Genomic DNA, 115343 nt, shown 5'->3' with positions numbered 1-115343 from the left:
GTCGGGGCGGCCGGGCATGCCGCGGGTGCGGAACTCCGCCAGCGGGATGACCACCAGGTCGAGGTGGGCCGAGCGGAAGCCGTTCAGTTCGGTGAGGGGTGAAGCGGTGTCGTCCCCGACGACGACATGCAGGTCGTGGTCGGAGTGGACGGTCGGCATGCCCTCGTGGACCTGGGAACCGCTGAGGACGAGGCCCACGACTCCGGGATCCTCGGCCGCCCGTGCGGTGAAGGCCGCCAGTGTGTCGCTCACGGTGCGGACGCTACTGCGCCCGCACCGCCCGCCGGAATCGAATTTCCCGCCTACGCCTGCGGATTGAGCCCGTCCGACAGCCCCTGGTACGCCGGCTTCGCCCCGTAGCTCTCGTTGTACGGCAGGGCCGCGCCGTAGCCGTTGAACGTGCCCGGCACCCAGGAGTACTTGTCGGTGAGGCCCCAGACCGTGACGCCCGCGCAGCGCGGTACGCCCAGGCAGTTCTCCGTGGCCGTCTTGTAGTCGGTGGACTGCTGGGCCAGCTCGGCCGAGGACGCCGGCAGCGGGATGCGGACGTCGAGTTCGGTGATCGACACCTCCAGACCGAGGTCGGAGAAGCGCTTCAGGTTCGCCTTCATCGAGGACGGCAGCTGGCCGACGACGAAGTGGGCCTGGAAGCCGATGCCGTGCAACGGCACGCCCTGGGCGAGGAGTTGCCGCGCCAGGTTGTAGAGGCCGTCGCTCTTCGCGTTGTCCGCCTCGATGTTGTAGTCGTTGATGTACAGCTTGGCGTTCGGGTCGGCGGCGTGGGCCCAGCGCAGCGCGTTGGCGATGTAGCCGCTGCCCAGCTTGCTCTGCCAGAGCGAGTTACGCAGCGAACCGTCCTCGTTGAACGCCTCGTTGACGACGTCCCAGGCGTAGATCTTGCCCCGGTAGCGGCCGAGCGTGGTGTCGATGTGCTTCTTGAGGATCGTGTTGAGCTCGGACGCCGAGAAGTTGCCGTTCGCCAGCCAGGACGGATTCTGGTTGTGCCAGACCAGGGTGTGGCCCCGTACGCCCTGGTTGTTGGCGGCGGCGTGGTTGACCAGCCGGTCGGCGGCGGCCCAGTTGTAGCTGTTGCGGCTGGGCTCCAGCGCGTCCCACTTCATGGCGTTCTCCGCCGTCACCGAGTTGAACTCCCGGTTCAGGACGGTGGTGTAGGCCGGCTCGGTGCGCAGCGGCCCGTCGGCGACCGCCGCGCCGATCCGCGCGCCGCGCGCGTCGGCGTAGCCGCGCAGCGTGGTGGCGGCGGAGGCGTCGGGAGTGAGCTGCGGGAGCGCGACCGAGGCCAGCAGGGCCCCCGCGGCGGCGAGTGTGAGGGGGCGAAGGGAGCGGCGCCTGTCAGGGGTGTGTGGCATGGCTCCTCCAGTGGGGGTGGGGGTGCGACACCCCCCAGTCGCCGCGGCCGGCCGTAAGGTTGCCGTGCATCGGCGACGGGGGAGGGCGCATGACACACGAGGCGGCACGGCGCGAGGACGAGCCCGGCGACGGCACGCCCTCGGCCGCCGGCGACGACGGCTTACCCGACACCAGCGGCGACACCCGCAGCGGCACCCGTCGCGGCACCCGCCCCCTGTGGCGGCAGCGGGACTTCGGGATCTTCTGGACCGCGCAGACCCTCTCCGTCCTCGGCGACTCCTTCGCCCTGATCGCCCTGCCGCTGCTGGTCCTGGAGGCCACCGGTTCGGTCGCGCGGATGGGGCTGCTGACCGCCGTGGGCGGGGCTGCGTCGGTCCTCGCTGCCGTGTTCGCCGGGGCGGTGGTGGACCGGGTGGACCGGCGCCGGCTGCTCATCACCTGCGACCTCGTGCGCATGGGGCTGTACGGGGTGATCCCGCTGGTGTGGCTGTTCGGCCCGCAGGTCTGGCTGCTGTACGTGGTGCTGCCGCTGTGCGAGGCCGTCGGCATGCTGTTCGCGGTCGGCTACGTCACCGTCGTACGCGGCCTGGTCGGCACCGGGCAACTCACCGAGGCCAACGGCCGGTTGAACGCCACGGCCGCGGGCGCGGGGGTGCTGGGGCCGCTGTGCGCCGGGCTGGTCGCCGCCTGGTCCGGCCCGGCCGCCGCGGTCGGTGTGAACGCGGCCAGCTTCGGGGTGTCGGCGACCCTCCTGTTCTTCGTACGGTTCCGCAGGCGCGCCCCGGACGACCGGCCGGGCCAGCGCACCGGACTGTGGCAGGACCTGCGCACCGGCGTCGCCTTCCTCTACGGCCACCCCGTGCTGCGCTCGCTCACCGTCCTGCTGTTCGTCTTCAGCTTCCTCACCCTCGGGATCCACGACTTGGTCATCTACCACCTCAAGCACGACCTCGGCCATGACGACGGCACGGTCGGCACCGTGATGGCCGCCGGTGCGCTCGGTACCATCGCCGGCGCCCTGCTCGTGGCGCGGATCCGCCGCCGCTTCGGTTTCGGGCTGACGTGGACCGGCTCGGTCGCGGGCTGCGGGCTCGCCTTCGCCGGTCTCGGCTGGGCCCGTGACGTGCCTGTGGTCGCGGCCCTGTGCGCCGCCTTCCTGGGGTGCGCCGCCATGGGAGCCACCTGCTCGATGTCGCTCCGCCAGGAGGTGACCCCGGAACACCTCCTGGGCCGGGTCACCTCCGCGTTCTGGACCCTGCACTACGCGGCGGCACCGATCGGCGCCGCCGTGCTGACCTGGGCCGCGGAGGAACAGGGCACGGCGCCGGTCGCCCTGGCCGCCGGAGCGATCTGCGTCCTGCTCGCCGCGTGTGCCCTGTTCACCCCGGTCCGAGGGTCCGGCCGGACCGTCAGCCGTTGACCCCGCTGTAGTGCCGCAGACTCCACCGCCACAGCAGCCGCGCCCCCAGATACGCCAGCAGCCCGAGCAGTGGTGAGGCCGCCGCCAGCCAGTACGGCACACCGGTCGTATGTCCGTGCCCGGTCAGCACCGCCGCCGGGAAGAAGGCGACGAACGCGAGCGGGAGGCCGTAGGTCAGGAAGCCGCCCACCGCCCTGGGCAGGACGTTCAGCGGGTAGCTGCCGAACGTGCCGAGGAGTTCCTCCAGCCAGCGGCCCCAGTAGTCCGCCGCCGGGAAACGCAGCGCCGCACTGGCGACGACCGTGAACAGGGCCGCCTCCAGCAGCATGCCGCCCAGCACGGCCGCGATCAGATAGCCGATCCGGCCCGCCGTCCAGTCCAGGTCGCTGCGGGACAGGGCGCCCACCATCAGGCCCGCCGCGACGGTCAGGTCCCCGATGGCGTTGGTGGGGAAGTAGGCCAGCTGGATCTGCCGGTGCACCGGCATGGGACGCATCAGATAGATGTCGACGCGGCCCTCCTGGATCTGCCGGCCGGCGAAGTGCACCCGCCCCAGGAGCAGTACGAACAGACCGTGCGCCAGCATGCGCGTCGCCGGGATCAGCAGCACGTCCGAGCTGTCCCAGCCGCCCATCCCAGCGAACCGGGTCAGCAGCACCGTGGCGAACACGATCACAGACACCTGCCAGATCGCCCCGATCGCGATCATCAGCAGGAACTCGGTGCGGTACTCCATCTGCGCGCGGAAGTTGAGCGCCGTCACACGCCACATGATCCGCAGAGCCTTCAACGACATCTCAGCCTCCCTGCGAGATCACGCGCCGGGCGGCCCGCCGCCACAGCAGCCGGGTGAACAACGCCAGCGCCACCACCCAGGCGGCCTGGACGCAGAGCTGGAAGGCCGCGTCGGACAGGGGGATCCGTCCCACGTACAGCGACAGCGGCACGCTCAGCGTGGCCTGGAAGGGCAGGAAGGCGCTCATCGTCACGAACCAGTCCGGGAAGAACCACAGCGGCGCGTACACCCCGGACAGCAGGTTCTGCGCGAACAGCAGGATGAGCATCGCCGCGTTGTTGCGGATCGTCCAGAAGCACAACTGGTCGAGCGTGAGCATCACGTAGTACAGGACCCACTGGCCCAGCAGCATGCTGACCACGAACACCGCGGCCACCGCCGCCGAGCGGGGCGGCTCGACGAGCCCGGTGGCCAGGCAGACCACATAGCCGGTCAGCGCCCACGCGAGCCCGTACAACTGCTCGCCGGCGGCCCGCAGGGCGTAGTAGCGCTGCGGCGGCAGCGGGCGCAGATACCAGTAGACGATGGTGCCGAAGTGCATGTGCTGGAGGACCGTGTCCCGGCCCGTGTACTGGTCCAGCTCCCGCAGCCGGGACGCCAGTACGGCCAGCACGGCGTAGGTGACAGCCTGGTCGCGGCTCAGGCCGGCGGTCGTGCCGGAGTGCGCGTACAGGCCGCGCCACAGCGACCAGACCAGCACCACCTGCACGGCCAGCCGCAGCGCGACGGCCGTCATCCGGGGCGGGGCGTTCAGCTCGCCGAGCGGGGTGACGCGGGCGGCGCGCCAGGCGTGCAGCACGGCCATGTCAGACCTCCCCGGCATGCGCGTACGCGGCCCGCATCACGTCCTCCAGGTCCGCCTCGTCCAGGGCGATGTCGGTCACCTCGTACCGCTCGATCACCGCCTTGAGCGCCTGGTGGACGGTGGGCGCGCCGGGTCCGTCGGGGCCGAAGACGACCTGTGCGCCGCTGTGCCGCAGGAGCGCGGTGCCGGGCGGCGGCACGACCTCGGCACGCGGGTCGGCGAGGGTGGCCCGCACCTGCCAGGTGGAGCCGAACTTCCTGCGGATCTCGTCGAGGCCGCCGTCCAGCATCAGCCGGCCGTGGTTGACCAGCACCACCCGCTCGGCGAGCCGCCCGACCTCCGTCATGTCGTGCGTGGTCAGCAGGACCGTACGGCCGCGCTGCTCCACCTGGTGGCGCAGGAACTCCCGCACCTGCTCCTTGACCACCACGTCCATGCCGATGGTCGGCTCGTCGAGGAAGACCACCGGCGGATCGTGCAGCAGGGCGGCGGCCAGGTCGCTGCGCACCCGCTGGCCGAGGGAGAGATGGCGGACCCGGGTGTCCCAGAAGGACGACAGGTCCAGGATCTCGTCGAACTCCTTCAGCCGGGCGGCGTGCTCGGCCTTCGGCACCTCGTAGATGTCCCGCAGGATCGCGAACGACTCGCGCACCGGAAGGTCCCACCACAGCTGCGTGCGCTGCCCGAACATCGCGCCGACGTTGCGGGCGTTGCGCTCTCGCTCCCGGTACGGCACGACGCCCGCGACCCGGGCCTCGCCCGAGGTGGGCGTGAGGATGCCGGTCAGCATCTTGATGGTGGTGGACTTGCCGGCGCCGTTCGGGCCGAGCAGGGCGAGGAGTTCGCCCGCGGGCACGTCGAAGGTGATGTCGGAGACGGCGTGCCTGGCCACCCGCTCGGGGTTGACCAGGGATCGGACCGCGCCCGTGAACCCGGGGCGGCGGACGGTGGTGTGGAAGGTACGGGACAGCCCGCGGACCTCGATGGCGACATTCAACCGACCCACCCACTTCCTAGGTCGTGTCCGCAAAGTGGCGGCGTCGTTGGTTGGTTCGTGGTGCGTCGTCATGAGCTGACTGATGAGTCGTGGGCGGTGATCGAGCCGTTGCTGGCTCCTCCGCGGATGGGGCGTCCGGTGCGGGATCGTCGGCAGGTGGTCAACGGCATCCTGTGGAAGCTGTCCACGGGGGCGGCCTGGCGGGACCTGCCTGAGCGTTACGGCCCGTGGAAGACGGTCTACGAACGTTTCCGCCGCTGGTCGGCAGACGGCACCTGGGACCGGCTGCTGGCCCAGGTCCAGCAGCACTGCGATGCCGTGGGCGCCGTGGACTGGACTGTCGTCTGCGTCGACTCCACGACTGTGCGGGCTCACCAGCATGCGGCCGGGGCCCGAAAAGGGGGCTCTGGCCGGGCGAGGCGATCGGCCGGTCCCGTGGCGGGCTGACTACGAAGATCCACCTGGCCTGTGATGGGCAGGGCCGGCCGCTCGCCTTTACCCTGACCGCTGGGAACGTCAACGACTGCACCCAGTTCGAGCAGGTCATGGCCCGCATCAGCGTCAGCCGACGCGGGCCCGGCCGGCCCAGAACGCGGCCCGATCGGGTCGTCGCGGACAAGGGCTACTCGTCCACGAAGATCCGCTCCTACCTGCGTCGGCGGGGCATCAGAGCCGCGATCCCAGAGCGGATCGACCAGATCAACGGCCGCATCCGCCGAGGCGAAAGCCTCTGCCGACTCGACCGGACCACCTACCGGCGCCGCAACCTCGTCGAGCGCTGCTTCAACAAGCTCAAGCACAACAAGGCCCTGGCCACTCGCTACGACAAACGCGCCCGCCACTACCAAGCCATGGTCACCCTCGCCTGCCTACGCCTCTGGCTCCCCTGACTTTGCGGACACGACCTAGCGGTGAACACAGCGGCGGCCGGTCGGCTCTAGGGCCGACCGGCCGCGGATGACATCCCCGACACTGTCGGAATGTCGATCAATCGGTCAATCGATTAATCGGTGGTCGAGAACACGAACGAGAATTCCACCGGCTCCGCCTTCAGGAAGTACTGCGGCAGCGGACCCGGGCCGCACGACTGCGAGCCGATGCCGTGCTGCCCGTGGTCGAGGTTGACCCACACCGTGTCGCCGGCCGTCAGGTCGGTGCGGTGCCGGGCCGCCTCCAGCTGCTCGGTCGTCCAGCGCCGCGCGGTGAACCAGAACTCCGGGTCGCCCTCGATCCGCAGTCCGCCCAGCTCCACCCAGCGGACATCGGCACGGGCACCGTTCTCCTGCGGACGGACGTACGGCGTCTGCAGCCCGTCCACCGTCGACTGCCAGCGGCCCACCATCGACGCCGTCCGGGTGTCCGGGTACGCCTCGCCCGGACCGCCGCCGAACCACTCCACGCGGTCGGCCCGATCCAGTCCGAAGCGGACACCGAGCCGGGGCAGCGGCACCGTCCAGTCGCCCGTGGGGGTCACGGACACGGTCAGGCGCAGCCGCTCGCCGTCGGACGTCCAGCGGTACACCGTGTCCAGGCCGACCTCGCGGGCCGCCGGTGCCACCCGGGTGCGGACGGTCAGCGCGTCGTCGCCGGCCTCGACCGAGACCAGGCGGTGCCGCATGCGGTGCAGGCCGAGCGTGCGCCACAGCATCCCGTAGCGGGTGTCGGTCTGCCATTCCGCGCCGTCGTCGTTGTCGGTCGGCGCCCGCCACACGTCCAGCTTCGGTGCCGCGCCGACCGTGACCCCGCCGATCGAGCGCAGGGCGCCGGTGCGGGGGTCGAACTCGGCGGGGCCGAGGGTGATCCGGTCCGTGTCGGCCACGGGCCGGTCGCTCGCCGGGAAGGACGGCAGCGGCCGTGCCCCCACGGCGAACTGGCCCCAGGCCACGACATGGTCCTTCGGACCCCAGACCGTGTCCTCGGCGAGCAGCGCCCGCACCGTCCACTGGCGTTCGCCGCCCCGGCCGTCCGCGGGCGGCTCCGGCAGCTTCACCTCGGCCGACTCGCCCGGCGCGAGCACCGGCACCGCGAGCGGGCCCGACTCGACGGTCTCGCCGTCCACCTGGCAGGACCACTCGAAGGCCAGCTCGGACAGGTCGGCGAAGTCCTGCTGGTTGGTGATCCGCACGGTGCCGTCGGTGCCGTCGCCCTCGATGCGGACCGGCTCGATGACCTTCTTGTACTCGATCAGGCCCGGCGACGGCGTCCGGTCCGGGAAGACCAGCCCGTCGCAGACGAAGTTGCCGTCGTGCAGCTCCTCGCCGAAGTCACCGCCGTAGGCGTAACCCAGCTCGGCGTGCTTCACGCCGTGGTCGATCCACTCCCAGATGAACCCGCCCTGGAGCCGCTCGTGCTTCTCGAACAGCTCCTGGTAGTCGGCGAGCCCGCCCGGGCCGTTGCCCATCGCGTGCCCGTACTCGCACTGGATGAAGGGGAGTTCGCGGCGCTTGCCGGTACCGCCGTCGAGCCGCCGCCCGATCGTGTCGACCTCGTCGTGGAAGGCGTACATCCGCGAGTACACGTCCGTGTCGCGGCAGTTCCAGTCGCCCTCGTAGTGCACGAGGCGCTCGGGGTCGCGGTCGTGGATCCACTCGGCCATCGCGGTGAGCCCGCGGCCGGTGCCGGCCTCGTTGCCCAGCGACCAGAACACCACCGACGGGTGGTTCTTGTCCCGCTCGACCATCCGCTCCGCGCGGTCCAGCAGGGCCGGGGTCCAGCGGTCGTCGTCGACCGGGTTGTCCCGCCAGTCCTGCTCGGTGAAGCCGTGGGTCTCCAGGTCGCACTCGTCGATGACCCACAGACCGTACTCGTCGCACAGGTCCAGGAAGGCCGGGTGCGGCGGGTAGTGCGAGGTGCGCACGGCGTTGAGGTTGTGCCGCTTCATCAGCAGCACGTCCTCACGCATGGTCTCCAGGTCGAGGGCACGGCCCCTCTCCGGGTGCCACTCGTGCCGGTTGACGCCCTTGAAGAGGACGGCCCTGCCGTTGACCTTGATGAGCCCGTCCTCGAGGGCGACGGTCCGGAAACCGATCCGCAGCGGCACCCGCTCGCCCTCGGTGGCCAGCACCCCGTCGTACAGCTTCGGCGTCTCGGCGGTCCACGGCTCGACCGCGACCGTCACCGGCTCACCCGTCGCGACATCGATGTCCAGCCCGGGGACGGTCACCCGTCCCTCGACGTCGGAGTCGACGCGCAGGGTGCCCTCGCCGGTGGTGTGGTCGTACGACGCGTGCACGAAGAAGTCGCCCACGCTGCCCGCCGGGCGGTGCAGCAGCGTCACGTCACGGAAGATGCCCGGCAGCCACCACTGGTCCTGGTCCTCCAGGTACGAGCCCGCCGACCACTGGTGCACCCGCACCGCCAGGACGTTGCCGCCCGGCTTCAGCAGATGCCCCACCGCGAACTCGTGCGCCAGCCGGGAGCCCTTGAACTCGCCGAGCTCCGTGCCGTTCAGCCAGAGACGGGCGCAGGACTCGACGCCGTCGAACCGCAGCACCGCCCCGCCGTCCGACGGCCAGTCGGACGGCAGGTCGAAGACGCGCAGATGGTCACCGGTCGGATTCTCGGTCGGGACGTGCGGCGGGTCCACCGGGAAGGGATAGAGGTGGTTGGTGTAGATCGGGGACCCGAACGCCCCGTCGCCCTGGAGGACCCAGTGCCCGGGGACCGTGACCTCGGCCCAGTCCCGGGCGTCGTAGCCCTCCTCGGCGAACGAGTCGTCCTCGGCGTCGACGGTGGCCGACAGCCGGAAGCGCCAGCTGCCGTTCAGCGACAGGGAAGCGGCGTCCGAGGCCGCGTACCAGGCACGGGCCGGAAGGGCCCCGCTGCCCGGGGAGACGTCCTCGACGTAGTCGACGGTGGTGCGGAAAGACATCGGTCTCCTAGCTCAGCCCTTGATGCCGGTCTGGGCGATCCCCTGCACCAGCCAGCGCTGGAGGAAGAGGAAGACGAACACCAGGGGCAGGATGGAAATGGCCGTGGCCATGAAGATCAGGTGGAAGACGACGGTCTGGTTGGTCATGTAGCTGGAGAGTGCGACCTGGACGGTCCACGAACTCGGGTCCTGGCCGATGACCAGCGGCCACAGGAACGCGTTCCAGCCGTTGATGAAGGTGATGGTCGCCATCGCCGCGAAGAAGTTCAGCGAGTTGGGTACGACGACACGCCAGTACGCACCCCAGTAGCCCAGTCCGTCCATGCGCGCCGCCTCCTCCAGCTCCTTGGGGAATCCCAGGAAGTACTGCCGGAAGAGGAAGCAGGTGAAACCACTGAACAGGCCCGGAATGATGAGGCCTCGGTAGGTGTCCACCCAGCCGAGCGAGGAGACCAGCACGAAGCTCGGTACGAAGGTGACCGCGGTCGGAACCATCAGGGTGCCGAGAACGGCGTAGAACACCTTGTTGGCGTGCTTGTACGGGATGCGGGCCAGACCGTATCCCGCGAGGGAGCACACCAGCAGGACGCCGACGGTGTGCAGGGTGGCCACGACCGCCGAGTTCCACAGGGACTGGGCGAAGGGGACCGTCTCGTCGGTGAAGAGTTCGCTGAGATTGCCCCACTGGATGTCCGTGGGGAAGATCTTCCAGTTCTCTCCGGTGATCTCGGCGTCGGTGGAGAGGGCGTTGCGGACGAGGATGTAGAACGGGACCAGGAAGAGGAGAGCGGCGATGCCCGTGGCGATGTAGAGCCCGGTGGAGCTCATCACGCCGCCACTGCGCCTGACCCGGCTCGGTGCGTCCGGCGTCGGCGCGGATTTCCGCACCTTGGGCATGGTGGTGGTCACTTGGACTCGTCACCCCTTCCAAAGCCCATGATCTTGCCCTGGAGCAGAGTCACGGCACAGATCAGCACGGTCAGGATGAGCGCGCCCGCGCTGCCGGCGCCGTAGTCCTGGCTCTCGCCCAGGGCTTTGTAGTACAGCTCGACGAGGGGCGGTCGGCCCCAGGTGGTCTTCGACAGCAGGTTGAAGAACTCGTCGAAGGCCTGGTAAGCGGCGATGAGCAGCAGCAGGATCACCGCCGTGGACGTCGCGCGCAGTTGGGGCAGGGTGATGTACCGGAAAGTCTGCCAGCCCGGCTTGGCCCCGTCGATGGCTGCGGCCTCGTACAGCTCGTCCGGGATGTTCTGCAGCGCCGCGATGAACAGGATCATGTAGAAGCCGGACTGCAGCCACAGCCGGGCGGTCACGATGACCAGCCAGTACCAGGGCGGGTTGGGGTCGATCAGCCAGGCGATGTTGTCGATGCCGAACCAGCCGAGGACCGTGTTCATCAGGCCGAAGCGGACGCCGCTGAAGATGGACATCTTCCAGATCAGCGAAGCGGCGACATAGCTGACCGCGGTCGGCAGGAAGAAGACCGACCGGAAGAAGGCCCGCATGAAGCGCATCCGGTTCACCAGCAGGGCGAGCCCCAGCGAGAGCGCCCAGGTGGTGGGCACGATGAACGCGGCGAAGGCGGTGAAGGTGCCGAGCGAGCCGACGAAGTCGTCGTTCGTCAGCATGTACACGTAGTTGTCGAAGCCGACGAACTTGTCGGGCGTGACGGTGAAGCGGGCCTCGAAGAAGCTGAGCCACAGGCTCCAGAGGATCGGCGTGTAGACGAAGATCGCCAGACCGATCAGGAACGGCCCGGTGAAAAGCCAGAAGTTGACGGTGGGGCTGCCCCGCAGACCCCGCCGCGGCTTGGCCGAAGAGGCCTTCGCCGAGGCAGGGCTCGCGAGGTCGAGCTTGGTGGTCGTCGACATGTCGTGGTCCGTCCCGCGGCCTATCCGAACAGCTTCTTGAGCTCGCGGTTGACGGCCGCGTCGCACTTGTCGAGGGCGGCCTCCGGGTCCATGTTCTTGCGGACGCTGTTGGCGAAGACGTCCTCGAAGGCGGTGCGCATGGCCTGGGTCCAGCCGATGTTGTCGAAGTGCCCGAACTCGTTGAAGAGCCGCACACCCTCGGCGGCGTTGCCCGACTTGAGCTTGTCGGCCGTCTTGGCGAGCGAGGCGCGCGGCGGGATGTGGAAGCCGTAGGAGGTGGCCCAGTCCTCCTGGTAGTCCTTCTTGTCGATCCACAGCCACTTGACGTATTCCTTGGCCGCGTCGACGTTCTTGCCCTTGGCGTTGACGAACATCGACCAGCCGCCGTTGTAGACCGACGGCTTGCCGGAGTCCGTGACCTTCGGGAAGGGGAAGACACCCCAGTCGTCGCCGAGCGCGTCCTGGATCGCCGGCATCGCCCACATACCGCAGAACTGGATGGCGCAGAGGCCCTGGTTGAACGAAGAGGGGTCCCAGGACTCGGTCGGGGCGCCCAGGAGCAGATCGCCGCTGGTGAACAGCTTGCGCATCTTCTTCAGGCCCTCGACGACGCCGTCCGTGTGATACGCGATCTCGTTCTTCTCGGTGAGGTGCTGGGCGCCGGCCGACCAGATCAACGTGTCGTTGACGCTGTGCAGGTCGTTGCCCATGTACAGGCCCTTGACCTTGCCGGTGGTGAGCTTGGCGGCGGCCTCCATCAGCTCGTCGAGCGTGGTCGGTACCTCGACCTTGGCCTTCTCCAGCATCGACTTGCGGTAGAAGAAGAACTGCGGGTCGTCGATCATCCGGACGCCGTATATCTTCCCGTCGACCGTGTGCGACTTGATGTCGGCCGGGTTGAAGTCGTCCTTGACCGGATCGATGATGTCGGTCAGGTCCGCCACCTGGCCGCTCTTGACCATCTGGATCTGCGGGTGGAACTCGAAGAGGTCGGGCGCGTTCTTGGTGAGCAGGGCCGAGAAGAGCTTGCTCTCGAAGTCGGAGCTGGTGATCCACTGCGTGGTCACGTTGGCGTCCTTGTACGCCTTCGCGTACCGCTTGATGGCCTGCTCGGTGCCCGCCTCACCGTACGCGTGGAACATCTGCACCAGGTTGGTGCCCGACCCGGACCCACCGCCCCGCCCCGTGTTGCTGCCGCACGCGGCGAGTCCGCCCGCGGCGGCCAGGCCCATCGCGGCCCGCAGTACGTTGCGGCGGTCCCAGTTCATGTTGCTCGATGCCGACATGCTGACGTCCTTGTCTCGAGTGCGGCTGCGGCTCTTCGGCTCACTGCCTGATGGCTCACGGGCCCGGGGGCTCGCGCCAGATGGCTCAAAGAGAGGTGCGGTGCGGGACGCTAGAGCTTCGACTAAGGCTTCGGCAAGGGGTTGGACGAAGTCTGTGCGAAGCGTTGTGTCCGGTTCGCGATTTCGAACAAGCGGGTGTGGCGGAGGAGTTGCTTCCGCCGCTACGAGGGTGGTGCGGCCGCGGTACGGCTCCTCACGGGGGCGGCGCGTTTGCCGTTCTTCTGCCCGACGGCCTGGAGCGCGCCCTCCAGCGCGAACGTCGCCGCGCCCAGGCACACCGGGTCGGTGGGGATCGGGGAGAGGACGATCTCGGTGGCGGCCAGCGGCCGCGGCAGCGCGTGCCGGGTCACGGCCTCGCGCACCTCGTGCAGCAGCGGTTCGCCCAGGGTGCGGGCGACCCAGCTGCTCAGCACGACGATCTCGGGGTTGAACAGGTTCACCAGGTCCGCGACACCGGCGCCCAGATAGCGGGCGGTCTCGTGCACGGCCCGGCGTGCCACCGGGTCGTCCGTCGCGATGCCGCGGGCCAGCGCGTCGATGGTCGCCGTCTGGTCGTCCGCGTGCAGCAGCGCGCTGTCGGGGCCGATCTCCCGCAGGTTCAGCATGATCCCGCGCGCGCCGACGTACGTCTCCACACAGCCGTGATTGCCGCAGCGGCACAGCCGCCCGTCCAGCACCATCGTGGTGTGGCCCCACTCGCCGGCGCTGTTGCTCACGCCGCGATGCAGCCCGCCGCCGAGGACGAGCCCGGCGCCCACCCCGGTCCCGAGGTTGACCACCACGGCGGTCCCGGCCCCGCGCGCGGCCCCGAACCACAGCTCGGCGACCGCGCTGGCGCGCAGCGGGTTGTCCAGGTAGAGCGGGTAGGCGATGTGCTCGGTGAGCAGGTCCAGCAGCGGTACGTCGTGCCAGTCCCAGTTGGGCGCGTACTCCGCGATGCCGGTGGCACGGTCCACCTGCCCCGGCACGCTCACCCCGACCCCGAGCACCCGGGCGCCCTCGATTCCGGCCTGGGTGACGACCGAGCCGACGGCGGTGGCCACATGGCCGACCACCTGCTCGGGCAGGCTCTCACTCGCGCGGACGTCCTCCTCGGCGCGGGCCAGCACGTTCAGCCCCAGGTCGAACAGCTCGACATGGACGTAGGTCTCGGCGATGTCGACGCCGATCAGCGCGCCCCCTGAGGCGTTGACCGCCACCAGGCCCCGGGGCCGGCCGCCGGCCGAGTCCTCGAAGCCGACCTCCGTGATCATGCGGAGGTCGAGCAGCTCGCCCACGAGCGTGGCCACCGTGGCGAGGCTGAGGCCGGTCGCGGCCGCCAGCTCCTGCCGGGAGGTCGGTGACTCCGCGATGATCTGGCGCAGCACCTCGTAGCGGTTCGCGGTGCGGATGTCGCGTGATGTGCGCTTCACCGGGGTGCCCCATTCCTTCCCAGACCGGCCCTGGCCGGGGTCGTCGTCGGCACCGGCGCGGCGCAAGGCTATGGGCTGGCGGGACTTTCGACAAGGGGTTTGGAAAGGGGCTTTATAAAGTGCGCTCCTGGTGGGACCGGCAAAGACCGGCCGTGGCTCGTTCATGATGCCTCAGCGCGCGGGCGAGGCGCGCCGAGGGGGGGGCGTGTCAGGAGGCGGTGTGTCAGAAGGCGGCGTGTCAGAAGGCGGGCGGCCTACGCCGTCGCCAGCACCTCCCGCACGAAGGCGTTGGCGAACTTCCCCTCCGGGTCCAGCTCCCGCGTCAGCGCGCGGAAGTCGTCCAGCCGCGGATACAGCCCGCCCAGGACGGACCCGGGCACGGTGAACACCTTGCCCCAGTGCGGCCGCGCCCCGAAGGGCTCCAGCGCCTCTTCGACCCGCCGCACCACCGGCAGCACCGCCCGCGCGTCCTCGACCCAGGTGAAGTGCGCCGCTACGGTGTCCCGGCCGTGGGACGGGCTCAGCCACTGGTCGTCACCGGCGACCGTGCGGACCTCGCAGGTCTGCAGCACCGGGGCGATCGTCTCCCGGATCGCGTCGAGCGCGCGCAGCATCTCCACGGCGTGCCCGCGCGGCAGCATATACTCCGACTGCAACTCAGCCCCGCTGCTCGGGACGAACTCCGCCCGGAAGTGCGGCAGTCGCTCGTGCCAGGGCCCCGGTACACCGAACTGCTCGGTGCAGTTGACCGCGGGCATGCCCGGCACCGGGTGCATCTTCTCGGTGGCGGGAGGCGCCCAGGGGAAGGCCGGCAGGGCCTGGTCGGTGCGCCGCTTCAGCCACACCTGCCTAAAGCCCGGCGCCCGCCAGTCGGTGAACAGGCTGACGCTGTACCCCGTCGCCATCACCGTCTCGAACGTCCCCGAGTCCAGTCCCTCCAGGGGCAGTTCGGTGAACACATGCTGCTCGACCTCGAAGGCCGGCTCCAGATCGAGGGTGAGCGCGGTGACGACACCGAGCGCGCCGAGCGAGGTCACGGCCCCGCCGAACCGCTCCTCGTCGCGTCCTGTCGTCACCGTCGAGCCGTCCGCCGTGACCAGTTCCACCTCGCGTACGACCGTCGAGAGCGGGCCGTTGAGGACGCCCGAGCCATGGGTGCCGGTCGCGACCGATCCGGCCACCGAGATGTGCGGCAGGGACGCCATGTTGTGCAGCGCCAGCCCCTGCCCGTGCAGCCGGCGGGCCAGCTCCGCGTACCGCACACCGCCGCCGACGCGGACGGTACGGGCCACCGTGTCGACGTCCACCTCGGGCGGCAGGTCGGCCAGCGACAGCAGGACACCCTCGGGGCCCGGCTCGGCGATGCCGTTGAACGAGTGCCCGCTGCCCAGCACCCGCACCCGGTCGCTCCCCGCGACCAGCCCGCGCAGCGCGGTGAGCGAGCCCGGCCGGTGCAGCTCCTTGGCCGCGTAGGTGATGTTGCCCGCCCAGTTGGTCACGGTCCCGTTCATCCACGTCGTCCTTCCCCGAGGCAGTGGGGACCGGCATGCCCCCGCCGGAACCTACCTCGGCACGGTGTCCATTGCTCCGGCCGCCCGGCCCGGCCTACCGTGGGGATGTCGTAGAGAGCGTTTTCTACCGCATCGGTTCCGCCGTTGCGCCGTCGCCCCGGAAGGTCACCTCCTTGAGCCAGCGCCCCCAGGCACTGTTCGCCATGGCCGCCGAGAACGTGCCGCTGGTCTTCCTGCCCGAGGTGCTGGCGCGGCTGCGGGAGTCCGTGGACATCGACCCCGACCTCGTGGCGCGGGACTTCACCGACCCGCGGGTGCGCGACGTGCTGGCCCGGACCGAGATCCTGGTCACCGGCTGGGGCTGTCCCCGGATCGACGAGACGGTCCTCGACGCGGCTCCCCGGCTGCGCGCCGTACTGCACTCGGCCGGCTCGGTGAAGTCCTTCGCCACCCCCGGGATCTGGCAGCGGGGCATCGCCGTCTCCTCGGCCGCCGTCGCCAACGCGCTGCCGGTCGCCGAGTACACCCTCGCCATGATCCTGCTCGCCGGGAAGGACGTCCTCGCCGCACGCGACCGGATGCGCACGTCCCGCACCTCCTCCGGCTGGGGCATCGTCCCCGGCATCGGCAACCACGGCCGCCGCGTCGGCGTCATCGGTGCCTCCCGCATCGGCCGCCGCGTCCTCGAACTGCTCCGCCCCTTCGATCTGCGGCCCGCCCTCACCGACCCGTACGTCGACGAGGCGGCGGCCGCCGCGCTGGGCGTCCCCCTGCTGCCGCTGGACGACCTGCTGCGCACCTCCGACATCGTCACCGTCCACGCCCCCGAGACCCCCGAGACCCACCACCTGATCGGCCGCCGCGAGCTGGCCCTGATGCCCGACGGGGCGGTCCTCGTCAACACCGCGCGCGGCGCACTGGTCGACCACGACGCCCTGGTGGCGGAACTGCGCGCCGAGCGCCTCACCGCCATCCTCGACGTCACCGACCCCGAGCCCCTCCCCACCGACTCCCCCCTCTACGACCTCCCCGGCGCCTTCATCACCCCCCACCTCGCGGGCTCCCAGGGCAACGAGCTGGCCCGCCTCGGCCTGACGATCACGGAGGAGACGGAACGGCTGGTGGCAGGAGGGAAGCCGGCCTACGGGGTCGATCTGGCGGCGCTGGAGCGGGAGGCGTGAGGGGCGCCTTCGTGGGCGGCCGGTCCGGACATTGAGTGACATAGGGGATACTTCGCCTGAATCGGATCGGCTGACGAGGCTCGGCCGCCGTGTGCACCGCCGGGTGGGGTAGTGCCCCCGCTCCGAGGGGACCCGGTACCGCTCGCGCGCAGCCATGGGCATACCGTGAGGAGTCGTACGTCCGAGCCGGGAGGAGACACGGGATGAGCAGCGGCAGCCGTACCGCGCTGGTCGAGGATCTGATGGAGCGATTCCCGCATGTCCCGCGGGAGGCCGTCTTCAAGGAGGACCTGCTTCGGGGCGGAGTGGCTTTCGACCCGTCCGCGCTCAGTGACAACGAGGGTGGCGAGGTCAAGCCGAAGTCGTACTTCATCTTCTCGTTCGACCACGGCACCCTGCCCGAGCTGGGCGAGGCCGCGCTGCGCCGGCCGCCCGAGGAGATCATCCTCACCGGCGGCCCGTACGACCTGCGGCGGACCGTCGTCTCGGTCCGGGTGAACCCCGCCTCGCCCTACCGCGTCGCCGCGAACGAGGACGGCGTGCTCGGCCTCTACCTCGACGGCAAGCGGATCTCCGACGTCGGCGTGCCGCCGATGCCCGAGTACTACCGCCACACCCTCGCCAACGGGAAGTCGGTCATGGAGGTGGCCCCGACCATCCAGTGGGGCTACCTGATCTACCTGACCGCCTTCCGTGTCTGCCAGTACTTCGGCGCCAAGGAGGAGTGCCAGTACTGCGACATCAACCACAACTGGCGCCAGCACAAGGCGGCGGGCCGCCCCTACACGGGTGTGAAGGACGTCGACGAAGTCCTCGAGGCGCTCGAGATCATCGACAAGTACGACACCGCGAAGGTGTCCACCGCCTACACGCTCACCGGCGGCGCGATCACGACGAAGGTCCAGGGCCTGGACGAGGCGGACTTCTACGGGCGGTACGCCAAGGCCATCGAGGAGTACTTCCCGGGCCGCTGGATCGGCAAGGTCGTCGCCCAGGCGCTGCCCAAGGACGACGTCCAGCGCTTCAAGGACTACGGGGTGCAGATCTACCACCCCAACTACGAGGTGTGGGACGAGTACCTCTTCAAGATGTACTGCCCGGGCAAGGAGCGCTACGTCGGCCGCGACGAGTGGCACAAGCGCATCCTCGACTCGGCGGACATCTTCGGCGCGCGCAACGTCATCCCCAACTTCGTCGCGGGCGTGGAGATGGCCGAGCCCTTCGGGTTCAAGACCGTCGACGAGGCCATCGACTCCACCACCGAGGGCCTGCGCTTCTTCATGTCGCACGGCATCACGCCCCGCTTCACCACCTGGTGCCCCGAGCCCACGACCCCGCTCGGCAAGGCCAACCCGCAGGGCGCGCCCCTGGAGTACCACATCCGTCTGCTCCAGGCGTACCGCCAGACCATTGAGGACTTCGGTCTCTCCTCGCCCCCCGGCTACGGTCCCCCCGGCGCCGGCAACGCGGTCTTCTCGGTCAGCTCCTTCATGGACAGCCTGCCCGCGGACGAGCCGGTGGAGATCTGACGCCGGACTCCGCTCCCACTGCGCCTCGATGGCGATCCGAAGTGATTCGGGTCGCCATCGAGACGTTTCGGCGTCCCGTGCGTATCTACTTCCGGAGTCGGCTGCGTCAGGATTTGAAAACGCGGCTTGTCAGTTGTGTCGAGAACGTGAAAAACTCCTCCCCTGCCGCGAGGTTCCCCCCAACTCCTTTGCCAACATGGTGAGTTGACCTCGCTTGTGGATGCAGGAGACTCATGCCCGACCTGCCGACCCCTCAGGACGCCTCCGAGGCCGCGCTGTTCTCCGAGTGCTGGGACGCGGTCCTCGCCTACGCCGACCTGTGCACGTCCGGATCCACGGCCGCCGCACAGCTGGGCCGCGAGGCGTTCGCACACGGCATCCGTGAGGCACGCGCCGCCGATGCCGGACCGGCCCGCACCTCCGGCCGCCGCCCCGTCCGGCTGCCCCGCATACCCCTGCTGCTGACCGCCGTACGCACCACGGCCGCGGACTGGGAGGACGCGGGACAGGGCCACAAACTCGACCCCGACCTGCGGCTCTGGCTCAACTCGGACAAGGCTGCCCGCTACACCGGACCGCCGCTGCAGCGCCCGCTCGCCCTGCGCGGACTGCGCGACCTCCAGCAGGCGGACGCCGAACTGCTGTGGCTGGCCGAGGTGGAGGCGCTGCCGCTGTCCCTGGTCGCCCGTCGCCTGGGCCTCGACCCGGCCACCGCCGACGACGAACTCCAGCAGGTGCGGACCCTGTTCCGGGACCGCTGCCACCGCAACCACCTCGACACACCGATGGACGCCCGGTGCCGCAGCTACGCCCGGCTGCTGGACGCCGTCACCCGGGCCCCCGCGGCCGACGCCCCGGGCGACCTCTCCCGGCACCTCGCCACCTGCGTGCAGTGCGCCGAGGCCGCCGCCTGTCTGCGCCTGCACGGCGGAGGACTGCCCGGGGCGCTGGCCGGCGGGGTGATCGGCTGGGGCGGGCTCGCCTATCTGGAGCGCCGCCGCCGCGCCGCCGAGGTGCGGCTCGGCGCCGGCCGTCCCGGCCGGGCGGAACTGCCGCCCGGGGAATCGGAGGAGGGCGCGCAGAAGGCGCGCGTCGCCCGCAACGGCCTCCTCGTCGCCGCCGTCCTGGTCTCCGTCCTGGCCCTCGGCGTCTCGATGATGCCCTTCGGCGGAGGCGACGACGACCTCGGGGCACGCGGCGACATCGGCCGTCAGCCGGTGGCCGACCCCGACCTGTCCGTGCCGTCGGTTCCCTCCCTGCCGCCCGCGACCTCGAAGCCGGCCGGCAAGGCCACCGAGAACACGGGGAAGTCGCAGAAGCCCGGCAAGCCGGAGAGCGGCGACAGCCGGACCGAACCGCAGGGCACCTCCTCGCCCACCGAACGCCCGGAAGAGCGCGAGAGCGAGGACCCCACCTGCCGGGTCGAGTACGACCTGGTCAACCAGTGGCCCGACGGCTTCCAGGCCACCGTCACCGTCACCACCAACGAGCCCCTCGACTCCTGGCGCGTCTCCTGGTCCTTCCGGGACGGCCAGCAGGTCGGCCAGATGTGGGACGCCTCCGTCTCCCAGGACGGCTCCCGCGTCACCGCCACCGCCGCCGACTACAACAAGTCGGTCCGGGCGGGCGACGACCTGGCCTTCGGCTTCCTCGCCTCCTGGCGCGGCAAGAACTCCCCGCCGTACGACTTCGAGCTCAATGGCGAGGACTGCGCGAAAACCGGTTGACGCGACTCCGCCGTGACGGGATACCGTGACGGCGGTTCCACGAGAGGCCGAACAGGGCCGACAGAGCAGACGAGAACCGAAGAGTTCGAGGACGAGGAGGTGTTGACCGATGGCTGTCACTGCGACGAGCGCTGCCCGCATCCAGTTCATCAAGTCCACCTCCATGGCCACCGGCTGATCCGACCGACCGTCGGGCCGGGGGCCGACCTTGGAAAGGGTCACCCTTGACCTCCAGCTCCGCTTCCTCCGTTTCCTCCGCGCTCGCTCCCTACGGCTGGGACGACGCATGGGCGGCCGAGTTCGCCCCCTACGACACCGAAGGCCTGCTGCCCGGACGCGTGATCCGGGTCGACCGAGGCCAGTGCGATGTCGTCACCGCCGACGGCATCCTGCGGGCCGACACCGCGTTCGTCACGCCGCACGACCCGCTGCGGGTCGTGTGCACCGGCGACTGGGTCGCCGTCGAACCGGGCGGGAACCCGCGCTACGTCCGCGCGTATCTGCCGCGCCGCACCGCGTTCGTCCGCTCCACCTCCTCCAAGCGGTCCGAGGGGCAGATCCTCGCGGCCAACGTCGACCACGCCATCGTCGCCGTGTCCCTCGCGGTCGAGCTCGACCTGGGCCGGGTCGAACGCTTCCTCGCGCTCGCCTGGGAGTCCGGGGCGCAGCCCGTCGTCGTCCTCTCCAAGGCCGACCTCGTGCCGGACGCCGTCACCCTCTCCCATCTCGTGCAGGACGTGGAGACCAGCGCGCCCGGCGTGCCGGTGGTGCCCGTCAGCTCGGTCGACGGAGACGGGCTCGACGTCCTCGCGGCGATCGTCGCCGGTGGTACGTCCGTGCTGCTCGGGCAGTCCGGCGCGGGCAAGTCGACCCTCGCCAACGCGCTGCTCGGCGAGGACGTCATGACCGTCCAGGCCACCCGGGACGTCGACGGCAAGGGCCGGCACACCACGACCACCCGCAACCTGCTCGCCCTGCCCGGCGGCGGGGTCCTCATCGACACCCCCGGGCTGCGGGGCGTCGGACTCTGGGACGCCGAGACCGGCGTCGGGCAGGTGTTCTCCGAGATCGAGGAACTGGCCGAGCGGTGCCGCTTCCACGACTGCGCCCACGAGGCCGAGCCGGGCTGCGCGGTGCTGGCCGCCATCGAGACCGGTGAGCTGCCGGAGCGGCGGCTCGACAGCTACCGCAAGCTCCTGCGGGAGAACCAGCGCATCGTCGCCAAGACCGACGCCCGGCTCCGGGCCGAGATCCGCAAGGACTGGAAGCGGAAGGGGGCGATCGGACGGGCCGCGATGGAGGCCAAGCGCGGAGCGCACTGGCGCTCGTGAGTTCTACTCCCTCCGGTGCCGCGTCCCCTGGGTGAGTTCCAGAGCCAGGGCCACCCGGTCGGCCGCCGTGAGGCCTGCGTCGTGCGCCATGACGTAGGCCTCGTCGCCGAGTTCCTCCCGGACGCGCAGCTCCGTGGACAGGTGCGCGGTGTGGAACGGCAGCAGGCCGGTCAGGTCCACCCCCATGTCCCGGCGCAGCCCTTCGGCGGCACCGAGCAGCGTGGCCGCCGGGCCGGGCCGGGCGACGGCGGCCGTCGCCCACGCCAGGCTCTCCACTCCCCACAACGGGCCCCAGTTGTCGCCGACCGCCCGCTGCCTGGCCAGGGCGTCCCGCAGCCGGGGCAGCGCCCGGGCCGGATCGCCGTACCGCAGCTCGGTGACCCCCGCGCACCAGGTCGCCCAGCTCCCGGCCCATTCGGCGCCGGACGCCTCGGCCTCGGCGACATACACCGAGCGGGTGGCCAGAGCGGTGTCGCGGGGGCCCAGGAAGGCGGCGGCCATGGCCCACATCATGGTGGCCATGTGCGCGTCCCCCGGCAGTCCCGCGGCCCGGAACGCCTCACGGGCCCGGGCGAGCCGGTCGACCGCCGCGCTGTCGCCGTCGACGAGCAGCGCGTGGGCGCCCTCGACGAACCGGACCGCGGGGTGGGCCTCCGGGGTGGCCCCGGCCGGCCGGCACGCGTCCAGGAAGGCCCGGACGGAGGACCGGTCGCCCTGGCAGAGGGCGATCCACACCGTCATCGCCCGGGCGGCGATGTCCTGCTCCGGGCGGAGGGCGGCGTCCGGGCGGGCCAGCAGCCGCTCCAGCCAGTGCCGGCCCTCCCCGAGGGTGCTGCTGAAGAACCAGCACCGGGTGCGGCCCAGGTCGACCGCGATGTCCAGGCCCGTGCCGGTCAGGTCCGGGGCGGTCGCGCACAGGTCGAGCGCCGAGCGGATGTTGGGCAGGTCGAGACGGAGCCGGGTGAGCCAGTCCACCTCCCGCGGCCCGCACCACCCGGCGGCGGCCCGGGCGGCCAGCTCCCGGTAGTGGCGTACGTGGCGCAGCCGGACCGCCGGCACCTCACCGCGTTCGTCGAGCCGGTCCCGGCCGTACTGGCGGATCGTCTCCAGCAGCCGGTATCTGACCCGCGGCCCGGCATGACCGGCGTACACGATCGACTTGTCGACCAGCGCCGCCAGCAGATCCCGGATGTCCCCCGGGGCGAGTGCCCCGCCGCTGCCGACCGCCTCGGCGGCGTCGAGGTCGAAGCCGCCGGTGAAGACGGAGAGCCGGCTCCACAGCAGCCGCTCGGCCTCGGTGCACAGCTCGTGGCTCCAGTCGATGACCTGGCGCAGGGTGCGCCGCCGGTGGTCCGGGCCGCCGCCCCGGGGCGCGGCCAGCAGCCGGAAGCGGTCCTCGAGCCGGTCCAGGATCTCCCCGGCGGCCAGGGTGTTCAGTCGTACGGCGGCCAGCTCGACGGCGAGCGGGATGCCGTCCAGACGGTGGCACAGCTCGGCCACGTCGGCGCGGTTCGCCTCGGTGACGCGGAAGCCGGGCGCCGAGGCCGCGGCCCGGTCGGCGAGCAGCCGCAGCGCCTCGCAGCCGGTGTCGTCGGCCCGCTCGGGCAGGGCGAGGCCGGGGACCACGACGACGTGCTCTCCCGGGACCGTCAGCCGCTCCCGGCTGGTGGCCAGCACGGTCAGCTGCGGCGCCCACCGCAGCAGCCGCAGCACCAGGGCGGCGACCGGCTCCACGAGGTGCTCGCAGTTGTCCAGGACCAACAGCAGCCGCCGGTCGCGCAGATGCTCGGTCACCGCGTCGGCCACGGGCCGGCTGGAGTGGTTGCGCAGACCGAGCGACTCCGCCACCGCCCGGTCCAGCAGGCCCGGATCGGTCAGCGCCGCCAGGTCCGCGAGCCACACTCCGTCCGGGAAGGCGTCGGCCGACCGGGTCGCGGCGCGCAGCGCCAGCCGGGTCTTGCCGACACCCCCGACACCGGTCAGGGTCACCATCCGGGTCCGCGTCAACAGCTCGGCGACATGGTCGAGTTCCCTCACGCGGCCGACGAACGACGTGGTCTCGGCGGGCAGCCGGCCCGCGGTCCGCTCCCGGCCGGTGAAGGCCGCCGGAGCGTCGTCACCGGCCAGCACCCGGCGGTGCGCGTCACGCAGCCCGGCCCCGGGATCGACGCCCAGTTCCCGCGCGAGCGTGGCCGCCGCCTCCCGGTAGCAGTCGAGGGCCTCGCCCTGCCGTCCGCTGCGGTGGAGGGCCAGCATCCGCTGCTCGTGAAAGCGTTCACGCAGGGGGTGGGCGCCGGTGAGGGCGCGCAGTTCGGACAGCACCCGTGCGTGCCGCCCCAGCGCCAGATCGGCGTCGATCCGCAGTTCCAGGGCGTCGAGCAGCGCCTCGCCCAGGGCCGGCAGCACCTCCCGCAGCGACTCGGCCGGCAGATCGGGCAGCGGGTCGCCCCGCCAGAGCCGGACGGCCTCGTGCAGGGGCCCGGCCGCCTCGGCCGGCCGCCCCGCCTCCAGTGCCGTACGGCCACGCCGGACCAGCGCCGTGAAGCGGTGCAGGTCGACGTCCTGCGGGGTGACGTCGAGCAGATAGCCCGACGGGCGGGTCAGGAGCAGGTCGCGGCCGAGGGCGCGGCGCAGCCGCAGTACGTAGTTCTGCAACGCGTTGGGGACGCGGGCGGGCTGGCGATCGCCCCACACCCGGCGGGCGAGGCACTCCACGGGCACGGTCCGCCCGGCGTCGACCAGCAGCGCGGCCAGCAGGGCCCGCAGCCGCGCCGCACCGAGCGGCACGGGCACACCGTCCCGCCGAATCTCCAGCGGCCCCAGCACCATGAACTCGTAGCGCGCACCCATCGCGTTCATGATGCTACACAGGGTGACTTTCGCGGGGCCGGGTCGGTGAGAGCCGGGCGTGACCGGGCCGAGAGCGGACCGGGGGACGGTGGACGAGTCGATGAGAACCGACAGTCCGACGATCCGAGAGGAGAACCCCGTGTACGACGATCCGTTCGACCTCGACACGCGGCAGACCGGGGCGGGGGAGGGGGAGGCTGTCGCGCTGACGAGCGGCGGCACCCTGAACCCGTGGTCGGGAGCCGTTGGGCTGACCACCAGCGGCACCATCCACCCGTGGTCCGGTGCCGTCGGGCAGCGGACCAGCCACACCATGCACCCGTGGTCCGGCGCCGCCCGGCACGACACGCCGCCGTCCCCGACGCCGTGACCCGGAACGGCCCTTCGGAACCGGGTCGGACGCGGATGCCGTCCGACCCGGTCTTCGTCCCTCTCGGTACGGCCCTGCTGCGCGCCCCGCTGCTCCCCGTCGACACGCTGCGGACGCCGGGCACACCGGATCCGTCCGACGCGACGGACGAGGCCAAGGCGCTGCGCGCCGCCGTCACGGAACTGACCGACGATCCGCTGCTGTACGAGGCCCTGGCCCTGTCCAGCCCGTCCCTCGGGCGGCGGCTGGAGTCCCTGCGGGCGGGCGGCGACGTGTCCCTGTCCGCGCTGCGCCGCACCTGGCGGGCGGTGCTGCGCTACCGCGCGCGGATGGCCGGCCGGCCCACCCCGTTCGGGCTGCTGGCGGGCGTCGCACCGGCCCGGTTCGGCGAGAGCGCCCGGGTACGGCTCGGGGCGGCGCACGGCAAGTCGGCCCGCCCCGACGCCGAGTGGCTGGACTGTCTGACGCGGCGCTGGGAGCGCGACCCGGCGATCCTGGCCGGACTGCGCCTGTCGGCCAACGGTCTGTGCGTGCGGCGCGGCGACCGTCTGGTACTGCCGTACGCGCCTGCCGCGCCGGAGGCCGGGCCCGGGCCCGCGGAGGCGGCGGAGCCGCGTGAGGTGTCGGTGCGCCGGACGGAGGCCGTGGCGGCGGCCTGCGCGTACGCCCGCCGGCCGGTGACCCATGCCGCTCTCACCGAACATCTCCGTGCTCGGCTGCCCGCAGCACCCACCGGTGCGATCGAGAAGCTGGTCACGGAACTCGTCACTCTCGGCTTCCTGTTGACGGACCTGTCGCCGCCGCCCGGAGCGCTGGATCCGCTGGCGCAGGTGACCGACCGCCTGGCGCATGTTCCGGCCGCGACGGGCGAGGCACGGCGGCTCACGGGGGTGGCCGCCGCACTCGCCGACTATGCCGAACGCCGGCCCGGCGAGGGCCTGCTCGCGCTGCGCGCGGCCGAGGACCGCATGGACGCCCTGGCCCAGCGCCCGTACCGCCTCGCCGTGGACACCGCGCTCGACGCGGACATCACCCTTCCGGACGCGGTCGCCGAGGAGGCACAGCGCGCGGCGGACCTGCTCTGGCGCCTCGGCCCGCCCGTCACCGAAACGACGCGTCCGCTCGCCTCCTACCATCGCGACTTCCTCGAACGGTACGGCCTCGCACGGGCGGTACCCGTGGCCGAACTCCTCGATCCGGTCGCCGGACTCGGACCTCCGCTGCCCGCCGCGACGACCCGCGCGGGAGCCCGGGACGATGCCCTGACGGCCCTGGCCCAGGAGGCCACCGCGTCCGGGGCGCGCGAGATCGTCCTCACCGACCGGGACCTGGACGCCCTCGGCGACGACTCCGGTGTCCCTCCGCCCTCGACCGAGCTGGTCTTCCAGCTCCTGGCATCATCCGAACAGGCGCTCACCGCCGGGCGGTTCACCCTTGTCGTGTCCCCCCAGCTCACCGGCAGCTGGCCCGCCGGCTCCCTCGCGGCACGCTTCGCCCATCTGCTGCCCGAGACGGGCCGGCAGCTCGCCGAGACGGCGCCCGTGGCGCTCGCCGGTACCGCGTCACCGAACGCCCCCGTCCTCCCGGTCCAGTTGGTCTTCCGCCCGGCCCTGTCCCGGGCCGGCAACGTCGTCCGTACGCCCCGCTGGGTCGAACACACCGTGGCGCCCGGCACGTTCGGAGAGGGAACGGACCCGGGGCACCTCGCACTCGACGACCTGGCGGTGGTCGGCGCACTGGACCGATTGCGGCTGGTGTCGCTCCGGCACGACGGGCGGGAGGTCGCCGCGGGCACCTTCCACATGCTCGACACCAGGCTGCTGGCGCCCGCGCACGTACGTCTGCTGCATCTGCTCAGCGTCGACCACGTCCGGCCGTTGCTCGGCTGGGACTGGGGGACGGCGCGGGACTGGCCCTGGCTGCCCGCCGTACGGCACGGCCGGACCGTGCTGTGCCGGTCCCGGCGGCTGGTCCGGGACCCCGACGTCCTCGACCACCGCACCGGGTTCGCCGCCTGGTCGCAGGCGCTCGGGGAGTGGCGGCGCCGGCTGCGGGTGCCCGAGGTGGTCGAGGCCGGCAGCGGTGACCGTCTGCTGCCCCTGAACCTGTCCCGCCCGGCGGACGCCCGGCTGCTGCGCGAGGAACTGCGGCGCGACCCCGGCACCCCGCTGCACGAGCGGCCCGACCTGACCGGGGACGGCACGGGCTGGCTCACCGGACCGCACGGCACGCACACCGCCGAGATCTCCGTACCGTTGCTGCGCCGCAGCCCCTCCGCCCCGGCCGCCCCCGCTGCCACCCGGCGTCCGCTCGTCCGCCACGGCGACGACCCCGCGGTCGGCCTGCCGGGAGGCTCCTGGCTGTACGCCAAGCTGTACTGCCCCGGCCCGCTCCAGGACGCGGTGCTCGCCCGCCATCTGCCGGAGCTGCTGGACGCCCTGCCGCCCGGGGCGGACCGCTGGTTCTTCGTCCGGTACGCCGACCCGGACCCCCATCTGAGGCTGCGTCTGCACGGTGATCCCCGGACGCTGTACGGGGAGGTGCTCCCCGCGCTCCACGACCTGGCGGCGGATCTGCGGCGGCAGCGGCTCGTCGGCCGGCTGGTCCTGGACACCTACGACCCCGAGACGGAGCGCTACGGAGGCACGGCCCGGACCATGGAGGCGGCGGAACGGGTGTTCCACGCCGACAGCGCGGCGGCCCTGGCACAGCTCCGGCTGCTCGACCACGCCCGGCCACCGGCCGCTCCCCTGTCCCTCACGGCGGCTGGGCGGGCCCAGCTCGCCTGGCACCTCGTCCCGGGCACCCCGGCCGAACGCGCCCGGCGCCTGCTCGCGATCGCGCCCCGCGACGAACACCACCGCTCCTTCCGCGACCACCGTGCCGAGGCGCTGCGGCTCGTCGACCCGTTCGGCGACTTCGCGGCCCTGCGCGAGCAGGCCTGGGCGGCGCCGCTGCTGGCCGCCTGGCAGACCCGGGCGGCCGCCGCCGACAGCCTGCGCCGGTGCCTGGCCGAGATGCCTGCCGACGCCGACGCGGAACCCGACACCGACGCGGTCCTGGCCTCCTTGCTCCACATGCACCACAACCGGCTGACCGCCGACCCCACGCCCCGGTCCGAGGGCCGGGTGGCCGCCGTCGCCCGCGGTGCCGTGGAGGCCCACCTCGCCCGCCGCGAGGCGCGGGCCGCTCCCTGAGGCGGCGGCCCGGTACCCGAAGCGCCATGTCCGATTTCCGCCAGCGGCAGGCCGGGCGACGGCGGAGACTGGACGGGTGAGAGACCAGCTGACCGACGAAGACACCAGGTACGAGGCCGTACGCAGCCGCGACGCCCGCTTCGACGGCGTGTTCTTCTTCGCCGTCGCGACGACCGGCATCTACTGCCGGCCGAGCTGCCCCGCGGTCACCCCGAAGCGGACCAACGTACGGTTCTTCGCCACGGCCGCCGCCGCGCAGGGCTCGGGCTTCCGCGCCTGCCGGCGCTGCCGCCCGGACGCCGTGCCCGGCTCCGCCGAGTGGAACGTCCGCGCGGACGTCGTCGGCCGGGCCATGCGGCTGATCACCGACGGCGTGGTCGACCGGGAGGGCGTCGCCGGACTCGCCACCCGGCTCGGCTACAGCGCACGGCAGGTGCAGCGGCAGCTCACCGCCGAACTCGGCGCCGGGCCGGTCGCCCTCGCCCGCGCCCAGCGGGCCCACACCGCGCGCGTGCTGCTCCAGACCACCGGGCTGCCGGTCACCGAGATCGGCTTCGCGTCGGGTTTCGCCAGCGTCAGGCAGTTCAACGACACCATCCGGGCCGTCTACGCCTCGACACCGAGCGAGCTGCGCGCCGCCGCCGTCCCGAAGGGCGACCGGAACCGCCGCAGGGCCACCCCGAGCGCCGGCATCCCGCTACGGCTCGCCCACCGCGGCCCCTACCAGGCGAGACCCGTCTTCGACCTGCTGGAACGCGAGGCCGTGCCCGGCGTCGAGGAGGTGAGCGGCCCGCCCGGCACCCGCGTCTACCGGCGCACCCTGCGCCTGCCCTACGGCACCGGCATCGTCGCCGTCGACGAGCGCCCCGGCACCGCCCGCACCGGGCTCGGCGCCCACCCCGGCGGCTGGCTCGACGCCCGGCTGCACCTCACCGACCCCCGCGACCTGACCACCGCCGTACAGCGGCTGCGGCGGCTGTTCGACCTCGACGCCGATCCCTACGCCGTCGACGAGCGCCTCGCCGCCGACCCGCGGCTCGCGCCCCTGGTCGCCGCCCGGCCCGGACTGCGCTCGCCGGGCACCGCCGACCCGGAGGAACTCGCGGTGCGCGCGCTGACCGGCCGGACGGAGGCGCAGCGGCTCGTAGGGCGGTACGGCAAGGCGCTCGACGCCCCCTGCGGCAGCCTCACCCATCTCTTCCCCGAGCCGGCCGTCCTCGCCGCGGCCGAGCCCGGCGGCACCCTCGGCGCCCTCACCACCGCCCTCGCCGACCACGCCGTACGCCTCGACCCGGGCGCCGACCGCGACGAAGCGCAGGACGCCCTGCGTGCCGTGCCCGGCCTGGACGCCCGTACCATCGCCGAGATCCGCACCCGCGCCCTCGGTGACCCGGACGTGGCCCCGCCCGGCCTCGACGTCCCCGACAGCTGGCGACCCTGGCGCTCGTACGCCTTGAACCACCTGCGCGCAGCAGGGGAGTGGGAGTTGTGATGACGACGACGTACTGGACGACCGCGGACGGCCCCCTCGGGCCGCTGCTGCTCACCGCCGCCCCGACCGGCGAGCTGACCTCGCTGTCCGTGCCCGGGCAGAAGGGCGGACGCGTGGTGCTGGATGGCTGGCGGCAGGACCCGGGCCCCTTCCGGGAGGCCGAGGAACAGCTCGCGGCCTACTTCGCCGGGGACCTGAAGGAGTTCCGGCTGCCGTGGCGCACCGAGGGCACGGCCTTCCGGGAGAAGGTCTGGGCCGCGCTGGACGACATCCCCTACGGCTCGACCGCGACCTACGGCGAGATCGCCGCGCGGATCGGAGCGCCCAGGGCGGCCGTACGGGCCGTCGGCGGGGCGATCGCCGCCAATCCGCTGCTGGTGGTCCGGCCCTGCCACCGGGTGATCGGCGCCGACGGCGCACTGACCGGGTACGCGGGCGGCCTGGACCGCAAGGTACGGCTGCTCACGCACGAGGGTGTGCTCTAGCCCGCCTCGGCGTGGCGGTGTCAGCCCCAGAGGACCGCGCCGAGCCAGGCCGCCGCGATGAGCTGGCAGGTGAACAGCTCCGTCAGGATGCTGGAGCCGCCCGAGCGCATCACCTGACGCACGGCGGCGACCGCGTCGCCGTGGCGGCCCAGGCGGCGGCGTTCGTAGAGATAGATACCGGCCAGATATCCGGGGATCGCGCCGAGTACGGGGAGCAGGACGAAGCCGAGGGTGGATCCGGCTCCGGCCCAGGCCAGCATGCGGCGGTTGGCGCCGCTCGCCCGGAGCTGCCGGGGCGGCAGGGCCCAGCGCACGCCCTGGGACACGAACATCAAGGCCGTGGCACCCACCAGGGTCCACCACGCGACGGGCTGGGGATCCTTCAGCGCCCACCACATGACCGCGGCCCACACCAGCAACGACCCGGGCACCGCGGGCAGCAGCACTCCGCACAGACCGAGCAGGATGACCAGCCCGACCAGCAGGAGGTCCCACACTCCCATCTGACCAGCGTGCCGGAATCCGTGAGAAGGCGCAGGTCAGGAGCGTGGCCGAGGTCAGGACCCGCAGGTCAGCCGCCCGGGGCCGCCGTCCGCCCTTATCGCATGGCCGTTCTAGAGGTCACTCGAGCCGTCGTTTCCCGGTGCCGGGACGGGCCGGTTTTTCCGGAAGCCCCGTTTTCATCCCGGCCGTGCGGTGGACAATCAGGGGCATGAGCCAGCAGGGGGGAAGGCCCACCGGTCAGGACGACGACTGGTGGAGGCAGTTGTACGACGACTCCACCGACGACACGGGCCCCACACCCGCCCCGGATTCCCTCGACGACCGCTTCGCCTCGGCGGCGGGGGCGGTAGGGAGCCCGGCGGACGAACGCCCCGCCTCCGATCCGGTGGTCCCGGCGCCCCGGGCAGCCGCCGACGAGCCCCGCGCCCCCTGGGAACCACCGACGTCCCGGCCCCCACGCCCGTCGACCTTCCCGACCGCCACGAAGCCGCCGGGCGGCACAGGGCAGACACCGGATCGGCCCCCGCCCCCATCACCCCCGCCCCCTCCACCCCTGCCCACCACCCCACCCTCCTGGCCCAGCCCGGAATTCCGCCCGGCCGAGCCGACCTTCCCCGCTGCCGAGCCCGGTGGGGTCGGGTCTCCGGGGGCTGGCTCCGGTGGGGCCGGGGCTCCGGGTAGCGGCTCTGGTGGGACCTCGACTCCGGTGGCCGAGTCCGGCCGCACCGGGGCCCCCGCCACCGGGCCCGGCAGGGCCGGTTTCCCGGCCACCGAGCCCGACGGGACAGCCTTCCCCGCCCCCGTCGACCCACCGCCGGCGCCACCCCGCTCCGCCGAAGGTCCGCCGGTGCCACCCAGCCCGGCCGATGCACCGCCCGCGCCTTCCCGCTCCGCCGAAGGTCCGCCGGCGCCTCCCCGCCCGGCCGATGCACCGTCCGCCCCACCCCGCCCCGCCGAACGTCCGCCGCTGCCACCCAGCCCGGCCGATGCCCCGTCCGCGCCACCCCGCCCCGCCGACCCGGCGTTCGCACCGCCTCTCCCGGTCACCCCACCACCCCCGCCGCAGACCCTCTCCGACCAGCCCGCCCCCCGGATCGAGCGCCCCGAGCCCTCCCCCCTGCCCCTCGGGTACGTCGGGTCCCGGCCGCCCACCTACGACGCCGAGCCCATCGCGCTACCGGCGGCCGACCCCGATGATCTCGACGACCTGGTCGCGGACACCGTGCTCGACGGGGCCCGGTACGGGGCGTGTACGTTGCGGGCCGTGTCCGTGCGGGGGGACTCCGCGCGGTACCGGGGGGAGCCGCGGCGTGACTCGCTGCTGACCGCGCGCTTCGGCACGGGCGAGCACGCGCTGCTGCTGGTGGCGATGGCGACCGGGGCCCGTGCCACGCAGGGCGCGCACCGGGCCGCCGCCGAGGCCTGTCACTGGATCGGGCGGGCCGTCGGGCGCAGTCATGCCCGGCTCGTGGCGGACATAAGGGACGGTCGCCGGGGCGACCTCAAGTCCGGGCTGCACCGTCTCACCGACCGCAGTCTCGGCAAGCTCCGCGCCAGCGCCGCCGAACAGGGCGTCGACCCGCAGGAGTACGCGGCCGGCCTGCGCTGTCTGCTGCTGTCGGCCGACCCGGAGTGCCGTACGCGCGTCTTCTTCGGCGTAGGACCCGGCGGGCTGTTCCGGCTGCGGGACGGCGAGTGGCAGGACATCGAACCGCAGGTCGCCGAGATCAAGGGCGAGCCCGTGATGGGATTCGGGTCGCCGCCCTCCGAGACGCCCGAGGGCGACCGGTTCACCATGGACCTGGGCATCCCGACCCCGCCCAGCCCCTACGAACCGGCCCCGGAACCACCCCGCGAACCCTTCCGCTTCCGTACCTCCGTCGCCCGCCCGGGTGACACGCTCCTGCTGTGCAGCGGCGGCCTCGCCGACCCGCTGCGCGGCGAACCCGAGCTGGGCGACTACCTCGCCGAGCGGTGGTCCCGCCCCGACCCGCCCGGCCTCGCCGCGTTCCTCGCGGACTCCCAGGTGCGGGTCAAGGGCTACGCGGACGACCGTACGGCCGCCGCCGTGTGGGAGGCGTGAGCGCGCACCCTGTGACTTGATGGAACCCGGAGGGATCCCTGGAGACCGAAGGGGCACACGAGAGCCATGGCCAAACAGAACGTCGCGGAACAGTTCGTCGACATCCTGACGCGCGCCGGAGTCAAACGCCTCTACGGAGTCGTCGGCGACAGCCTGAACCCGGTCGTCGACGCCGTCCGGCGCAACTCCGCCATCGACTGGATCCACGTCCGGCACGAGGAGACCGCCGCCTTCGCCGCCGGCGCCGAGGCCCAGATCACCGGCACTCTCGCCGCCTGCGCCGGCTCCTGCGGCCCGGGCAACCTCCACCTCATCAACGGCCTGTACGACGCCCACCGCTCCATGGCGCCCGTCCTCGCCCTCGCCTCCCAGATCCCCTCCAGCGAGATCGGCCTCAACTTCTTCCAGGAGACCCACCCCGACCGGCTGTTCGCCGAGTGCAGCCACTACAGCGAGCTGATCTCCAGCCCGAAGCAGATGCCCCGGCTGCTCCAGACCGCCATCCAGAACGCCGTCGGCCGCAGCGGCGTCAGCGTGGTCTCCCTTCCCGGCGACATCGCCGACGAGCCCGCCCCGGACAAGCCCGCCGAGACCGCCCTCGTCACCTCCCGGCCCACGGTCCGCCCGGGAGACGAGGAACTCGACCGGCTGGTGAAGATGATCGACGAGGCCGGCAAGGTCACCCTCTTCTGCGGAGCCGGCACCGCGGGCGCGCACGCCGAGGTCATGGAGTTCGCCGGGAAGATCAAGTCCCCGGTGGGGCACGCCCTGCGCGGCAAGGAATGGATCCAGTACGACAACCCCTACGACGTCGGCATGAGCGGGCTCCTCGGCTACGGCGCCGCCTACGAGGCCACCCACGAGTGCGACCTGCTGATCCTGCTCGGCACCGACTTCCCCTACAACGCCTTCCTCCCCGACGACGTGAAGATCGCCCAGGTCGACGTACGCCCCGAACACCTCGGCCGCCGCTCGAAACTGGACCTCGCGGTGTGGGGCGACGTACGGGAGACACTGCGCTGTCTGATCCCCAGGGTGAAGGAGAAGAACAACCGCCGCTTCCTCGACCGGATGCTGAAGAAGCACGCGGACGCGCTGGAGGGGGTGGTCAAGGCGTACACCCGCAAGGTCGAGAAGCACACACCGATCCACCCCGAGTACGTCGCGTCCGTCCTCGACGAAGTCGCCTCCGACGACGCCGTGTTCACCGTCGACACCGGCATGTGCAACGTCTGGGCCGCCCGCTACATCTCACCCAACGGCCGCCGCCGCGTCATCGGGTCCTTCTCCCACGGCTCCATGGCCAACGCCCTGCCCATGGCGATCGGCGCGCAGTTCACCGACCGCAAGCGGCAGGTCGTGTCCATGTCCGGCGACGGCGGCTTCTCCATGCTGATGGGCGACTTCCTGACGCTCGTGCAGTACGACCTCCCGGTCAAGGTCGTCCTCTTCAACAACTCCTCCCTCGGCATGGTCGAGTTGGAGATGCTGGTCGCCGGCCTGCCGTCCTACGGCACCGCCAACAAGAACCCCGACTTCGCCGCCGTCGCCCGGGCCTGCGGCGCGTACGGCGTCCGGGTCGAGAAGCCCAAGGAACTCGCCGGCGCCCTCAAGCACGCCTTCAAGCACAAGGGCCCGGCGCTCGTCGACGTCGTCACCGACCCCAACGCGCTGTCCATCCCGCCCAAGATCAAGGCCGAGATGGTGACCGGCTTCGCCCTGTCCGCCTCCAAGATGGTGCTGGACGGCGGGGTCGGCCGGATGCTCCAGATGGCCCGCTCCAACCTGCGCAACGTGCCCCGGCCCTGAGGGCGGTCAGCTGTAGGGCCCCCACCGGCGGGCCGTCGTGTCGTACATGTACCGGGGCAGGCCCTTGATGCCGCTGGTGCGGAACGGGCGTCCGGCGTCGTCGATGCGGACCGTGCCCGCGCGGCCCTGGGAGGACCAGTCCAGCTCCAGGTACCAGCGGCAGTCGCACGTCACGGTCCGGGCGGTGACCAGCAGCACCTCGGGGTCCGTGGCCGAGACGCGGTACGGCATGCGCACCGCCGGGATCGGCACGCCGGTGTCGTTCCCGGCGACCGCGCGGGCGATGGGCCGGTCCTTGTCCAGGTTCACGTCGAAGGAGCGCGGGGTGACCGCGCCCCCGCAGCCCTGGTCCATGGCGTAGGCGTTGCCCGGGGCGGGTGCCGTTCGCCCCACCACGCGCACACGCAGCGCGTTCAGCACGACCGCCGTGTCGGTCCGCCCCTGCACCGACAACTCCACGATCGTCTCGCCGCCGTGCACCGCGCCCTGTGTCGCCGCCCAGGTCCCGGCGTCCTGCGGGGCCGGGGGCGGGGGCACCTGCTGGGGCGGTTTGGCGATGACGTAGTCGTGGCCGCAGCCCAGATTCCAGGCCTGGGAGTCGGCGGACCAGGTGAGCGGCACGGCGGAGTTCTTCCCGCTGGGCGGTGCCGGGGTGGTGGTACGGGCGGAGGGGGCGGGGGAGGGCTCCTTCTTGCTCTTCGGGGTGGCGGAAGGCCGCTTGGTGGTGGGGGAGTCGCTCGGAGTGGGCGAGGTGCCGCTGCGGTCCGGTGCCTTGGCTTCCGTCGTGCCGGACGTGGCGGGTCCGGCCGTACGGGCACCGTCGGCGGCGGGGCGCCGTCCGTCCGGCAGCGCGGACAGACTGCCGAGCGTCGCGAGCAGCGCGCAGGCGGCGGCCAGCCCGACCGCGACGCGCCTGTGGCGGTACCAGGGGCGGCGGGGGAGCGGGTCCGGGTCCGGGGCCGGATCTGGAGCCGGGGCGCCCGCTTCCTCCTCGGCAGGGGCCGCCTCCTCCACCGCAGTCGCCGTACGAGGCCGCTTGCGTGCCGCCACCGCCAGGAGCCAGCGGCGGTGGAGTTCCAGGCGTTCCTCGGCCGTCGCCCCGCAGAGCGCCGCGAAACGCTCCACGGGGGCGAAGTCGAGGGGGACCGCATCGCCCGCGCAATAGCGGTGCAGGGTCGAGGTGTTCATGGCCAGACGGCGGGCCAGCGAACCGTAACTGCGGTCCGTGCGCTCCTTCAGCGCTCTCAGCAGCGCCGCGAACTCCCCGACGTCGTCCAGGTCTTCCTGTGCCGACACGTTTCCCCGCCCCCGTAAGGTCCGACCCGGCCCGGGACGGCATCCCAGGCGTCCCTGTACCTGCACGTCAGACGGGCTGGGATGGTTCCACCCCGGCCGATCGGCCGCGGGCTGTTGCGCCCGCCGGCTGTGACCGCTGATGCTCTTGGTGCCGCACCGACCAGGCCCGGGCCGACCAGCCGGCCTCGCCGCGGCATCCATGTCCACGCACTCATCCTCGGGGGAACACCCATGTCCATGCGCATCCGAACGAGCGCTCTCACCGCACTCACCGTCGCCGCCCTCGCGGCGGGCACGGTCGCCACGGCACCGGCCGCCGGCGCCGCGCCGAAGGCCGCCGCGCCCAAGTTCCTCTCGGCGTCGGAGCTGCCGCCGCACCCGACGTCGTCCTGGACCGCCGGGCCGGTCACCGAAGGGTTCCCGGAGGGACTCGGCTTCTGCGTGAGCACGGAGGGCGTGCCCTCCTACGACTACCGGCACCGGGAGTTCCGGACCGACCTGGACACCGGCGCCGTGCAGTTGACCGTCGTGACCAGCACAGCCGCCCTGGCCAAGGCCCTGGCGAAGCACTACGACGACCTGATCCGCACCTGCGCCGACCGCATCGAGGAGGCCGACCCGGACGTCCAGGCCGAGGGCCGGGACTACGGCTCGCTGCCGGTCGAGGAGGGCGCCCGCGTCCGCGGACTGCACACCGAGACCTCCTGGGGGGCCTCGGACATCGCACTGCTGTCCGTCGGACAGGACGGCCGGACCGTCACCGTCGTGCAGTGGGGTCAGATGGGCGACTTCGGCGACGCCCCCGTGGCCGCCTTCAAGAAGACGACGACCACCGCCGTCAAGAAGCTGTACTGACCGGGCGACCACCGGAGAAGACAGGGCCGTCCTCCCGCCACGGGGGTGGGGAGGACGGCCCTGTTCCGGTCAGAGGCCCGGGAGGGACCGTCGTACTTCGGCCAACTTCACCGGACCGCCGCGCGCGGGGGCCGGCTGCCCCACTCCTTCGTCGCGTACGCACGGATCGGCAGCCGGCCCTCGGTACTTCGGCCGATCTCCTGCGGTCACGATCCGCACGAGGACCCGTACCGGCTACCCTCTTGTCCCCCTCCCCGTCACCGCCGTACCGCTCAGCGGCCCGCAGCCCCGCCCACAGGTCCCGTCCGATTGGCCGAACACCCGGTCGTTGACGACTCGACATGACTGCCGCGTGTCCGATCGGGCATGGATCCCCGTGAACGTGTTCGAGGCAGGAGGGGAACCGACATCGGCGCGCGGGCGGGGGTCATGGAGAGGCAGGCACGAGGAGGCGGTCCCATAACGATCGGGGCCTTCTCGGCGAAGACGGCGGACGACAAGACCGACGACGACACGGAGCGGATGCCCGTGCCTCAACTGAGGCGCAGACTCGGGCGGGCGGACCTGCGGGCCGTGCCGGAAGCCCGCAGGGCCCTGCGGGACATGCTCGGGCAATGGGGGAGGACCGGGCGATCGGACGTGGCGGAACTGCTCACCAGCGAACTCGTCACCAACGCGATCGTCCACACCGATCACGACGCGCTCCTGACGGCCACGGTCGGACCGCGTGGACTGCGGGTGGAGGTACGGGACTTCGTGGCCCGCAGACCCCGGCTGCGCGTACCGATCGCCGACGACGGTACGAACGGCAGGGGCCTGTTCCTCGTCCAGTCCCTCGCCGACGCCTGGGGCGTCAGGCCGCACGGAGTGGGCAAGGCCGTCTGGTTCGAGCTGGAGGCCGAGGCGGCGTGAACGGGAAGCGTGAACGGGAAGCGTGAACGGGAAGCGTGAACGGGAAGGGGGCGCGGCCCGCAGGCCACGCCCCCTTCCCGGCCCTGTTCGGTCCCCCTAGCCGAACTGCTGCTCCAGGTCCTTGAGCTTGCGCTCCAGGGAGTCCAGACGCGGCAGCGCCATGGTGTCGTCCTCGGCGGTGAGGTCGACGGTCACGGGGTCAGCTCCTTTGCGAGCGGGCTGCAGGGAGGGACGCGAGCGGACGGGCAGCGGCTCCGGCGCGGATATGGCAGGCTCCGCGGAGACCTGCGAGGAGCCGCGCTCCACCTGCACCTCCAGCTGCCGTCCGCCGCCGCGGCCGAAGTGCCCGCGGTGACCGCGGCTGATCGCCTTCAACTGGGCCCGCTCCACGCGCTGCTGGTCGCGGCGCCGCTGCCGCGCCTCGTCCTTCTTGCGCTTGTCGTCGCGCACTTCGTCGACCGCCTCGTCGAGGCTGCGCACACCCTCCAGGAGCATCAGCGACCAGGCGCTGTACGTCTCGCGGGGGGCCCGCAGCCAGCGCACGATACGGATCTGCGGCAGCGGGCGCGGCACCAGGCCCTGCTCCCGCAGGGCCGCGCGACGGGTCTGCTTCAGCGCGCGGTCGAAGAGCACCGCCGCCGACAGGGACATGCCCGCGAAGAAGTGGGGCGCCCCCGCGTGGCCGATGCCCCTGGGCGCGTGCACCCAGTTGAACCAGGCCGCGGCGAAGGCGAACGTCCAGACGAGTATCCGGGAGCCGAGGGCCGCGTCACCGTGGCTGGCCTCGCGCACCGCGAGCACGGAGCAGAACATCGCGGCGCCGTCCAGGCCGAACGGGACCAGGTACTGCCAGCCGCCGGAGAGGCCCAGGTTCTGCTCGCCGAAGCCGACCAGGCCGTGGAAGGAGAGTGCGGCGGCTACGGCCGCGCAGCAGAAGAGGAGGACGTAGGAGACGGTGCCGTAAAGGGCCTCCTTGCGTCTGCGGCGTTCTTCACTGCGCTCCCAGGAATCGTCCGCGCTCGTGTCCTTGACCGAGGAGCGCTTGCCGCGCGCGAGAACCGCTATCGCCGCCAGCATGCCCAGGAGAAGCACGGCGCCCGGAAGCAGCCAGTTCAGCGATATGTCGGTCAGTTTCATCTGGGTGGTCCCTTGCATTGGGATAGGGCGTAACGCCCGCCATAGTGGCCCAATCCCAACAGCCCTCAGGGGGTTTCGGGGCAAGAGGCCGCCAAGGAAGTGCAAGGGAATGTTCAGGGCGGCGTTCTGCTCGAACTGCCGCGTGAGGGGCGGGAGTTGAGTTCGAACAAGACTACCCGTACGGGTGGTTCCGCGGAAACTTCCTTGAGTTTCCGAGTGTGCCTCAACTGGCTGTGGCCAAGAGCTTGGTGACCCGGTCGGCGTCGCAGGTGCGCGGGCAGGTGGCGCAGGTGTCCTGCGGGCGCAGCGTGTAGAACATGCAGCAGCTCGCGCGGTCCCGGGTGCGCAGCGGCTCGCCGCCGGGGCCGGTCAGCTCCCGGAACGCCGCCGTGCCCACGTACGGCTTCGTCGCGCCCGGCAGGAGCAGCTCCAGCTCGCGCATCGCGCGCCGTTCCTCGATCTCGCCGAACAGCTGCGCGATGTACCAGAGTCCCTCGACGATCTCGTCGGTCGCCATGCCCCACAGGGCCCGGCCGCGACGCCGCATCCGCGGTCCGAAACCGGTCAGGACCGGCTCCAGGTGCTCGGCGACCGCCGACCGCACCTCGGCCCGCAGCGCCTCCTCGTCCGGGACGACCCGGGCGCCGGGCAGCGTGGCGGCCTCGTCGCCGGGCAGGCACGCGAAGCCGGCCGGGCGGACGGCCATCCGGCCGATGGGGTGGCCCTCGGCGGTGCGGTCGTACGAGACGTGGGTCACGGGGTAGCGCGGTACGCGGCGGTGCAGGAACCAGGGGACGGTGATCAGCAGGCAGGCGGGCCAGGCGTAGCGGTGCAGGCCGAAGCTGGCGACGACATCGGGGCGGGCCTCCTGGCCGTAGTCCCGGCGGACCTGGTCCTCGTCCCAGGACAGGAACGCGTCGAGGGCGGGGCCGGCGGCGGCGAGGTCGGTGGCCGCGGCCCAGGCGCCGCCGTACGGGGTTTCGTCCTCGGGGGTGAGTTCGGTGACGGCGAGCCCGGGGAGGACCTCGGCCAAGCGGGCGTATGCGCCGGAGACGGCCGAACGGGGCTCGGGCATGGGATCACCGATCTACTCAGAGGTAAGCCTAACCTAACTCAAGATCGCTGGGATTTGAACTGGCGCTCGGGGCGCTTATGGTGCTTGACGGACGAGTAACAACCCGCCGTAATGACCCCAAGTACCGATACGTCCGGAGGAGGACCCTTGAAGCAGGGGGAGCCCTGGTCGGCTGTGCAGGCCGGGCAGGCCCGTGTGCCGCGGCAGGCCGGGGCGGCTGGGGCAGCGGCTGCGGCCGACGGGGCTGGGGCCGATGGGGCTGGGGCCGATGGGGCGGTGCGTGGTGAGCACACGCACGGTGAGCCGGCCCTTCCGCGGCCCAGGCCTGTCATCCAGCGGTCCTCCGTGCGCGGGCAGATCGTGGACGCGCTGCGGGCCGCGCTGGTGGCGGGGGATCTGCGGCCCGGTGAGGTGTACTCGGCGCCGGTGCTGGGCGAGCGGTTCGGGGTGTCGGCGACGCCGGTGCGCGAGGCGATGCAGCAGCTGGCGATCGAGGGTGCCGTCGAGGTCGTGCCGAACCGTGGGTTCCGGGTGGTCGAGCGGGGAGCGCGGGAGCTGGCGGAACTGGCCGAGGTCCGGTCGCTGATCGAGGTGCCGGTGATGCTGCGGCTGGCCCGTGCCGTTCCCGCCGAGCGGTGGGCCGAACTGCGGCCTCTCGCCGAGGCGACGGTCCGCGCGGCGTCCTCCGGCTGCCGCGCGACCTACGCGGAGTCCGACCGGGTGTTCCACCGTGCGGTGCTGTCCCTCTCGGGGAACGGGCAGTTGGTCCAGATCGCCGAGGATCTGCACCGGCGGGCGCAGTGGCCGCTGGTGGGCGGCGGGCCGGGTGGCCGGGGGCGGGCCGAGCTGGTGGCGGACGCGCATGAGCACACCGCGTTGCTGGACGCGTTGATCGCCGGGGACTTGGATGTCGTGCGGGTCCTGGTGGGGGAGCACTTCACGGGCGCGGGCTGAGGGGGCGGGCGTCTCGCGCCCATCGCCGGGGGTGGGTCGGGGCCGCGCCGGGGGTGTCCGTCCTCGGAACGGCGCGATGGGGTCGGGGACCAATTGACTGTTCGTTGACGCGCCAACCGCTGCGGGCGGACACCCCCCGACACGTCCCCTTCCGTGATCCGGCGAGTGCGGGCGCGTCGCGGCTTCCGCCAACCGCCCCGGCAGGGGGTCTCGTCCCTCCGCCCAGCCCGGCGGCTTCGCCCCCCGGCCCGGCCGTTTCAGCCGTCCCCCCTCAGTAACGGGGGCCGCACCCGCCCAAGCTGCCGCAGGCCACCGCTGCGGGCATGCGTGCCGCTAGGGGCGGCACGGGTGGGCGCAGCGGCACCCCGTTTCGCCGGGTTGCGGACCGACCCGGCCTCAGCCTCGACGCCGGGTACCCCGGGACGCGTTCAAGCGGTCGCCGCCGGCGGCAACGGGGCCAACTGGCGGGACAGCCAGGTCGGTACGCCTCCGAGCAGGCGGAACAAGCGCCGGGCCTCCTCGCGTAGTCGGGACGCCTCCGGCTCCGTCTCCGTGTCGGCCAGGGACACCAGCGCGGGGGCCGTGCCGACGAGATAGCCCAGCTCCTCCCGGATCCGCAGTGACTCCGAGAAACCGTGCCGCGCCTCCGCCAACTCCCCGTCCCGCAGGGCGAGCCCGGCCAGATGGCGCCAGGTGAAGGACAGCAGCAGCGGATTCTCATGCGCCGTAGCCCCCGCGTGCGCCCGGCGGTACGCCGCCCGCGCCGCCTGCGGGGCACTCGTCAGGTTCTCCGCCAGCAGACCGCGACGGAAGTCCAGCAGGGCCCGCTGCGAAGCCCCCGGAGGGATCAGCGCGGCGGCCCGCCCCAGCGCGGCCCGCGCCTCGTCGGCCCGGTCCCGCACCGCGAGCAGCGTCGAGGCGTAGGCCAAGTAACCGCGTTCACAAGCGGCCGCGCCCCGCTCGTCGTCGCTGTGGGCCAGCGCCTCGGCCGTGCGCAGCGCGTCCTCGGCCTCCTCCCAGCCCCGCTCGGTGTACAGACACCGTTCCACCAGCAACGAAGCGCGTTGGAGCGCCGCCGCGGGTGTGTCCGGCAGCAGCAGGGCGGCCGCGTCGGCCCAGCACCCGCGTGAGCGCAGCCGCCATACCGCGGTCTGGAGGGGATCGTCACCAGGGGTCGTTCCGTTACCAGACATGGCGGTATGCGCCACGTTGCCCTCCCCGAGCACGCCATCGAGCTGTTGAGTGGTGGCGGCATCTCAGCACGAATCGCGGGGCCGGGCCAAGAGGGTGGGTGAAGGATTTCACAAAGTCGTGGGGCTCCGGGCGCCCCGTGTTCGGGACGGGACACCCCGTGTCTCAGCTCATGCGCAGGGCAAGGAAGAAATCCAGCTTGTCCTCGAGCCTCGACAGATCACGGCCCGTCAACTGCTCGATCCGTCCGACGCGGTAGCGCAGCGTGTTGACGTGGAGGTGGAGACGGCCGGCGCAGCGGGTCCAGGAGCCGTCGCAGTCGAGGAACGCCTCCAGGGTGGGGATCAGCTCCGCCCGGTGCCGGCGGTCGTAGTCGCGGAGGGGGTCCAGGAGGCGGGCCGTGAAGGCGCGGCGGACATCGTCCGGGACGAAGGGGAGCAGCAGGACGTGCGAGGCCAGTTCCTGGTGGCCCGCCGCGCAGACCCGGCCCGGGCGGGCCGCGGCCACCCGGCGGGCGTGGCGGGCCTCCTCCAGGGCGCCCCGCAGACCCTCCGCCGAGTGCACGGCCGCGCTGACGCCGAGGGTGAGGTGCCCGTCGCCGTCGAGACCCGCGGTGAGGGGGTCGCGTACGGATTCCAGGAGCGCGTCGGCGAGGACGCCGGTCTCGGAGCCGTCGTGCTCCGTCGAGACGGCGGGCAGGGGGACCAGGGCGATGGCCTCCTCGCCGGTGTGGGCCACGGCGATGCGGTCCGAGTGCTCCGGGCCCGCGGAGAGCGGGTCGACGAGGATCTCCTCCAGCAGGGCCTGGGCCACCGGGCCGCCCTCGATGCCGTCCCCGTCCCAGTCGACGCGGGCCACGACCACCTGCCAGTGCGGCGCCGCCCCGAGGCCGGGCAGCAGCACCGGCGCGGCCACGCGCAGACGGGCGGCGATCTCGCCGGGGGCCGCGCCCGTCTGGACCAGTTCCAGCACCTCCTGGGCGAGGCGGCGGCGGACCGTGCGGGCGGCGTCGCGGCGGTCCCGCTCGACCGCGATCAGCTGGGTGACGCCGTGCAGCAGGTCCAGGCGCTCCTCGGCCCAGTCCCCGGCGTCCGCCTCGACGGCCAGCAGCCAGTCGGAGAGCAGGGTCTCGCGGACGTCCCGGGTGTCGCGGGCGCTCTGCGGGGAGCGGCCCGTCGAGCGGATCGGGAACAGGGAGTAGGTGGTGCCGCCCAGGAGGACGCGGTGCGGTGCGCGGCGGCCCGTGCGGGTGGCGGTGAGGTGTTCCGCCACCAGGCGTCCGCAGGTCTCGGCGGGCAGGGCGGCGGGGCCCGCGGCCTTCGAGCCCGCGATCAGCCGGCCGGTGGGGGCGAGGACCCAGGCGCGCAGGTCCAGGTCCGAGCCGAGCAGGTCCAGGACGACGTCCGGGCCGCCGCCCGCCGGGCCCGAGGTCATCATCCGGCGGTGGCGGTCGACGACCGCCGCGAGGTCTCCGGCGCGCTCGCCTGAGACCTGCCGTACGACGTGTTCGGTGATCGTCGCGAACGCCACCGACTCGTGCACCGCGAAGAGGGGGAGCCGGTGCCGGGCGCAGGCCGTGACCAGGTCGGCCGGGACGTCTCCGAGCTCGGCCTCGCCCGCGGCGAGGGCCGTCACACCCTGCTGCACCAGGATCCGGACGAACGGCTCCGAGTCCTCGGCGTCATGGCGCCAGGCCAGGCCCGTGAGCACCAGTTCGCCGCCCGAGAGGTAGCGGCTGGGGTCGCGGAGGTCGGTGGTCATCACGCCGCGCACCGTGCGGTCCAGCTCTTCCTCGCCGCCGAGCAGCTTGAGGCCCAGCGCGTCGGTGTCCAGCAGTGCGCGCAGCCGCATTCTCGTCGCCGCCGTTCTTTGTCTCGAAATCAGTGGTGGATCTTGGGGGAGTGTTGAGGGAACGCCTGTTCGGTGGCCTGGTGGGCGATACCCAACGGCCTCGAACCGCGTTCCGGCTGTGTCCCAGGTCACGCGGCTGTGTCGCGCGTTTCCACAGGAGAACGAGGAGGTTTCTGATGGCCTCCGTTCATACGAATCTACAAGATGCCCGTCCTGGCCAGCCAACTCCTTCATGGTTTCCGTGACTGACCCCGTCGGAGTACCGCGCTGTGTACTGAGGCCACTACGCGTTAACAGCACATGAACGAGCCGGGACCGCCGCACACGGATTGGCTCAATCTGAACGCCCCACGAGAAGACGGAGAAGAGAGCCGGTCATGGACTTCCTTCGCCCCGCCAGCTGGGAGGAGGCGCTCGCCGCGAAAGCCGAGCACCCCACCGCTGTGCCGATTGCGGGTGGCACCGACGTGATGGTCGAGATCAACTTCGACCACCGCCGGCCCGAGTACCTCATGGACCTGAACCGCGTCGGCGACCTCTCCGAGTGGGAGGTCGGCGAGGGGAGCGTACGGCTGGGCGCCTCCGTGCCGTACACGCGGATCATGGAGAACCTGCGCGCCGAACTGCCGGGCCTCGCCCTCGCCTCGCACACCGTCGCCTCCCCGCAGATCCGCAACCGCGGCGGCGTCGGCGGCAACCTCGGCACCGCCTCCCCGGCCGGCGACGCCCACCCCGCCCTGCTCGCCGCGGGCGCCGAGGTGGAGGTCGAGTCGGTGCGCGGGGCGCGCCGGATCCCGATCGACGAGTTCTACAAGGGCGTGAAGCGCAACGCGCTGGCGGCCGATGAACTGATCCGGGCCGTGCATGTGAAGAAGGCCGACGGGCCGCAGCAGTTCTCCAAGGTGGGGACCAGGAACGCGATGGTCATCGCCGTGTGCGCGTTCGGGCTGGCGCTGCATCCCGAGACGCGGACCGTGCGGACGGGCATCGGCTCGGCCGCCCCTACACCCATTCGGGCCAAGGCCGCCGAGGAGTTTCTGAACGCCGCTCTGGAGGAGGGCGGCTTCTGGGACAGCGGGAAGATCGTCACCCCGTCGGTCGCCAAGCAGTTCGCGGACCTGTGCTCCGCCGCCTGCAACCCGATCGACGACGTGCGGGGCACCGCGAGCTACCGCCGCCACGCCGTCGGCGTCATGGCCCGCCGCACCCTGACCTGGACCTGGGAGTCCTACCGCGGCGCCCGCCGCCTTACGGAGGGAGCCGCGTAATGCGCGTCAACTTCACGGTCAACGGCCGTCCGCAGGAAGCCGACGACGTCTGGGAGGGCGAGTCCCTGCTCTACGTGCTGCGGGAGCGCATGGGCCTTCCCGGGTCCAAGAACGCCTGCGAACAGGGCGAGTGCGGCTCCTGCACGGTCCGGCTCGACGGGGTGCCGGTGTGCTCGTGCCTGGTGGCCGCCGGGCAGGCGGAGGGCCGCGAGGTCGTCACCGTCGAGGGGCTCGCCGACTTCGCGAAGCAGCGGGCGGAGAGCGGCTGCGCGACGGGGGCCTGCGGTACGTCGTTGCAGGACGCCCAGGGGTGGCAGGCCAAGGGCGCCGACTCGCAAACCGGCGAGGGCACCGAACTCTCCCCGATCCAGCAGGCGTTCATCGACGCCGGCGCCGTCCAGTGCGGCTTCTGCACACCCGGACTGCTGGTCGCCGCCGACGAGATGCTGGAGCGCAACCCCAACCCGTCCGACGCGGACATCCGCGAGGCGCTGTCGGGCAACCTGTGCCGCTGCACCGGCTACGAGAAGATCATGGACGCGGTCCGCCTGGCGGCCGCCCGGCAGGGAGAGGCGGTCTGAGCATGCCCACCAACGGCGCACCCACGAAGATCACCCAGGGCTCCCGGACCAAGGGCGGCATCGGCGAGTCCACGCTCCGCCCGGACGGCACCCTCAAGGTCACCGGCGAGTTCGCGTACTCGTCCGACATGTGGCACGAGGACATGCTGTGGGGGCAGATCCTGCGGTCGACCGTCGCGCACGCCGAGATCGTGTCCATCGACACGAGCGAGGCACTGGCCCTGCCGGGCGTCTACGCCGTGCTCACGTACGACGACCTGCCCACCGACGTGAAGAACTACGGGCTGGAGATCCAGGACACCCCGGTCCTCGCCCACGGCAAGGTCCGCCACCACGGAGAGCCGGTCGCGATCGTCGCCGCCGACCATCCGGAGACGGCCCGCCGCGCTGCCGCGAAGATCAAGGTCGACTACCGCGAACTGCCCGTCATCACCGACGAGGCGTCCGCGACCGCGCCGGACGCGATCCTCGTCCACGAGGGCCGCGACGACCACCACGCCGGGCACGTCCCGCACCCGAACATCGTCCACCGCCAGCCGATCATCCGCGGTGACGTCGAGGCCGCTCGGCGGCGGGCCGATGTCATCGTCGAGGGCGAGTACACCTTCGGCATGCAGGACCAGGCCTTCCTCGGCCCCGAGTCCGGCCTCGCCGTCCCCGAGGAGGACGGCGGCGTCCACCTCTACATCGCCACCCAGTGGCTGCACAGCGATCTGCGCCAGATCGCGCCCGTGCTCGGACTGCCCGAGGACAAGGTGCGCATGACGCTGTCCGGCGTCGGCGGCGCGTTCGGCGGCCGCGAGGACCTGTCGATGCAGATCCACGCCTGCCTGCTGGCACTGCGCACGGGCAAGCCCGTCAAGATCGTCTACAACCGGTTCGAGTCCTTCTTCGGGCACGTCCACCGCCACCCGGCGAAGCTGTACTACGAGCACGGGGCCACGCGCGACGGCAAGCTCACCCACATGAAGTGCCGGATCGTCCTGGACGGCGGCGCCTACGCCTCCGCCTCCCCGGCCGTCGTCGGCAACGCCTCCTCGCTGTCCGTCGGCCCGTATGTGATCGAGGACGTGGACATCGAGGCCATCGCCCTCTACAGCAACAACCCGCCCTGCGGCGCCATGCGCGGCTTCGGCGCGGTCCAGGCGTGCTTCGCCTACGAGGCGCAGATGGACAAGGTGGCGCGGAAGCTCGGCATGGACCCGGTGGAGTTCCGGCAGCTCAACGCCATGGAGCAGGGCACGCTCCTGCCGACCGGACAGCCCGTCGACTCCCCGGCCCCGGTCGCCGAACTCCTGCGCCGCGTCAAGGCGATGCCGATGCCGCCGGAGCGCCAGTGGGAGTCCAGCGAGGGCGCCGACGTACGGCAGCTGCCGGGCGGTCTGTCCAACACCACGCACGGCGAAGGCGTCGTACGCGGGGTCGGCTACGCGGTCGGCATCAAGAACGTCGGTTTCTCCGAGGGGTTCGACGACTACTCGACCGCGAAGGTGCGGATGGAGGTCGTGGGCGGAGAGCCCGTGGTCACCGTGCACACGGCCATGGCCGAGGTCGGGCAGGGCGGTGTCACCGTCCACGCGCAGATCGCCCGGACCGAGCTGGGCGTCACCCAGGTGACCATCAACCCGGCCGACACCCAGGTGGGCAGCGCCGGTTCGACCTCCGCCTCCCGGCAGACGTACGTCACCGGCGGCGCCGTGAAGAACGCCTGCGAGATCGTCCGCGAGAAGGTCCTGGAGATCGGGCGCCGCAAGTTCGGGTCGTATCACCCGGCCTGGGCCACCGCCGAGCTGCTGCTGGAGGGCGGCAAGGTCGTCACCGACGGCGGCGAGGTCCTCTCCGGCCTGGCCGACGTCCTGGAGGGCGAGACCGTCGAGGTCGAGGAGGAGTGGCGGCACCGGCCGACCGAGGCCTTCGACCTGCGCACCGGGCAGGGCAACGGGCATGTGCAGTACTCCTTCGCCGCGCACCGCGCCGTCGTCGAGGTCGACACCGAACTCGGGCTGGTGAAGGTCATCGAGCTGGGCTGCGCCCAGGACGTCGGCAAGGCGCTCAACCCGCTGTCCGTGCTCGGGCAGATCCAGGGCGGCACGACACAGGGCCTCGGCGTGGCCGTCATGGAGGAGATCGTCGTCGACCCGAAGACGGCGAAGGTGCGGAACCCCTCCTTCACCGACTATCTGATCCCGACCATCCTCGACACGCCGACCATCCCGGTCGACGTCCTCGAACTCGCCGACGAGCACGCCCCGTACGGGCTGCGCGGCATCGGCGAAGCACCCACCCTGTCGTCGACGCCGGCGGTCCTCGCGGCCATCCGGAACGCGACCGGGCTCGAGCTGAACCGGACTCCGGTACGGCCCGAGCACCTCACGGGTACGTCACTCTCCGAGGCCTGAGCAGGAGAGTCCCGTCCGGGGGGCCGCGTCCCCGTGTGTCCCCCGGACCCCTTTCGTTCGTCTCGGGCCGTCCCCCGGGTCGTGCATCCCAACCCCCTATGAAACTTGGGAGTAGGCCCACATGACCCAGTCACTTGAGCCGAGGACCACAGCCGAGGACGCGGGCGAAGGCACCCGCGTCCCGGCCGGACGGTCCTGGCTCGACCGGTACTTCCACATATCCCACAGAGGATCGACGCTCGCGCGAGAGGTGCGCGGCGGTGTCACGACCTTCATGGCGATGGCGTACATCCTCCTGCTCAACCCCCTGATCCTGTCCGGGAAGGACGCGGCGGGGGACACCCTCGCGCAGAAGGGCCTCATCACCGCGACCGCGTTCGCGGCGGCCCTCACCACGCTGCTGATGGGGTTCATCGGCAAGGTGCCGCTCGCCCTCGCCGCGGGTCTGTCCGTCTCCGGAGTCCTCGCCTCCCAGGTCGCGCCCGAGATGACCTGGCCGCAGGCGATGGGCATGTGCGTGATGTACGGCGTGATCATCATGCTGCTGGTCGTCACCGGCCTGCGCGAGATGATCATGAACGCGATCCCGCTCGCGCTCAAGCACGGCATCACCATGGGCATCGGCCTGTTCATCGCCCTCATCGGCTTCTACAAGTCCGGCTTCGTGCACCAGGGGAAGGCCACTCCCGTCACGCTCGGCCCGGCGGGCGAACTGGCCGGCTGGCCGGTCCTGCTCTTCGCCGGCACCCTGCTGCTGATCTTCATGCTCCAGGCCCGGAACATCCCGGGCGCCATCCTCATCGGCATCGTCGCCGGCACGATCGTGGCCGCGATCCTGAACGCGGCCGGTGTCATCGACCCCAGGCAGTGGGCGGCCGGGGCGCCCGAACTGCACGGCAGCGCGGTGTCCATGCCCGACTTCTCGCTCTTCGGGGACGTGGAGTTCGGCGGCTGGGGCGAGGTCGGCGCGATGACCGTCGGCATGATCGTCTTCACGCTGGTGCTGGCCGGGTTCTTCGACGCGATGGCGACCATCATCGGCGTCGGCACCGAGGCCAAGCTCGCCGACGACAAGGGCCGGATGCCGGGCCTGTCCAAGGCGCTGTTCATCGACGGGGCCGGCGGCGCGATCGGAGGCGTGTCCGGCGGCTCGGGTCAGACGGTGTTCATCGAGTCCGCGACGGGTGTCGGGGAGGGCGCCCGCACGGGCCTCGCCTCGGTCGTCACCGGCGCGTTCTTCGCGGCCTGTCTGTTCTTCACGCCGCTCACGGCGATCGTGCCGCAGGAGGTCGCGTCTGCCGCCCTCGTCGTCATCGGCGCGATGATGCTGATGAACGCCCGGCACGTGGACTGGGGCGACCGGGCCACCGCCATCCCGGTGTTCCTGACGGTCGTCCTGATGCCGTTCACGTACACCATCACCACCGGTGTCGCCGCGGGTGTCATCTCCTACGTCGCCATCAAGACCGCCCAGGGCAAGGTGCGCGAGATCGGCGCCTTCATGTGGATCCTGACGGCGGTGTTCCTCGTGTACTTCGCCCTCAACCCGATCGAGAGCTGGCTGGGCGTCCACTGACGCCCGGCGTATCGACCTCGCAGTCCTAAGGAGACCGAGACAGATGCTGGACATCGCCGAGGAACTGAACCGGTGGGTCGAGCAGGGCCGTGACTTCGCCGTCGCCACCGTGGTGGCCGTCGGCGGCAGCGCGCCCCGCCAGCCGGGCGCCGCGCTCGCGGTGGACGCCGAGGGCACGGCGATCGGCTCGGTCTCCGGAGGCTGTGTGGAGGGCGCGGTCTACGAACTGTGCGGGCAGGCGCTGCGGGACGGCGAGACCGTCCTGGAGCGCTTCGGCTACAGCGACGACGACGCCTTCGCCGTAGGCCTGACCTGCGGCGGCGTCATCGACATCCTGGTCACCCCGGTCCGGTCCGCCGAACCGGTCCGGCCGGTGGTGGCGTCCGCGCTCACCGCCGCCGCCTCCGGTCAGGCGGCGGCGCTGGCCCGGATCGTGTCGGGCCCGCCCGAACTGACGGGCCGCGCCCTGCTGGTCCGCCCCGACGGGTCCTACGACGGCGGCCTCGGCGGCCATCCCGAACTGGACCGCACCATCGCCGCCGAGGCGGGCGCCTTCCTGGACGCCGGCCGCACCGGCACCCTGGAGATCGGGGAGCAGGGCTCCCGCTGCGGAGCGCCCCTCACGGTCCTGGTCGAGTCCTCGGTCCCGCCGCCCCGCATGATCGTCTTCGGCGCGATCGACTTCGCGTCGGCGCTGGTCCGCATGGGCAAGTTCCTCGGCTACCACGTCACGGTGTGCGACGCACGGCCCGTCTTCGCGACCCGGACGCGCTTCCCGGAGGCCGACGAGATCGTGGTCGACTGGCCCCACCGCTACCTGGAGGACACGGACGTCGACGCCCGCACGGTCCTGTGCGTCCTGACCCACGACGCCAAGTTCGACGTGCCCCTGCTGCGACTGGCGCTGCGCCTGCCGGTGGCCTACGTCGGCGCCATGGGCTCCCGGCGCACCCACTTGGACCGCAACGCCCGACTGCGCGAAGTCGGCGTCACCGACTTGGAGTTGAGCCGCCTGCACTCCCCGATCGGCCTGGACCTCGGGGCCCGTACGCCTGAGGAGACGGCCCTGTCGATCGCCTCGGAGATCGTCGCCGGCCGACGCGGAGGCAGCGGGGTCTCACTGACCGGGGCCCACACACCGATCCACCACGAGCCGCGGCCGGAGGCGATGGGGCGGATCGGGTCGGTGGCCTGAGGACGAAAGTTCCGTACCGAAGCGCTCCCGGGGCCCGTCAGGCCTGTCTCAGCAGGCGGTTCAGGGCGCGGCCGAACACATGCCGTGCCGAGCGCGCGACCAGGTCGTCGAAAGGCGAGGGGAGGAGCCGGATCCGGATCTCCTCCCGCCACAGCACGCGGGTGCGGCCGCCGGGCCCCGGCCGGACCTCCAACTCCGCCCAGCCCAGCACCACCCGGCCCCGCTTCTCCAGTCGGCACCTCCCCGGGGCCCCGTCCTCCGGCGGCTCCCACACCGTGACCTCCATCGGGTCGTCGAAGGACAGCGGTCCGACGCCCGTGCGGGCCAGGACGACGGTGCCGACGCGGGTCGGGCCGGCCGGGACCGGCCCGACCCGCGTCAAAGGCACGCCCTCACCGTGCCGCTGCCACTGCGTGATCCGCCGCCACGCCTCGTCGAGGGGGAGCGGGACCGTCCGTTCGAGCAGGATGTTCGCCACGTTCCGATCGTAGGGAACCCATGCTGCCCAGCGGCCCGGTCGGGGACGGCTCACCCACTCGGCCCAGAGCCGTCCGGGGGTTTGTGGCCTAGCGGTACACCTTCCCGGGCTCCGCCTTGCCCGGTGCCAGCAGTTGAGGCACCGTCACGAACACGTACCCGCGTTCCTTGAGCGCGTCGATGATGCCCGGGACGGCCGGCACGGTGCCGTCGTAGATGTCGTGCAGCAGGATGATGCCGTCCCGGGAGGCCTGGGCGAGGACGCGACGGGTGATCAGGTCCGAGTCGGTCGTCTTGTAGTCCTTGGCCGTCACGCTCCACAGCACCTCGGCGAGGCCCAGTTCGCGGCAGATCTCGTGCACGGTGTCGTCGGTGCGGCCCTGGGGCGGGCGTATCAGGGTCGGGCGCCGGCCGGTGAGGCGTTCTATCTCCTGGTTGGGGCGTTCCAGCTCCTCGCGTATCTCCTCGGGTCTCAGCCGGGTCAGGATCTTGTGCTCCCAGGTGTGGCTGGCCACCTCATGGCCCTCGTCGGCCATCCGCCGCACCAGCTCCGGGTACTTCTCGATGTGCCGTTTCCCCAGGAGGAAGAAGGTCGCCGGGACCTGTCTCTCCTTCAGGATGTCCAGCAGGCGTGCGGAGTGCTCGCTCGGCCCCGCGTCGAAGGTGAGCGCGATGCACTTCGCCTCACGGCAGTCGACGGTGCCGTAGCGGGCCGCCTGGACGTCCGTCGCCGCCTGGGCGCGGACGGCGCTGGGGGCCGTGGTGTCGGGTCCGGCGCAACCGCCGAGGGCCAGTGTCAGGGCGGCTGTCGCCGCGAGCGTTCCGGCCGTTCGGAACGCGATCCCCGTTTTCTTCATCTTCTTGGTCAGAGAAGGCATGTCGGGACTATACATAGCGTGTATACGCGCAATGTATAGTCCCTGTGGCGTTTGAGACGGCCCTACCGCGGCACTCGCCAGCACCGAAGGCGGGCGATCGTCACAGGGAGGACCGCCGCATGACCTCGTACGCCGTCGTGATCCCGACCGTCGTCCGGGACACCCTCGCCGACTGCCTCGCGGCGCTCGCCGCCGCGACCGGACCGCGCCCCGGCGAGATCGTGCTCGTCGACGACCGGTCCGACCCGGGCCCCGGGGAGTTGGAGCATCCGTTGAGCGTTCTCGGCGATCTGCGGGAGCGCACCACCGTGCTGGGCGGCGGCGGTCGTGGGCCCGCCGCCGCCCGCAACACCGGGCTGCGCGCCGTGACGGCGCCGTGGACCGTGTTCCTGGACGACGACGTCCAGGTCGGGCCCCACTGGTGCCATCAACTGGCCGAGGACCTCGCCGAGGCGTCGCCCGACACCGCGGGCGTCCAGGGCGTCATCGCCGTCCCGCTGCCCGGCGAACGCCGCCCCACCGACTGGGAACGCGGCACCGCGGGAGACGCCCGCGCCCACTGGATCACCTCGGACATGGCCTACCGCACGGAGGCACTCAAACAGGTCGGCGGCTTCGACGAACGCTTCGAGCGGGCCTTCCGCGAGGACGCCGACCTCGCGCTGCGCGTGCTCGACTCGGGCTGGCGCATCCGGCAGGGCCGCCGCACCACACGGCACCCCGTGCACCCCGCCTCCCGCTGGGAGTCGGTGCGCCGGCAGCGCGGCAACGCCGACGACGCCCTCATGCGGCATCTGCACGGGCCCGACTGGTGGGACAAGGCGGTCGCGCCGCGCGGCCGGATCCGCACCCACGCGGCGATCACGACCGCGGGTGTCGCCGCCTGCGCCCTCGCCGCCGCCGGGCACGGACGGGCCGCGACGGCCTGCGCGCTCGGCTGGGCGGCCGGCACCGCGGAGTTGGCCCGGGGCCGTATCGCGCGTGGCCCGCGCACCCGCCACGAGGTGACGACCATGGTGGCGACCAGTGTGCTCATCCCGCCGGCCGCGACCTGGCACCGGCTGACCGGCGCCTGGCGCCACCGCCACGCCCCCGCCTGGCAGGACGAGGTGAGCTCATGAGGCGTCCGGTGAAGGCCGTGCTGTTCGACCGCGACGGCACCCTCGTCGACGACGTATCCGACACCGCCGAACCCGGCCGCATGCGTCCCGTCGAAGGCGCCCGCGAGGCGCTCGCCCTGCTGCGCGGGCGCGGCATCCGCACCGGCGTCGTCACGCACCAGCCCGGCGTCGCGCGCGGGCTGCTCACCGACGCCGACGTGCGCCGCGTCGATCAGCGCGTCGACGAACTCCTCGGCCCCTTCGACGTGTTCGCCGTCTGCCCGCACGGACCCGACGACGGCTGCCACTGCCGCATGCCCCGGCCCGGGATGGTGCTGTGGGCGGCCGGGCGGATCTGCGCCCGGCCCGCCGACCTCGTCGTCATCGGCGACACCGGGGCCGGCGCCGAGGCCGCGCACCGGGCGGGCTGCCACGGCATCCTCGTCCCGACCGGGCGGACCCGCCCCGAGGAGACCGCGCGCGCCGACCATGTCGCCCCGGACCTGCTGACCGCGGTCCGCGCGCTCCTGGACGGACCGCCCCAGGGCCGCGTCCTCGCCGACGAACGCCCCATCCAGGAGGCCTTCACGACCGACCCCGGATAGGGGCGTCCCCGTAGTCCCGGCGTAGTCCCGGCAGGGGCGGACGCCAGTCCGGGCAGGGGCGGACGCTCAGGTCCCGCACCACCGGCACATCAGCCGGAACGCCGCGTACAGCGTCAGCGGGCATATCGCGGCGAACGCCCAGATCACCCCGGGCGCGGAGGTGGCGATCCCGGCCACCAGCAGGCCCACCGTCACCGCGCACAGGACCACCACGGTCCAGACGCGGGGGCGGTACCCGGCCAGGCGGGCCAGGATTCGGGCGGGGTCGGGGCGACGGCGCACCCGCAGGGTGCGCAGCCGGCGGTCCAGGCGGCGGTCGCGGCGCAGGGCGCGTTCCATCTCGTCGAGGATGCGCTGCTCGTGATCGGGAAGTCGGCCGATGGACACGCTTTCTCCTTCCGGTCGGCCGGACCGTCTCTCCTCCCGGGGGGACGTGCGGCGGGGGAAGCGGGGGACATACGGGGAAATACAGCGGGAACGTAGATGCGGATGCCCCGTGGGGTCAGGGAGCTAACCGGCGACCGGCCGTGCCAGTGCCTCGACGAGCCGGTCCGCGCTGTCCGGCACGGTGCCCTCGCGGAAACCGTCGCGGATCTGCCGCGCGGTCACCCGGCCGCCGGTCAGGCACCAGTCCCACCAGCGGTCCAACTGCCGCGCGTCCAGCCGCTCGGCGGCCACCAGCGCGGGCCAGCCGCAGGCACGGGCCTGCGCGGTCAGCTTGGAGCCGCCCGCGACCGGATCGACGGCCAGCACCGGCGTGCCGACCCGCAGCGCGATCACCAGCCCGTGCAGCCGGTCGGTGACGACGAGGTCCATCCGGGCCAGCACGGACTGGAGCTGCGCCGGCGTCGCACTCAGATGCCAGTCGTGCGTGTCGAGCCGCGTCTCCAGTTCCAGCCTGCCGCAGTCCTTGCCGGTCAGCCACCGCGTCACCTCCTCGGCCACCTGCCCGTGCCGCCGCAGCCGCCCGTACTCGTGCTGCCCGTGCGCGAGGATCACCCCGACGACGGGCCGGGCGGGCACGTCCGGGGCGCGGGCCGCCAGATCCTCCACCGGCTCACGGTCGGGCGCGTCCCGCGGCAGCACCCGGTGGAAGCCGGTCACGGCCGTGCTGCCGGGGTCGATCACCGAGGTGCCCACGGCGATCCGCACACAGTGCGCGAACCGCCGGTGCAGCTCCTCGACCTGCGGCCCGTGCAAGGGGCCGCACACGAACACCAGGTGGGTGTAGTCCTCGGGCCACAGCCGCTCCAGATGCAGGGCCTCCGGACGGAAACCCGGGCTCCAGGCGACGTCGTAGGGGATGCCCGTCCCCCGCAGCACGTCCTCGACCCGGCGCAGGGCCAGGACGTCCCCGGCGGTCGCCTCCCGGTCCCGGAAGCTGAACCACCCCGTCAGCAGGACTCTGCGCGGTCGCTCGCCGTTTTGTGTGTGCACATGCCCTGAGTGCCCCTCTCACCGGGAACACAATCAGGGCATTACACGCATAAGGCCTGCCGTCACTGGGCGTAGAAGAGGGGGCGTACCTCCGTCAACGGTTCGGTCGCGGTTCGTAGGAGAGCTGCTTGACACGGCGCAGGGTCAGTGCGGTCTCGACGGACTGGACGCCTTCGAGGGCCCCGATCTTCTCGCTCAGGTACGTGTACAGGTCACCGGCGTCGCGGTGCAGGGTCGCGGCGAGGATGTTGGCCTGGCCCGTGACGGCCGCGGCGAAGGGGACCTGGGGGTGCTCGGCGAGGACGCGGCCGACGGAGGCCAGGGACGCCGGGGCCACGGTGAGCCACAGCATGGCCTCCACCTCGTGGCCGAGGAGTTCGGCGTCGTGCTGGACGTCGAAGTAGAGCACGCCCGTGGACCGCAGCCGCTCCAGCCGCCGCTTGACCATGGACTCCGACTGGCCGGTGGCCGCCTGGAGTTCGGTGAGCGTGGCCCGTCCGTCGTGCCGCAGGACATCGAGGAGCGCCTCGTCGTCCGCGTCCAGGCCGACCGGGCCCGCGGTCGCCGTGACGGGCGGCGGGCGCAGCGCGGCCTCCTCCTCGGGGGAGAGGGCGTCGGCCTTGTTGAGCCAGCCGAGCGCGCCGCCGTAGAAGGGGTGCAGGACGCAGTGGGCGCTGACCGATGTGACCCGCGGGGTGCGCTGGAGCCGGTCGAAGAGGAGCTCGTCGCGGGCCTCCCGGCTGCGCGGCTTCATCGTGCACATCACCTCCGTGCCGCCGGAGTTCAGGCTGACGTAGGAGGTGTCGGGGCGGCGGGCGAGCGCGCCCGCGAGCTGCTCGGCCACGTCCGGGGTGCAGCGCAGCCGGACGATCCAGCTGCTGCGGCCGAGGCGGTGCTCGTCGGTCACGCCGAGCACCTTCAGCCGTGCGCGGGTGCGCAGCCCCCGGTAGCGCCGGGCGACGGTCTGGTCCGAGACGCCGAGCACCTGGGCGATCCGGCTGAACGGCGCCCGCCCGTCGAGCTGGAGCGCCTGCAGCAGCTTCAGGTCCAGCGGATCGAGGGCGGTGCCGGGTTCCATCGGGGTCTCCTGCCGGGGCGTGCGCGCGTACGGACTGCTGCAAGGAGACCACGGAGGGGACACCCAGCGCGCGAACCGGCCTTAGCCTGGACACATGGCCCGTACGGCCGAGGAAACGGCCGAGGAAATCACCGAGGGAACGGCCGAGGGAACAGCCCTCTCGCTCACGGTCCGGCCGTCGGCGGCCGTGCTCGGGCCGCTGATCGGTGCGCTGGGGTATGCCGAGGGGCGGTTCGCGCACGCCGCCGAGCTGGCCCTGCCGACGGGCGGGGCGCAGCTTCTCGTGAACCTCGACGGGGACGTCTTCTCCTCCTCGCCGCCGGCGGGTGCGGCCCGGCGTACCCGGGGCGCGGCCGTGCAGGGGCCGTACACGGAGCCGGCCCTGATCGACCCGGCGCAGCAGCGCGCCGTCGTGTGGGTGGCGTTCCGTCCGGCGGGGGCGTATCCCTTCCTCACCGCCCCGGTCTCCGCGGTCCGCGACGAGCTGGTCGGACTCGACGAGCTGTGGGGCACGGACGGCGCGGTGCTGCGCGAGCGGATGCTTCAGGCCATGGCCGCCGGTGGGCCGGAGGCCGGGCTGCGGGAGCTGGAGTCGGCCCTGCTGGAGCGGGCGACACGCCCGCTGGAGCCCGACCCGGCGGTCCGTCTCGCCGCCGGGCTGCTCGATCGCGGCACCCCCGTGGGCGAGGTCGCCGACCGGCTCGGCTGGACCTCCCGGCGGCTGGCCCGCAGATGTGCCGAACAGCTGGGGCTCCCGCCCAAGCGGTATGCGCGGGTACGGCGCTTCCAGCGGCTGCTGCGGCGCGTGAACTCCGGGGCGGGGGAGCCGGACTGGGCGGCCCTCGCCGCGGACTGCGGCTACCACGACCAGGCGCATCTGATCCATGAGTTCCGCGCGCTCGCGGGGATCACCCCGACCGCGTACGCACCGCGCTCGCCGCTGGAACGCAACCACGTTCCGCTCGGCGGATGACGACCCCGCCCGGACGGCCCTTTTCTACAATCCACGGCCCACGGGACCCGCGATCGTGAAGGCATGACGAACACACCCGGCACCTCACCCGAAACCCCGCCCGACGCCCCCGCCGTCACCCGGCTCTACGCCCGGCTCGTGGTCTCCGACGGCCCCCGGGCGATCGACTTCTACCGGACCGCGCTCGGCGCCGAGGAACTCGAGCGCTACACCGACCCCGAGGGCGGGGTCGTGCACGCCATGCTGCGTCTCGGCGACGCGGTGATCGCGGTCAAGGACGCCGACGACGGCGACCCGGGCCCGGACTCCCTCGGCGGCTCCCCGGTGATCATGGCGCTCGACGTGTCCGACGCCGACGCCGTCGCCGAGGCCATGCTGCGGGGCGGTGCGACGGTGGTGTATCCCGTCGCCGACCAGCACTACGGGCAGCGCGGCGGCCGTCTCGCCGACCCGTTCGGCCACCTCTGGATGATCTCCCAGCCGATCGAGGAGCTGACGCCGGAGGAGATCCAGGCGCGGACGACCGACCTGTTCACCTGACGGCCCTCAGTGGGCCTGCCCGACCGGTTCCTCCACCGTCTCGTTCGAGGTCGGCCGCCCGCCCGGGTGCCGCACGGCGAACAGGTACCCGATGCCCAGGGCGATGGCCATGCCGTAGAACACCCACTGGTTGGCCTCGGCGAAGTCCATGCGGATGGCGCCCATCGCGTCCCGGGTCGCCTCGGCGGCGGGCCCCGTCCCGGTGGGCGGCTGGGAGTCGCCGCTGCCCGTGATCGACTCGGTGATGTCACGGGCCACGGTGTTCGCGTCGTCCGTGGACATGCCCCGGGACTGCAGGGTCTGCACCACCTTGTCGGTCGTCACGTGCGTCAGGATCGTGCCGTAGATGGCCAGTCCCACGCTCGCCGCGTAGTTGCGCACCGTCTGGGTGATGCCGGTGACCTCGCCGTACGAGGCGCCGATGGACCGGTTGACGGCGTCCGTGGAGGCCGGCGCGAGGATGAAGCCGATACCGGCCCCGGCGAGGGCCGCGTACGGCCACTGGTCGTGCATGGACAGGTCGGTGAGCTTGTTCGCCCACAGGGCGAAACCGACACAGCCCACCACCGTGCCCAGCTTCAGCGCCGGGCGCGCGCCCCGCTTGTCGAGGATCCGGCCGCCCCACTGCGAGGCGATCGCGAAGCCGATGAAGAAGTACAGCAGGAACAGGGCCGCCTGGTTCGGCGAGGCGCTCAAGGACACCTGGGCGTACACCGAGGTGAAGAAGAACAGCGGGACGAAGGCGAGCATCGAGAAGAACAGCACCGCCGCGTCCACGGCGAACGCCTTGTCCTTGAAGACCCGCAGGTCGATCAGCGGATGCTCCACGTCGCGCTCGAAGCGGACGAAGCCGTAGAGCACCGCGAGTCCGCCCGCGATGCAGAGCCAGGTCGCCCAGGAGTCCCAGCCCCAGGACCAGGCCTGCTGGAAGCCCAGGACGCTCAGTCCCATGCCGACCGCGATCAGGGCGGCCCCACGGACGTCCAGGGTGCCGGACCGCCGCCGGTCGGCGATGTGCGCCAGCGCGGTGAGGACCAGCGCCACGATCGCCACGGGCACGTTGACCCAGAAGACGGCGCGCCAGGTCCAGTTGGTGAGCCAGCCGCCCAGCAGCGGGCCGAGCGCGGTCAGCGCGCCGGAGACACCGAAGAACAGGGCGAGGGCGCGACCGCGTCTCTCGACCGGGAACACCGCCACCACCACGGCCAGAGCAGCCGGGAAGAGCAGTGCCGCCCCGAACCCCTGGGTGGCGCGGAACACGATCATCCAGGTCTGCGCCGCGCTGCCCTCGGGGACACAGCCGCACAGCACCGACGACACGACGAACACCACCGTGCCGATCACGACGATCCGGCGTGGCCCGTAGAGGTCCGCGAGACGCCCGCCGAGGGCGAAGAACGCCGCCAGGGCCAGCAGATAGGCGTTCACCACCCACTGCATGCCGGAGGACGACAGGTTCAGCTCGCGGACGATGTCCGGAGCCGCGATCGACACGATGGTCTGATCGATGAAGGTCATGGCGACGGCGAACATCATCGCCGCCAGCGCCACAGACTGCTGCTGCGGCGCCGATCGAGTGGGGGGCGAGGCCTCGCCGCGCCCCGGGCGCGTGCTGCTCACGCGACCAGTCTGCGCCCGGCCGTGTCATGTCGCATCACAAGGCCACTGAGGCCCCGCGCGCCACTCCCTTACCCCCAAACGCGCTCCGCGGCAACCCCTGGGCGGTGTGAGGACGACCTCCTCGGCCATGTGACCACGGTCCGCCACAGTTGCCGCGTCGAAGGTGCAGGATGCGGGCACCAAGGAGGACAGGCAGCAGAACGACGAGAGAGGCAGACGATGGCCCCAGCGGAACCGGAACCCCAGCGGATCGGCGTACCCGCCGAGTCCACTGCGGGCGAGACCAGGGTGGCGGCGACGCCGGCCACCGTGGGGAGACTTGTCGCGCTCGGATACGACGTGGTGGTCGAACCGGGAGCGGGAGCCTCGTCCCGCTTCTTCGACACGGCCTACGAGGAGGCGGGAGCCACCCTCGGGGACCCGTGGGCGGCTGAGATCGTGCTGAAGGTCAACGGGCCCTCGAGCGAGGAGATCGGACGCCTGCGCGACGGGGCGACCCTGATCGCGCTCGTCAGCCCCGCCCTCAACCCCGAGTTGGTCGAGGAGCTGGCGCGGCGGCCGATCACGGTGCTCGCCATGGACGCCGTGCCGCGCATCTCGCGCGCCCAGTCCCTGGACGTGCTCAGCTCGATGGCGAACATCGCCGGATACCGGGCCGTGGTCGAGGCCGCGCACGCCTTCGGACGGTTCTTCACCGGCCAGGTGACCGCCGCGGGCAAGGTGCCGCCCGCCAAGGTGCTGGTGGCCGGTGCCGGTGTGGCCGGACTCGCGGCCGTCGGCGCGGCCCGCAGCCTCGGCGCCGTGGTCCGCGCCACCGACCCGCGGCCCGAAGTCGCCGAGCAGGTCCGCTCGTTGGGCGGCGAGTTCCTGACGGTCAGCGCCGAGCAGGAGGTGAGCACCGACGGCTACGCCAAGGCCACCTCCGACGACTACAACCAGCTCGCCGCGCGGTTGTACGCCGAGCAGGCCGCCGACGTCGACATCATCATCACCACCGCACTCATCCCGGGCCGCCCGGCACCCCGGCTCGTCACCGCCGAGGACGTCGCGCGCATGAAGCCCGGCAGCGTCATCGTCGACATGGCCGCGTCCCAGGGCGGCAACGTCGAGGGCACGGTCGCCGGGAAGGCCGTCGTCACCGACAACGACGTGACGATCATCGGCTACACCGACCTGCCCGGCAGGCTCCCCGCCCAGGCCTCGCAGCTCTACGGCACCAACATCGTCAACCTGATGAAGCTGCTCACGCCCGGCAAGGACGGCCGGCTCGTCCTCGACTTCGACGATGTGGTGCAGCGGTCGATCACCGTGGTCCGCGAGGGCGAGAAGACCTGGCCCCCGCCCCCGGTCCAGGTGTCCGCCGCGCCCGCCCCGGCCGAGGCCCCGGAACCCGTGGCGGTGCCCTCGGAGACCCCGGCGAAGCCCGCCCGTCCGGCGTGGGCGCCGTACGCCCTCGTCGGTGCCGGAGCGCTCGCCCTCTTCCTGGTGACGGCCTTCTCGCCGAGTGAACTCATCGGCCACTTCACGGTGTTCGTCCTGGCGATCGTCATCGGTTTCTACGTCATCGGACATGTGCACCACGCGCTGCACACCCCGCTGATGTCGGTCACCAACGCCATCTCCGGGATCGTGGTGGTCGGCGCGCTGCTGCAGATCGGGCAGGGGCACACGGCCGTCACCGTGCTGTCGTTCGCCGCGATCCTGCTGGCGAGCATCAACATCTTCGGCGGATTCGCCGTCACCCGCCGCATGCTCGGCATGTTCTCGAAGGGCTGATCACGGATGACCACAGTCACGGCCGCAGAGGCCGCCTACGTCGTCGCCGCGCTGCTGTTCATCCTCAGCCTGGCCGGCCTCTCGCAGCACCGGACCTCCCGCTCGGGAGTCGTCTGGGGCATCGCGGGCATGGTCATCGCCCTGGCCGCCACCGTCGGCCTCGCCTCCCGGAGCATCACCGCCACCGGTCTCGTGCTGATCGCCGTCGCCACGGCCGTCGGCGCGGGCATCGGACTGTGGCGGGCCCGGGTCGTGGAGATGACGGGCATGCCGGAGCTGATCGCCATCATGCACAGCCTGGTCGGCCTCGCCGCCACGTTCGTCGGCTGGAACGGCTACCTCGACGTCGATCCCGGGCTCAGCGGTTCGCTGCTGGGCATCCATCACGCCGAGGTGTTCATCGGGGTGTTCATCGGCGCCGTCACCTTCACGGGCTCGGTCGTCGCCTATCTGAAGCTGTCCGCGCGGATCAAGTCCAGCCCGCTGACGCTGCCCGGCAAGCACATCCTCAACGTGGGTGCCCTTCTCGCCTTCGTCGCGCTCACCGTCGCGTTCGTGGCCCGGCCGAACATCGGCCTGCTCATCGCCGTCACCGTGGTCGCGCTCGCCCTGGGCGCGCACCTGGTCGCCTCCATCGGCGGCGGTGACATGCCGGTGGTGGTCTCCATGCTGAACAGCTACTCCGGCTGGGCGGCGGCGGCCTCGGGCTTCCTGCTCGCCAACAACCTGCTGATCGTCACCGGCGCGCTGGTCGGCTCCTCCGGTGCCTATCTGTCGTACATCATGTGCAAGGCGATGAACCGCTCCTTCATCTCGGTGATCGCGGGCGGCTTCGGCACCCCGGCGGCCGCCGCCGAGGAGGGCGAGCAGGGCGAGCACCGGGAGATCAACGCCGAGGAGACCGCGGAACTCCTGCGCGACGCCTCCTCGGTGATCATCACCCCGGGTTACGGCATGGCGGTCGCCCAGGCCCAGTACCCGGTCGCCGAGCTGGCGCGCAAGCTGCGCGAGCGGGGCGTCGAGGTGCGCTTCGGCATCCACCCCGTCGCCGGGCGGCTGCCCGGGCACATGAACGTGCTGCTCGCCGAGGCGAACGTGCCCTACGACGTCGTCCTCGAAATGGACGAGATCAACGACGACTTCGCCGCCACCTCGGTCGTCCTGGTCATCGGCGCCAACGACACCGTCAACCCGGCCGCCACCGACAACCCCTCCAGCCCCATCGCCGGCATGCCGGTGCTGCACGTCTGGGAGGCGGCCAACGTGGTCGTCTTCAAGCGGTCGATGGCCGCCGGTTACGCCGGTGTGCAGAACCCGCTGTTCTTCCGGGAGAACACCCAGATGCTCTTCGGCGACGCCAAGCAGCGGGTGGAGGACATCCTGCGCGGACTGGACGCCCTCGACGCGCCGGTCCCGGAGATGGCCGGCACATCGCGCTGAGCCGTGCTCCGTCGCCGGGGACACCGTCGCCGCCGAGGGCGGGGCCGGTGTCCCCGACGCGTGTCCTGACGGGTGTTCGGCTCTACGCCGGTACGGCCCTGTCCTCGGGCCCGGCCGCGAGGCCCCTCGCCGCGTCGTGGAGCAGCCGGGCGTGCAGTTCGAACATCGCCACCAGGTCCACGGTGTCGCCGTGGATCTCCCGGTGCACGAAGAGACCGTCGGCACCGGCGACGGCGTAGGTGGTGAGGGTGCGCACGGCTTCCTCGTCCAGGTCCGGATAGAGGGTCGTGACCGTCTCGGCGACGCGTCGGGCGGCGGTCTCGCGGACCTGGAGGAAGACGGTGCGGCCATGGGGTTCGACGGGGCGTCGTTCCAGGGCGAGCATCAGTCCGAGGCGCAGGAAGTCGGGCGCTTCGATCAGGGACCTGGCGATGTTCGCCGCCATGACCGTCACCCGCTCCAGGGGGGTGCCGCTCTCCTCGCCGGGCAGTTCGACGGCCCGCAGCCAGGTCTCGAAGCTGCCCTCGATGACGGCGGCGATGAGGTCGTCCTTGTCCTTGAAATGCCAGTAGATGGAGCTGGCGGGCAGTCCGCACTTGGCGCTGACGGCGGCGATGGAGGTGCCCTCGTAGCCCCGCTCCCCGGCGATCTCCACCGCCGCGTCGAGGATCCGCTGACGCGACTCCACCCCGTTGGCACGCTTCCTGCGCGCCGTCTGCGGCCTGGTCATGTGCCTGCCTCTCCCGCTCGCGCGGGGCCTCCGAGATCCTCGAAGGCCCCCTTTCACAGCTCCACTCTAAAGACGTTCACCTTCTTCAGGAGGTGCCGGTGCGGCGCTTCACCAGCCACCACGCGCCGCCGCCGACGACGAGCAGGGCCCCGAGCACACCGCCCGCGACCAGGCCCGGCGACGAACCGTCGTCCTCGGCCGCGGTGGTGTCGCCGGCGGGGGAGACCTCGGAGGGAGCCGGAGCCGAGGCCTCGGGAGAGGCGGGGCCGGGGCTGTCGCTGGGGTCGGTGGGCTTCGCCCCCGGCGCGGCGGCCTTCAGCTTCAGAACGGGCGCGGGCTGGGCCGGTTCCGTGTCGCCCTCGGGCAGTTCGATCCAGCGGGAGACCTCGCCGTCGCTGTAGGTCTCGACGGTCTTGAAGGCCAGTTCCGCGGCGTCGGGGAGCCGCCGTACCTTGATCTTGTGCTCGGCGTCCACGCCCGTGTCGAGGGCCGGGCCGCCGAGGGTGTATCCGTCGGCGCCGGGCTTCAGCTTCCAGCCCTCGGGCGCCTCGGCGAGTGTCACGTCGGTGGGTGTGATGCCCTCGGGCAGGACGACCCGGAGCCGGGTGAAGCCCGCCGCGTCGGACTCCGCCTCGGAGACGAACGTCAGGGTGACGTTCTCGGCCAGGGCCTGCGGCTTGTCGGCCTCGACCTCGGCGTGGGCCGAGGCCGTTCCGGCCGCGGTGAGGGCGAGGGTGACGACGGCCGCGCCGACGACGGCGACGCGCCGTACGGCACAGGCGTAGTGGTACGTGGACATGCGGGAACTCCTTGCTGGTGCGGCCGGGCACGGCGAAGCCGCGGCCCGGATGAGGGGACGACCGGGACGTGAGCACGTCCCGGCGGACCCCTGCGCACCAGCGCGTGGTCCAGCGTTCGTGTCCGTGGGGCGGACGGCGGGTCGAAGCGGCCGAGCAGCGGCACGACGGGCGGCGCGCCACCGGCATCGCCGCCGGGCAGCAGGGCCCGTCGTACGAGGGCCACGACGGCGGCGGCGACGCGCCGCACGGTGCGGGCGGCGGCGAACGCGGCCGTCAGCGCCGCGTCGGCCCGGTGCAGCAGCCAGCCCGCCACCAGCGCGGCGACGGCATGGGCGGCCGTCATACCGGCCGATACCTGGTGCCAGACGTGCCCGTCGCCCCCGCCCGTCCCGTGATGCCCGGCATGACCCGCCGCCAGGGTCAGTCCGGCGTGCAAGGCCCCCTGCGCTCCCAGGGTGGCCGCGAACACGGTCGGCAGGGAGAGGCGACGGCGTGCGACGGGCCGGACGGCCGCGAACTGCGCCAGCCCGAACCCGGCGACGAGCCACCAGGGCACCGCACCCCCGACGACAGTGTGATGCCCGAGCGCCGCGAGCACGCTGCCGACGAGGGCGAACATGCCCGCCCGCACGCTCGCACCGACGTTCACCCCGTCGTATACGTCGGGTACGGAAGGGCTGTTCAGACGGGTGACCGGTGGTCAGTGCTCCCTGATGAACTGAAGGGGCCGGCCCGACACCGTTCGGTGTCGGGCCGGCCCTCTTCGTGCTGCCGGTCCGGTCAGTCCGTGCCGGACTCCATCGCCGCGCGGTCCAGCCACGCGTCCTCCTCGGAGACCTCGCCGCGGGAGGCGATGGCCTCGGCGCCGCCCTCGGGCAGCTCCGGCATGGTGCCGATGAGGCCCGTCGCGGCCGCCTGCGAGGCGCCGATGGTGGGGCTGCCGGTGCCGATCAGGCCGATGCCGGCGTACTGCTCCAGCTTGGCGCGCGAGTCGGCGATGTCGAGGTTGCGCATGGTGAGCTGGCCGATCCGGTCCACCGGGCCGAACGCCGAGTCCTCGGTGCGCTCCATGGACAGCTTGTCCGGGTGGTAGCTGAACGCCGGGCCGGTCGTGTCGAGGATCGAGTAGTCCTCACCGCGCCGCAGCCGCAGCGTCACCTCGCCGGTGACGGCCGCGCCCACCCAGCGCTGCAGCGACTCGCGGATCATCAGTGCCTGCGGGTCCAGCCAGCGGCCCTCGTACATCAGCCGGCCGAGCCGCCGCCCCTCGGCGTGGTACTGGGCGAGGGTGTCCTCGTTGTGGATGGCGTTGACCAGCCGCTCGTAGGCCGTGTACAGCAGGGCCATGCCGGGCGCCTCGTAGATGCCGCGGCTCTTGGCCTCGATGATGCGGTTCTCGATCTGGTCCGACATGCCCAGGCCGTGCCGGCCGCCGATGGCGTTGGCCTCCATGACCAGGTCGACGGGGGAGGCGAACTCCTTGCCGTTGATCGTCACGGGGCGGCCCTCGGCGAAGCCGATCGTCACGTCCTCGGCGGCGATCTCGACCTCGGGGTCCCAGAACCGCACGCCCATGATGGGCTCGACGGTCTCGACGCCGGTGTCCAGGTGCTCCAGGGTCTTGGCCTCGTGGGTGGCGCCCCAGATGTTGGCGTCGGTGGAGTACGCCTTCTCCGTCGAGTCCCGGTAGGGCAGCCCGTGGGCGAGCAGCCACTCGGACATCTCCTTGCGGCCGCCGAGCTCGGTGACGAACGCCGCGTCCAGCCAGGGCTTGTAGATCCTGAGGTGCGGGTTGGCGAGCAGCCCGTAGCGGTAGAACCGCTCGATGTCGTTGCCCTTGAAGGTCGAGCCGTCGCCCCAGATCTGGACGTCGTCCTCGAGCATCGCCCGGACCAGGAGCGTGCCCGTGACGGCACGGCCCAGGGGCGTGGTGTTGAAGTACGCCCGCCCGCCCGAGCGGATGTGGAACGCGCCGCAGGTCAGCGCGGCCAGGCCCTCCTCGACCAGCGCCGCACGGCAGTCGACCAGGCGCGCGATCTCGGCACCGTAGGTCTTGGCACGGCCGGGCACCGACGCGATGTCGGGCTCGTCGTACTGGCCGATGTCGGCCGTGTAGGTGCACGGGACGGCACCCTTGTCGCGCATCCACGCGACCGCGACGGACGTGTCGAGACCGCCCGAGAAGGCGATGCCGACGCGCTCGCCGGCGGGCAGGGAGGTGAGGACCTTGGACATAGGAAGAGTATGTATCATCACGCATAATCATGCAAGTAGCGTGTAAGGATTCCGACCGGGGGGTCCGGGGCACGCCCGGGTCCGGCCGGAAAACAGCTCGTGATCAGCTCAGCGGGTGTCCTGCTCGGAGCCCCCGAGCGCCCCGAGGATCCGCTCGGCGGCCAGCGTCGGCGTCAGCTCGCCGTCCCTGACCCGCTGCTCTAGCGCCGGCGCCAGCGCCCGCACCGCCGGGTCGGCCTTCAGACGGCCGAGGAGTTCGTCGCGGACCATGGTCCAGGTCCAGTCGACCTGCTGGTCGCGGCGCTTGGCGGCGAGGCGGCCGGTGGAATCCAGCAGGGTGCGGTGCTGTTCGAGGCGTTCCCACACGGTGTCCAGACCGGCCGACTCGCGGGCGCTGCAGCTGAGCACGGGCGGGGTCCAGGCCGCGTCCTTGCCGTGCATCAGGCGCAGCGCGCCCGCCAGCTCACGCGCGGCGGCGCGGGCGTCGCGCTCGTGCGGGCCATCCGCCTTGTTGACGGCGATCACGTCGGCCAGCTCCAGGACGCCCTTCTTGATGCCCTGGAGCTGATCGCCGGTGCGGGCGAGGGTGAGGAGCAGGAAGGAGTCGACCATGTTCGCGACCGCGGTCTCGGACTGGCCGACGCCGACCGTCTCCACCAGGATCACGTCGTAGCCCGCCGCCTCCATCACCACGATCGACTCACGGGTCGCCTTGGCCACTCCGCCCAGCGTGCCCGCCGTGGGGGAGGGGCGCACGAACGCCGCCGGATCCACCGCCAGGCGCTCCATCCGGGTCTTGTCGCCGAGGATCGAGCCGCCGGTGCGGCTGGAGGACGGGTCGACGGCGAGGACGGCCACCCGGTACCCGAGCGAGGTCAGCAACGTGCCGAACGCGTCGATGAACGTCGACTTGCCCACGCCCGGCACTCCGCTGACACCGATCCGCCGGGCCCGCCCGCTGTGCGGCAGCAGCTCCGTCAGCAACTCCTGGGCCAGCGCCCGGTGCTGGGGCCGGGTCGACTCGACGAGGGTGATGGCGCGGGCGACGATCGCCCGCTTCCCGTCGAGTACGCCCTTCACATAGGCGTCGACATCGATCACAGGTCGTGCCCGAGGGTCGTCGCCAGCCCCTTCACCAGGTCGTACGCGGCGTCCGGGATCACCGTCCCCGGCGGGAAGACGGCCGCCGCGCCCATCTCCAGCAGCGTGGGCACGTCCTGCGGCGGGATCACCCCGCCGACCACGATCATGATGTCCTCGCGCCCCTCCTCGGCGAGCTGCTCGCGCAGCGCCGGTACGAGGGTGAGGTGACCGGCCGCCAGCGACGAGACCCCGACGATGTGCACATCGGCCTCGACGGCCTGCCGGGCCACCTCGGCGGGGGTCTGGAACAGCGGGCCGACATCCACGTCGAAGCCCAGGTCGGCGAAGGCCGTGGCGATCACCTTCTGGCCGCGGTCGTGGCCGTCCTGGCCCATCTTGGCGACCAGTATGCGCGGGCGGCGGCCCTCGGCCTCCTCGAAGTCGGACACGAGGGTGCGGGTGCGGTCCACGGACGGCGACTCCCCGGCTTCGTTGCGGTACACGCCGGTGATGGTACGGATCTGGCTCGCGTGCCGCCCGTACACCTTCTCCAGGGCGTCGGAGATCTCCCCGACGGTGGCCTTGGCGCGGGCCGCGTTCACCGCGAGCTCCAGCAGATTGCCCTCGCCCCCGGCGGCCCGGGTCAGCGCGTCCAGCGCGTCCCGGCAGGCGCTCTCGTCCCGCTCCTCGCGCAGCCGCCGCAGCTTCTCGACCTGCTGGGCCCGCACCGAGGTGTTGTCGACCTTGAGCACCTCGATCTGCTCGTCGCTGTCGACCCGGTACTTGTTGACGCCGATGACCGGCTGGCGACCGGAGTCGATCCGGGCCTGGGTGCGGGCCGCGGCCTCCTCGATGCGCAGCTTGGGGATGCCCGCGTCGATGGCCTGGGCCATGCCGCCCGCGGCCTCCACCTCCTGGATGTGCTGCCAGGCGCGCCGCGCGAGGTCGTACGTCAGCTTCTCCACGTACGCGCTGCCGCCCCACGGGTCGATCACGCGGGTCGTGCCGGACTCCTGCTGGAGCAGCAGCTGCGTGTTGCGGGCGATGCGCGCCGAGAAGTCGGTGGGCAGCGCGAGGGCCTCGTCGAGGGCGTTGGTGTGCAGCGACTGCGTGTGCCCCTGGGTGGCCGCCATGGCCTCGACACAGGTGCGCGTCACGTTGTTGAACACGTCCTGCGCGGTCAGCGACCAGCCCGAGGTCTGCGAATGGGTGCGCAGGGAGAGGGACTTGGCGTTCTGCGGGTCGAACTGCTTCACCAGCTTCGCCCACAGCAGGCGCGCCGCCCGCAGCTTGGCGACCTCCATGAAGAAGTTCATGCCGATCGCCCAGAAGAACGACAGCCGGGGCGCGAACGCGTCCACGTCCAGGCCGGCTTCACGGCCCGCCCGGATGTACTCCACGCCGTCCGCGAGCGTGTACGCCAGCTCCAGATCGGCCGTCGCACCGGCCTCCTGGATGTGGTAGCCGGAGATGGAGATGGAGTTGTAGCGCGGCATCCGCTGCGAGGTGTACGCGAAGATGTCGGAGATGATCCGCATCGACGGCGACGGCGGATAGATGTAGGTGTTGCGGACCATGAACTCCTTGAGGATGTCGTTCTGGATGGTCCCGGCCAGCTTCTCGGGCGGTACGCCCTGTTCCTCCGCCGCCACGATGTACAGCGCGAGCACCGGCAGCACGGCGCCGTTCATCGTCATCGACACGGTCATCTTGTCCAGCGGGATGCCGTCGAACAACTGCCGCATGTCGTAGATCGAGTCGATCGCCACACCCGCCATGCCGACGTCGCCGGTCACCCGCGGGTGGTCGCTGTCGTAACCCCGGTGCGTGGGCAGGTCGAAGGCGATCGACAGGCCCTTCTGCCCGGCCGCGAGGTTGCGCCGGTAGAAGGCGTTCGACTCCTGGGCCGTGGAGAAACCGGCGTACTGACGGATCGTCCAGGGCTGGTTGACGTACATCGTCGGGTAGGGGCCGCGCAGATACGGCGCCTGGCCCGGGCGCGTGTCCAGGAAGTCCAGGCCCTCCAGGTCACGGCCGGTGTACAGCGGCTTGACCGCGATGCCCTCCGGGGTCTCCCAGAGCAGGTCGTCACCGCCGGACGCGTTCTTGACCGCCGTACGCCACTCGTCGGGCCCGCCGTCGGCGGCCGGGGAGCCCAGCTCGATCCCGGAGAAGTCGGGGATTCCCATCAGGACACTCCCATGCGGTCGAGGGTGGCGGACAGCACGGCGACGGCGTCACAGCCCGCGAAGACGTAACTGTCGACACCGGGGTGGTTCCCCGGCCGCCCGGCGAGGAACACCTGCGCGGCACCGGCGGCCCTGAGCTGCCCGGCCACCGTCTCGGCCTGCTCCTCGTACAGGGCGTCACTGGAGCACAGCACGGCCTCGCTCGCGCCGCTCTCCTCGAAGGTGCCCTCCGTGACGGGCTCGATGCCGCCCGCCTGGAAGAGGTTCGAGGCGAAGGTCAGACGTGCGGTGTGGGCCGCGGCCGGGCCGAGCGCGGCCAGGAAGATCCGGGGCCGGGAGCCGGTCGCCGCGAGGTGGGCGTCGGAGCGGGCGCGCAGCGCCTCGTAGGCCTCGTCGCGGCGCACCCTCGGCAGCCCGCCGGAGCGCGGCTCGGGAGCCGGCGCGCGCACGACCGGCTTCTCGGCGAGGTGGGGGAACTCGCTGACGCCGGTGATGGGTTCGCGCCGCTTGGCGAGCTTCCCGCTGCGGGCCGCCCAGGTGTCGGCGAGGTCCCGGCCGAGGTCGCCTGAGCGCAGGGCGGCCGCCTGGCCGCCGAGTCGTTCGATCCGCCGGAAGAACTCCCAGCCCGCGTGGGCGAGTTCGTCGGTGAGCCGCTCCACGTACCAGGAGCCGCCCGCCGGGTCGATCACCCGGGACAGGTGCGACTCCTCGATGAGGATCGTGGAGGTGTTGCGGGCGATACGGCGGGCGAACGCGTCCGGCAGGCCGAGCGCGTGGTCGAAGGGCAGCACGGTGACCGAGTCGGCCCCGCCCGCGCCCGCGGCCAGCGTCGCGATGGTCGTGCGCAGCATGTTCACCCACGGGTCGCGGCGCGTCATCATCACCGGTGAGGTCACGACGTGCTGGAGCTGCGCCCCCGCGCGCGGGGCCCCGCAGGCCTCGGCGACCCTCGCCCAGAGCCGGCGCGCGGCCCGCAGCTTGGCGATCGTCAGGAACTGGTCGGCGGTCGCCGCGTATCGGAACTCGAGCTGCGCGCAGGCCTGTTCGACGCTCAGCCCGGCCTCGGTCAGCTCCCGCAGATACGCCACCGCCGTGGCCAGCGAGCAGCCCAGCTCCTGGGCGGCCGAACCGCCGGCCTCGTGGTACGGCAGCGCGTCCACGGTCAGCGCCCGCAGCCCCGGGTACTCCTCGGCGCACCGCCGCGCGAGATCCGCCACCGGCGCGATGTCGTAGCCCTGTCCGGTACGGGCCTCGTGGCCGAGCGGGTCCGCGCCCAGGTTGCCGCGCGCCACGTCCCGGGCGACGCCCCGCTCCTCATGCAGCCGCAGCAGCTCCCGTGCGGCCGGCTCGGTCTCGTGTCCCGCGTCGAGGACGACGGGGGCCAGGTCGAGATAGACGCCGTCGAGGACCGTGCCGAGGTCGGGCACCGGGATGCCGCCTTCGCCCACGGACAGCCAGAGAGAGGTGACCCCGTTCTCCAGGTCCGCGAGCACCGTGGCGCCGTCGGCCACCGTGTGCCGCTGCCGTACGTCCCAGCCGCCGACCGTGTTCCCCTCGGCGCGGCCGCCTCGCACAAAGGGCGCGAACCCGGGGAAACCGGGCTCAGGGGCGTCGTCGCGCGCGGTGTAGAGGGGCCGGGTGCGCAACCCGTCCTCCAGGGCGGTGGACAGGGCTTCCTCGGCCTCGGCTCCCTCGACGTCCTTGCCCGACTTTCGCAGCACACCCGCCACAAGGCGCTGCCACTGCTCATGGGGCACATCAGGGAACTCGCCGGCCAGCTCAAGCCCGTCGTCAGGCAGGACCGTCATGCTCGGATGTTAGGGCACGTTAACGAAAGAGCAGGAGTGGGCGCGGCTGTGACCTTGCCCTCCCCCTGACTGTGGCCTCGGTCTCCATGATCCGCGCGGCGTTCAGGCAGGGGTGGTGATCTCGTCCCCGGACGCTCGCAGCGCCTGGTACACGGACCACACCACGGCGACCAGCGGTACGGCCACCACGGCACCGATCACCCCCGCCGCGACCGCTCCGCCGACGACCGCCAGGGCCACCACCACGGGGTGCAGCCGGACGGCCCAGCTCATCACGATGGGGTGCAGGAGATGGCCCTCGATCTGTCCGATGATCACGATCAGGGCCACCACCACCAGGGCGATGAGCGGGCCCTTCGACGCCAGCGCGACGACGGCCGCGACGGCCAGGGCGATCGGCGAGCCGATCAGCGGGATGAAGGCGGCCACGAACTCCAGCAGCGCCAGCGGCATGGCGAGCGGCACCCCGAGAGCGAACAGGGCGATGCCCACGAGGACAGCGTTGGTCGCCGCCACCAGCAGGATGCCGTGCGTATAGCCGGTGAAGGTCCGCCAGGCGGCCCCGCCCGCGACCATGACCCGCTCCCGCGCCCCCTCGGGGAGCTGGTCGCACATCCACCGCCACTGCCGCTCGCCGGAGTGCGTGAAGAAGACCGCGCAGAACAGGGCCAGCGCCAGCACGGTCAGCACCTCAAGCAGCCGGCTCGCGCCGCTGAGTGCCGTACTGATGAGAGTGGAGCGATGGCTCGACAGCAGCTTGCCGATCCTGGACTGGAGATCGGCGAAGGCGTCCGCGGGCAGTCGGAACGGCGGCTCCTCCAGCTGACGCTCGATCCGGTCGATCCCCGCCACGAACTCCCGCTCCAGTCCGCTGCGCTGGTCCGCCACGGTCTCACCGACCAGGGTCAGCGCCCCGAGCACCAGCACGATGCCGCCGACGATCGCGACGGCCACCGCGAGCGGCCTGGGCATCAACCGGGCCAGCAGACCGGCCGCGGGACGGAGCACGGCGGCGATGACCAGACCGAGGAAGACGGCGACGGCGATCCGATGAAACTGCCCCAGCACGGAGAAGGCGAAGCGGACGACGATCCCGACGGCGATGATCCGCCACGCATACGCCCCCGCGACCCGCAGCCACCCCGGCACACGCGGCTCCCCACCCCCCGGACGTCCGAGCGGCGAGGCGGGCGGTTCGACAGACGCGGCCATCTCATGCCCCTACCACCCACCGCCCGCCGAACCGCGGAACCGGCCCTGAATTCGCCCGAAGGCCGGTATCGGTCGGAGGCCGGGCGGCAGCCGAACCCGTCGCCCTATCGTCAGCCGTTCGTCGCCGCTGTCACCGTCGCCGGATCCACGCCGGTCAGTTCGACGATGCGGTGCGGTGCCACTCCGGCGGTGAGCGCGCGGGCGATCAGGCCGTCGCGGCCGCCCGCGCAGTCGCGGAAGGCGAGGAGTTCCTCCTCCACCCGGGCGAGTGACCGGGGTGCGTTCAGATGGCGGACCCGGCTCAGTTCCTCCTCGCCCAGCGGGACGGGCAGCCGTTCCGCTGCCTCGGGGATGGCCGCCGTCTCCTCCGGCGGCAGCAGGCGCAGCTGCGGGGAGGCCGGCGTGCTGCCCTGCGCGTCCAGCCACGCGCGTACCGCGGGGGTCTCCATGCACGCGAGATCGCCGACGGCGGCGGGCGCCACACCGAGCGGCGCCGACGGGTCGTCAAGCAGGAACAGGTAGGCGTCGTCGGTCATCCTCGGCTCCTTCTCGACGGGGGCTGATCGATTCCCTTTACCCTGCCGCGCCCGGATTACCGCCGGGTCCGGGACTTACGGCCATCGCGGACAGAAGCTGTCCGCAACCCCCGCTACCGTGCCCTCATGGCGAACACCCAGCGGAGCGTCCTCGGTACCCGTGCCCTCAACCGCGCCACCCTCGACCGGCAACTGCTGCTGCGCCCCGCCCGGATGTCCGCCCTCGCGGCCGTCGAGCATCTGGTCGGTCTCCAGGCGCAGAACGTCAAGCCCCCGTACTACGCGCTCGCCGCCCGCCTGGACGGTTTCGACCCCGAGGCGCTGTCGGCGCCGATGGCCGGCCGCGAGGTCGTCCGTATCGTCACGATGCGCTCCACCATCCACACCCACACCGCGGCCGACTGCCTCACCCTGAGGCCGCTGGTGCAGCCCGCCCGGGACCGGGAGCTGGTCCAGTTCCGCAAGGGGCTCGCCGGTGTCGACCTGGACCGGCTCGCGGCTCTCGCCCGGGACCTCGTCGAGGCCGAGCCCCGCACGATGAAGCAGTTGCGCGAGGCCCTGCTCCAGGAGTGGCCCGACGCCGACCCGCAGGCCCTCGCGGTCGCCGCCCGGTGCCGACTGCCGCTGGTGCAGGTGACCCCCCGCGGGCTGTGGGGCCGTAGCGGGCAGGTCAGCCTCACCACCGCCGAGCACTGGCTCGGCCGCCCGTCGGAACCCGCCCCCGCTCCCGACGCGGTCGTCCTGCGCTACCTCGCCGCCTTCGGCCCGGCCTCGGTGAAGGACATGCAGACCTGGGCCGGACTGACCCGCCTGCGGGACGCCTTCGAACGGCTCCGGCCGCGACTCGTCACCTTCCAGGACGAGGGCGGCGTCGAGCTGTTCGACCTCCCGGACGCCCCCCGCCCCGACCCGGACACCCCGGCCCCGCCGCGCTTCCTGCCCGAGTTCGACAACCTGCTGCTCTCCCACGCCGACCGCACCCGCGTCGTCCCGCCGGAGCACCGGGGCCGCTCCTGGCAGGGCAACATCGCCTACTCCACGCTCCTCGTCGACGGCTTCCTCGCCGGCCTGTGGCGACTTGAGGACGACGCCCTCGTGATCGAGCCCTTCGACCGGCTCACCAGCACCAGGCGGGAGGAGGTCACCGCCGAGGGCGAGCGGATGCTGCGCGTGATGCACCCGGGGACGTCGTACGACATCTGCTTCGGCACCGTACGGAAGTAGCGCGCATGGAGAGGGGCGTTGCGGGCCGCTCGTGGAGGCCCGCAACGCCCCTGGTCTTTCACCTGAGGGGTACTCAGGAGCTATTTCTGGTTACGAGTTGACCTGCGTCGTGACCAGGTTGGAGAAGGTGGTCAGCCGGGTGTACACACCCGGGTAACCGGCCTGGGCGCAGCCCTCGCCCCAGGAAGTGATGCCTGCCAGGACGCCCCCGATGAGCAGGGGACCGCCGCTGTCGCCCTGGCAGGTGTCCACGCCGCCGGAGGTGTATCCGGCGCACACCATGTCGCTCTGCACGAAGTCGGAGCCGTAGGAGCTGCCGCAACTGGAGTCGGACACGGTCGGAACCGTCGCGGTGCGCAGCTGGTTGGAGGAGCTGCCGCCCGCGGACGTGGTGCCCCAGCCGAGGATGCGCGCGGTGGCGCCGGCCGCGTACACCGAGGTCTGGGACGACGTGACGTACTTCGCCGTCGTGTACGGCATCGACGTCGACAGCGTCAGCACGGCCACGTCGTCGCCGTTGGTGGCGTCGGTGTAGCTCGGGTGGATCCATATCTTGCTGACTCTGCTGACGGTGCCGTTGGTGCCGTTGAGGTAGGTGCGGCCACCGACCACCCGCACGCTGCTGGTGGTCTCACCGACCATGCAGTGCGCGGCGGTGACGACCTTGGTGGGCGAGACCAGCGTGCCGCCGCAGAACTGGTTCTGCGAGGCGTCCGTGATCTGCATGACGAACGGGTACGCGGTGGTCGTGGTCGTGCTGCCGCCGACGATCGGCTGGGGAGCGGCGACGGCGGAGGGAGCGGTGAGCAGCGCGGTCGCGGCGGCGGCAGCGGTCGCCGCGGCGACGGCGGCGGCCTTCTTGGCACGGTTGAACCCGAACATGGGTCTCCTTGGGGGAGTTGCCGGTGGGGGGTCGCGCGGGTGGTGGTGAAGCACGGGGACCCTGACGCCGTTGTTCGGATCTCCGTGTGCCCGGCGAGCGGCACGCCCCCAAGCTAGAGCCCGGCACAGGGGGCTCCCAATGAGGGAACCCCCTAAGGGAGTTGGGCAGGGAAAACCCTCGGTCGCGCCCCGTGAACCCAGGTGGGGGTCAGGTCGTGCGACGGCCGGCGGCGAGACGGACGATGTCCACCCGCGAACGGATCCCCAGCTTCCGGTAGACCCGGGTCAGCGTCGCCTCGACGGTCTTGACACTGATGAACAGACGGGCCGCGATCTCCCGGTTGGTCGCCCCCTCCATCACCAGCGAGGCGACCTGACGCTCCATCGAGGCCAGGCCCTCCAGCGCGTCCAGCGCGACGGGCGGCGCCACCGAGGCAGGCTCCACCGCCGTCGAACCGCCCGCGGCGGCCGCGTCGACCTGCCGCAGCCAGGGCAGCGCCCGGCAGCGCCGGAACAGCCGGGCCGCCTCGTCGTACGACGCGGGCCCCGGCAGGGGAGTGTTCCCGGTGCGGGGCAGGGCGGCGGCCTGGGCACGCAGCCGGGCCAGCGCGAAGGCGGCCCGCGCCTCCTCCAGCCCGTAGCCCAGCCTGCCGAGCCGGTCCCGCACCGACGCCAACCGCACGAGGGCGGCCTCGTGTTCGCCGCGTGCCGCCCGCACCAGTGCCTCGGCCCGGTCCAGCACGGCCAGCACGCTCTCCCGGCCCAGCCGCAGCGCGTGCGCCCGGGTCGTGTCGATGACGTCCTGGGCCTCGCCCGGTTCGCCGATACGGACCAGCGCCTCGGCGAGGTCGCCGTGCCAGCGGCCGCGCGCCGGGTCGTTGATGCCGAGGCCCAGCTCCAGCTCCCGCACCCGGCGCAGCGAACGCACCGCGGCCGCCGGGTCCCCGGCCACCAACTGGGCGTAACCCAGGGCCGCCAGAGCCCGGGACAGATACATCTGGTCGCCGTCGACCTCCGCGTGGTCGGCCGCCTCACGCGCGAGCGCCAGCGCCCGCTCCACATCCCCGGCGGAGGCCTCCGCGAGGGAGGCGAGCATCGCCGAGGCGCCCTCGCCGATCCCGGCGTCACGGGCCAGCCGCAGGCTCTCCCGGGCCAGGTCGAGCGCCCGGCCGCAGTGCCCGGTGCGCAGTTCCGTGTCGGCGAGGAAGCGCAGGAAGTGCACCTCGCTCTCGACCATGCCGCGCCGCCGCACCTCGCGCAGCAGCGCGGTGATCACCGCCCGCGCCTCCGGCAGCCGGTCGCTCATGATCAGCCAGCGGAACCGGGCCGAGCCGGCGCCGTTGTGGTGGCAGGCCACATACGGGTCCTGGGGTTCGCGCAGCGCCCGCTTCACGGTCGCGGGCGCCCCCGGGTGGCCCATCAGGGTCTCGGTGGAGGCCTGGAAGGACAGCGCCATCAGCTCGGTGCGCCGGTCCCCGCCCCGGGCGGCCAGCTCCGCCGCGTGCTCCGCCTCCTGCCGGGCCTCGGCGAAGTCGCCCTCCACGACCAGACCGCGCCAGGCCAGCTGGTAGTGGACCAGGGCGAGCAGCCCCGGGTCGTCGCCCGCGTCGGCCAGGACCTGCGGGAAGACCGCGTCGACCTCGCCGAGCGCCTGCCCGGCCGCCTCGATGACCACCATCCAGGCCCGCACCCGCTCGGCCGGCACGGTGGCACGCGTCAGTACGTCACGGGCGATGTCCCGGGCGAGATCGGCCTCGCCGGCGGTGATCGCGTCCTCCGCGGCCTGCAGCCGCCGCTCGTCCGGACCCGGGGTGCTGTCCGCCGGGGTGTGCCGGGCCGCGAGCAGCCCGAGCGAGGCCGCCACGGACGGTGCCCCGCGGTCCAGGGCCAGCGCTCCGGCCTCGGCGAGCCGGGCCGCCACCTCCGGGTCGGTGCCGGTCGTCGCCAGGGCCAGGTGCCGGGCCCGCTCGATCGGGTCGGAGGCCGCCGTGGACAGCGCGGCGTGCACCGCCCGCCGCTCCTGCGCCGGGGCCTCCGCGTACAGCGCGGCCGAGATCAGCGGATGCGCGAACCGTACGGCGGGTCCCTCCGTGTCGGTCGCCAGCAGCCCGAGCGCCGCCGCCTGGGCCGTCTCGGCCTCGGCCTGCTCCCGGCCGGCCGCGTGCAGCAGGGCCAGCGTGGGGCGGGCACCGGCGCTGGCCACCAGGAGGGTGCGGCGCGCCTCGTCCGACAGCATCTCCAGCCGGCTCAGCACCAGGGCCCGCAGTGAGGTGGGCACGGGCAGCGGCTCGCCGGGCCGGGGCCGGGTGGGGCTCTCGGCCAGGGCGCGGCCCAGTTCCAGCGCGAAGAGCGGGTTGCCGCCGCTGGTGCGGTGGATGTCGCGGATCGTGGAGCGGGACAAGGGGGTGTAGCCGCGGTGGTCGAGCAGCGCCGAGACCTGCGTACGGGTCAGCGGGCCCAGCCGGACGGCGAGCGTGTCGGGTGGGGACGCGCGTAGATGACGGTCGTACTCCTGGCCCTCGGTCCGCACCGCGCACAGCATCTGCACGGGCGTGTCGCCCAGCCGGCGGGCGGCGAAGCCGAGCAGTTCGGCACTGGCGGCATCCAGCCACTGCAGGTCGTCGGCGACGACGAGAACCGGCCTCTCGGCGGCGAGGGCGCGCAGCGCCGACAGCACGGCGAGGCGCAGCGCGAGCCCGTCACGCTGGAGGGTGGACTCGCCGCGGCCGGTGAGCGCCGACTCCAGGGCGGTGCGCTGGGCGGAGGGCAGCTGTTCCGAGACCTCGTCCAGGACCAGGCCGAACAGGTCGGCCAGCGCCAGGAACGGCAGGTGGGATTCGGACTCGGTGGCCGAGCAGCGCAACACGGTCCGCGCCGAGCCGCCGTAATCCGCGGCCAGCGCCCGCAGGATCGTCGACTTTCCTATTCCCGCGGGGCCGTGGAGCAGCACACTTCCGCCTCGGCCCAGCTGTTCACGCGCCGACGTGAACAGATCCTCCCTGCCGATGACCAGGTCGGGGCGGCACCTGGGAGGCTCCTGGAAGTCCCGTCGCACGGTCACGGCTCCCCTCCCTGTGTCGTGTCCTGGCCAATATTAGGCAACAGCCCTTTGAATTTCGGACGGACGGCGTGGTGAGGGAAATAACAGCCTACGCCGCCGGGCGAATTCATTGGGCCCCCGAATGCGGCGGCAGACGCCGTAGGCGCCCCGTCGGGAAGCCTTCGGTATATCGAACGAACCTGCATATCCGAAAACATCACAAACCTACGGCAACCATCCCGCCCGACGCGCGGCGACCACAGCCTCGCCCCGGGTCCGCGCCCGCAGCTTCCGCATGGCCGACCGCAGATACCCCTTGACGGTCTCGGGCGTCACGCCCAGCCGCTCGGCGGCGACCGCGTTCGTGGCCCCCGCTGCGACACACGCCAGCACATCCACCTCCCGAGGCGCCGGCCGGACCCTGGCGGGCGAGGCGGATCCGGCCGTCAGCAGCGCACACGCCTCCAGCAGCTCGTCCCGCAGCTCCGGGTCCGCGATCTTCGGGGCCAGCGCCCGCAGCGCCGCGTGCGCCTCCCGCACCTGCTCCCAGCCCGCGCCCGCCCCGCCCCCGGCGGCGAGGGTCCGTGCCTCGTCCCGCATGACCAGGGCCCGCTCCACGTCCCGCGCCGCCTCGACCGCTGCTTCCAGCATGCGCCCGCCCAGGGGCAGGGCCGTCCGCAGCGCCCCGTACAGCACCCCGCGCACCCCGTGCCGTACGACCACCGGCACGGCCAGCACCGAGCGCAGCCCCTCCACGGCCACCGGGGCGTCGTACTCGTGGCTGATCTGCCGCGACACCGAGTAGTCCGTCACCACGCACGGCCGGGCCAGCACCACCGTCTTGCCGCCCAGCCCGTTCCCGGACGTCACCGCGAGGGAACGCAAGGCGTCCGTCGCCGTGCCGCTCAGCTCGCTGATGCGCATCCGCCGCCCGGCCTCCAGCAGGCCGCCGAAGGCGACGGGGAGACCGGTGGCGCGCCGCAGACGCAGCAGCGCGTTGCGTATCTCGACGGCGTCGGACGCGTCTGCTGTCACCTGTTCGCCCCTTCACTACGGCTCCTGTGCGGGCGCACCCCCCGTTCGGGGGTAGTGAGTCCTGCATCACGGATTACACGATGGTTGGGAGCCGCCCGGCAATGGTCCGGTACTCAGGAGGACAGATGACATCGGCGACGGAGATGTTCCGCGAGGCGCGGGACTTCCTGCTGGAACACCGCGAGGACTACGCCACGGCCTACGACGGCTTCCGCTGGCCCCGTCCCGAGTACTTCAACTGGGCGCTCGACTGGTTCGACGAGATCGCGGAGGGCAACGCCCGCACCGCCCTGCACATCGTCGAGGAGGACGGCCGCGAGACCCGGCTGTCCTTCGGGGAGATGTCCGTGCGCTCGGCCCAGTTCGCCAACTGGCTGCGCGCCCGGGGCGTGCGCGCCGAGGACCGGATCCTCGTCATGCTCGGCAACCAGGCCGAACTGTGGATCACCGCGCTCGCGGCGATGAAGCTGCGCGCGGTGGTCATCCCGGCCACGCCGCTGCTCGGCCCGGCCGACCTGCGCGACCGTGTCGACCGCGGCCGGGTCCGGCATGTCATCGCGCGCCCGGAGGACACCGGCAAGTTCGCCGAGGTCTCCGGCGACTACACACGCATCGCGGCAGGTACGGCCCCCGAGGGCTGGCTGCCGCTGGAGGACGCGTACGGAGCCCCCGCCGACTTCGCCCCCGACGCCCCGACCCGGGCCGACGACCCGCTGATGCTCTACTTCACCTCGGGCACCACCGCCCGGCCCAAACTCGTCGAGCACACCCACACCTCGTACCCGATCGGGCACCTGTCGACGATGTACTGGATCGGCCTCAAGCCAGGCGACGTGCATCTGAACATCTCCTCCCCGGGCTGGGCCAAGCACGCCTGGTCCAACCTCTTCGCCCCCTGGAACGCCGAGGCGACCGTCTTCCTGTACAACTACACGCGCTTCGACGCGGCCCGTCTCATGGCGGAGATGGACCGGGCCGGCGTCACGACCTTCTGCGCCCCGCCGACCGTGTGGCGCATGCTCATCCAGGCCGACCTGACTCAGCTGCGCACCCGCCCGCGCGAGGTCGTCGCCGCCGGTGAACCGCTCAACCCGGAGGTCATCGAGCAGGTCCGCCGGTCCTGGGGCGTCACCATCCGGGACGGCTTCGGCCAGACCGAGACGGCCGTACAGGTCGCCAACAGCCCCGGACAGCCCCTCAAGACCGGCTCGATGGGCCGGCCCAGCCCCGGCTACCGCGTCGAACTGCTGGACCCCGTCTCGGGCGCCCCGGGCGCGAGCGAGGGGGAGATCGCCCTCGACCTGTCGGAGAGCCCGGTCGGCCTGATGACCGGCTACCACGGCGACGCGGACCGGACGGCGGAGTCGATGGCCGGCGGCTACTACCGCACCGGCGACATCGGCGCCCGCGACGAGGACGGCTACATCACCTACGTCGGCCGCGCGGACGACGTCTTCAAGGCGAGTGACTACAAGATCTCGCCCTTCGAGCTGGAGAGCGCGCTGCTGGAGCACGAGGCCGTGGCGGAGGCGGCGGTCGTCCCCGCGCCGGACGAGCTGCGCCTCGCCGTGCCGAAGGCGTACGTCGTCCTGGCCGAGGGCTGGGAGCCCGGTCCGGACACCGCGAAGGTGCTGTTCGAGCACTCCCGGGAGGCCCTGGCCCCCTACAAGCGCATCCGCCGTCTGGAGTTCGGCGCGCTGCCCAAGACCGTCTCCGGCAAGATCCGCCGCATCGAGCTGCGCGAGGCCACGGCGGCCGGGTCGGACGCCGAGTACCGCGAGGAGGACTTCCGGTGACGTCGTACAGCCATGGAACCGGCGGGACGGCCCTGCTCGGCGACACGATCGGGGCCAACCTGGACCGGGCGGTGGCCGCCTGGCCGGAGCGCGAGGCACTGGTCGACGTCCCGTCCGGGAGGCGCTGGACGTACGCGCAATTCGGCTCAGCCGTCGACGAGTTGGCGTCCGCGCTGCACGCCTCCGGTGTCGCCAAGGGCGACCGGGTGGGCATCTGGGCGGTGAACTGCCCCGAGTGGGTGCTCGTCCAGTACGCCACCGCCCGCATCGGCGCGATCATGGTGAACATCAACCCGGCCTACCGCACGCACGAGGTCGAGTACGTCCTCAAGCAGGCCGGTGTGTCCCTGCTGTTCGCCTCCGTCAGCCACAAGGCGAGCGACTACCGGGCGATGGTCGGGCAAGTACGGGACAGGTGCGCCGAGTTGCGCGAGGTCGTGTACGTCGGCGACCCGAGCTGGGAGGCGCTGCTGGGACGGGCCACCCCGGACGCCCGGTCCCGGTTCCCGGAGCTGTCCTGCGACGACCCGATCAACATCCAGTACACGTCGGGCACGACGGGCTTCCCCAAGGGCGCGACCCTCTCACACCACAACATCCTCAACAACGGGTACTTCGTGGGCGAGTCGATCGCCTACAGCGAGCAGGACCGGGTGTGCGTGCCCGTCCCCTTCTACCACTGCTTCGGCATGGTGATGGGCAATCTGGCCGCCACCTCGCACGGCGCCTGCATCGTCATCCCCGCCCCGTCCTTCGACCCGAAGGCCACCCTGGACGCGGTCCAGCAGGAGCGCTGCACCTCGCTCTACGGCGTCCCGACCATGTTCATCGCGGAGCTGAACCTCCCCGGCTTCGCGGCGTACGACCTCTCCTCCCTGCGCACCGGCATCATGGCGGGCTCGCCCTGCCCGGTCGAGGTGATGAAGCGGGTGGTCGCCGAGATGCACTTGGCGGAGGTCTCCATCTGCTACGGCATGACCGAGACCTCCCCGGTGTCCCTCCAGACCCGGCGGGACGACGACCTGGAGCACCGCACGGGCACCGTGGGCCGGGTCCTGCCGCACATCGAGGTCAAGGTCGTCGATCCCGCGACGGGCGTGACACAACCCCGGGGCACGGCGGGCGAGTTGTGCACCCGCGGCTACAGCGTGATGCTCGGCTACTGGAACGAGCCGGAGAAGACCGCCGAGGCCATCGACGCGGGCCGCTGGATGCACACCGGCGACCTCGCCGTGATGCGCGAGGACGGCTATGTCGAGATCGTCGGCCGCATCAAGGACATGATCATCCGGGGCGGGGAGAACATCTACCCCCGCGAGATCGAGGAGTTCCTCTACGGCCACCCGAGCATCCAGGACGTCCAGGTCGTGGGCATCCCGCACGACCACTACGGCGAGGAGGTCCTGGCCTGCGTCATCCCCCACGACCCGGCCGCCCCGCCGACCCTGCACGACGTACGGTCCTTCTGCGAGGGGCAGTTGGCCCACTACAAGATCCCGAGCAGGCTTCAGATCCTCGACTCCTTCCCGATGACGGTGTCCGGGAAGGTACGCAAGGTGGAGCTGCGGGAGAGGTTCTCGGACGGGCAGGGGTAGGTCACAGCGGTGCGCGCATGCATACCCGTGGCCAGCGGTTCAGGCCGTGTTCGGCCTCTGTCGTGCGGATCGCGCGGAGGCCGGGGGTGAGGTCGGGCTCGGTCAGGGGGTGGAAGCCGAGGCGGGCGTAATAAGGGGCGTTCCATGGGACCTCCGTGAAGGTGGTCAGCGTCAGGGCGGTCAGGCCCTCCTCGCGGGCCCGGTCGGCGGCGTGGGCCAGGAGGTCTCGGCCCACGCCGCGGCGTGCGGCACGCGGGTGGACCGAGACCTGCTCGATGTGCAGCGCGCCGTCCACGGGTTCGGCGAGGAGGTATGCGACCGGGTGGTCCCGCTCGTCCACCGCGACCCAGCAGCGGCCGGACCGGCGGTAGCGCTCCAGTACGTCGAGCCCGGGCGGTTCGTCGTCGGCGATCTCCGGCATGCCGAGGTCGCGGAAGGGGGCTCCGGCGGCGCGTTCGATGTCCTGGAGGGCGGGGAGTTCGGCGGATGCCGCGGGGCGGATGCGGGTGCGCATGCTGTGAGTATGCGGCGCGGTGGTGTGGTCAGGGGGCCGATTTTCCGGTGCCGGTGGTGGCCAGCGCCTCGGCCGGGGCGTTCACCGGGCGCGGTGTGCCGGTGAGGTCGAGGACGAACAGGGGGATGCCCAGGGCGTCGGCGCGGGCCCGGGCGTCGTCCGCGTACCCGGCGAGGGAGAAGTAGAGGCAGTCCGCCGACTCCGTCATGGCCGCCAGCCACAGGCACTCCACGTCCCGCAGTGTCGCGGGGCGCACCGCCGGGTCGACCTGCGCGAGGACGCCGCGGGCGGCGAGGCCGATGCCGGACGGGGGACGCTGGTCGGCCCGGCGTACGCCCCGGTAGCCGAGCCAGCGCAGATACAGCGCGGCGGCCGTGACGGCGTCGCGCGCGGTGCGGATGGTGACGGACCGGAAGGGAGGCCTGACGGCAGCGGCATCAGCGGCGGCAGCAGCAGCGGCGCCTGTGATGGCGGTGGCGGCCGCCGCGTCCGGTGCGTCCGGCGTGGACTGCCGGGAGGCATCGCCATCCCGGCCGGTTACTCCCCGCCCCTCCGCCACCGGCACCCGCAGCACCGTCCCGCATCCGCACCCCAGTTCCGGACGCGGCCACTCCCCGCTCCGGCCGCAGGACGCGCAGCGCACCGTCACCCAGTCCTCCTGCCACACGCGATGGGAGACGGGCGTCGCCGGACGGCGGTGGTCCAGGCGCGGGGCGACCGGCGCCCCGCACACACAGGGGTACGCCGGAGCCGTGTAGCGGTGCTCGCGCCGGCAGGCCGGGCAGCGCACCGGGACGGTCTCGGCCATGTCTCTCCAGAACCGCGTCGCGTCGGGACAGCGGATCCATCGTGCTCCTTGACGGCCTTCGGCAGCCCCACTTACATTAATTCCAGATCGTAGAAAATATTTTCCACAATACGGAAGAGCTCACCGCGGGGCGCGACGGGAGTGCGAATCCGACAGCCGAAGCAGGAGTACTCGATGGCTCGAATGACCGCTGCCCGCGCGGCAGTTGAGATCCTCAAGCGCGAGGGCGTGACCGACGCGTTCGGTGTCCCGGGCGCGGCGATCAACCCCTTCTACGCGGCCCTCAAGGCCTCCGGCGGCATCGCCCACACCCTCGCCCGGCACGTCGAGGGCGCCTCGCACATGGCCGAGGGCTACACCCGCACCCACCCGGGCAACATCGGCGTCTGCATCGGCACCTCGGGCCCGGCCGGCACCGACATGATCACGGGCCTCTACTCCGCGACCGGCGACTCCATCCCGATCCTGTGCGTCACCGGCCAGGCCCCGACCGCCGTGATCCACAAGGAGGACTTCCAGGCCGTCGACATCGCCTCGATCGCCAAGCCGGTCACAAAGATGGCCGTGACCGTCCTGGAGGCCGCGCAGGTCCCCGGCGTCTTCCAGCAGGCCTTCCACCTGATGCGCTCCGCCCGGCCCGGGCCGGTCCTCATCGACCTGCCGATCGACGTCCAGCTCACGGAGATCGAGTTCGACCCGGAGACGTACGAGCCGCTCCCGGTCTACAAGCCGGCCGCGACCCGCCCCCAGATCGAGAAGGCGATCACGCTCCTCAACGAGTCGGAGCGGCCGCTGATCGTCGCCGGCGGCGGGATCATCAACGCCGACGCGGCGGAACTGCTCGTCGAATTCGCCGAGTTGACCGGCACCCCGGTGGTCCCCACCCTGATGGGCTGGGGCCTCCTCCCCGACGACCACGAGCTGAACGCCGGCATGGTCGGCCTCCAGACCTCGCACCGCTACGGCAACGCGACCTTCCTGGAGTCCGACTTCGTCCTCGGTATCGGCAACCGCTGGGCCAACCGCCACACCGGCAAGCTCGACGTCTACACGGCCGGGCGGAAGTTCGTCCACGTCGACATCGAGCCCACCCAGATCGGCAAGATCTTCGCCCCGGACTACGGCATCGCCTCCGACGCCAAGGCCGCGCTGGCACTGTTCGTCGAGGTGGCGAAGGAGTTGAAGGCAGAAGGCAAGCTGCCCGACCGCACCGCGTGGGCCGCCTCCGCCCAGGAGCGGAAGGCGACGCTCCAGCGCCGTACGCACTTCGACGACATCCCGATCAAGCCGCAGCGCGTCTACGAGGAGATGAACAAGGCCTTCGGCCCGGAGACCCGCTATGTCTCCACCATCGGCCTCTCGCAGATCGCCGGCGCCCAGATGCTCCACGTCTACCGGCCGCGCCACTGGATCAACTGCGGTCAGGCCGGCCCGCTCGGCTGGACCGTCCCGGCCGCGCTCGGCGTCGCCAAGGCCGACCCGGAGGCGTCCGTCGTGGCGCTCTCCGGCGACTACGACTTCCAGTTCATGCTGGAGGAACTGGCCGTCGGCGCGCAGCACAAGATCCCCTACGTCCATGTCCTCGTGAACAACTCCTACCTGGGCCTGATCCGCCAGGCGCAGCGGGCGTTCGACATCGACTTCCAGGTCAACCTGGAGTTTGAGAACATCAACGCCCCGGAGCTCGGCGTCTACGGCGTCGACCACGTCAGGGTCGCCGAGGGCCTCGGCTGCAAGGCGATCCGCGTCACCGACCCCGCCGAGCTGGGAGCCGCCTTCGAGCAGGCCAAGAAGCTCGCCGCGGAGTACCGGGTCCCGGTGGTCGTCGAGGCGATCCTGGAGCGGGTCACCAACATCTCCATGTCGACGACCAACGACATCGGCAATGTCGTGGAGTTCGAGGAGATCGCGACCGAGCCCGGGCACGCGCCGACGTCGATCAAGACGCTGAAGGTCTGACGCGGCAGGAGCGCGTACGAGCAGAGGGCGGCCCGTCCATTCGGACGGGCCGCCCCTTGTACGTTCCGGTCAGCTTCCGCCGCCTCCGCATCCGCCCCCGCCGCCACCCCCACCGCAGTAGTGGTAACCCCCGCCTCCGCCGCCCCTGCCGCGCGGTGAGTTCTTGAGGAGGCTCCTGCCGCCCACCTCGGCCCGGCGGACCAGCCCCGCCCGCAGGGCGAAGCGCGGCACCAGCAGATGCAGGGCCGGCTCGCCGTGCAGGGCGACGGCCAGCAGCCGCTCGTCGTCGGTCAGGCCGCGCCTGCTCGTCGGCAGCGGATGGCTCTGCCGCAGCTCCCGCACATGGCGTCGGGCGGAGCGCGTCGGACCGAGCAGCGGATAGCGCAGCAGGCCCGCCCCCGCGAGGGGGATGCGCATCAGGGCCAGCGCGATCCTGATGTCCGGGTCCTTCACCAGCGTCCGCGGCCCGGCGGGCTCGCGCAGGGATGTGTGCACCGCCTGCGCCAAGGGCGACGGCGGCCGCTCCGCGGGCACGAGGTCCGCGATGCCCCTCCGTATCGTCCCCGGCCGGTCGGCCACCACCAGACCCCGCAGATACAGATCCACCACGGCGACGGTGACGGCGGCCCGCGGGCCTTCCCCCAGCAGTGCGATCTCGTGCGGCTCCAGCCGGACCGCCGTACCGTCGCTCATGGCTCCACCCCCGTGACGGGGTCCGCCGCCCCCGTGCCGACGGGCCCCCGTGTGACGAGAATGTGCCCGGCCCCGGGGGCGGTTGAAGCCCCCGGGGCCGGGTTCAGAGGTCTATTTGAGGATGCCGTACGGGGCCTACGACCGCTGCCGTAGGCGTGGTCACGCGTCGTGGTGCTCCGACAGTCCCGGCCAGTCGTCCGGGCCGCCGCCCTGCCACTCGACGAGGTCGCTCTCCGCGACGTCGGTGACGTACAGGTCGGCCAGCCGCAGGATCTCGGCGACGTCGTCGGCGTGGGTGGCGACGCCCAGGGGTTCCTCGCCCAGGGTGACCCGGCGGGATCCGTCCAGGGCGGGGGAGTGGACCACGACATGCGGATGCTGGGTGGAAGGTGCCATGTCTTCAGGCTCCTGCGGACGCACCTGTTCCGCACCCTGACGGGCTGGCCGTCCGACGGCGCGAGGCTGGGCGCGACAGGACATTCGCGCCGCCGGACGGGGTCTGTGAGGGGAGGGAGGGGAGAGGTGCTGGGACCGCGGCGGTGCGAAGGGGCCCGGAGCGGTCTTCCCTCGGGTCGAGAAGCCCGCTCCCGGTCCTTCACCACCGCACTGGCTCGCAGCCGCCGCGGTCCACACCCTGCCCGCGTCCGTGCCCGGGGCGACCACCCCTCATCCGGGTCGCCCCGCGCGGTCGGACACGGTCAGGGAGTTCAGTCCTCGCGCAGAGCGCGGACCGCCTCTTCCACGCGCCGCCCGTACTCGGGGTCGGCGGCGTGGAAGTGCGCGAGGTTCTTCTCGATCACGTCGTCGCGGGAGACCTGGGAGAGGCCGCCGGCGATGTTCGCGATCAGCCGGGACTTCTCCTCGGCGGACATCAGCCGGTACAGCTCGCCGGCCTGGAAGAAGTCGTCGTCCTTGGTGTGGAGGGGCGCCGCGTGGGTGCCCGTGTGGCCGTCGACCGCCAGCGGTGCCGACAGCGGGCGGCCGGTCTCGGCCGGGCCGTCGTAGGAGTTCGGCTCGTAGTTCTTCGCCGCGCGGCCCTGGGAGTTCGACGCCATGAGGCCGTCGCGGCCGTAGTTCCGCGCGGTCGTGGCCTTGGGCGCGTTGACGGCCAGCTGCGTGTGGTTGACGCCCAGGCGGTAGCGGTGGGCGTCCGCGTAGGCGAACAGGCGGCCCTGGAGCATCTTGTCGGGCGAGGGACCGATGCCGGGCACGAAGTTGTTCGGGGAGAACGCGGCCTGCTCGACCTCCGCGAACACGTTGTCCGGGTTGCGGTCCAGCACCAGCCGGCCCACCCGCCGCAGCGGGTAGTCCTGGTGCGGCCAGACCTTGGTCACGTCGAACGGGTTGAAGCGGTAGCCGTCCGCCTCCGCCGCGGGCATGAGCTGGACGTAGAGGGTCCAGGACGGACGCACGCCCCGCTCGATGGCCTGGAGCAGATCCGTCTGGTGGGAGTTCGCGTCCCTGCCGACGGTCTCGGCGGCCTGCTCGGCGCTGAGGGAGCGGATGCCCTGGTTGGTCTTGAAGTGGTACTTGACGAAGAAGGCCTCGCCCGCGCTGTTCGTCCACTGGTAGGTGTGCGAGCCGTAGCCGTTCATGTGCCGGTACGAGGCCGGGATGCCGCGGTCGCCCATCAGCCAGGTCACCTGGTGCGTCGCCTCGGGGGAGTGCGCCCAGAAGTCCCAGACGTTGTCCGGCTCCTGACGGCCCGTGAACGGGTCGCGCTTCTGCGAGTGGATGAAGTCGGGGAACTTGATCGGGTCCTTGATGAAGAACACCGGGGTGTTGTTCCCGACGAGGTCGTAATTGCCCTCCTCCGTATAGAACTTGACCGCGAAGCCACGCGGGTCGCGCACCGCGTCCGCGCCGCCGAGCGAGTCGGCCACGGTGGAGAAGCGCACGAACACCTCGGTGCGCCTGCCGACGGTGCTCAGGAAGTCGGCGTACGTGAACTCCGTGACGTCGTCGGTCACTTCGAAGTGGCCGTAGGCGCCCGAGCCACGGGCGTGCACCACACGCTCCGGGATGCGCTCGCGGTTGAAGCGCGCCAGCTTCTCCAGCAGATGCTGGTCCTGGAGCAGAAGCGGGCCGCCGGCGCCGGCGGTGGCGGAGTTCTGGTTGTCGGCGACGGGGGCGCCGGACTCGGTGGTGAGCACGCGCTGCGACATCGTGACCTTCCGATACGAGAGGGCAGCGGAAAAGTGTTTCCGCTTCGTGGAGCCTAGGGTCGGGGTGAACCGAGCGTCAACAGTTTGTTGAAGTGGTGGATAGGGCTGAGCCGGGCGGCGCCGCCCTTTGGGCGCGACAGGACAGGTGTCAGCGGCGGCGCCGCCCGGGGTCCGGGAGACCCCGAGGGGTCACGGGGTTACAGAGAGGGTTACGGGCGTACGGGGATCAGACCTGGGCGCCGGACAGCCGCTCCACGGCCCGCAGCAGCGCCGAGTGGTCCAGGCCGCCGTCGCCCTGCGCGCGCAGGCTCGCGACCAGCTGCGCGACCACGGCGCCGACGGGCAGGGCCGCGCCGACAGTGCGGGCGGCGTCCGTGACGATGCCCATGTCCTTGTGGTGCAGGTCGATACGGAAGCCCGGCTTGAATTCCCGGCCGAGGAAGTTGTCCTTCTTGCGGGTCAGTACGGTCGAGCCGGCGAGGCCGCCGTTCAGGACGTCCAGGGCCGCCTTCAGGTCCACGCCGGACTTCTCCAGGAAGACCACGGCCTCGGCGCACGCCTGGATGTTCACGGCGACGATCAGCTGGTTGGCGGCCTTCACGGTCTGGCCCGAGCCGTGCGGGCCGCACAGCACGATGGTCTTGCCGAGCGCGTCGAGGATCGGCTTCGCGGTGTCGAAGTCGGCCTGCTCGCCGCCGACCATGATGGACAGCACGGCCTCGATCGCACCGGCCTCGCCGCCGGACACCGGGGCGTCCAGCACGCGGATGCCCTTGTCCTTCGCGGCCTTGGCCAGGTCGACCGAGGTCTGCGGCGTGATCGAGGACATGTCGATCAGCAGGGCGCCGGACTTCGCGTGCTCCAGGATGCCGTCGGGGCCGTAGGAGATGGCCTCGACCTGGGGGGAGGCCGGGACCATCGTGATGACGACGTCGGCGTCCTTCACGGCCTCGGCGATGGAGGGGGCGGCGGTGCCGCCCGCCGCCGTGAGACGGTCCAGCTTGTCCTGCTCCAGGGTGAAGCCGGTGACCTGGTAACCCGCCTTGATCAGGTTCTCGGACATGGGGGAGCCCATGATGCCGAGTCCGATCCAGGCAACCGCCGGGCGGGTCGGGTGGGGGGAAGCTGCGAGATTGGTGCTCATGATGGGGTGCCTTTCGGTGCGAGGGTCAGCGGGGCAGCCAGTCGAAGGCCTCGGCGCTCGGGCGGTCGCCCGGCTTGTACTCGAGGCCGACCCAGCCGTCGTAGCCCGCCTTCCGCAGCCGGTCGAGGAGGTCTTCGAGGGGGAGCGCGCCCGTCCCGGGGGCGCCGCGGCCGGGGTTGTCGGCGATCTGGACGTGACCGGTCTTCGCGGCGAACCGCTCGATCACCGACGGGAGGTCCTCGCCGTTCATGGACAGGTGGTAGAGGTCCATCAGGAACCGCGCGTTGCCCAGGCCGGTCGCCTCGTTGACCTTGTCGACGACGTCCACGGCCGCCGGGGCGGAGACCAGCGGGTACAGCGGTGACTCGGGCCGGTTCAGCGCCTCGATCAGCAGCACCGCACCGATCCGGTCCGCGGCCCGGGCCGCCAGGGTCAGGTTCTCCAGCGCGAGCGCGTCCTGCTCGGCCGGGTCCACGCCCTCGACGCGGTTGCCGTACAGGGCGTTGAGGGCCGTGCAGCCCAGGGAGGCGGCGAAGTCGGCGGCCACGTCGATGTTGGCGCGGAACCGCTCCGACTCCTCGCCCGGGATCGACAGGGCGCCGCGGTCCGGGCCCGGGAGCTGCCCGGCGTAGAAGTTCAGCCCGGTGAGCCGGACGCCCGCCTCCTCGATCGCCCGCTTCAGGGCGTCGAGCTCGGAACGCTCCGGGACGGGTGAGTCGGTCCAGGGCCACCACAGCTCGACCGCGGTGAAGCCGGCCGCGGCGGCGGCAGCGGGGCGCTCCAGGAGGGGGAGCTCCGTGAAGAGGATCGACAGGTTGACGTTGAAGCGCTGGTCTGCGAATCCCATCGGGTCGGCGCTCCCTTCCTTGTCTTCCGACGTGTCTTCCAGAAGGTATTCCGTATTGCGGAATCATGTTTCTGCTTAACGGAAGATTGCCCGTGGCGCCCGAGGGCTGTCAAGAGGGGCTGCCGGAAAGTCCGTCCCGCCCGGCGGTCGGCGATCATGCTTGCCGCGACTGTGGGTAGGCGGGGCCCGCGAACTGCCACATCGAGGAACGGAGCCATTCCAGTGCTGACAACAGCAGGCACAGAGCTGGCCGCCCCATGGTCGGGTTGGGTGCAGGACCACACCGAGGCGCTCATCGGGATACCACTGCGGATCGCGCTCATCATCGCGGTCCTGGCAGTGGTCCGCTGGGTGGCCAAGCGAGCCATCACCCGGGTCGTGCGCCACGTGCTGGAACCTGCCGGTGGTGAGGGCGATGCCACGCCGTCAAGGGCGCCGGGCCGGGGTCTCGTCGTCCTGCACCGTGACCGGTCGCTCGGCCGGCAGCGACGCGAGCAGCGTGCCCGCACCATCGGTTCGGTGCTCAGCAGTGCGGTGACGATCATCCTGTCGCTGGTCGGAGTCGCCATGGTGCTGGACCAGGTGGGCATCGCCCTGGGTCCGCTCATGGCCAGCGCCGGCGTCGTCGGCCTGGCGATCGGCTTCGGCGCCCAGAGCCTGGTCGCCGACTACCTGTCCGGTCTGCTGATCATGGTCGAGGACCAGTACGGCGTCGGTGACTCGGTCGATCTCGGCGAGGCCGTCGGGGAAGTGGAACACGTCGGCCTTCGGCTGACGCATGTGCGTGACCTCAACGGAGGCCTCTGGCACATCCGCAACGGCGAGATCCTGCGCGTGCGCAACGACAGCCAGGACTGGGCCCGTGCCGTCCTGGACGTCGCCGTGGCCTACGACTCCAACCTCGACACCGTGTACCGCGTACTGGAGGAGACCGGTCAGGGCCTTCGCCAGGAACCGGCCTTCGCCGGCCTCCTGCTGGAGGACCCCGCCGTGTGGGGCGTGCAGTCGCTGGACGCCGACGGTGTCATCGTGCGCCTCGCCGTCAAGACCACTCCGCTGCAGCAGTGGGCCGTCACCCGCGAACTGCGCCGCCGGGTCAAGGACGCACTCGACGAGGCCGGCATCGACATCCCGTTCCCCCAGCGCACCATCTGGCTGCGTACGGAGGATGCGGCCGACGATCGCGTGCCGTCTGTTCGGTGACCTCCGGTCAGGCGCGGCCGGCCACGCGGAACGGTCAGGACCGTGAGCCGGGCCCGGCTCACGGTCCAGGCCGACGGCATCGCGCATATGCCCAACCTCGCTCCGGCCGCGTTAAGGTCGAGTCGGAGCGGCTGGGCGCACCGGCGCTCAGTGCCCTCTCGGTCGGAGGACTGAGAGAATATGCAGGTCAGGGCGATGCCGTGGGGGCGCAGTGCGATTGAGAGTGGAGTTCACGACCGAGCCCTTCGACCTGGACGAGGCACCCGCGCACGCGCTGGTGGCCCGCGAGGTCGTCGAGGCCGCCGAGCTGGACGCCGTGGACGTCGGCCCGTTCGGCAACACCGCGGAGGGCGGTGCCGACGCGGTGCTCACCGCCGTGGACGCCCTGCTCCGCAAGGCCCTGGAGGCCGGCGCCACCCGGATCTCGCTCCAGGTCAACGTGGCCGAGGAGGGCGAGGCGTGAGCGGCGCCGGGGACGAGCCGTTCATCGCGGCCGTGAAGCCCCTGGTCGACGCCATGGGCGGGGAGATGATCCCGCCGGACGAGGCCGGCCCCGACGACGTCGTTCTGGCCTGGGAGGGCAGCGACGCCGTCGCCGTACGGCTGCCGCAGCTCGCCGACTCCCTCGATCACATCCTCGCCGCGATGGAGCGTCGCAAGGGGCCGCTGGCCGACCTGGACCGCAAGGCGAAGCAGGAGGTCGTACGGATACTCGAGGCGCGCGGCGCCTTCTCCGTGCGGCACGGGGTGGAGACCGTGGCGAGCGCCCTCGGCGTCAGCCGCTTCACCGTCTACAACTACCTGAACCGCGAGAAGGGCGCCTGACCGGCCGCCGTATCCCCGTCCGTATCGGCATCCGTATCGGCGTCGCGAATTTTCAACAAACTGTTGACGTGTCGTCGCGGGAGGGCGTTAGCTATCGGCACGCCCGTTCAGCACGAAGGCCGTAACCGGCCACGGAGGCTCCCGTGACTTCCCCTTCCACGCCGCCGGGCCTGGCCCGGTTCAACACCGTCGAGGAGCACGCGGCCCGCGTCGCGCTCCACGAGGCGTGCGCCTCCACGGCGTGGGCGAAGCGGCTGCTCACCGCCCGCCCCTACGCCACCCCCGAGGACCTGTACGCCGCGAGCGACGCCGCCATGGCGGACCTGACGGTCGCGGACCTGGAGGAGGCGATGGCCGGCCACCCGCCCATCGGCCGCCCCAAGGCCGGCGACCCCACCTCGGCCCGGGAACAGCGCGGCATGTCCGGCGCCTCCGACGCGCTCAAGGCGGAGATGCTGGAGCTGAACCTCGCCTACCAGGAGAGGTTCGGCCATGTCTTCCTGATCTGCGCCACCGGCCGGACCGGCGAGCAGATGCGCGACGCGGTCAGGGAACGGCTCGGCAACCCGCCGGAGCGGGAGCGGGAGATCGTCCGCACCGAACTGGGGAAGATCAACCGCATCCGTCTGGCCCGACTCGTCGAAGAGGACTGACAGCAGCATGAGCACCTCCGCCACCGCCTCCGTGTCCACCCACATCCTGGACACCAGCGTCGGCCGCCCCGCCGAGGGCGTCGCCGTCCAGCTCTCCGCCCGCTCGGGCCGGGACGCGGACTGGCAGACCCTCGGCGGCTCCGCGACCGACGCGGACGGGCGGTGCAAGGACCTGCCGGCGCTGCCGGAGGGCACCACACACGTACGGCTCGACTTCGCCGTGGAGCCGTATTTCGAGAAGAAGCAAGCCGATGCGCAGCAGGACGCCCCCGCGAATCGGGACAGCGGTGCCGTGTTCTTCCCCGAGGTGGCGATCACCTTCGCCGTGAACCCCGGAGAGCATTACCACGTGCCGCTGCTGCTCAACCCGTTCGGCTACTCCGTATACCGAGGGAGCTAGCTACATGCCCACGATCCTGGGACAGAACCAGTACGGCAAGGCCGAGAACCGAGTCGTAAAGATCACGCGGGACGGCGCCACCCACCACATCAAGGACCTGAACGTGTCCGTGTCGCTGAGCGGCGACATGGAGGAGGTCCACTACTCCGGCTCCAACGCCAACGTCCTGCCGACCGACACCACCAAGAACACGGTGTACGCGTTCGCCAAGGAGCACGGCATAGAGTCCGCCGAGCAGTTCGGCATCCACCTCGCCCGGCACTTCGTCACCTCGCAGGAGCCGATCAAGACCGCCCGGATCCGCATCGAGGAGTACGCCTGGGAGCGGATCGAGGCCGCCGACGCCAACTCCCGCTTCATCGGCGCCGACGAGGTCAAGCACTCCTTCGTCCGCAAGGGCCAGGAGACGCGCGTCACGCAGATCACCTACGACGGCTCGTCGTGGGAGGTGATCTCCGGTCTGAAGGATCTCGTCGTGATGAACTCGACCAACTCCGAGTTCTGGGGCTACGTCAAGGACAAGTACACGACGCTGAAGGAGGCCTACGACCGCATCCTGGCCACCCAGGTCTCCGGCCGCTGGCGCTTCAACTGGACCGACGACGACCAGCGCATGCCCCACTGGGAGAAGTCCTACGAGCAGACGAAGAGGCACATGCTCCAGGCCTTCGCCGAGACGTACTCGCTGTCGCTCCAGCAGACCCTGTACCAGATGGGTTCGCGGATCATCGAGAACCGCGGCGAGATCGACGAGGTCCGCTTCTCCCTGCCGAACAAGCACCACTTCCTGGTCGACCTGGAGCCGTTCGGGCTGAAGAACGACAATGAGGTGTACTTCGCCGCCGACCGCCCCTACGGCCTGATCGAGGCGACGATCCTGCGGGACGGCTGCGAGCCGCGCATCCCCGTGGACCTCACCAATCTCTGACGTCCCGCTTTTTCGGCACCCGTGGCCGGGGGAACCCGTCTCCCGGCCGCGGCACTCAAACTCCCGGGGTCCTGCCGTGCCCACTCCACAACAGCGCAAAGGACGAACCATGGCAGCAGACCGGCGCATCGTCATCGAGAACTGTGCGATCGCGACCGTCGACGCGCACGACACCGAGTACGCCTCCGGGTACGTCGTCCTCGCCGGCAACCGCATCGAGTCGCTCGGCGCGGGCACGGCCCCCGAGGGCCTGGAGAACGTCGTACGCCGTATCGACGCCTCCGGTCATCTCGTGACCCCCGGCCTGGTCAACACCCACCACCACTTCTACCAGTGGATCACCCGGGGTCTGGCCACGGACCACAACCTCTTCGACTGGCTGGTCGCGCTCTACCCGGTCTGGGCGCGCATCGACGAGCCGATGGTGCGAGCGGCGGCCCAGGGCTCGCTCGCCGTGATGGCCCGCGGCGGAGTCACCACCGCCATGGACCACCACTACGTCTTCCCGCAGGGCTCCGGCGACCTGTCCGGCGCGATCATCGGCGCCGCCCGCGACATGGGCGTCCGCTTCACCCTCGCGCGCGGCTCCATGGACCGCAGCGAGAAGGACGGCGGCCTGCCCCCGGACTTCGCCGTCGAGACCCTGGACGGCGCGCTGGCCGCGACCGAGGAGACCGTCCGGCAGCACCACGACTCCTCCTTCGACGCCATGACCCAGGTCGCCGTCGCGCCCTGCTCGCCCTTCTCCGTCTCCACCGAACTGCTGCGGGACGGGGCCCAGCTCGCCCGCCGGCTCGGCGTACGGCTCCACACCCACGGTTCGGAGACCGTGGAGGAGGAGAAGTTCTGCCACGAACTGTTCGGCATGGGCCCGACCGACTACTTCGAGTCCACCGGCTGGCTCGGCGAGGACGTGTGGATGGCGCACTGCGTCCACATGAACGACTCCGACATCGCCGCGTTCGCCCGGACCAGGACGGGCGTCGCGCACTGCCCCTCCTCCAACGCCCGCCTCGCGGCCGGTATCGCCCGGGTCCCCGACATGCTCGCGGCCGGTGTTCCGGTCGGCCTCGGTGTCGACGGCACCGCCTCGAACGAGTCCGGCGAACTCCACACCGAGCTGCGCAACGCCCTCCTCATCAACCGCCTCGGCCCGCACAGGGAAGCCGCGCTGAACGCCCGTCAGGCCCTGCGCCTGGGCACCTACGGCGGTGCCCAGGTCCTGGGCCGGGCGGCGGAGACCGGCTCCCTGGAGCCGGGCAAGCTCGCCGACCTGGTCCTGTGGAAGCTGGACACGGTCGCCCACGCCTCCATCGCCGACCCCGTGACCGCCCTGGTCTTCGGCGCGGCGGCCCCGGTCACCGCCTCCTTCGTCGACGGCCGGCAGATCGTCGAGGACGGGCGGCTGCTCACGGCCGACGAGGACGCCATCGCCCGCTCCACGCGGGACGAGGCCCAGCGGCTGGCGAGGATCGCCGCGCAGGGCTGAACACCCCGATGACTCCGGCCGGGAGGGACGGCTCCCGGCCGGTGGCCGTGGACCCGAGCGGGGACCACGGTGCCGTCTCCGGGGCGCGCGGATGCGTGCGCCCCGGAACGGTCCTCCCGTCATCCGCACGTCCGGTCCCGCACGACCACCCGCACCACCTCCTTGACACCCACGGCAGCCATCGACGCGGCCGTGTACCCGACCGGAGGGACGCCGCCGTGGCCGACCACCCCGTTGACGAAAAACTCCCCGCGCTCAAGATGGCGACGACCGGCCTCCAGCACGTGGCCGCCATGTACGCCGGAGTCGTCGCCCCACCCCTGATCGTCGGCGCGGCCATCGGCCTGTCCGCCACCGATCTGACCTTCCTCACCGGCGCCTGCCTGTTCACCGCGGGCCTCGCCACGTTCCTGCAGACCCTGGGCATCTGGAGGATCGGCGCCCGGCTGCCCTTCGTCAACGGCGTCACCTTCGCCGGTGTCGCCCCGATGACCGCGATCGTCGCCTCCACCGAGGACAAGTCCGACGCCCTGCCGATCATCTTCGGCGCGGTCATCGTCGCCGGACTCCTGGGATTCATCGCCGCCCCCTTCTTCAGCAAGGCGGTTCGCTTCTTCCCGCCGGTGGTGACGGGGACGGTCATCACCCTGATAGGCATCTCCCTCCTCCCGGTCGCCTTCGGGTGGGCGCAGGGACCCGACCCGGCGGCGCACGACTACGGTTCGGCGACCAACCTGGGGCTGGCCGCCGTCACCCTGCTGATCGTGCTGCTCCTGCGCCGCTTCACCACCGGCTTCGTCAAACAGATCGCGGTGCTGCTCGGCCTGGTCGCGGGCACGCTGATCGCGATCCCGTTCGGTGCCACGGACTTCGGCCCGGTCGCGGACGCGGCCGTCATCGGCTTCCCGACCCCGTTCCACTTCGGCGCCCCGCAGTTCCAGTTGGCCGCGATCATCTCCCTCTGCGTGGTCATGGTGGTCTCGATGACCGAATCGACCGCCGACATGCTGGCGTTGGGCGAGATAGTCGACCGCCCGGCCGACGAGAAGACCATCGCGGCCGGCCTGCGCGCCGACACCCTCGGCTCGGCGATCAGCCCGCTCTTCAACGGCTTCATGTGCAGCGCCTTCGCGCAGAACATCGGCCTGGTCGCCATGACCAGGATCCGCAGCCGCTATGTCGTCGCCACCGGCGGCGGCTTCCTGGTGCTGATGGGCCTCTGTCCCATGGCCGCCTCCCTGATCGCCGTCGTGCCCCGCCCCGTCCTCGGCGGCGCGGGCGTGGTCCTGTTCGGCTCGGTCGCCGCCAGCGGTATCCAGACCCTGGTCAGGGCCGGCCTGGACAAGGACAACAACGTCCTGATCGTGGCCGTCTCCCTGGCCGTCGGCATCATCCCCATCACGGCCCCGGAGTTCTACCACGCGTTCCCGGAGACGGCCCGGATCGTCCTGGACTCCGGCATCTCGACCGGATGCGTGGCAGCGGTCCTGCTCAACCTGGTCTTCAACCACCTGGGCAACAAGGACGCACAGGACGTCACCCATCCCATGGAGGCGGGCGAGGAACTCACCGGCACCAGCCGGGCCCCGGCCGCCCCCTGAGATCGGCGCGAGAGGTGGAGCGAGGCAGGGGCCCGTCAGTCCTCCGACGGGGCGCCGGAGGTGCGGGAACCGGAGCCGCCCGGCTTCGGCGGGGCCCATGAGGGCTCGGCCTTCGCCTCGGCCGGGTCGGGCTCGGCGAGGGTGAGTCCCCAGGAGTCGTCCTCGCCGATACGGGCCTCGATCTCCTTGATCTGGCCGCTCTTGCCGAAGTAGAGGACCACGACCTGCCGCACGGAACCCTCGTCGTAGAAGTCCGCGGTCACGTCCTCCTCGGCGGCGGCGCCGAAGGCCTTGACCCAGTTCCGGGCCGTGGCGTCGGCCTGCTCGTCGTCGACGGCGAGTGCCGCCAGCCCGGCGGTGTCACCGTCCGCGAGTCGCCAGACGGCCTGCTGCACCGTCTCGAGGCTTCCCGCGGACGGGTAGCCGACGACCTTCAGGGGTCGGTGATTGCCGTAGTCGGTCTGATACGTCAGGGACTTGTCGTCCGATGCGCAGCCCGTCAGAAGTCCGCCCGCGACGACGGCGGACAGTGCGAAGCGGGTGGGTCGGCCGGTACCTGGATGCGGTGAGTTGATCATTTAGAGCCCGAACAACCCCGGGTCCGAGGCCAGTTCCTTGAAGACCTTCGCGGGGTCGGCGACCAGCCTGCGTTCCTTGAGGTCGAGGATGCCGCCGACCGCCGTGATCTCGGCGGCCACCGTGCCGTCGGTCTTGCGGACGGTCTGTTCGATGCGGAAGGTCTTGCCGCCGCCCCAGTCGAAGGCGCAGGTCACCTCGACCTCGTCGCCCGCGAGCAGCTCCCGTTTGTAGCGGATGGTCGTCTCCAGGGCGACCGGGCCCACGCCGGTCCCGGTGAGTGCGGACTGGCTGATGCCCGCCGCGTGCAGCAGTGACCAGCGGGCGTGTTCCGCGTAGTTCAGGTACACGCTCTGGTTGAGGTGACCCTGTACGTCGGTCTCGTAACCACGGACGGTCACAGGGACGGAAAACGGCTCGCTCACGGCATTCCCCTCTCGCACCGGACTCTCATGCAGCGCACAACGATCCACCGATCTTGGCATGCCCATCACGCTCGGCGCGGCGAAGCCAGGAGATACCGGGTTCCGGTGCGCGGTTCGCGGTGGTCGCTCACCTGCCAGCCTGCCCCCTCCAGAACGGCCGCGCAGGCGCGCAGCGCCTCGCCGTCGGGCTCGTGCACGGCCACGGCCTCCGGCTGTGGGGTCGTCCGCACCCGGTATCCCTCCTCGGAGCCCCGCACGGACGGCTGATGCCCGGCCGCCTCCAGGGCGAGCGCGGCGGCCTCCGCCAGATGCGTGCGCTCCCAGCCGCAGGGCCGGTCCACGGACCCGTCCGGGTTGGTCATCCGGCGCAGCTCCAGCAGGCCCTGCCAGGCGCTGTGCACCTCACGGCGCCGGGCCGGACGCCCTGTCTCCGGCGCCGCCTCCTCACCCCCGACGCGCGCCGCGAACACCCCCGTCGACGCGGGAGCCTCAGCGGCCGGCTCGGGCGTCCCCGTCACGCCCTGCCGTATCCGATGCCCCTCCGGTGTCAGAAAGTGATCGTGCGGCGGCCGGGGGTGCCGGAAGGCCAGCCCGCGCTTCACCAGCGCGGCGAGCTGCGCCTCCGTACCCCTGAGCCGCCCGGTCACCGGGTCGGCGGCGTCGATGACACGCCGCTGCGCGGCGGTCGGCGGTCGGGTCACGGCGCGCTCCTCTCCGGCGCAGGCCTCGGGGCACTCGCCCCATCTGCTCGAAGGCTACGACCCGCCACTGACATTCCCAGCCGGGACCGCTCCCCGCCCGGGGCGTCCGTGTCAGACGAGGTCCCGGCGGCGGCCCACAGGCGCCGTGAGCAGATACAGCGGCGGCAGGAGCGCGGCCGCGCACACCGTCCACAGGGTCGCGCGCGTCCCCGCGTACGTGGCGAGCAGGCCGGCGCTGAGGGCGCCGAGGGGCTGGGCGCCCCAGGAGACGAAGCGGACGGTGGCCATGACACGGGAGAGAAGCTCGGGCGGCGACTCGGTCTGGCGGTGGGTGCGGGTGGTGATCGACCCGATGGCGACGCCGCAGGCGAAGCCGGCGTTGCCCAGGGCGAACCAGTACGCGTCGGCGGCGGATGTGGTCAGCGGGACCAGCAGGGCGGCACCGCCCCCGGCCAGCGCCGCACCGACGAGGCCCCGGGCCGTGCCGAACCGCCGGGTGAGGCGAACCGCCACGGCGGCACCCGCGAGCGCGCCGACTCCGTCCACGGCGAGCACCAAGCCGAGTTCTCCGGGCGTCAGTCCGGCCTCCCGGACCAGGTACAGGGGAGTGAGGGCGACCAGGGCGGCGCAGACGAAGTTCGTCGCGGTGGCCCAGAGCATGCAGGGCAGCATCACCGGGTGCCGCGTCACATACGTCCAGCCCTCGCGGATCAGCCGGAGGGCGCCGTCGCCGGAGCGGGGAGCGGGACGGCGCTCGGGGAGGGTGCGCAGCAGCACGGCGGAGAGCAGATAGCTGGCCGAGTCCACCAGGAGTGCGCCGACCGGGCCCGCGGCCTGCACGAGGAGGCCGCCCCCGGAAGGCCCTCCGGTCTCGGTGACGGCGTGCGTGCCGGACATCAGGCTGTTGCGGGCGGCGAGCTGCCGGTCCGGGACGATGGCGGGCAGAAAGGTCGAGTTGCCGATGTCGAAGAGCACGGTCGCGGCGCCGGTGACCAGAGCGGCGAGCAACAGGTGCTGGTAGGTGAGCCGGTCGAGCCACCAGGCGAGCGGGAGGGACCCCACGGCGGCGAACCGTACGAGATCGAGGGTGACCTGGAGGCTGCGGAGCGGGACGCGCTGGGCGATCACTCCGGCCGGGAGGCTGAGCAGCAGCCAGGAGATCTGTCCGGCGGCGGCGAGCAGGGCGGCCTGTAACGCCGTGACGTCGAGGACTGTGAGAGCGACCAGGGGAAGAGCGAGGGCGGTGACGGCTGTGCCCGCGTCGCTGACGGTGGCAGCGGCCCAGTAGCGCCAGAAGACGGCCGGAGGCGTGGTCGCGCGGTGAGTGCGGTGGAGATCGTGCTCCGGGACCGTCGGCGTCTCGCTCATGCGATGCCCATCCTCCAGTGAGTCTCTTTTGGGAACTTACCTGACCTCGAATCAGTTCCTATCCGGAACTGACCCCATGGCGCAAGATGGTTTCGAAGTCAGGACGTTGGATCCGCGAGATGGGAGGCTCATGGTCAGGTCGGTGCCCCAGCGGGACGCCGCCTGTGCGATCGCGCAGGCGGCGGCGGTGGTCGGGGACTGGTGGAGCCTGCTCCTGGTCAGGGAGACCGCACGCGGGCACCACCGGTTCGACGCGCTTCAGGGGGAGTTGGGGATCTCCCGGAAGGTGCTGACCGAGCGCCTCGCGCACCTGGTGGAGTCGGAGGTCCTGGCGAGGGTGCCGTATCAGACCGGCCCGGTGCGGTACGAGTACCGGCTCACGGAGAGCGGGCGGGGGCTGCTGCCCGTGCTGCTCGCGATGCAGGACTGGGCGGACCGCTGGCTGCTCGGCGACGGCTCACTGAGCGGCACGGCCGACGCGGACAGCGCGGAGGCGCTGCGCGTGGCGGGCCTGGTGGGTGAGCGGCTGCCGGTCCTCGAACTGCCGGGGCACCGCGACGGTGAGCCGCTGGACCCGGTGGCCGAGGCCGCCGCCACCGTGCTGTTCTGCTACCCCGCGACCGGTCGCCCGGCTCCGTTGCCGGACGGGTGGGCCGACATTCCGGGTGCCATCGGCTGCACGCTGGAGAACCGGCTGTTCCGGGACGCGTACGACGACTTCCGCGCGGCGGGCGCCGAAGTGCGTGGCGTGAGTACCCAACGCCCGGACGAGCAGCGGGTGTTCGCGGCCGAGGAGGGCATCCCCTTCACCTTGCTCTCGGACGTCGACCTGCGCCTCGCCGCCGCTCTGCGGCTGCCGGTGTTCCGTGCCGGGCAGGCGCTGCGGGTGAAGCGGGCGGTGCTGGTGGTGGACCGCGAACGCGTGGTGCGCCAGGCGCACTTCCCGGTCACGGACATCCCGGGGGCGGTGCGCGAGGCGCTGGCGGTGGTACGGGCGGTGGCGGCGGGAAACTGAACGTGTCGACGCCCCGGGCCGGTACGGAACCGGACGCGGGGCGTCAGTGGGCGTACTTCAGTGATCTGCGGCGTACGAGACGAAGGCGGCCCACTGCTGAGCCCCGAAAGCGAGTTGCGCGCCCTGCACGCGCTTCGAGTCCCGTATGTGAATGCTCTGGGGCGCGAAGGCGACCTCCACGCACTCCGGGCCATCAGCGGTGCTGTAGCTGCTCTTGAACCACTCCAGCGCGTAACCGTTGCCCGACGTGGGGTTGGTCATCATGTCTCTCCCAATGCTTTTTCAATAAAGGCCAGCGACTCGCGGGGCGTGAGAGCTTGGGCCCGGATGATGCCATAGCGGACCTCGAAGACCTGGATCTCCCTGGGGTGCGAGATCAGGCGACTGGTGAGCTGCACCTCGTTGTGCGCCACCGTGTCTCCCTTCTGAAGGCGCAGCAACTGGAGCGATCCGTCCAGACCGGCGTGGTCCTCACGATCCGTGGGCATCACCTGGATCTCCACGTTTCGCCGTCGACCGACCTGCAACAGCCGTTCGAGCTGCTTCCGCATCACCATTCTGCCCCCGAGCGGACGGCGCAGCGTCACCTCTTCCAGGACGAAACTGAAGACGGGACTGGGCTGCCGGTCGAAGATCTCCTGCCGCGCCAAGCGTGCGGCGACGAGCCGTTCGACCTCGTCCTCGGCGAAGGGCGGACGCCGCATGCCGTACAGCGCTCCCGCGTACTCCGGTGTCTGGAGCAGGCCATGGACGACGGAGTTGGCGTAGGCGCACAGCTCGACCGCCTCGGCCTCCAACTTCGCCAGATCCCGCACCTTCTTCGGATACCGGGCCTCCTCCACGTCCCTGCGCAGCCCGACGATCAGCCCTCCGGCGTCCAGCACTTCATCGGCCGCCTCCAGAAACGTCCGGCTCGGCGCCCGCCGCCCCCTCTCCACCGAGGACACCTGCTCCTCGCTGTACCCGATGGCCGTCCCCAACTCGGCCTGTCGGAGCCCCTTTCGTTCGCGGCAGGTCTTGATGACCCTGCCGACCGTCCGCAGTACTCCCGCCGACTCCTCGTCGTCGGCACCGTACGGCTCCATCCCGTCCCCGGTCTGCGACCCCTGCACCGTCACGCCCACGCCCGGACACCTCCTTCTGTCGCCCGACTCCAACTCCCCGTCGGCGTCATGCGTAACGCGACGCCGCACCGGACAGAGCCGGACAGCGACCGGACAATGAGGCTGTGTACCGCCGTCCCCCTGGCTGACGGACCTACTGCCGATACCCGCCGAGGAACCGCCCGATCCGCCCGATCGCCGCCTCCAGGTCGTCCGCGTGCGGCAGGGTCAGGATCCGGAAGTGATCCGGGGTCGGCCAGTTGAAGCCCGTGCCCTGGACCACCTGGATCTTCTCGCGCAGCAGCAGGTCGAGGACGAACTTCTCGTCGTCGTGGATCTTGTGCACCTTGGGGTCGATGCGCGGGAAGGCGTACAGCGCGCCCTTGGGCTTCACGCAGGTCACGCCCGGGATCTCGTTGAGCTTCTCCCAGGCCACGTCCCGTTGTTCCAGCAGCCGCCCGCCCGGCCCGGTGAGGTCGCCGATGGACTGCCGGCCGCCGAGCGCGGCCTGGATGGCGTACTGGGCGGGCGCGTTGGCGCACAGCCGCATGGACGCCAGCATGGTGAGGCCCTCCAGGTAGTCCTTGGCGTGCTGCCTCGGGCCCGTGACGACCAGCCAGCCGGAGCGGAAGCCCGCCACCCGGTAGGTCTTCGACAGCCCGCAGAAGGTGAGGACGACCAGGTCGGGGGCGAGTGCGGCGGCCGAGTGGTGCACGGCGTCGTCGTAGAGGATCTGGTCGTAGATCTCGTCGGCGAACACCATCAGGCCGTGCCGCCGGGCGAGATCGAGGATGCCCTCGACGATCTCCTTCGGGTAGACCGCGCCGGTGGGGTTGTTGGGGTTGATGATCACGACCGCCTTGGTCCGGTCCGTGATCTTCGACGCCATGTCGTCCAGGTCGGGGTACCAGTCGGCCTGCTCGTCGCACAGGTAGTGGACCGCCTTGCCGCCCGCGAGGGTCGTCACCGCGGTCCACAGGGGGAAGTCCGGGGCGGGGATGAGGACCTCGTCGCCGTCCTCGAGCAGCGCCTGTACGGCCATGGAGACCAGCTCCGACACGCCGTTGCCGAGGAAGACGTCGTCGACTCCGACCTCCAGGCCCAGCGTCTGATAGCGCTGGGCCACCGCACGGCGGGCGGACAGGACGCCGCGCGAGTCGGTGTAGCCGTGCGCCTGCGGCAGCATCCGGATCATGTCCTGGACGATCTCCTCCGGCGCCTCGAAGCCGAAGAGCGCGGGATTGCCGGTGTTCAGGCGCAGCACGCTGTGCCCCGCCTCCTCCAGCGCGTTGGCGTGCTCGATGACCGGGCCGCGGATCTCGTAACAGACCTCGCTGAGCTTGCTCGACTGCCGGAACTCCATGCGCGCGCTTCCCCTCGGCCGATTGATGTTGCTTGGTTTTACCAAGTAGCCGCTTGGAAAGTCCAACAACTTGTCTAGACTGCGTCGCATGCCACCTCGCCGAAGCTACGACCAGTACTGTTCCGCCGCCCGCGCGCTCGACCTGGTCGGCGACCGCTGGACCCTGCTGATCGTCCGGGAGCTCCTCGCCGGTCCCCGCCGCTACACCGACCTGCACGCGGACCTGCCCGGCGTCAGCACGGACGTACTCGCCTCGCGGCTGCGGGACATGGAGCGCGACGGCCTCGCGACCCGGCGCAGGCTGCCACCGCCCGGCGCGGCCTCGGTGTATGAACTCACCGAGCGGGGGCGGGAGTTGCTGCCGGTGCTCCAGGCGCTGGGGGAGTGGGGGCAGGCGGACCTGGGGGAGCGGCGGCCGACGGACGCGGTACGGGCGCACTGGTTCGCCCTGCCCCTGCTGCGACAGCTGGACGGGGAGGGGCTGGTCGAAGTCCGGCTGGAGGAAGGGCATTTCCATCTCCACGCCGGTGCCGAGGACGGGCCCGTGTACGGCGACGGGCCCGCACCCGGGGAGCCTGACGCCCTGCTCGTCCTGGACACCGGCACGTGCACGGCCATCGGCCGGGGCGAGCTGAGCCTGGTCCAGGCCGTTAGGGAGGGCCGGGTCGAGGTGAGCGGGGAGGGCACGCTCGCGAAAGCGCTCCGCGACACATGACAGAAGGCCCGCACGAAGCGGGCCTTCCGAGTCCAGGAAAGGTCAGGCGGTCGGCGGCACCCGTGACGGCCGCCCCGAGCCGCGCGTCAGCGCGTACCCGGCGACCCCCGCCAGCGCGGCCAGCGCCCCGCCCACCGCGGTCCACACCCACCGGTCCGACCACCAGCCGGACGTCCAGCCGTCCTCGGGTTCGAGCCCGGCCAGGACCGCCGAGGACTCCTCCTCGTCCCCGGAACCGGACCCGGACCCGGACCGCGTCGCGATCCCCGGCACCAGCGGCTCGGCCAGCGAGCCGTCCACCGCCGCGGATCCGCCGATGTCCTTGGAGTCCACCCGTACTTCGGAGTCGACCGGGAGGCCCAGGTCGGCGGCGGCCACGCCGGTCGCCGTCAGGCGGACGTAGTACGTACCCGGCAGCGGGTCGTTCGCCCAGGGCTCCGACCAGGAGCGGACCGTGCGCAGCACGCAGGCCAGTTCCACGGAGGCGGCGTTCGCGGCGGCGGTGCGCGTCTGCGCACCGTACTGGCAGGCCTGGCGGCGGCGCAGCCCGTCGTACACGTCGATCTGCCAGGTCTGCGCGGCGTGGGTGTCCGGCAGCTTCACCGTCGCCGCGACCGTGGGGCGCTGCCCGGTGTCGGCGGGGAACGACCAGTACAGGTAGTCGCCCGTGGAGCCGCTCGCCGTGGCGCGCTGCCCCTGCTCGATCTCCGTCGCCGTACGGAAGGAGGTGCCCGCCTGAGTGGGCGCCGCCGAGGCGTCGTCCTGTGACGGACTCGGTGAGGAGTCGGCCGCGGCGGGCACGGCCGCCAGGCCCAGGGTCAGCAACGCGGCGCTCAACGCACGTATCACTCGCATCAGTTGGTCCTCCAGACCGCGAACCGCCAGCGCGACAGCCAGCCCCAGACGAGACCGGCGAGGAAGCCGGTGAGGATCAGCGCGCCGAGCAGCCACCAGCCGCGGCCGAGACCGAAGGAGGCCACGTCGCCCGCCTGGCTCGGGCCGTCTACGACGTCGACGGTCAGCTCCAGCGGCAGCCCGGGCGTGGTCTTCACTCCGGAGGCCGCCGAGAAGGAGTGGGTGACCGCGAGGCACACGGTCTCCGCGGCCGGCTTGTCGCTGTCACCGTCGTTGTCGTCACGCTCGGGCTCGGGGTATCTGAGCCCCGTCGAGATCACGTCCGTACGGCCGTTGCCCGCGGCCTCGCCGCGTACGATCTCCCGGCCCTTGACCGTCACGGCCCGCATCAGCACGCCGTAGCCGGGGTTCACGGCCCGGTCCGCCGCCACGCTCACCGAGGCGCGCAGCTCCTGCCCCGGCAGGACGTTCACCCGGTACCAGCGCTGCTGTCCGAACTCCTCCCGGTCGGAGTAGAGGCCGGACTTCAGCGTCGGGGCGGCGGTGCACCGGTCGGCGCCCTCGGTCGCCACCGGCGTCACCACCGGATCGGCCGCCCGGTCGACCAACTGGTTGACCTTGTCGGTGAGTTCGTCCTGGTGCTCCACCGAGGTGTACGTGCCGCCGGTGGCCTCGGCGATGCAGCTCAGCTGCCTGCTCAGCTTGGCGGTCGGCACCAGGCCCAGCGTGTCGATGGTCAGGCCGATGCCCTTCGCCGCTATCTCGCGGGCCACCTCGCACGGGTCGAGCGGGGCGCAGGTGTCCTCGCCGTCGCTGATCAGCACGATGCGCTTGGAGCCGTCGCCGCCTTCGAGGTCGTCGGCCGCCTTCAGCAGGGCCGGGCCGATCGGCGTCCAGCCCGTCGGGGTGAGCGTGGCGACGGCCGTCTTGGCCTCGGTGCGGTCCAGCGGGCCGACCGGGTAGAGCTGCGCGGTGTCCTTGCAGCCCGTCTTGCGGTCGTCGCCGGGGTAGTCGGCGCCGAGGGTGCGGATGCCGAGCTCGACCTCCTCGGGTGTCGCGTCGAGCACCTCGTTGAAGGCCTGCTTCGCGGCGGCCATCCGCGACTGTCCGTCGATGTCCCGCGCCCGCATCGAGCCGCTCACGTCGAGGACGAGGTCGACCTTGGGGGCGTCCTGGCCCGTGGGTTCGCCGGCGGCCGCTCCGGCCGGGAAGACGATCCCGGCCGTCAACGCGGCGAGCAGGGCACCCACGCCCGCCGCCAGTCGTTTTCTTGTGATCATCGGCGGATCTTATGGAGCGGCGGTGCCGTGCTCCAAAACGAGGTTCATGAAAGGGGATTGGGCAGTTCCGCCCACTGGTCCCCGGGCGTCTGCGGCGAGAGCCGCATCAGCGTCAGCGCCTTGGTGGGCAGGGGCTCCGCACGCAGTGCCGCGAGGTCCGGGGTCTGCGGCAGCTCCCGTACGGCCGTCTCCAGTGCCGCCGTGAGCGCCGCCCCCGACCCCGCCGTACCGGCCAGCGCGCCCGCCACCAGGGAGCCGAACAGCTTGCGGCGGAGCGTGCGTTCGTCGTCGGTGACCATCCGGGCGGGCAGCTCGGGCACCGTGATGCCGTGCCGGGCGAGGCGGGCCGGGCTGACGCGGATGTCGGCCAGGTCGCGGTAGACGAGCCGCAGCGGGTCGCCCTCCGGCGAGAGGACGACGAGGAGGTTCTGGCCGTGTGCCTCCAGGGCCACGCCCAGCTCCAGCAGCCGCAGCCCGACGGTGAGGGTCAGGCGCGCGAAGCCGGCCAGCCAGGCGGGGGAGCGGGGGAGCGCGCTGGTGGCGAGCGCGGCCACCGGCAGGACCCGTTCACCGCTCCCGGCGTACGTCTGCGGCGACTCCCGCAGCACGGCCGCGAAGTCGGGGGAACCGGCCGCGGCGGCGCCCAGGGTGCGGGTCACGTGCAGCAGGCCGTCCGTGCGGGCGGCGGGCGTCTCGGCGAAGTCCGACAGCAGCGCGGACGCGGCCACCGAGGGCAGCGAGATGTCCCGCACCGACGATGTCAGCCGGGCGCTGAGCGAGGTCTTGACGTGCGGCCCGCCCGGCAGGGCGAGCGTCCGCAGGGACATCAGCGGATGCCCGGGCCGCCGCTCCTCGCAGGCCCGCTTCAGCACATGCGCCGCCTGCCAGGGGTGCACCGGCAGCACCACCCGCGGCCCGTCCCGCAGATCTCCCGGCCAGGCGCCCGTCACCAGGCACTCCTCCGCCCGCACGGGCACCAGCCCCAGCTCCACGACCGGCCGGTGCTCGGGCCCGTAGGCGAGCTGCTCGGCCACCGAGAAACCCGGCCGGGACCGGCAGGTCGGGTGGAAGGGATGCCCGTCGACGATCCGCTGCTCCCACTCCCAGTCGTTCCCCGGCCACTCGTCCCCCGCCTGCCCCTCCTGCCCCGCTCTCGACAGTGCCAGCGAGGCGACGCTGTGCCCGAGTTCGGCGGCGAAGGAGGCGGAGTGCGGGACGGCGAGGTCCGTCACCAGCCGCGCCGGATCGTCGTACTCCACCCCGTCGAGCCCCACGACGGTGACGTAGTCACCGGTCGCGTACGGATCCGGGCGCGGGCCGTGCAGCCGGCGGCCGTCGGACAGGGACAGGGTCAGCCCGTCCCGGCCCTGCTCCCGGCGGGCCACCCAGGGCAGTGGATCATGGGTCAGACCGCGCCACAGTCGGGACAGCACGGCCGCCCGGGCGCCGGGCAGTTCGGCCTCGTACCGTGGCAGCAGGCCGGGCCGTACGACGGCCAGTTCGTCGGCGACCTCGGCCTCGGCGGTGGGGGAACGGTGCACGGGCGGGCTCCTCGGGTACGAATAGGGCGTCACGGCGCGATGACGACGACCGACATAATGATCATCTCCGCCAGGAAGTCCGGAAGTCCCGGAAGGGCTGTGGGGAACGTAGAGAACACAAGGAACGTAGGGAAACGAGTGGATCGCGTGGACCTCATGCCCCCGTCCGCCGACGCGTACGCCGCCGTGCCGCTGCTGAACTGCCTGCTGCGGGAGGTGGCCCGGCCGGTCGGCCGGGAGGGCGAGCACCGGATCCACCGCCTGCCCGGCGGGGACCGGCTGCTGCGGGTGCGCGGGACCCGGCGGCCCGCCGAGCCCGAGGTCCAGGGGCCGGACGGCTGGCAGCGCGTCGACCACACCGAGCTGGTCAAACTCGTCGCCGAGGAACTGCGCCGGCACACCGGGCTGTCCAATCACGAACTGCCCGCCGAGATGATCGACAGCCGGGACGCCGTGGCCGCCCTGCTGGAGGCCCGCGACCGCGCGACCCCGCCCGACGACCCCTACCTTCGCTCCGAGCAGTGCCTGCTCACCGGCCACACCCACCACCCGGCCCCCAAGGCGCGCGGCGGCGGCCCGGCCGCGGGCTGGCTGCCGTACGCGCCCGAGGCGTACGCCCGCTTCCCACTGGCCCTGCTCGGGCTGCGCGAGGACCGCGTCGTCGAGGAGGGCGACACCTCGGCCCTCGACGCCCTCGGCACCGCCCCGCCCGGCTACCGGCTGCTCCCGGCCCACCCCTGGCAGCTCGACCTGGCGAGCGCGGAACTCGCCGCCGCCTTCGCGGACGGGAGGCTGGTCCGGCTCGGCACGACCGCCTTCGACACCTGGCCGACGGCCGCGATCCGCACGCTCTACGCACCCGAGCAGGACCTGTTCCTGAAGTTCAGCCTGGACGTGCGCATCACCAACGACATCCGCCGGCTGTGGCGCCACGACCTGCTCGCCCTGCGCCGGACCGACGCGGCCGTGTGCGCCGCCTTCGACGACTTCCCCGCGCTCGACGGCCCCCCGGCCTGGCTCGGCGACCGCGGCTACCGCACCGCCGACTTCGCCTTCGAGGCCCTGGCCGTCCTCGTCCGCGACGGCTTCGCCGGACATCTGGTGCCCGGCGCGACCCCGCTGCTCGCCGCCGGACTCGTCGAGGGCTTCGACGGCAGCCCGCTCGACCGCGCCGCCGATCCCGGGGCATGGTGGGCGGCGTATCTGGCGCAGGTGGTGCCGCCCGCCGTGGAGGCCTTCGCCCGGCACGGCGTCGTCATCGAGGCTCATCTGCAGAACACCCTGATCGCCGTCGACGCCGACGGCATGCCCGTGCAGGCGCTGTACCGGGACGCCGAGGGCGTGAAACTGCTGCCGGACGTCTCCCGCGAGACCGGCTGGGAGCGGCTGGTGTACTGCCTGGTCGTCAACCACCTCACCGAGATCGCCGGTGCCCTCGCCGAACGCCACCCCGGCTTCGACCCCTGGCCGGCCGCCCGCCGTGAACTCGCCCGCCACGACCTGCCCGAGATCCCCGCCCTGCTCGCCTCACCGACCCTTCCCGCCAAGACGAACCTCCTGCTGCGCTGGACGGGCGCGGACGGCGCCGACGCCCGCTATCTGCCGCTGCCCAACCCGCTCAGGGCAGGAACGTGACCTGGGGAGCGCCCGTGCGCGGATGCACGGTGACCTCCCCCGCCACCCCGTACACCTCGGCCAGCAGCCGGGGCGTGAGGACCTCGACGGGCGGGCCGGAGGCGGTGATCTCGCCCTCGTTCAGGACGTAGAGGCGGTCGCAGTAGTAGGCGGCCAGGTTGAGGTCGTGCAGGGCGAGCAGCACCGTCGCGGGCAGTCGGCGCAGCGCGCCCAGCACCTCCAACTGGTGCCGGATGTCCAGGTGGTTGGTGGGTTCGTCGAGGACGAGCAGCGTGGGCTGCTGGGTGAGGGCGCGGGCGATCAGCACCCGCTGGCGCTCGCCGCCGGACAGCCGGTCGAAAGGGCGCTCGGCCAGGTGGGCGGCGTCGACCGCCGCGAGCGCGGAGTCGATGAGCCCGGCGTCCTCCGGAGTGTCACCGGCGAGGAGCCGCTTGTGCGGGGTGCGGCCCATGGCGACGACCTCGCGGACGGCCAGATCGAAGTCGGCGCCCGACTCCTGCACCACCGCCGCGACGGTACGGGCCAGCTGCCGCACGGGCAGCGACCAGGCGTCGGCGCCGTCGACCCGCACTTGGCCGCTGTCGGGGCGCAGCACCCGGTAGACGGCCCGCAGCAGGCTGGACTTGCCGCTGCCGTTGGGACCCACCAGGCCGATGGTCTCGCCCGGGCGGGCGGTCAGGGACACGTCCCGCACGAGATGGCGCGCTCCGGCCGTCAGCGTGACGCCCTCGACATCGAGATCGGTCGCGGCCACCCCTGCTCCGATCGCGCTCATCCCACTCCTCGATCCGTGCTCCGCCGGGCGTCCCGGCGCATCAGCCACAGGAAGAACGGCCCGCCGCACAGCGCGGTCAGCACGCCGACCGGCACCTCCATCGGCGCGGCGATCGTGCGCGCGGCGACATCGGCCCAGACGAGGAACACCGCCCCGCCGAGCGCGGCCGTCGGCAGGACCCGGCGATGGTCGCCGCCGACGAACAGCCGCACGATGTGCGGCAGCATCAGACCGACGAAGCCGATCGGCCCGGCCGCCGCGACCAGCACGCCCGTCACGAGGGAGACCAGTACGAACATCCGGGCCCGGAACCGGGCCACGTCCAGCCCCATCGTGGTCGCGGCCTCCTCGCCCGCCAGCAGCAGGTTCAGATTCCGGGACTGCACCATGAGCACGCCGACGCCCAGCAGCGTCGCCAGGCTCGGCAGCCACAGCGTGTCCCAGTTGACGCCGCCGAGGCCGCCGAGGGTCCAGGCGAGCACCGCACGGGCCTCGTTGCCCCGGTCGGTGGTCAGCAGCAGCAGATCCAGCAGCGCGGTGAGCACCGCCGCGATCGCCACCCCGGACAGCACGAGCCGTACGGAGGTGATGCGTCCGCCGGTCCGGGCGGTGGCGTAGACGAGCAGCAGCGCGCCCAGCGCGCCCAGGAACGCGGCGGCCGACAGCGACACCGGCCCGAACACGCTCACCCCGAACACGATCACCGACACCGCGCCCAGCGACGCCCCCGAGGAGACGCCCAGCAGATACGGCTCGGCGAGCGGGTTGCGCACCAGGGCCTGCAGGGCGGTGCCCACGACCGCGAGGCCCGCCCCGGTCACCACCCCGAGCAGCACCCGGGGCGCCCGCACGTCCAGCACGATGGTCTCGCGCGCCCCCGACCAGTCCGGCTCCGTCCAGCCGGCGCCCAGCGCGTGCGTCAGGATGCCCCAGACCTGCCCGGGCGGCACCTGGACGGAGCCGATCGCCAGGCCCGCCGTGACGGAGACGACGAGCAGGGCGGTGAGGACGAGCAGGGTGACCGTCAGGCCGGTGCGCCCCGTCCGCCGCCCCGGCGGGACAGGGCGTCGCACCGCGGGCGCCTCGGTGGCCGGCTGCGTCACCGGGAGCTCTCGGGGTGCAGCCCGCGCGCCAGGTCCCCGACCGCGTACGCGGAGCGGATGCCGACCAGGGTCGCGGTCAGCGGCAGGACGACGAACCGCTTGTTCTTCACGGCGGGCACATCGGCGAGGGCCGGCTGGGAGAGCAGGAACTTCTTCTTCTGCTCGACGCTTCCGGCGCCGGCGTAGTCGTAGATGGCGATGACCTCGGGCTTGCGCTCGACGACCTGCTCCCAGGAGACGTCCCCGAAGACGTCGTCGAGGTCGGCGAAGACGTTCTTGCCGCCGGCCAGCCGGATGATCTCCGTGCCGAGGCTCTTGCCGCCCGCGGTGAAGGCGGTCTTGTCGCCGCTGTCGTACACGAACACCGGTACCGCGGACTCGCCCTCGACGGCGGAGGCCGCCTTGCCGACCCGGCCCTCCAGGTCGGCGACCAGCTTGTCGGCCCGGTCGGAGACACCGAAGATCTCACCGACGGTGCGGATCTCGTCGTAGGTGTCCTTCATCGTGACCCGCTTCTTGCCGCAGTACTCGCGGTTGAGGTGGGTGTCGATGCCGGCGTCGGCGAACGCCTTGCGGGAGCGGCCCTCGTTCTCCGCGAAGGCACTGCCGTAGCCGCCGTAGACGAGGTCCGGCTCTGCCTCCAGGACCGTCTCGAAGGACGGTTCCTTCTTCGACAGTTCCGGTATCGCCTCGTAGTCCTTGCGCAGTTCCGGCAGGACGGCCGAGTCGGGGAAGGCGGTGCCGACCACGCGGTCCTTCAGACCGAGGGCGAGCATCAGTTCCGCCGGGTGCTGGTGGATGGTGACGACCCGCGACGGCGGCTTGTCGTACGTCGTCTTCACCCCGCAGTTGTTCACGGTGACGGGGAAGCCCGCGGGCGCCGAGGCCTTGGCGTCCCGGTCTGTGCTGTCGGACGACGAGCCGCAGCCGGCGACGAGCAGCGCCGCCGACAGGGCGAGTGCCGCGCCGCGCAGGGTGGTGCGCCGGCGGCGGGCAGGGGAGAGCAGGTGGGACACGTAGAGCCTCCTGGGGAGTCCGCGCTCCTCGGATCGGGCCCGCGGCGGGTCAGTGTCCTGACTCCCGGATCGACGTTCCCCCTCGCCTTCCCGCGCTCGCGCGGTGGCGTGTCGAAGGGGTGCACTCCCCGGTCACAGTGGCGGGACCGTGCCGGATTCGCACCGGCTTCCTGTCTCCCGTCGCGGCGATGACCTGGTGATAGTACGTTCCGCGCCGTCGCGGTCAACAGGGCGTGCGACCCCGCCCCGCACGCCCCGTGCCCACGTCACACCTCCCGGACCGCCCGCAGCACCAGCCGCTCGGCGTTCTCGTCGTAGGGCCGGCCGTCGAAACCGCCGAAGACCTCCACGCCCCCGAACCCCGCCTCCTCGGCCATTCGCCGCAGCTCCACGGCGCTGTACACGAACCACACCAGCGTTGCTCGGGTGACCCGCTCGCCCCGCACCAGGACCCAGTCGCTGCGCAGCCGCGCCCAGTCGTCCAGCACGGTGTCCGTCTGCACCATCAGGTCCTCACCGCGCGTCACCACCTTCGGCGGGGTGACCTTGCGGGCCAGCAGTTCCTTGCCCGCGAGGTCCAGGACGAGGGTGCCGCCGGGGGCCAGGCAGTCGTACATGGTGCGCAGCACGCGCGCGTTGTCGGCGGGGTCCTCGAAGTAGCCGAACGAGGTGAACATGTTGAGTACGACGTCGAAGCCGCCCGGCGCCTCGAACTCACGCGCGTCCGCCTGGACGTAGCTGACGTCGGTGCCGGTGTCCGCCGAGCGTTTGCGCGCCCGGTCCAGCAGGGCCGGGCTGAGGTCCACGCCCGTCACCTCGTAGCCGCGCCGGGCGAGCGGCACGGTGAACACGCCCGGGCCGCAGCACAGGTCGAGCACCCGGGCGCCGGGCGTGAAGGACAGCAGGGGAGAGGTGCCGAGGAGTTCCTCGGCCTGGGTGTGGCGCTGTTCGGAGAAGAGGAAGTCGTGGAACTCCGTCCAGAAGTCATCGTCCTGGAACCCGCCCGTCCGTGTCATGCGGCTTCAGTGCTCCTTCTTCGTCTGATGGGACCTGCATTCGCCGCTCGGCGTGCCTTCGCAGCAAGAGCAGCAGCGGAGGCAGCAGCAGGCACTGCGCGGCCGCCAGCAGCCAGAACCAGCCGGTGTGCCCGGCGCCTTCGCCGAGGCCGTACAGCTGCCCGCCCAGCACCCCGCTCGCGCAGGCGCCGAGCCCCGCGGCCAGCCGCTGCTGGCCGAAGACCACGGCGTCGGAGCGCGGGCTGCGGCGCAGCGCCTCCAGGTCGTTCTTCAGGAACAGCACGATGTCGCCCAGGGTGATCAGCGCCCCGCCCGCCAGCAGAGCGGTCCGGCTGCCGACCGCCAGCACGGCCAGCCCGGCCGCCAGACCCGCGAATCCGACCGTCAGCGCGAGCGCGTACGGCATGCGCCGGATCAGCCCGGAGGCGAGCGGCTGGACGACGATGACCAGCGTGAAGCAGAGCAGCAGGACCAGGCTGTAGAACTCGCTGGAGGCCTGCTCGACCGCGTACACCGCCAGGAAGTGCTGGAAGTGGAAGTACAGGTAGAACGCGAGCGCGTTGGCGGCGAACGGCAGGACGGCCACCCCGGCCAGCAGACCCTGCCGGGTGACCTCCGTGCCGGGTGGGCGCTCCCCTGCGGCGGGCAGCCCGGCGTGGCCCGCCGTGACCGCGAGGAACAGCGCCGTGACGGCCGCGAACAGCCAGCCGGGCGAGGACAGCACGAACGGCCCGGCGATCAACGGGCCGACCGCCATGCCCGCGTTGAGTGCCGCGTTGCCCGCCGACAGGAACGCCGGCCGGCGTTCCTCGTCCACCCCGTGCACCAGGTACGCCTTGTTGGCGGGCAGGTACAGGGCGGCTCCGCAGCACGTCAGCACCAGCGCGCCGACCGCCAGGGGCGGCCAGCGCAGGGCCAGAAGGAGGCCGACGAACCCGGCCGTCCGTACGACGAGGGCCCACAGCATCGTGCGGCGCAGCCCGATCCGGTCCGCGAGCGCCCCGCCGACGACACCGCCGGAGAACTGCACCAGCGACGCCACGGCCAGCACCACACCGACCGTGCCGAGCCCCATCCCGAGCCGCTCGTGCAGGAACACCGACATGAACGGCAGCACCATGAAACTGCCGAGCGGGATCAGGAAGGAACTGAGCAGCAGGAAGCGCAGCGGGCCACTGAGCGGGAACAACCCGGCGCTCCGCTCGGGCCGTTCACCCACCGGAGGGCTCGGTGAGCACGCGCAGGGCGTTGGCGGCCGCGACCGCGCGGTGCGTGGCGAGTTCCGCCGTC

99 protein-coding genes and 1 riboswitch (2 of these 100 only partly in view) are annotated in these 115343 nt (G+C 72.0%); of the genes, 41 read left to right on the top strand and 58 right to left on the bottom strand.

The window, feature by feature from the left end:
* On the bottom strand, positions 1-252 hold the start of the coding sequence (locus tag NNW99_RS06580; RefSeq protein WP_215117753.1) for a hypothetical protein. It extends 492 nt beyond the left edge of the window; only the first 252 of its 744 coding nucleotides appear in the window; its start codon is at positions 250-252; the stop codon falls past the left edge of the window.
* A 50-nt stretch (positions 253-302) separates the two neighbouring features.
* The gene (locus NNW99_RS06575) at positions 303-1370 is read right to left on the bottom strand and encodes an endo-1,4-beta-xylanase (RefSeq protein WP_215117752.1); all 1068 of its coding nucleotides are present in this window, start codon (positions 1368-1370) and stop codon (positions 303-305) included.
* 89 nt (positions 1371-1459) lie between these two features.
* Between NNW99_RS06575 and NNW99_RS06570 the strand changes: the two genes are divergently transcribed.
* Positions 1460-2791: an MFS transporter gene (locus tag NNW99_RS06570; RefSeq protein WP_215117751.1), complete on the top strand. Its 1332-nt coding sequence runs from the start codon at positions 1460-1462 to the stop codon at positions 2789-2791.
* Here the strand turns inward: NNW99_RS06570 and NNW99_RS06565 are convergent.
* Genes NNW99_RS06565 through NNW99_RS06555 form a run of 3 tightly spaced genes read right to left on the bottom strand, consistent with a single transcriptional unit; the run spans position 2781 to position 5389 of the window.
* Entirely contained in the window at positions 2781-3587 is an 807-nt protein-coding gene (locus NNW99_RS06565; RefSeq protein WP_215117750.1) for an ABC transporter permease, read from the bottom strand. The genes NNW99_RS06570 and NNW99_RS06565 overlap by 11 nt on opposite strands.
* Before the next feature lies 1 nt (position 3588).
* Positions 3589-4392, bottom strand: coding sequence for an ABC-2 family transporter protein (locus NNW99_RS06560; protein WP_215117749.1), 804 nt, complete (start codon positions 4390-4392; stop codon positions 3589-3591).
* A gap of 1 nt (position 4393) precedes the next feature.
* Positions 4394-5389, bottom strand: a complete 996-nt coding sequence (locus NNW99_RS06555; RefSeq protein WP_215124185.1) for an ATP-binding cassette domain-containing protein — start codon at positions 5387-5389, stop codon at positions 4394-4396.
* 60 nt (positions 5390-5449) lie between these two features.
* On the opposite strand from NNW99_RS06555, the gene NNW99_RS06550 reads away from it, so the two are divergent.
* A protein-coding gene (locus NNW99_RS06550; RefSeq protein ID WP_251058078.1) for an IS5 family transposase occupies positions 5450-6279 on the top strand; the annotation gives its coding sequence in 2 pieces (ribosomal slippage) (positions 5450-5798 and positions 5798-6279; 831 coding nt in all).
* Positions 6280-6392: 113 nt separating this feature from the next.
* On the opposite strand, the gene NNW99_RS06545 is transcribed toward NNW99_RS06550, so the two are convergent.
* The 6 genes from NNW99_RS06545 to NNW99_RS06520 form a co-directional block, all read right to left on the bottom strand.
* Entirely contained in the window at positions 6393-9260 is a 2868-nt protein-coding gene (locus tag NNW99_RS06545) for a glycoside hydrolase family 2 TIM barrel-domain containing protein (protein ID WP_215117748.1), read from the bottom strand.
* 12 nt (positions 9261-9272) lie between these two features.
* On the bottom strand, positions 9273-10169 hold the full coding sequence (locus NNW99_RS06540; RefSeq protein ID WP_370869118.1) for a carbohydrate ABC transporter permease: 897 nt from the start codon (positions 10167-10169) through the stop codon (positions 9273-9275).
* Positions 10166-11131 carry a carbohydrate ABC transporter permease gene (locus tag NNW99_RS06535; protein WP_215117747.1) on the bottom strand — a complete coding sequence of 322 codons (966 nt, stop codon included), beginning with the start codon at positions 11129-11131 and terminating at the stop codon, positions 10166-10168. Before NNW99_RS06535 ends, NNW99_RS06540 begins: the two co-directional genes overlap by 4 nt.
* 20 nt (positions 11132-11151) lie before the next feature.
* Positions 11152-12417: an ABC transporter substrate-binding protein gene (locus NNW99_RS06530; RefSeq protein ID WP_215117746.1), complete on the bottom strand. Its 1266-nt coding sequence runs from the start codon at positions 12415-12417 to the stop codon at positions 11152-11154.
* A gap of 221 nt (positions 12418-12638) precedes the next feature.
* Complete coding sequence (locus tag NNW99_RS06525; RefSeq protein WP_215117745.1) at positions 12639-13889, bottom strand: ROK family transcriptional regulator; 1251 nt, start codon at positions 13887-13889, stop codon at positions 12639-12641.
* Between the two features lie 254 nt (positions 13890-14143).
* Complete coding sequence (locus NNW99_RS06520; RefSeq protein WP_215117744.1) at positions 14144-15400, bottom strand: D-arabinono-1,4-lactone oxidase; 1257 nt, start codon at positions 15398-15400, stop codon at positions 14144-14146.
* 173 nt (positions 15401-15573) lie between these two features.
* Here NNW99_RS06520 and NNW99_RS06515 point away from each other — a divergent pair, with 173 nt between their 5' ends.
* The 4 genes from NNW99_RS06515 to rsgA all read left to right on the top strand — a co-directional run bounded on the left by NNW99_RS06515 (position 15574) and on the right by rsgA (position 21168).
* A complete protein-coding gene (locus tag NNW99_RS06515) occupies positions 15574-16581 on the top strand; it encodes a hydroxyacid dehydrogenase (RefSeq protein WP_215117743.1) in 1008 nt (335 codons plus the stop codon).
* A 203-nt stretch (positions 16582-16784) separates the two neighbouring features.
* Positions 16785-18110 carry a radical SAM protein gene (locus NNW99_RS06510; RefSeq protein WP_215117742.1) on the top strand — a complete coding sequence of 442 codons (1326 nt, stop codon included), beginning with the start codon at positions 16785-16787 and terminating at the stop codon, positions 18108-18110.
* 233 nt (positions 18111-18343) lie between these two features.
* Positions 18344-19837, top strand: a complete 1494-nt coding sequence (locus NNW99_RS06505; protein ID WP_215117741.1) for a cellulose-binding domain-containing protein — start codon at positions 18344-18346, stop codon at positions 19835-19837.
* A gap of 224 nt (positions 19838-20061) precedes the next feature.
* Positions 20062-21168, top strand: a complete 1107-nt coding sequence (gene rsgA / locus NNW99_RS06500) for a ribosome small subunit-dependent GTPase A (protein ID WP_215117740.1) — start codon at positions 20062-20064, stop codon at positions 21166-21168.
* A gap of 3 nt (positions 21169-21171) precedes the next feature.
* On the opposite strand, the gene NNW99_RS06495 is transcribed toward rsgA, so the two are convergent.
* On the bottom strand, positions 21172-24018 hold the full coding sequence (locus NNW99_RS06495; RefSeq protein WP_215124183.1) for a BTAD domain-containing putative transcriptional regulator: 2847 nt from the start codon (positions 24016-24018) through the stop codon (positions 21172-21174).
* A 100-nt stretch (positions 24019-24118) separates the two neighbouring features.
* On the opposite strand from NNW99_RS06495, the gene NNW99_RS06490 reads away from it, so the two are divergent.
* The 4 genes from NNW99_RS06490 (at position 24119) to NNW99_RS06475 (ending at position 29562) form a co-directional block, all read left to right on the top strand.
* Positions 24119-24388: a hypothetical protein gene (locus NNW99_RS06490; RefSeq protein WP_215117739.1), complete on the top strand. Its 270-nt coding sequence runs from the start codon at positions 24119-24121 to the stop codon at positions 24386-24388.
* Positions 24389-24423: 35 nt separating this feature from the next.
* Positions 24424-27585 (top strand): lantibiotic dehydratase, encoded by a 3162-nt coding sequence (locus NNW99_RS06485; protein ID WP_215117738.1) that lies wholly within the window; start codon positions 24424-24426, stop codon positions 27583-27585.
* A 76-nt stretch (positions 27586-27661) separates the two neighbouring features.
* A complete protein-coding gene (locus NNW99_RS06480; RefSeq protein ID WP_251057726.1) occupies positions 27662-29077 on the top strand; it encodes a DNA-3-methyladenine glycosylase 2 family protein in 1416 nt (471 codons plus the stop codon).
* Positions 29077-29562, top strand: a complete 486-nt coding sequence (locus NNW99_RS06475) for a methylated-DNA--[protein]-cysteine S-methyltransferase (RefSeq protein WP_215117737.1) — start codon at positions 29077-29079, stop codon at positions 29560-29562. Before NNW99_RS06480 ends, NNW99_RS06475 begins: the two co-directional genes overlap by 1 nt.
* Before the next feature lie 20 nt (positions 29563-29582).
* Here NNW99_RS06475 and NNW99_RS06470 read toward each other — a convergent pair whose 3' ends face one another.
* On the bottom strand, positions 29583-30065 hold the full coding sequence (locus tag NNW99_RS06470) for a DUF456 domain-containing protein (RefSeq protein ID WP_215117736.1): 483 nt from the start codon (positions 30063-30065) through the stop codon (positions 29583-29585).
* 209 nt (positions 30066-30274) lie between these two features.
* Between NNW99_RS06470 and NNW99_RS06465 the strand changes: the two genes are divergently transcribed.
* Together NNW99_RS06465 and NNW99_RS06460 are read left to right on the top strand one after the other, a co-directional pair.
* Positions 30275-32149: a protein phosphatase 2C domain-containing protein gene (locus NNW99_RS06465; RefSeq protein WP_215117735.1), complete on the top strand. Its 1875-nt coding sequence runs from the start codon at positions 30275-30277 to the stop codon at positions 32147-32149.
* Positions 32150-32215: 66 nt separating this feature from the next.
* Positions 32216-33958, top strand: coding sequence for a pyruvate dehydrogenase (locus tag NNW99_RS06460; RefSeq protein ID WP_215117734.1), 1743 nt, complete (start codon positions 32216-32218; stop codon positions 33956-33958).
* A gap of 6 nt (positions 33959-33964) precedes the next feature.
* Here the strand turns inward: NNW99_RS06460 and NNW99_RS06455 are convergent, their stop codons facing one another.
* The gene (locus NNW99_RS06455) at positions 33965-35254 is read right to left on the bottom strand and encodes a helix-turn-helix transcriptional regulator (RefSeq protein ID WP_215117733.1); all 1290 of its coding nucleotides are present in this window, start codon (positions 35252-35254) and stop codon (positions 33965-33967) included.
* Between the two features lie 231 nt (positions 35255-35485).
* Here NNW99_RS06455 and NNW99_RS06450 point away from each other — a divergent pair, with 231 nt between their 5' ends.
* Positions 35486-36109, top strand: a complete 624-nt coding sequence (locus tag NNW99_RS06450) for a hypothetical protein (RefSeq protein ID WP_215117732.1) — start codon at positions 35486-35488, stop codon at positions 36107-36109.
* Between the two features lie 522 nt (positions 36110-36631).
* Positions 36632-37021, top strand: coding sequence for an ATP-binding protein (locus NNW99_RS06445; protein WP_251058077.1), 390 nt, complete (start codon positions 36632-36634; stop codon positions 37019-37021).
* A 96-nt stretch (positions 37022-37117) separates the two neighbouring features.
* Here the strand turns inward: NNW99_RS06445 and NNW99_RS06440 are convergent, their stop codons facing one another.
* On the bottom strand, positions 37118-38158 hold the full coding sequence (locus tag NNW99_RS06440) for a DUF2637 domain-containing protein (RefSeq protein ID WP_215117730.1): 1041 nt from the start codon (positions 38156-38158) through the stop codon (positions 37118-37120).
* 223 nt (positions 38159-38381) lie between these two features.
* Positions 38382-39233 (bottom strand): (2Fe-2S)-binding protein, encoded by an 852-nt coding sequence (locus NNW99_RS06435; protein ID WP_215117729.1) that lies wholly within the window; start codon positions 39231-39233, stop codon positions 38382-38384.
* 111 nt (positions 39234-39344) lie between these two features.
* Here NNW99_RS06435 and NNW99_RS06430 point away from each other — a divergent pair, with 111 nt between their 5' ends.
* Positions 39345-40187 carry a GntR family transcriptional regulator gene (locus tag NNW99_RS06430; protein ID WP_215117728.1) on the top strand — a complete coding sequence of 281 codons (843 nt, stop codon included), beginning with the start codon at positions 39345-39347 and terminating at the stop codon, positions 40185-40187.
* A 428-nt stretch (positions 40188-40615) separates the two neighbouring features.
* Here the strand turns inward: NNW99_RS06430 and NNW99_RS06425 are convergent, their stop codons facing one another.
* Both NNW99_RS06425 and NNW99_RS06420 read right to left on the bottom strand, forming a co-directional pair.
* Positions 40616-41380, bottom strand: a complete 765-nt coding sequence (locus NNW99_RS06425) for a hypothetical protein (RefSeq protein ID WP_251057725.1) — start codon at positions 41378-41380, stop codon at positions 40616-40618.
* Positions 41381-41543: 163 nt separating this feature from the next.
* A complete protein-coding gene (locus NNW99_RS06420; RefSeq protein ID WP_215117726.1) occupies positions 41544-43229 on the bottom strand; it encodes a PucR family transcriptional regulator ligand-binding domain-containing protein in 1686 nt (561 codons plus the stop codon).
* A 377-nt stretch (positions 43230-43606) separates the two neighbouring features.
* Here NNW99_RS06420 and NNW99_RS06415 point away from each other — a divergent pair, with 377 nt between their 5' ends.
* The 5 genes from NNW99_RS06415 (at position 43607) to NNW99_RS06395 (ending at position 50248) form a co-directional block, all read left to right on the top strand.
* A complete protein-coding gene (locus NNW99_RS06415) occupies positions 43607-44497 on the top strand; it encodes a xanthine dehydrogenase family protein subunit M (RefSeq protein WP_215117725.1) in 891 nt (296 codons plus the stop codon).
* Complete coding sequence (locus NNW99_RS06410) at positions 44497-45078, top strand: (2Fe-2S)-binding protein (RefSeq protein ID WP_215117724.1); 582 nt, start codon at positions 44497-44499, stop codon at positions 45076-45078. The genes NNW99_RS06415 and NNW99_RS06410 overlap by 1 nt, the downstream gene beginning before the upstream one ends.
* Before the next feature lie 2 nt (positions 45079-45080).
* Positions 45081-47477, top strand: a complete 2397-nt coding sequence (locus NNW99_RS06405; RefSeq protein ID WP_215117723.1) for a xanthine dehydrogenase family protein molybdopterin-binding subunit — start codon at positions 45081-45083, stop codon at positions 47475-47477.
* 121 nt (positions 47478-47598) lie between these two features.
* Positions 47599-49053, top strand: a complete 1455-nt coding sequence (locus NNW99_RS06400) for an NCS2 family permease (RefSeq protein ID WP_215117722.1) — start codon at positions 47599-47601, stop codon at positions 49051-49053.
* A 43-nt stretch (positions 49054-49096) separates the two neighbouring features.
* On the top strand, positions 49097-50248 hold the full coding sequence (locus tag NNW99_RS06395) for an XdhC/CoxI family protein (RefSeq protein WP_215117721.1): 1152 nt from the start codon (positions 49097-49099) through the stop codon (positions 50246-50248).
* Positions 50249-50285: 37 nt separating this feature from the next.
* On the opposite strand, the gene NNW99_RS06390 is transcribed toward NNW99_RS06395, so the two are convergent.
* Both NNW99_RS06390 and NNW99_RS06385 read right to left on the bottom strand, forming a co-directional pair.
* Entirely contained in the window at positions 50286-50726 is a 441-nt protein-coding gene (locus NNW99_RS06390; RefSeq protein ID WP_215117720.1) for an SRPBCC family protein, read from the bottom strand.
* A gap of 88 nt (positions 50727-50814) precedes the next feature.
* The gene (locus tag NNW99_RS06385) at positions 50815-51582 is read right to left on the bottom strand and encodes a polysaccharide deacetylase family protein (protein WP_215124181.1); all 768 of its coding nucleotides are present in this window, start codon (positions 51580-51582) and stop codon (positions 50815-50817) included.
* Between the two features lie 140 nt (positions 51583-51722).
* Here NNW99_RS06385 and NNW99_RS06380 point away from each other — a divergent pair, with 140 nt between their 5' ends.
* Entirely contained in the window at positions 51723-52724 is a 1002-nt protein-coding gene (locus NNW99_RS06380; protein ID WP_215117719.1) for a glycosyltransferase family 2 protein, read from the top strand.
* A complete protein-coding gene (locus NNW99_RS06375; protein WP_215117718.1) occupies positions 52721-53308 on the top strand; it encodes an HAD-IIIA family hydrolase in 588 nt (195 codons plus the stop codon). The genes NNW99_RS06380 and NNW99_RS06375 overlap by 4 nt, the downstream gene beginning before the upstream one ends.
* Positions 53309-53374: 66 nt before the next feature.
* On the opposite strand, the gene NNW99_RS06370 is transcribed toward NNW99_RS06375, so the two are convergent.
* From NNW99_RS06370 to NNW99_RS06360, 3 genes are all read right to left on the bottom strand, one after another.
* Positions 53375-53695, bottom strand: a complete 321-nt coding sequence (locus tag NNW99_RS06370; protein ID WP_215117717.1) for a DUF3040 domain-containing protein — start codon at positions 53693-53695, stop codon at positions 53375-53377.
* Between the two features lie 123 nt (positions 53696-53818).
* Entirely contained in the window at positions 53819-54745 is a 927-nt protein-coding gene (locus tag NNW99_RS06365; RefSeq protein ID WP_215117716.1) for a polysaccharide pyruvyl transferase family protein, read from the bottom strand.
* A 94-nt stretch (positions 54746-54839) separates the two neighbouring features.
* Positions 54840-55823 (bottom strand): Lrp/AsnC family transcriptional regulator, encoded by a 984-nt coding sequence (locus tag NNW99_RS06360; protein ID WP_215117715.1) that lies wholly within the window; start codon positions 55821-55823, stop codon positions 54840-54842.
* A gap of 94 nt (positions 55824-55917) precedes the next feature.
* On the opposite strand from NNW99_RS06360, the gene NNW99_RS06355 reads away from it, so the two are divergent.
* Positions 55918-56796: an AraC family transcriptional regulator gene (locus NNW99_RS06355; protein WP_215117714.1), complete on the top strand. Its 879-nt coding sequence runs from the start codon at positions 55918-55920 to the stop codon at positions 56794-56796.
* Between the two features lie 63 nt (positions 56797-56859).
* A complete protein-coding gene (locus NNW99_RS06350; RefSeq protein ID WP_215117713.1) occupies positions 56860-57336 on the top strand; it encodes a VOC family protein in 477 nt (158 codons plus the stop codon).
* A 6-nt stretch (positions 57337-57342) separates the two neighbouring features.
* On the opposite strand, the gene NNW99_RS06345 is transcribed toward NNW99_RS06350, so the two are convergent.
* The gene (locus NNW99_RS06345; RefSeq protein WP_215124180.1) at positions 57343-58872 is read right to left on the bottom strand and encodes an MFS transporter; all 1530 of its coding nucleotides are present in this window, start codon (positions 58870-58872) and stop codon (positions 57343-57345) included.
* 303 nt (positions 58873-59175) lie between these two features.
* Between NNW99_RS06345 and NNW99_RS06340 the strand changes: the two genes are divergently transcribed.
* Both NNW99_RS06340 and pntB read left to right on the top strand, forming a co-directional pair.
* On the top strand, positions 59176-60732 hold the full coding sequence (locus NNW99_RS06340) for a Re/Si-specific NAD(P)(+) transhydrogenase subunit alpha (protein ID WP_215117712.1): 1557 nt from the start codon (positions 59176-59178) through the stop codon (positions 60730-60732).
* Between the two features lie 6 nt (positions 60733-60738).
* The gene (pntB, locus tag NNW99_RS06335; protein WP_215117711.1) at positions 60739-62172 is read left to right on the top strand and encodes a Re/Si-specific NAD(P)(+) transhydrogenase subunit beta; all 1434 of its coding nucleotides are present in this window, start codon (positions 60739-60741) and stop codon (positions 62170-62172) included.
* Positions 62173-62254: 82 nt separating this feature from the next.
* On the opposite strand, the gene NNW99_RS06330 is transcribed toward pntB, so the two are convergent.
* From NNW99_RS06330 to NNW99_RS06295, 8 genes are all read right to left on the bottom strand, one after another.
* Entirely contained in the window at positions 62255-62902 is a 648-nt protein-coding gene (locus NNW99_RS06330) for a TetR/AcrR family transcriptional regulator (protein WP_215117710.1), read from the bottom strand.
* 85 nt (positions 62903-62987) lie between these two features.
* A complete protein-coding gene (locus tag NNW99_RS06325; protein WP_215117709.1) occupies positions 62988-63701 on the bottom strand; it encodes a DUF1775 domain-containing protein in 714 nt (237 codons plus the stop codon).
* Positions 63702-64482: 781 nt separating this feature from the next.
* The gene (gene argG, locus NNW99_RS06320; RefSeq protein ID WP_215117708.1) at positions 64483-65937 is read right to left on the bottom strand and encodes an argininosuccinate synthase; all 1455 of its coding nucleotides are present in this window, start codon (positions 65935-65937) and stop codon (positions 64483-64485) included.
* 108 nt (positions 65938-66045) lie between these two features.
* Complete coding sequence (gene meaB / locus NNW99_RS06315) at positions 66046-67038, bottom strand: methylmalonyl Co-A mutase-associated GTPase MeaB (protein ID WP_215117707.1); 993 nt, start codon at positions 67036-67038, stop codon at positions 66046-66048.
* A complete protein-coding gene (gene scpA / locus NNW99_RS06310) occupies positions 67035-69209 on the bottom strand; it encodes a methylmalonyl-CoA mutase (RefSeq protein ID WP_215117706.1) in 2175 nt (724 codons plus the stop codon). The genes meaB and scpA overlap by 4 nt, the downstream gene beginning before the upstream one ends.
* The gene (locus NNW99_RS06305) at positions 69209-71017 is read right to left on the bottom strand and encodes a methylmalonyl-CoA mutase family protein (protein ID WP_215117705.1); all 1809 of its coding nucleotides are present in this window, start codon (positions 71015-71017) and stop codon (positions 69209-69211) included. The genes scpA and NNW99_RS06305 overlap by 1 nt, the downstream gene beginning before the upstream one ends.
* Positions 71018-71119: 102 nt before the next feature.
* Complete coding sequence (locus NNW99_RS06300) at positions 71120-72229, bottom strand: AI-2E family transporter (protein ID WP_215117704.1); 1110 nt, start codon at positions 72227-72229, stop codon at positions 71120-71122.
* A 110-nt stretch (positions 72230-72339) separates the two neighbouring features.
* A complete protein-coding gene (locus tag NNW99_RS06295; protein ID WP_215117703.1) occupies positions 72340-72765 on the bottom strand; it encodes a DUF6003 family protein in 426 nt (141 codons plus the stop codon).
* Between the two features lie 126 nt (positions 72766-72891).
* Here NNW99_RS06295 and NNW99_RS06290 point away from each other — a divergent pair, with 126 nt between their 5' ends.
* Positions 72892-73989, top strand: a complete 1098-nt coding sequence (locus NNW99_RS06290; RefSeq protein ID WP_215117702.1) for a winged helix DNA-binding domain-containing protein — start codon at positions 72892-72894, stop codon at positions 73987-73989.
* 90 nt (positions 73990-74079) lie between these two features.
* On the opposite strand, the gene NNW99_RS06285 is transcribed toward NNW99_RS06290, so the two are convergent.
* From NNW99_RS06285 to NNW99_RS06275, 3 genes are all read right to left on the bottom strand, one after another.
* Positions 74080-74871, bottom strand: coding sequence for a trypsin-like serine protease (locus NNW99_RS06285; protein WP_215117701.1), 792 nt, complete (start codon positions 74869-74871; stop codon positions 74080-74082).
* A gap of 208 nt (positions 74872-75079) precedes the next feature.
* On the bottom strand, positions 75080-77932 hold the full coding sequence (locus NNW99_RS06280; RefSeq protein ID WP_215117700.1) for a LuxR family transcriptional regulator: 2853 nt from the start codon (positions 77930-77932) through the stop codon (positions 75080-75082).
* A gap of 204 nt (positions 77933-78136) precedes the next feature.
* Positions 78137-78946: a LuxR C-terminal-related transcriptional regulator gene (locus NNW99_RS06275; protein WP_215117699.1), complete on the bottom strand. Its 810-nt coding sequence runs from the start codon at positions 78944-78946 to the stop codon at positions 78137-78139.
* A 125-nt stretch (positions 78947-79071) separates the two neighbouring features.
* Between NNW99_RS06275 and NNW99_RS06270 the strand changes: the two genes are divergently transcribed.
* Together NNW99_RS06270 and NNW99_RS06265 are read left to right on the top strand one after the other, a co-directional pair.
* Positions 79072-80742: an AMP-binding protein gene (locus NNW99_RS06270; protein ID WP_215117698.1), complete on the top strand. Its 1671-nt coding sequence runs from the start codon at positions 79072-79074 to the stop codon at positions 80740-80742.
* Entirely contained in the window at positions 80739-82337 is a 1599-nt protein-coding gene (locus tag NNW99_RS06265; RefSeq protein ID WP_215117697.1) for an AMP-binding protein, read from the top strand. Before NNW99_RS06270 ends, NNW99_RS06265 begins: the two co-directional genes overlap by 4 nt.
* Position 82338: 1 nt before the next feature.
* Here the strand turns inward: NNW99_RS06265 and NNW99_RS06260 are convergent, their stop codons facing one another.
* Complete coding sequence (locus NNW99_RS06260; protein ID WP_215117696.1) at positions 82339-82851, bottom strand: GNAT family N-acetyltransferase; 513 nt, start codon at positions 82849-82851, stop codon at positions 82339-82341.
* A gap of 28 nt (positions 82852-82879) precedes the next feature.
* The gene (locus NNW99_RS06255; RefSeq protein ID WP_215117695.1) at positions 82880-83659 is read right to left on the bottom strand and encodes a hypothetical protein; all 780 of its coding nucleotides are present in this window, start codon (positions 83657-83659) and stop codon (positions 82880-82882) included.
* 174 nt (positions 83660-83833) lie between these two features.
* Between NNW99_RS06255 and gcl the strand changes: the two genes are divergently transcribed.
* On the top strand, positions 83834-85618 hold the full coding sequence (gcl, locus tag NNW99_RS06250) for a glyoxylate carboligase (protein ID WP_215117694.1): 1785 nt from the start codon (positions 83834-83836) through the stop codon (positions 85616-85618).
* A gap of 69 nt (positions 85619-85687) precedes the next feature.
* Here the strand turns inward: gcl and NNW99_RS06245 are convergent, their stop codons facing one another.
* The 5 genes from NNW99_RS06245 to NNW99_RS06225 all read right to left on the bottom strand — a co-directional run bounded on the left by NNW99_RS06245 (position 85688) and on the right by NNW99_RS06225 (position 90467).
* On the bottom strand, positions 85688-86311 hold the full coding sequence (locus tag NNW99_RS06245; RefSeq protein ID WP_215117693.1) for a TIGR04222 domain-containing membrane protein: 624 nt from the start codon (positions 86309-86311) through the stop codon (positions 85688-85690).
* A gap of 159 nt (positions 86312-86470) precedes the next feature.
* Complete coding sequence (locus tag NNW99_RS06240; protein ID WP_215117692.1) at positions 86471-86707, bottom strand: hypothetical protein; 237 nt, start codon at positions 86705-86707, stop codon at positions 86471-86473.
* A 311-nt stretch (positions 86708-87018) separates the two neighbouring features.
* Complete coding sequence (locus tag NNW99_RS06235; RefSeq protein WP_215117691.1) at positions 87019-88476, bottom strand: catalase; 1458 nt, start codon at positions 88474-88476, stop codon at positions 87019-87021.
* Between the two features lie 226 nt (positions 88477-88702).
* A complete protein-coding gene (locus NNW99_RS06230) occupies positions 88703-89620 on the bottom strand; it encodes a 2-hydroxy-3-oxopropionate reductase (RefSeq protein WP_215117690.1) in 918 nt (305 codons plus the stop codon).
* Positions 89621-89645: 25 nt separating this feature from the next.
* Complete coding sequence (locus NNW99_RS06225; protein WP_215117689.1) at positions 89646-90467, bottom strand: TIM barrel protein; 822 nt, start codon at positions 90465-90467, stop codon at positions 89646-89648.
* Between the two features lie 270 nt (positions 90468-90737).
* Here NNW99_RS06225 and NNW99_RS06220 point away from each other — a divergent pair, with 270 nt between their 5' ends.
* The 8 genes from NNW99_RS06220 (at position 90738) to NNW99_RS06185 (ending at position 97566) form a co-directional block, all read left to right on the top strand.
* Positions 90738-91670 (top strand): mechanosensitive ion channel family protein, encoded by a 933-nt coding sequence (locus NNW99_RS06220; RefSeq protein ID WP_251057723.1) that lies wholly within the window; start codon positions 90738-90740, stop codon positions 91668-91670.
* Positions 91671-91881: 211 nt separating this feature from the next.
* Positions 91882-92133, top strand: a complete 252-nt coding sequence (locus tag NNW99_RS06215; RefSeq protein ID WP_184588829.1) for a hypothetical protein — start codon at positions 91882-91884, stop codon at positions 92131-92133.
* Complete coding sequence (locus NNW99_RS06210; protein ID WP_189721355.1) at positions 92130-92495, top strand: helix-turn-helix domain-containing protein; 366 nt, start codon at positions 92130-92132, stop codon at positions 92493-92495. Before NNW99_RS06215 ends, NNW99_RS06210 begins: the two co-directional genes overlap by 4 nt.
* Positions 92496-92638: 143 nt before the next feature.
* Positions 92639-93148 (top strand): 2-oxo-4-hydroxy-4-carboxy-5-ureidoimidazoline decarboxylase, encoded by a 510-nt coding sequence (gene uraD / locus NNW99_RS06205; protein WP_215117687.1) that lies wholly within the window; start codon positions 92639-92641, stop codon positions 93146-93148.
* A 7-nt stretch (positions 93149-93155) separates the two neighbouring features.
* Positions 93156-93548, top strand: a complete 393-nt coding sequence (uraH, locus tag NNW99_RS06200) for a hydroxyisourate hydrolase (RefSeq protein WP_215117686.1) — start codon at positions 93156-93158, stop codon at positions 93546-93548.
* A gap of 4 nt (positions 93549-93552) precedes the next feature.
* Positions 93553-94476 (top strand): factor-independent urate hydroxylase, encoded by a 924-nt coding sequence (gene pucL, locus NNW99_RS06195; protein WP_215117685.1) that lies wholly within the window; start codon positions 93553-93555, stop codon positions 94474-94476.
* Between the two features lie 109 nt (positions 94477-94585).
* The gene (locus NNW99_RS06190) at positions 94586-95965 is read left to right on the top strand and encodes an 8-oxoguanine deaminase (RefSeq protein ID WP_215117684.1); all 1380 of its coding nucleotides are present in this window, start codon (positions 94586-94588) and stop codon (positions 95963-95965) included.
* A 218-nt stretch (positions 95966-96183) separates the two neighbouring features.
* Positions 96184-97566, top strand: coding sequence for a nucleobase:cation symporter-2 family protein (locus NNW99_RS06185; RefSeq protein WP_215117683.1), 1383 nt, complete (start codon positions 96184-96186; stop codon positions 97564-97566).
* 35 nt (positions 97567-97601) lie between these two features.
* Here NNW99_RS06185 and NNW99_RS06180 read toward each other — a convergent pair whose 3' ends face one another.
* The 4 genes from NNW99_RS06180 to NNW99_RS06165 all read right to left on the bottom strand — a co-directional run bounded on the left by NNW99_RS06180 (position 97602) and on the right by NNW99_RS06165 (position 100636).
* Positions 97602-98144, bottom strand: coding sequence for a hypothetical protein (locus NNW99_RS06180; protein WP_215117682.1), 543 nt, complete (start codon positions 98142-98144; stop codon positions 97602-97604).
* Positions 98145-98567, bottom strand: a complete 423-nt coding sequence (locus NNW99_RS06175) for a thioesterase family protein (protein WP_215117681.1) — start codon at positions 98565-98567, stop codon at positions 98145-98147.
* Between the two features lie 65 nt (positions 98568-98632).
* On the bottom strand, positions 98633-99268 hold the full coding sequence (locus tag NNW99_RS06170) for a hypothetical protein (RefSeq protein ID WP_215117680.1): 636 nt from the start codon (positions 99266-99268) through the stop codon (positions 98633-98635).
* 111 nt (positions 99269-99379) lie between these two features.
* Positions 99380-100636, bottom strand: a complete 1257-nt coding sequence (locus NNW99_RS06165; RefSeq protein WP_215117679.1) for an MFS transporter — start codon at positions 100634-100636, stop codon at positions 99380-99382.
* Positions 100637-100766: 130 nt separating this feature from the next.
* On the opposite strand from NNW99_RS06165, the gene NNW99_RS06160 reads away from it, so the two are divergent.
* Positions 100767-101651: a winged helix-turn-helix transcriptional regulator gene (locus NNW99_RS06160; protein WP_215117678.1), complete on the top strand. Its 885-nt coding sequence runs from the start codon at positions 100767-100769 to the stop codon at positions 101649-101651.
* 57 nt (positions 101652-101708) lie between these two features.
* Here NNW99_RS06160 and NNW99_RS06155 read toward each other — a convergent pair whose 3' ends face one another.
* From NNW99_RS06155 to NNW99_RS06145, 3 genes are all read right to left on the bottom strand, one after another.
* Positions 101709-101912 (bottom strand): DUF397 domain-containing protein, encoded by a 204-nt coding sequence (locus NNW99_RS06155; RefSeq protein WP_215124179.1) that lies wholly within the window; start codon positions 101910-101912, stop codon positions 101709-101711.
* Entirely contained in the window at positions 101912-102736 is an 825-nt protein-coding gene (locus NNW99_RS06150) for a helix-turn-helix transcriptional regulator (RefSeq protein ID WP_215124178.1), read from the bottom strand. The genes NNW99_RS06155 and NNW99_RS06150 overlap by 1 nt, the downstream gene beginning before the upstream one ends.
* 172 nt (positions 102737-102908) lie before the next feature.
* Positions 102909-104117: a pyridoxal phosphate-dependent aminotransferase gene (locus NNW99_RS06145; protein WP_215117677.1), complete on the bottom strand. Its 1209-nt coding sequence runs from the start codon at positions 104115-104117 to the stop codon at positions 102909-102911.
* Between the two features lie 88 nt (positions 104118-104205).
* Here NNW99_RS06145 and NNW99_RS06140 point away from each other — a divergent pair, with 88 nt between their 5' ends.
* Positions 104206-104832: a helix-turn-helix domain-containing protein gene (locus NNW99_RS06140; protein WP_215117676.1), complete on the top strand. Its 627-nt coding sequence runs from the start codon at positions 104206-104208 to the stop codon at positions 104830-104832.
* A 42-nt stretch (positions 104833-104874) separates the two neighbouring features.
* Here the strand turns inward: NNW99_RS06140 and NNW99_RS06135 are convergent, their stop codons facing one another.
* The 3 genes from NNW99_RS06135 to NNW99_RS06125 are packed head-to-tail and all read right to left on the bottom strand — an operon-like array spanning position 104875 to position 108508.
* Complete coding sequence (locus NNW99_RS06135; protein ID WP_215117675.1) at positions 104875-105687, bottom strand: hypothetical protein; 813 nt, start codon at positions 105685-105687, stop codon at positions 104875-104877.
* Positions 105687-106967: a VWA domain-containing protein gene (locus NNW99_RS06130; protein WP_215117674.1), complete on the bottom strand. Its 1281-nt coding sequence runs from the start codon at positions 106965-106967 to the stop codon at positions 105687-105689. The genes NNW99_RS06135 and NNW99_RS06130 overlap by 1 nt, the downstream gene beginning before the upstream one ends.
* Before the next feature lie 44 nt (positions 106968-107011).
* Positions 107012-108508 carry an IucA/IucC family protein gene (locus tag NNW99_RS06125; RefSeq protein ID WP_215117673.1) on the bottom strand — a complete coding sequence of 499 codons (1497 nt, stop codon included), beginning with the start codon at positions 108506-108508 and terminating at the stop codon, positions 107012-107014.
* A gap of 156 nt (positions 108509-108664) precedes the next feature.
* Here NNW99_RS06125 and NNW99_RS06120 point away from each other — a divergent pair, with 156 nt between their 5' ends.
* A complete protein-coding gene (locus NNW99_RS06120) occupies positions 108665-110143 on the top strand; it encodes an IucA/IucC family protein (protein ID WP_215124177.1) in 1479 nt (492 codons plus the stop codon).
* On the opposite strand, the gene NNW99_RS06115 is transcribed toward NNW99_RS06120, so the two are convergent.
* From NNW99_RS06115 to NNW99_RS06090, 6 genes are all read right to left on the bottom strand, one after another.
* Positions 110127-110918, bottom strand: coding sequence for an ABC transporter ATP-binding protein (locus tag NNW99_RS06115; RefSeq protein ID WP_370869117.1), 792 nt, complete (start codon positions 110916-110918; stop codon positions 110127-110129). The two genes, NNW99_RS06120 and NNW99_RS06115, sit on opposite strands and share 17 nt — an antisense overlap.
* Complete coding sequence (locus NNW99_RS06110) at positions 110915-112021, bottom strand: iron ABC transporter permease (RefSeq protein WP_215117672.1); 1107 nt, start codon at positions 112019-112021, stop codon at positions 110915-110917. The genes NNW99_RS06115 and NNW99_RS06110 overlap by 4 nt, the downstream gene beginning before the upstream one ends.
* On the bottom strand, positions 112018-113028 hold the full coding sequence (locus NNW99_RS06105; RefSeq protein WP_215124175.1) for an ABC transporter substrate-binding protein: 1011 nt from the start codon (positions 113026-113028) through the stop codon (positions 112018-112020). The genes NNW99_RS06110 and NNW99_RS06105 overlap by 4 nt, the downstream gene beginning before the upstream one ends.
* Before the next feature lie 59 nt (positions 113029-113087).
* Positions 113088-113211: riboswitch (cobalamin riboswitch) on the bottom strand.
* 92 nt (positions 113212-113303) lie between these two features.
* The gene (locus tag NNW99_RS06100; protein WP_215117671.1) at positions 113304-114053 is read right to left on the bottom strand and encodes a class I SAM-dependent methyltransferase; all 750 of its coding nucleotides are present in this window, start codon (positions 114051-114053) and stop codon (positions 113304-113306) included.
* Positions 114022-115242, bottom strand: a complete 1221-nt coding sequence (locus NNW99_RS06095; protein WP_251057721.1) for an MFS transporter — start codon at positions 115240-115242, stop codon at positions 114022-114024. Before NNW99_RS06095 ends, NNW99_RS06100 begins: the two co-directional genes overlap by 32 nt.
* 22 nt (positions 115243-115264) lie before the next feature.
* Positions 115265-115343, bottom strand: the 3' end of a protein-coding gene (locus NNW99_RS06090; RefSeq protein WP_215117669.1) for an ATP-grasp domain-containing protein. It continues 1148 nt past the right edge of the window; 79 of the gene's 1227 nt are visible here — the last part of the coding sequence; its start codon lies off the right edge, out of view; the stop codon is at positions 115265-115267.

Source organism: Streptomyces sp. CRCS-T-1, from assembly GCF_024442335.1.
GTDB lineage: Bacteria > Actinomycetota > Actinomycetes > Streptomycetales > Streptomycetaceae > Streptomyces > Streptomyces koelreuteriae.
This window is presented reverse-complemented; position numbering and strand designations above follow the sequence as displayed.

Excerpts from the sequence above, each read along its gene's own strand:
- NNW99_RS06450 (WP_215117732.1), top strand. The coding sequence starts at position 35,486 with ATGTCCATGCGCATCCGAACGAGCGCTCTCACCGCACTCACCGTCGCC.
- NNW99_RS06130 (WP_215117674.1), bottom strand. The coding sequence starts at position 106,967 with ATGATCACAAGAAAACGACTGGCGGCGGGCGTGGGTGCCCTGCTCGCC.
- NNW99_RS06355 (WP_215117714.1), top strand. The coding sequence starts at position 55,918 with ATGGCCCGTACGGCCGAGGAAACGGCCGAGGAAATCACCGAGGGAACG.
- NNW99_RS06465 (WP_215117735.1), top strand. The coding sequence starts at position 30,275 with ATGAGCCAGCAGGGGGGAAGGCCCACCGGTCAGGACGACGACTGGTGG.
- NNW99_RS06180 (WP_215117682.1), bottom strand. The coding sequence starts at position 98,144 with ATGATCAACTCACCGCATCCAGGTACCGGCCGACCCACCCGCTTCGCA.
- NNW99_RS06260 (WP_215117696.1), bottom strand. The coding sequence starts at position 82,851 with ATGCGCACCCGCATCCGCCCCGCGGCATCCGCCGAACTCCCCGCCCTC.
- NNW99_RS06135 (WP_215117675.1), bottom strand. The coding sequence starts at position 105,687 with ATGCGAGTGATACGTGCGTTGAGCGCCGCGTTGCTGACCCTGGGCCTG.
- NNW99_RS06285 (WP_215117701.1), bottom strand. The coding sequence starts at position 74,871 with ATGTTCGGGTTCAACCGTGCCAAGAAGGCCGCCGCCGTCGCCGCGGCG.
- NNW99_RS06235 (WP_215117691.1), bottom strand. The coding sequence starts at position 88,476 with ATGTCGCAGCGCGTGCTCACCACCGAGTCCGGCGCCCCCGTCGCCGAC.
- NNW99_RS06295 (WP_215117703.1), bottom strand. The coding sequence starts at position 72,765 with ATGACCGACGACGCCTACCTGTTCCTGCTTGACGACCCGTCGGCGCCG.
- NNW99_RS06505 (WP_215117741.1), top strand. The coding sequence starts at position 18,344 with ATGCCCGACCTGCCGACCCCTCAGGACGCCTCCGAGGCCGCGCTGTTC.
- NNW99_RS06190 (WP_215117684.1), top strand. The coding sequence starts at position 94,586 with ATGGCAGCAGACCGGCGCATCGTCATCGAGAACTGTGCGATCGCGACC.
- NNW99_RS06565 (WP_215117750.1), bottom strand. The coding sequence starts at position 3,587 with ATGTCGTTGAAGGCTCTGCGGATCATGTGGCGTGTGACGGCGCTCAAC.
- NNW99_RS06485 (WP_215117738.1), top strand. The coding sequence starts at position 24,424 with ATGCCGTCCGACCCGGTCTTCGTCCCTCTCGGTACGGCCCTGCTGCGC.
- uraH (WP_215117686.1), top strand. The coding sequence starts at position 93,156 with ATGAGCACCTCCGCCACCGCCTCCGTGTCCACCCACATCCTGGACACC.
- NNW99_RS06435 (WP_215117729.1), bottom strand. The coding sequence starts at position 39,233 with ATGCCCGAGCCCCGTTCGGCCGTCTCCGGCGCATACGCCCGCTTGGCC.
- NNW99_RS06165 (WP_215117679.1), bottom strand. The coding sequence starts at position 100,636 with ATGAGCGAGACGCCGACGGTCCCGGAGCACGATCTCCACCGCACTCAC.
- NNW99_RS06545 (WP_215117748.1), bottom strand. The coding sequence starts at position 9,260 with ATGTCTTTCCGCACCACCGTCGACTACGTCGAGGACGTCTCCCCGGGC.
- NNW99_RS06475 (WP_215117737.1), top strand. The coding sequence starts at position 29,077 with ATGACGACGACGTACTGGACGACCGCGGACGGCCCCCTCGGGCCGCTG.
- NNW99_RS06225 (WP_215117689.1), bottom strand. The coding sequence starts at position 90,467 with ATGGGATTCGCAGACCAGCGCTTCAACGTCAACCTGTCGATCCTCTTC.
- NNW99_RS06305 (WP_215117705.1), bottom strand. The coding sequence starts at position 71,017 with ATGACGGTCCTGCCTGACGACGGGCTTGAGCTGGCCGGCGAGTTCCCT.
- NNW99_RS06270 (WP_215117698.1), top strand. The coding sequence starts at position 79,072 with ATGACATCGGCGACGGAGATGTTCCGCGAGGCGCGGGACTTCCTGCTG.
- NNW99_RS06300 (WP_215117704.1), bottom strand. The coding sequence starts at position 72,229 with ATGGCCGCGTCTGTCGAACCGCCCGCCTCGCCGCTCGGACGTCCGGGG.
- NNW99_RS06145 (WP_215117677.1), bottom strand. The coding sequence starts at position 104,117 with ATGGAGTTCCGGCAGTCGAGCAAGCTCAGCGAGGTCTGTTACGAGATC.
- argG (WP_215117708.1), bottom strand. The coding sequence starts at position 65,937 with ATGTCCAAGGTCCTCACCTCCCTGCCCGCCGGCGAGCGCGTCGGCATC.
- NNW99_RS06240 (WP_215117692.1), bottom strand. The coding sequence starts at position 86,707 with ATGGCACCTTCCACCCAGCATCCGCATGTCGTGGTCCACTCCCCCGCC.
- NNW99_RS06575 (WP_215117752.1), bottom strand. The coding sequence starts at position 1,370 with ATGCCACACACCCCTGACAGGCGCCGCTCCCTTCGCCCCCTCACACTC.
- NNW99_RS06410 (WP_215117724.1), top strand. The coding sequence starts at position 44,497 with ATGCGCGTCAACTTCACGGTCAACGGCCGTCCGCAGGAAGCCGACGAC.
- NNW99_RS06470 (WP_215117736.1), bottom strand. The coding sequence starts at position 30,065 with ATGGGAGTGTGGGACCTCCTGCTGGTCGGGCTGGTCATCCTGCTCGGT.
- NNW99_RS06375 (WP_215117718.1), top strand. The coding sequence starts at position 52,721 with ATGAGGCGTCCGGTGAAGGCCGTGCTGTTCGACCGCGACGGCACCCTC.
- NNW99_RS06445 (WP_251058077.1), top strand. The coding sequence starts at position 36,632 with ATGCCCGTGCCTCAACTGAGGCGCAGACTCGGGCGGGCGGACCTGCGG.
- NNW99_RS06150 (WP_215124178.1), bottom strand. The coding sequence starts at position 102,736 with ATGGAGCCGTACGGTGCCGACGACGAGGAGTCGGCGGGAGTACTGCGG.
- NNW99_RS06360 (WP_215117715.1), bottom strand. The coding sequence starts at position 55,823 with ATGGAACCCGGCACCGCCCTCGATCCGCTGGACCTGAAGCTGCTGCAG.
- NNW99_RS06325 (WP_215117709.1), bottom strand. The coding sequence starts at position 63,701 with ATGTCCACGTACCACTACGCCTGTGCCGTACGGCGCGTCGCCGTCGTC.
- NNW99_RS06330 (WP_215117710.1), bottom strand. The coding sequence starts at position 62,902 with ATGACCAGGCCGCAGACGGCGCGCAGGAAGCGTGCCAACGGGGTGGAG.
- NNW99_RS06230 (WP_215117690.1), bottom strand. The coding sequence starts at position 89,620 with ATGAGCACCAATCTCGCAGCTTCCCCCCACCCGACCCGCCCGGCGGTT.
- NNW99_RS06430 (WP_215117728.1), top strand. The coding sequence starts at position 39,345 with ATGACCCCAAGTACCGATACGTCCGGAGGAGGACCCTTGAAGCAGGGG.
- pucL (WP_215117685.1), top strand. The coding sequence starts at position 93,553 with ATGCCCACGATCCTGGGACAGAACCAGTACGGCAAGGCCGAGAACCGA.
- NNW99_RS06520 (WP_215117744.1), bottom strand. The coding sequence starts at position 15,400 with ATGAACGGGACCGTGACCAACTGGGCGGGCAACATCACCTACGCGGCC.
- NNW99_RS06345 (WP_215124180.1), bottom strand. The coding sequence starts at position 58,872 with ATGATGTTCGCCGTCGCCATGACCTTCATCGATCAGACCATCGTGTCG.
- NNW99_RS06340 (WP_215117712.1), top strand. The coding sequence starts at position 59,176 with ATGGCCCCAGCGGAACCGGAACCCCAGCGGATCGGCGTACCCGCCGAG.
- NNW99_RS06160 (WP_215117678.1), top strand. The coding sequence starts at position 100,767 with ATGGTCAGGTCGGTGCCCCAGCGGGACGCCGCCTGTGCGATCGCGCAG.
- scpA (WP_215117706.1), bottom strand. The coding sequence starts at position 69,209 with ATGGGAATCCCCGACTTCTCCGGGATCGAGCTGGGCTCCCCGGCCGCC.
- NNW99_RS06530 (WP_215117746.1), bottom strand. The coding sequence starts at position 12,417 with ATGTCGGCATCGAGCAACATGAACTGGGACCGCCGCAACGTACTGCGG.
- NNW99_RS06535 (WP_215117747.1), bottom strand. The coding sequence starts at position 11,131 with ATGTCGACGACCACCAAGCTCGACCTCGCGAGCCCTGCCTCGGCGAAG.
- NNW99_RS06100 (WP_215117671.1), bottom strand. The coding sequence starts at position 114,053 with ATGACACGGACGGGCGGGTTCCAGGACGATGACTTCTGGACGGAGTTC.
- NNW99_RS06120 (WP_215124177.1), top strand. The coding sequence starts at position 108,665 with ATGCCCCCGTCCGCCGACGCGTACGCCGCCGTGCCGCTGCTGAACTGC.
- NNW99_RS06115 (WP_370869117.1), bottom strand. The coding sequence starts at position 110,918 with ATGAGCGCGATCGGAGCAGGGGTGGCCGCGACCGATCTCGATGTCGAG.
- NNW99_RS06290 (WP_215117702.1), top strand. The coding sequence starts at position 72,892 with ATGGCGAACACCCAGCGGAGCGTCCTCGGTACCCGTGCCCTCAACCGC.
- NNW99_RS06490 (WP_215117739.1), top strand. The coding sequence starts at position 24,119 with ATGAGAACCGACAGTCCGACGATCCGAGAGGAGAACCCCGTGTACGAC.
- NNW99_RS06460 (WP_215117734.1), top strand. The coding sequence starts at position 32,216 with ATGGCCAAACAGAACGTCGCGGAACAGTTCGTCGACATCCTGACGCGC.
- NNW99_RS06425 (WP_251057725.1), bottom strand. The coding sequence starts at position 41,380 with ATGTCTGGTAACGGAACGACCCCTGGTGACGATCCCCTCCAGACCGCG.
- NNW99_RS06245 (WP_215117693.1), bottom strand. The coding sequence starts at position 86,311 with ATGAGCGACGGTACGGCGGTCCGGCTGGAGCCGCACGAGATCGCACTG.
- NNW99_RS06400 (WP_215117722.1), top strand. The coding sequence starts at position 47,599 with ATGACCCAGTCACTTGAGCCGAGGACCACAGCCGAGGACGCGGGCGAA.
- NNW99_RS06420 (WP_215117726.1), bottom strand. The coding sequence starts at position 43,229 with ATGCGGCTGCGCGCACTGCTGGACACCGACGCGCTGGGCCTCAAGCTG.
- NNW99_RS06560 (WP_215117749.1), bottom strand. The coding sequence starts at position 4,392 with ATGGCCGTGCTGCACGCCTGGCGCGCCGCCCGCGTCACCCCGCTCGGC.
- NNW99_RS06405 (WP_215117723.1), top strand. The coding sequence starts at position 45,081 with ATGCCCACCAACGGCGCACCCACGAAGATCACCCAGGGCTCCCGGACC.
- gcl (WP_215117694.1), top strand. The coding sequence starts at position 83,834 with ATGGCTCGAATGACCGCTGCCCGCGCGGCAGTTGAGATCCTCAAGCGC.
- NNW99_RS06350 (WP_215117713.1), top strand. The coding sequence starts at position 56,860 with ATGACGAACACACCCGGCACCTCACCCGAAACCCCGCCCGACGCCCCC.
- NNW99_RS06510 (WP_215117742.1), top strand. The coding sequence starts at position 16,785 with ATGAGCAGCGGCAGCCGTACCGCGCTGGTCGAGGATCTGATGGAGCGA.
- NNW99_RS06255 (WP_215117695.1), bottom strand. The coding sequence starts at position 83,659 with ATGGCCGAGACCGTCCCGGTGCGCTGCCCGGCCTGCCGGCGCGAGCAC.
- NNW99_RS06415 (WP_215117725.1), top strand. The coding sequence starts at position 43,607 with ATGGACTTCCTTCGCCCCGCCAGCTGGGAGGAGGCGCTCGCCGCGAAA.
- NNW99_RS06440 (WP_215117730.1), bottom strand. The coding sequence starts at position 38,158 with ATGAAACTGACCGACATATCGCTGAACTGGCTGCTTCCGGGCGCCGTG.
- NNW99_RS06495 (WP_215124183.1), bottom strand. The coding sequence starts at position 24,018 with ATGGGTGCGCGCTACGAGTTCATGGTGCTGGGGCCGCTGGAGATTCGG.
- NNW99_RS06395 (WP_215117721.1), top strand. The coding sequence starts at position 49,097 with ATGCTGGACATCGCCGAGGAACTGAACCGGTGGGTCGAGCAGGGCCGT.
- NNW99_RS06380 (WP_215117719.1), top strand. The coding sequence starts at position 51,723 with ATGACCTCGTACGCCGTCGTGATCCCGACCGTCGTCCGGGACACCCTC.
- NNW99_RS06140 (WP_215117676.1), top strand. The coding sequence starts at position 104,206 with ATGCCACCTCGCCGAAGCTACGACCAGTACTGTTCCGCCGCCCGCGCG.
- NNW99_RS06155 (WP_215124179.1), bottom strand. The coding sequence starts at position 101,912 with ATGACCAACCCCACGTCGGGCAACGGTTACGCGCTGGAGTGGTTCAAG.
- NNW99_RS06385 (WP_215124181.1), bottom strand. The coding sequence starts at position 51,582 with ATGAAGAAAACGGGGATCGCGTTCCGAACGGCCGGAACGCTCGCGGCG.
- pntB (WP_215117711.1), top strand. The coding sequence starts at position 60,739 with ATGACCACAGTCACGGCCGCAGAGGCCGCCTACGTCGTCGCCGCGCTG.
- NNW99_RS06570 (WP_215117751.1), top strand. The coding sequence starts at position 1,460 with ATGACACACGAGGCGGCACGGCGCGAGGACGAGCCCGGCGACGGCACG.